The organism is Succiniclasticum sp., from assembly GCF_056977735.1.
Map to the genome: position 1 here is coordinate 57,054 of NZ_DBMCWA010000002.1, position 115,343 is coordinate 172,396.

The window sequence follows — 115,343 nt, forward strand, 5'->3', positions numbered from 1 at the left end:
GGTTTCGCTGTCACAAGAAGAATTAAATCGTGCCAATGATTTGATGAATAGTTGGGATCCTAACCGCTGGTATGGCGAAGAAAATGATTTTACAGATTATATGAATGAACACCCAGAAAAATATTCAGAACTTGATGTTGTGCATTCATTGCAGGATTCTGGTTCGAGCATTCAAATTGGCGATGTTCAAAAGACATATAATTCCAAACAAGTTATGGATAATGAACATTGGGCACCAATGGACAGAACTATATGCGTAACTGGAGGAGAACGAGCACCTTTTGAAAATCAAGAAGAATATTCGGTTAATACATACTGGTTTGTAAAAAACGGCATATTAACACCTGGAACTTCTTACGATGAAGATTTTTCTCAATGGGGAGATGATTTTAGTGGTGAAACGTCATTATTTTATGAAAGCACAACGGATAAACAACCTATCATGGATGAATCCAAAACAGCTATAACAATAGGAAATCTTACTACCGGCAAAAACAGTGTGATTAATATGAGTTGGGCCAATACAAATCCTGTAACTGGTAATACGGGCTTTAATTCTATTGGATATAATGCTTTTCGTTCTGATGTTATGACCGATAGTGATGGGAACAATTCAGACATAATGACCCAGGTAGCCAGAACAATGATTATTGATAAAGCAAGTTTAGGGGAAGGGACAACTTTTCGTTTAGGCGGTTATAGTAGCATAGAACCAGAATACGATCTCAATGGTAATTTTATTGGGAAACATAATTTCTATTCAGCAAACTTTGATTCTGTATATATTAAAGATGCAGAAGCTTTTAACAAAACCAATTCTTCTACAAATCTTTATATCCAATTAGGATATGTACCCGGAATTGAAAAGGGAAATTCTTATGGAGGTATAGACTTGCAAGGGGATACTACTGATCCCGATCCAATTTATCAAGGTTATCAACCATTGCTTGGCATTCTCAATGGCGCGGATAAGTTTACTGTTACAGGGCAGGAATCAAAAGCGGACGGAGTGTTCAACGTATATACCATCAAACCGGAAATTGATAAAGTGGAAGACTATTTTGCTAATGAAGACGGTTCCTATTCCGGTACGTTGTGGTATCTGACCGGTTATACTTTCCAGAACACCGGGGAAGTGGCGGAAAGCGGAAAGAATGCCAGCGATAATATGCTGGTAACCCAGAACCTGTGGCGCGGATTCAGTGACCATGCCTTCCGACGTCCGGCTGATTTGCATACCCGGTACGCATGGAGCGATGAAAAGAAAGAAGCGGCACGGGAAAACGCCTGGGCTGAGGTTTGGCACGGACGGTTTAACAGCTCCGGCGATTATGGCCGTGACGTTGGCCAGTCCTATACCGGTATGATGGCAGGCTACGATAAGATGCTGAACCGGGAATACTACGGCGGCAACGTGTATGCCGGCTTTTACGCGGCGCGGCTGGACGGTTCTTCCCATACGCCTTCCCAGGGTCACGGCGATCAGGAAGGCTCCGGCCTCGGCATTTACGGGTCCTGGGTGGGACAGAAAGGGCATTACATTGACGCGGAAGCTTCTGCGATAAAGCTGAAGAACGAATATCATTTTTACGGGAATAACGGTAAAGGGCTTCATCAGTTGATTTATACTCCCACAGGTACACAAAACGGCGGCGCGGATACCACCGGCGACGGGACCTATGGCAATGTGGAAGGCAAGGGCAATACCTGGGCCTACGGTCTCGGACTCCGCTACGGCAAACGGACCGATAAAGGCAGCGCATGGTTCGATCCCCACGTTTCTGTTTATGCGGGGCATATTGAGGATGACAAATACACGCTTTCCAATGACTTGATAGTCAACACCAAAGGCTGGAATTCCTTTGTGGGTAAAGCTGGCTTAACAGTGGGCAAAAATCTGGCAAAGAACAAAGGGATAATTTATGCCGGAGTAGATGTGGCCCATGAATTTGGCGGCAAACAGGAAGCGGAACAGCTCATCGAAGCCCATGCGTCGAACGGAACCACCGGCACCGGCCGCATCAAGGCCCGTCAGCTGGCCGGGGAACAGGGCGGCAGCGATACCTGGGCGGAAGTTAAGGTCGGCGGCGACGTGGCCCTTTCCAAGGCAACCCGTCTGCACGTGGATTATGAACGCACGCTGGGGCGAAAGGCCGGTAATGATTGGAATATTTCCGGCAGGTTAGAAGTCTCTTGGGATGGCATCGGCGGTAAAGGCAAAAAAGGTAAAACAGAGGAAGCAAAACCGCTGGCAGGCCGCGTTGCTGCCAATGACGTTGCCAACACTTCGCAACAGGGTGCACAGGCTGTTTCCGCAGCCAGTGATACTGCTGTACAGGATGCAGGCACAGCAGAAAAACCGACAGCACTTCGGAATGCGGAAAGCCGTACAGCGAATGTAACGAATCAGGCTTTGCCGGCAAAACCGGCTGCAAATGCCCCTTTAGTGACAGAAGCAACTGCTTCTAAGCCCGCAGCAACTGCGAATACATCGGAAAACCCGGTCATCTGGCAGGGCGAAGGCGATCTGGCAGGCTTTATGCTTTCACAAATTACGGTAGAAGCGCCCCGTCCGGACTGGGAGCAGAAACTGTCCCCTGGACAGGTTACGGTAATCGACCCCAAAGAGTTCGAAGGCGAACAAAAGGATATCCCGGCTCTTCTGGAACGGGTTCCGGGTCTGTTTGTTGACAGGCAGAACGGACAGGGGCATTATACGACCGCACGCATTCGCGGGTCGTCGGCTGCGCAGGTTGATGTTTACATCGACGGCGTCCGTGCGAACCTGAGTGGCGACGCGGCGGTGAACCTGTCGGCGATTCCGGCGGACAATGTGGCGCGTATTGAGGTGTACCGCGGTTACGTGCCGGCGCGCTTTGCAGGGGCGCCTCTGGGCGGCGTTATTAACATTGTGACGAAAAAGCCGGACAGCGGTCATGGGCGTATTACGCAGGGCATGCGTTCGTATGGCGGTGCAACTACCACTATGGAATACAGTACGCCGCTGGGAAAAGGCAGCCTGCTTGCCACGGCCACCCGCGATATCTGGGACGGCGATTTCCCGGTAAAGGCTGTGGATAATGATTACAGTACAAAAGCCTGGCGTCGTTCCAACGGTTTCCGGGATACGGACGGCATGCTGAAATGGCAGGACGATCACTGGACTGTGAAAGCACAGTATAAACATAACCATGAAGAACTGGCGCCTTCACTGAGTTTCTACAATGCAACGGATCCGTACTGGCGTCACGGTTATCTGGACAGCCATCTGGACCTGGATTACAAGGAATTCTATGTAGGAAGGGAAGATAACTGGAAGGATTTAAACCTGAACTGGCATGTCGCCTATATTGACAGTAATAAAAAATACCGGAATACCGGCATGATGAAGAATATTGAGGACGCTAAGTCGTGGCCGCCGTCGGAAGACCTGAATGGCTCGTGGCCATACGGCGAAGAGGTAACGACTTCACCGGGCCGCCAGTGGGCGGATTACCATTCCAAAAAATGGGATTTCAACCTCAACCTCAGCTATAACCTGTGGAACAGCCACCTGTTGGAACTGAATGCCAACGTAGTGAAGGAAAGAATGTCTGCAAACGGCAATGACTGGACAACAGAACGGGACTGGTCATGGATCAGTTCCATCAAGAACAAGAGCATGCTTAACCGGTACAACAACAGTGAGCTCCACTTTACCTTGCAGGATACCATGCGGCTCAACCGTTCCGGCGACCTGAAACTCACACTGACCGGCCGTGCCGACAAGGTGAAGATGGACGGTCTGAAGGGCGCCTATGCGGAAAAAGACGATGAATGGCGGTATTCCGGCGGAGTAGCGCTGCAGAAACAAATTGGCAATCACTGGGGCATCAAGACTACATGGGGTACATACAACCGGCATCCCAATTTCTATGAAATGTTTGGCGATGGGTATTTCATTACCCAGAGTTATTTCCAGAAACTGGAAAACAGCCTGGGTTATCGGAAAGGCGCCTGGGAATGGGGACATCAGTTTGATTTCGGTATCAATCACCAGGGCCGTATGGCTGGCGCCGATACCAGCACAAATCTGACTTGGTTCCAGCGTCATTCCAACAACCAGCTGGTGCTGTATACACCGTACCGTGGCAGTGGCGAAAGCTATTACATGCCTTCCGGCAGTGTTGCCCTCCATGGCATCGAATTCAGTCATAACATGAAGTGGAACCGCCTGAACTTCGCTTTATCTGGCACCTGGCAGAAGGGCAGAAGCGCTATGGGCATCGAAGGGGCATCGTTAAGCGCCAGAGCGGACGGCGCGTCCAGCTTTGTGCCTGACTGGGTCATTGACAGCCGTATCGACTACACCTTCCCTGGTGATAAGCTCAGTATCTTCGGCGAATACCAGTATCACGGCAAGGAAGTTATCCGGGGTACGGAATCTTCGGCAACCACGACTACCGGTAAGGCGGAAGCGGTTAAAGATTCGTATTCCATCGTTAACTTCGGCGCACACTACCGCTTTAACAAAGCGCTGCGCGTCAGCGTAGGCGTAAACGACGTGTTTAACGCCGGTTACAAAGTGATGCAGGATTACTATGGCACGAAGCGGAACCTGAATTATCCGATGGCGGGGCGCACCTATTACGGAACGATAGAATATACATTCTGATTACATACCCGTTTACTCTTTGAAAGACATAAACACTCCTCTGTTTTTTACTCCCGTTCCGGCTGATCGGATGCATTCTGACCGGCCGGACTTTTTTTCTGTTTCTGAATATGGTAAAATTAGCTGGATATATTTGTAATTCAACTTTTATGAGGTACTGGTGTGAAAGATTGCTTTCATTACTATTTGTGCCACCGATTAACGGCGGCGGAATGGAGATTGCTATGAAAATACTTTTAGCGTCAGGCTCGCCCCGTCGTTTTGCTCTTTTGTCGCAAATGGGCTGGGAAGTGGAAACATGTTCATTTCCTTTTGCAGAAGTAAAAAGCATCTGCGACGCTGAAACTCATCTGCAACAATTACAAAAGAAAAAAAGCACAGATTCAAAAGCTTTATTGTTTGATGAAAACGACATAATTCTGCTTACACCTTACCAGAATGAGGATCTGGTCTGCGCCTATAACGCATTAGGCAAGGGCATGGCAGCTGCATCTGTAATGGGAACCGGTTTACCGGTCGTGGCTGCCGATACGATTGTCGTTTTGGGAGAACAGATTTTAGGCAAACCGGCTGATGCGGCGGAAGCAAAGCATATGCTGGAATTGCTTTCAGGCAAGGCGCATGCTGTAAAAACCGCTGCGGTTGTCTTATATCAGAAAATGACACAGTTGCAGGTTGTAACAACCGTCGTTCACTTTCGCGAACTTACAGGAGACGAGATTGACTGGTACGTGGGAACCGGGGAACCGCTGGATAAAGCGGGCGCCTACGGGATACAGGGCAAAGGAGCCGTACTGGTCGAACGGATCGAAGGCTGTTACAACAATGTAGTAGGGCTGCCGGTAACTGCGGTTTATGAAATGTTGCGCAAGGCAGGCGTTGGTTCCATAGTTTAATAATAGTAAGAGAAATGTAAAATAGCGCTCCCGCTTTCTTGCAGGAGCGCTATAATTATTTTGCAGAATCGTTTATAACAATTTTGAAGAATGTTTAATTGAAATCTTTATCACTGTTTCGGTGCTCCGCAACCTACGCAGAACTGGCCCTGATTCTGTGTTCCGCAGTTGGGGCAGGTCCAGCTGCCTGCGTCTGCCGCCTGTTGCGGATAACCCTGTTGCGGCATCTGTCCGGGGTAACCCTGCTGCGGATAACCCTGTTGCGGCATCTGTCCGGGGTAGCCCTGCTGCGGATAACCCTGCGGTGGCATCTGTCCGGGGTAACCCTGCTGCGGATAACCCTGTTGCGGCATCTGTCCGGGGTAGCCCTGCTGCGGATAACCCTGCGGTGGCATTTGTTGCGGGTAACCCTGTTGCTGCTGCATACCCATACCTTGCTGTTGGAATCCTTGCTGCTGGAAACCTTGTTGCGGATACCCTTGCTGCATATAACCCTGTTGTTGCATGCCCTGTTGCGGATATCCTTGCTGGTAAGCCATTCCGGCGCCGGCGGCCATGCCGGCCACACCGCCTACGGTTCCCATACCGGCGTTCATACCCATGCCGGGATTCGGCACAGCGGAACCCGGATTACGCAGATTCAGCAGAGATACGCGGATATCTTCCGCAATCGCCATATTCTCCTGGTATTCCGGCGGATACATGGCGGCGGGGTTGTTGGCGTTCATGCTGTTCTGAATGCCGTTGATGACTGCGCCTATAATACCGGCTGCTGCCCCCATATTGTTCATATTTCCGCCTGCATTAAACGAATTGCCCATGGTACGGTTGCCAAAACCGCTCAGGCCTCTGGCCTGCAGGTAATCATACCTTACCCAGACACTGCTGCTGTTCACTTTGATGCGTCTGTGGCTGCAGTGGGGATGGCTTACGTCAATGTCTACATAAAAATCGTAGGAAAAATCGTAACGGGGAGGATCGTAGGATACGCTCCGTCCTTCTTCATTCTTGGTGCGCAGTTCATGCTTGGATTCGTTAATATCCACCGCGACGTTGGTAATAGCGGAAGCGTCAATGACATCCGGATTGTCTTCCTGCAGGTTGCTTGCAGAGGACACCATAAACTTCCGGTTCATTTCGTCAAGATACACTTTTGTGTTCTTCCCGATGGTACGGGTCGCGCGGAACTGGGCTACCGCCTGCCGGTTCTGTTCGCGGTAAGCCAGATGTTCCTTGATCTGCTGGGGAGTGGAAGCTTTACGGGCTTCTGTTGAAAACCAGTCGGAAAGCTTTTCCGCACAGTCATCGCACAGATTACCGCCGGACAATTCTTTGCGTTCCGTAAGTCCCATTTCCTTTCCGCAGATAGAGCACTGTCTCTTTTCAAATAAGCTGCCAAAGAATCCCATTGTGAACCTCCTTGTGATTATAAAATATATTTGCAGAAATTTATTAATGTACTATCTTTTTTTATTATACACTTTTTTTCCATGTAAATAAAGACAACTTTTTTACAATATAGTAATATGAAATTGCAAGTATCTGTTATGTTTCAACTCTTACACTTTAAAAATCTCTTTCGTTTCGTAATATTTTCACCGATTATCTTTTATATACAGTAATTATCTTTTGTGATATGATTTATGTATAAAATATAAAATGAAAAATAGGTAATATAGTTTTTTCGCCTTTCATTTTTCAAGTGAACTTGTTTTCTTTTACAGAAAACATTTCCTTTCGTTACCATGACAGGAGGAAAGCAGTATGGCAAAAACCAATCCGCTCCGAATCTATTGTAAAAACTGCGGCGCCCCCGCAGGTTTCGACATTATGCGCCAGACCTACAGCTGCCCGAACTGCGGGCAGGTCTCCGGCATCCAGGAAGTGGAACGGAAGATGAGCGAGTGGCGCGACCTGAACAAGAAAAATATAAAAGCCGGTTCGGCCGGACAGAATCTGGAAGAACACTCCTGTCCCACCTGCGGGGCACAGGTGATCTTTAAAGCAGGGGAAGCTTCCGGTACCTGCGACTTCTGCGGCAGCAAACTGATCCGGAAGGATCTGCTGCGACCGGAACAGATGCCGGAACTGATCATTCCTTTTTTCATCACGCCCGAAGAAGCAAAAAAACGGATGCTGGAGTGGGCTCATGAAAATGAAAAAAAGCCGGAAGGCCAGGCAGTCCTGTCCAATATGGGGCAATTCAAAGGGTATTACCTGCCATACCAACTGGTCCGGGGACCGGTTGGCGGCACGGTGAGCCGTGACGAAACATACCGCCAATACTACTGCGACGGATATCTGGACGGTACAGCGGTGAACACCTCCAAACAGCTGGACAACCTGACATTAAACGCCATGGAGCCCTTTGACTGGTCGGAAGCCCGTCCTTTTGAATACGGATATATCGCCGGACAGAATGTAAAACTGTCCGACATTTCCGGCGCCCAGACGGAAAAGCGTATCCTGCAGGAAGTGGAAGAAGATTTCCTGCCGGAAGTGGAACGGGTCATGCAGACCGAGGGCGTCGACATAAATTTAAAATCCGGAAGCCTGCTTACCATTCCCGTTCTGCTACCCGTTTATTTTATCAAAACGAAAACCCTCACTGCAGTCATGAACGGTCAGACCGGACGCATCGCTGTCTCTACCGGGCGCGAGAAAAAATCCAGGCCCTGGCTGTGGAACTGGTTCCTGTACACCCTGGGAACCTTCCTTCTCCTGACATTTTTATTCGGCAATGCATGGATGGGCCTGTATATCACCACCGTGCCCTTTATTATTTACGGGGTTATGTTTTCGCAAAACAGCAGTGAGGTGGTGCGCCGCATTGTATTAAAAACGGAAGCCGCCAAAGCGGAACGCAAGGGAAATGCCCTCTCCATCGCAGAAGGGGAAGACGTTTTGGAAAACCCGTACGATAACACGCCGGTCTTCCGGGAGAGAAATGACGCAGGCCAATTGGTACCGGTGCATCTTCGCTTTTATCCGGTGAGCCGTATGATCTCCGTTATTGTGAACACCTTTGTTACGGTATTTTTACCTGCCATCATTGCCGCATTCTTCCGCTGGGCTACCATGAAGGAAGGCGAAAAGTTTATGGACAGCTTTGCTCCGGAATACGGCGCGGCCTGGTATTGCATCGCCTTCATCCTCGTCCTGCTGTACCTGTCAAAAGGGATTCGCATGGACGCCTTTGACCATCCTTTTATTTATGAGATTCTGGAAAACGGCAAAGAAAAACTGATCGGCGAAAAAGATTCGCGGAAGCTTACCGTCCTGTCCATGTTCGGCGTAGGCGTGAAGGATGCGAACGGGGAAAGCTGGGGCCTGATCAAAACACTGCGGATGATGGGCGGTATCGGTTTGTTTTTAGGCGGCACACTGCTGTTCATTTTAATTGGCAGCGTAGCGGCGATTATCAGTTAAGATAACGATACGTACCCGGTTTGCCGCAGGAATTGTTGGCAATAAATTTTCAGGAAGGAACCTTTTGAGGTTCAGGAAGAATTTTGAAATGTTATTGATAACGGGAGCTTACCATGATGAAATATTTTACTAAAACTTTCACCAAGCTGATGCTGTTCTCAATCCTTTTCTGTCTTTTCTCTTTACCCTGTTTCGCTGAATTGCGACGGGTACCCGCCGCTCCTGTCGTGGAACAGGGACTGACCGCCATAACGGTAGACGCGGAAGGGGCGGAAGATTTCCGCTATGTAGGACAGAAAGATAAGATGCATACCTATGTTGGCAAAATCAAACCGGAAAGCAAATTAAAATTTGTGATCCAGGGTTCTTTAAAGAATGCAAAGGACCTTCCCATCAAAGGACGTACCAGCCTTGTACGTTTGCAGGTTACCGTGAAAAAAGGAGACACAGTCATTAAGACCGAGAGCTATCGAAAAGAAAACATAAGCAGAGTGTTCCTGAACTACACAGTTCCTAAAGATGCGGATACACTGGAAGTGATTGAAAGCTTTGCCCTGACCAATAAAAGCGACGACAATAAGTATAACCAGAAAGTCACCACCGTCAACAAACTGATCCTGTCCGCCAGAGAAGAAGTTCTTGCAGCGGTTGCAGGCCAACCGGTAACTAATAACAGTTCGGATAAAAATGCAACAACTGACACAGGCGATAAAAAGAAAACTGTAAACGCAAAAAATAATAAAGACGGCAGCAGCCAAAACGCCGAAAAGACTGATGTAAAAAATAAAAAGAGCACCGGAGAAAGCCCGGAGACTGAAGCAGCCAAGCGTCTCACACGCATCTGGTCCGGCGCGGCGTTTCTGATTCTGCTTGCCGGCGTCGGCATCCATTTCTTCTTAAAAAACAGGAAGAGCAACCAGGTTGCTGCGGAAACATTGGCACGCAAAGAACAACTGCGTCTGCAGGCGATTGAACGTCAGAAACAGCTGAAGCAAAACAGCCGGCCGGAAGAAATACAGGAAGAAGGGCAGCAGACTGACAATCCTCCTGAGACTGCGTTACCTCAGAACGATCCGCAGCAGGATATCCCCCGGGAAGGCGAACAAAGCGCACCGGCAGCAGCCGGGATGACACAGGCGCTCTACTGTCAGAACTGTGGCGCGCCGCTTAAACCGGACAGCAGATTCTGTGAAAACTGCGGCAGCAAAGTCTGACAGGGACAAAACATCGCGCACATAAGTTAGAACTGTAAGGAGGCGATTCAATTGATCAAGAAAATAATAGCCGTCTGTTTTCTGATCTTTGCAATGGCATTACATGGAACCGTGCTTGCCGGATCCGGCCCCAACGGAGCCGGCCCGGATGTGCGGGATCCGAAGTATTATGAAGCTACGGACAACGTATTTCTGGGAACCTGGGAATGTACTAACGACACTCATTCCAAACTGACTATCAAAGAAGCTAACCCGCAGACCGGTGGTTATTACGTTGACTTTTTCTTTTACCGGCTGGCCCATGCCGACGGCTATGCCAATATCAGTGGTGACAAGCTGTCCATCAACCAGGGTTCCGTCAATGACGACCAGAACTTCCGCGGTATTTTTGAAAGAACGCAGAACGGCATCCGGTTTACCGTTACAGAGTCCGGTTTTACTTACCTGAAGCCCGGCGACATCTTTGAATATAAAAAGATGAACGGAAAACCTGCCGTTGCCGATACGGATATCATCGGTACTTGGACGTTGCGCAGCTGGGCGAATGCTTCTGTCGTACGTTACGAGTTTACCAAAGATAATTTCTGGACGGCTTATTCGCCCCAGTGGACAGGCCCTGACCCCAAGCCGAAAACAGATGAATATGGCGTTTTAAAAGCGGTAGCGGCAGGCAGTTATAAAGTGATGCACGAAGGCAACTACAATCCCATCTTTAAACTGTATGACGCCACCGGAAAATTTTACGCCTACGTTTCTATCGAAGACGATGCGAATGCGGGTTGCCAAATGTTAAGTATCAATGGGCAACAGGACTGGTTTTATAAAGAAAAGTAGCAGAACCAGTTCCTTGCCATTCGCAACAAGTTCCCGGTCATCGTACCAACCCATTTAATCAGCATTTCCTTAAAAAAGTACTGATAAAGCATGGCGCCATCATTACGCGTTTTGTATAACAAAACATATTTTTTGTTTTTTGTCTGGAGGTGGAATGCAGGATGATAAAGAAGGAACGGTTTTACGGAGTTTTAATGGGGTTATTTTTGCTGACTATCTCACCGTTTATCGTTTGCGCCGCGCCCGCTGTCAGTAGCGAAGCCTATAAACCACAAAGCGCTGTAAATGAAACACAAAACTGGCCCATCGCAGCACAATATCAGAACAAAGGGGAGATTTGGCCCCCTGTGGCCGGACGGTATGAACGGAAAAATCCCAACGGACTGGCAAACGCCTTTATCCATGTAGCCGTATTGCCGGATCAGTGGCCTGTAATCGACCTGCACGGCTGTGATTATAACGGGCCGGCCGATGAACACGGGTGGGAGGCTCTGGACACCAACCCCGGCATCTGGCTGGGCGGAACCATTCAGCCTGCACAGATGGGACTGGCGGTGCGGTTTGTCATCGGAGCCAAAACCATTGGCATTTACAGGGGGAACGGTATTGCAGAAGCGTTGCCGCCCCAACAGTTTTTCATGATGAACAGCGGTATCAAATCCTTAAAAGACCGGATCGTTATTGATTATTCCGGAGAATGTCCCAAAAATCTGCCGGATATCCGGGGCGAATATGTGTTAAGCAAAGACAGCGTGCCAATGATTGACGAATATTCCGCCTTTGCCTTGGTCGAATCGCTTGGCCGGAACGATACTAAAACCGATTTCTTTGACAGAACCCTGCAGATCGTGCCGGCTCCCATTACCGGCAAAGAAGCGGCTGACTATGATAAACTGATTGGCGACTTCGGCTTTGCCATAAAGGTCTTCAAAAACGGCACGTTGCTGCGGACCTTTATCGTAACACGGGATCTGAGCGCGGTGTACCGGTTTGAAAGCGACGGCAACGGTGTTATGATCTACAACATCGACGGATCAAAAGGTTAATTGGTTATCCAGTGAAAACAGTTATCTGACAGGAGGCGAAAAAAGATGAACCGGATTTGGAAATTGTTAGTATGCGCAAGCCTTTTTATGACAATGGTTTTCAGCGGAGGCCTGGTAAAGGCAGAACCGAAAGCCATTGACGACTGGCAGCCGGTGGAAGGGCTTTATGTGCGTAAAACCGCCAGCGGTATTCCAAACGGTCGGATCGATGTCTTTGTAATTAAAGATCTTTATATGAATCCTTCCGTTCTTGTAGGTGTGGAAAGCCGTAACTATTCAGGCAACAGTTATGAAGGCTCTGATATGGCCCCGCGGATTTACATCGCCGGTACCATGGATGCCTCCCGTGTTGTCCTGTCCTACGGTTATTCGGACAAACGCAATCCCATGCCCGATCCAAAAGTACTGCCGCCCATGACCTGCGTGGTGTACAATGCGGACGTGAAGGATAAATCAATCACCCTGACGCCCCAGATGTTTGATCAGACCCGGGCTATGCGCACGGATCCGGACCTGGCGGGGACGTATGTATGGCAAGGCGATTACGCTTCGCCTTCCGCCTTTATGGCCATGGCCTGGGTGCGCCAGCAGAATCCGCAGCTGACCGGACTGGAACCGGGGGTGGATTACCGCTTTGAAGATAATTTTGTAGCCGATGGCAGAGAAAAAAATTATCCGGGGATCGGGGCAATCAAACCTTCCTATGAACTGAAGGCCTATGATGGGAATTCGTTGATCATGACTTTTTTGGTCAGCCAGGATTTCAAACAGATTTACCGGATCAAACCTGACGGGGAAGCACTGCTGATTTATAACAGCGAAGGCGGAGTCGGTTGATATGAAAGACCATCGCGTGCTTAAACCGGAATTGTAAGGAGGTGCTTCTTATGGGATTTTTCGACAGTATATTCGGCAAGAAAAAAGAAGAAAAGAAGCCGGAAGAAAGACGGATCTGCCCCGTCTGCGGTAACAGTTTTACAGGCAGGGGCATGGATGTTCACGACGGCATCATCTGCATGGACTGCTGGGAACTGGTGTTGGATGACTTTGAAATGGGCAGAATGGATGAAGATAAGGATTTTTATATTGCTCCCATCAAAGCTGCCGTACTTGCAAAAAAAGGTGAAATAGCCTCCGATAAAGCAGCCAAAGCGGAAAAACCGAAAGTCTGTCCCATCTGCGGCGGAAAGATGCCGAAGCTACTGACGGCGGAAGTGAAAGACGGGTACATCTGCGATGAATGCTTCCATACGTTTAATGAGCTGGAAGAAAACGGTGAAACCGATAAAGCGCTGGAAGATACAACCCTGAAAGAACTGTCCGCCCTGATTGCTAAAGCGGATAAACAGAAAGCAGCCAATGAAAAACGAAAAGAACAGGATGCCTGTCCCATCTGCGGAGCCAACGTGTCCGAAAAATCCACCGGTTCCCTTTGGGGCGATATCAAACGGTCGGTTAAGGATGAAATTCCTAAATTTGTTTTGTTGAAGGACAACCAGAAAATCTGCACAGAGTGCGCGGACAAAGTGCGCTTGCTGTATCCGTTTCAGTATTCGAGAAAATACGCCGGCGACGGCGAATACGAAGATGTTTACAATGACACCCTGAATACAATTACACTGGCGGAATACAAACAGGCTTTAGCAGACGTTAAAACAAAACGGAAAGAATGGGAAGAGCAGTACGGAAGCTGCGAGGCCGTTTTATCTGTAAGCAGCACGCATGAAAGTAAACAAAACGGCAAAACAGAATACCAGATCAGAGGAAGGATACTGTACGGCAAAGCGTCCAAAGGCGATATGATCCGGGTGACACAGAATGATTCCGGTGATTTAATGCGTATAAAATGGTTGCAGCAACCTAACGGCGAAGCTGCTGACAGCGTCGGGGAAGGATATTATGCCATCGTGACTGTCGCGGAAAACACTTCCTGTATTCATCCGGGCGATACCCTGATCATTGTGTAAGAAAAGTAAGGTGAGTCCATGTATCCGTGTATGCATGCACCCATGCACGGGATTATAATCTTTGCCTGAACAGATAACAGGTTAGCTGCAATTATTGCTAATATAAACATTTATGTAAGGAGGCCTGTTTATGATGAAAAAGAAACTGTTAGCATTAACGTTAGCTGCTTTTGTAGCCTGCGGCGCAGCCGGTTGCGGCGGTGAGGAAAAGAAACCGGCGCCGAAACCGGAAAACAAGCAGACCACAAATGTCAAAAAAGACGAGAAACAAAAGGCGCCGGAGAAAAAAGTAGATCCGGCAGTAAAACACGCACAGGAAGTAATGAAACTCCCGCATGTTGCCAAGTATGACCAGATTTCAAAAGACGCTTTTCCACACCTGACATGGGGCAATACCGGTTACAGTTACAAAGACTATCCGGGCAAGGGTAAAGAAGGTAAAGGCGCCCTGCTTGCCTACGGCGAAGTATTAGCCGGTTTCCACCGGTTCCTGCCCAGCGATAAAAGACCAGCTTTTAAAAATAAATTTGGACAGGATGTGAAAGGCGATGAACGGTTTGATATTGATGTGCTGGTTGGGGGCTGCAAGGGCAACTGCGTCATTGAAGCTACCAGTACACATACAAAACGACTGGATCCTGCGTCCTACGATAAACCTGTCGTAGAAAAAAAAGTCCTTGTTCCCTTTGACAAAACCTATGTGCGTCACGATGAAAACGGCAAGAAGTGGGTTACCCACGAGAAATGCGGAACGAAATAATAAATACGGTCCACGGGCCGTGTAATGATTGACCGCTCTTACCACTTACACGTCGGGGAGGTGATTCGTATTTTGAAACGAATCGTTTTACTAGTACTCACCATGCTTTCCATCCTGTTTTCCGCCACCTGTTTTGCCCATACGATGCCCGAATCGGAAATGTTCCTGCGGGGCATCGGACCCAAAACAACACTGGCTCAGGTCAAAACCGTCTACGGTGAGCCTGCCGGCAAAGACGAGTTTAAGGGCGAAGGGGTACGCCTTGTAACCTACGTTTACAGTCCTTTGTTCAAAGTATTCGGCAGAACCTATGCGGAAGACACTTCACCGGATGAGAAGTTAACAGTTGTCGGCTACATGGTAAAAGATAAAAATATAACCACGCCGTCCGGTTTTTCGGTGGGAATGCCGTATCAGGCAGTAGTGAAAAAGTTCGGACCCGGAGAAAAATTTAAAGACTATGACGGAAGAATCGGCTATATTTACAGTTTTAACAACGTTGTGAAGACGTTAACATTTTATGTAGACAAAGAGGAAAAAATTTCCGAAATCAATCTGGGCACGGATTTTTGATTACTAACATGTTTTTCCGGACAGCGCATACTGTCCGGTTTTTGTTTTAGCAAGAGTTATGTTATAATTTTTAATAATATTCTGATCAGGCAAAGGTGAATTCATGTACCCATGTGTGGAATGTAACAGGAAAAAATTATTGCAGAATACAGAAACCGTGGCCCGCATGTTGCATGCGGATCATAAAATCATGTGCGCCGTCATTAAAGGATTCTGCGCGGACGACGCGGTAATGCAAATTCTGGAAGAAAGCCAATGTGACTGGCTGGCTTCTTCCCGCATTGAGGATCTGGCAAAACTGAAAACGAAAAAGACAAGGCTTTTGATCCGTCTCTCCCAGACCTGCGAGATAAAAGAAGTTGTTGCTTCGTCGGAAGTTAGTTTTGAATCGGAGTGCAACACGATTTTTCTTTTGCAGGAAGAAGCTAAGAAACAGAATAAAACGCACGGCATCATGCTGGCCATCGATATGGGGGATTTACGGGAAGGAATCTTTTATAAAAATCTTGACGAGGTTGAGGAAGCCGCCGCGACCGTTCTCCGGTCCCCAAACCTGGAACTGCTGGGCGTGGGAACGAATCTGGGGTGTTTCGGCGGGGTGATTACGGATGCAGCCAACATGCAGGGGCTCATAGATGTGGCAACTCATATCGAACAGAAATTCTCTGTAAAACTGCCTTACATCTCCGGCATGAGCACGGCAGCCATGGAAATGATTGAAAACAGAACCATGCCCCTGCAGGTCAACCACGGGCGTTTCGGCGAAGCCTGGCTGCTGGGTTTCGATTCGGTGGATAACCGCAGGCTTTCCTACCTGCACGACGATGCATTCCTGTTTAAAGCGCAGATCATTGAAATCAAAGAGAAACCTTCACAGCCAATCGGTACCATTGGCGGCAACGCCTTCGGGGAACATGTGGAATATAAAAACGAAGGTATGATGAAGCGTGCGCTGCTTGCTTTCGGCACACAGGATGTAGAATACGAATACCTGGTTCCGTTAGATGAAAACATTGAAATCATCGGCGCCAGCAGCGACCACACCATCATCAACCTGCACGGATCGGACGATTATAAAGTGGGGGATGTGCTGACGTTTAAACTGAAGTACCATGCGCTGCTGCATCTGTACACCAGCAAATATGTGAAGAAATATATAGTGTAAGCAAATGATTCCATCGCAAAGGGTCTGGCCGGCTCATTCCCTTTGCGTTTTTATTTTACAAAACCTGAGTGTTTATCAGTAGAAGAACGACGTGATTTGTGGTATGATAATTGTGGAATAATATGAATAAAAGTTTTTATTTATTAACGGAAAAACACTTATGATCAAAGGAATAATTTTTGATTTTGACGGCACATTGGCCAATACACTGCCGGTGATTTTTGCCTGTTACGATTACAGCACGGAAAAAGTATTGGGAAGGAAAGCTGACCGTGCCCCGTTTATTGAAACATTCGGACTGCCCTTGAAGATTTGTCTGACTAAAGTATTCGGCGAAGAAACAGGAAGCAGGATCTGCGACGAGTACCGGGCATATCAGGAACTCCATCATGACGAACTGATCCGGCCTTTCCCAATAGTTAAAGAAACGCTGGAACGACTGCAGCAGATGCATATCCCCATGGCCGTTGTCACCAGCAAAAGCACCGCTACCTGTCTGCGGGGCGCCCGTTGCCTTGGTATCGACAGATTTTTTGTCACGGTAATTGGTTCGGATATGGTAAAACACCCCAAACCGGACGCAGAACCGACCCGAATGGCCCTGGACATATTAGGGACACCGCCGGAGGAAACCCTTTGCGTAGGTGACGCGCCCTTCGATATCATGAGCGGTAAAGCCGCAGGCTGCTTAACAGCCGCAGTGGAATACACCCAGGTAACAAAAAACAAATTTACCGGCAGAGCTAAACCGGATTTTTGGCTGCATGACATCAGGGAACTGTTAAAACCGGAGAGACAGAAAGGAGAAAGATGATGCTGAAAAAGCTGTTATTAACTGCTGCTGCAGGCGCTGCGCTTCTGGCAGGGTCAACCTGTTTTGCTTCGATACCGGCTGACCAGATAGAACTTGGCGGGATTCCCTACGGAGCTTCCATCAGCGCTGTGGAAAATGCTTACGGCCGTCCCAGAAAGGCTGAGCGGGAAATGAAATCCTACGGAGAAAAAGTGGAATATGAATACGGAAATTCATTGGAGTTTGAGTTTATCAACGGCAAATTAACCAAAATGAAAGCTGATGATTTCAGCGATGCCAAAACAAAGGCCGGCATCGGTCTGGGAACTGATATGGCCATGGTTAAGAAAGCCTATGGCGAGCCGGATTATATTCATGAAGAAGATTTTATATATTATGCAGACGGACTGCAGGGCGTAGGATTAAAAATAGAAATTAAATATGGCAAAGTAACTGAAATAAAGTGCGGCGTACTTCATTAAACGTTCTTCAGTATACAAATTCAGAAAGGCGGTAATCACATGCGTAAAATTGCAATTGTAGGCGGCACCGGTATTGAAAACCCCGATACCCTGAAGGGCTTTGAAACTAAAATCATTGAAACGCCTTATGGCAAAGCATTGTGCAACATCGGCGAGATGAGCGGCAACATGGTAGCCTTCTTATCCCGGCACGGGGTGGACCATTCCGTAGCGCCCCACATGATCAACTACCGGGCCAACATCTGGGCGCTGAAAAGCCTGGGCGTGGAAGAAGTATTCGCCACTTCCGCCACAGGTTCTCTGAACCCCAACATGAAGGCAGGCCATTTTGTGGTGTGCGACCAGCTGATGGATTTTACCAAAGCACGCATCAGTACATTTTACGATAACCCGGTTCGCGGCGTAGCCCATGCTGATTTTACCAACCCGTACTGTGAAACCCTGCGGCAGAAAGCTATTGCGATACTGAAAAAAACAAATATCACCTTCCATGAAAAAGGCTGCTATGTCTGCACCGACGGGCCCCGTTTTGAAACGGCAGCGGAAGTACGTGCGTACGCAATGTTAGGCGGCGACGTCATCGGCATGACTAACGCCCAGGAAGCGGCGCTGGCACGGGAAGCAGAACTCTGTTATACCAACGTAGCCATCGTCACCAACATGGGCGCCGGTATTTCTCCTACGCCGCTGTCCCATAAGGAAGTGGTGGAAGCCATGAACCAGAGCATTAAAAACATGGAACAGCTGATTTTAGGGTTCATCGGCTACAATGAAAAAGTAGAAGACATCTGCCTGTGCAAGCACGCCATGAAAGATTTTGGCGGCTTTAAGCTGCATCCGGAGAGAGAATAAATTTTTTGCAGCACATTCTGCAGGTCCAGTGGAATGCGTTGCGTTATGAAGGGAAGAAATGGGAAGAACTATGGTTGAAACAATGAAGTGGGAAAACGGGAAGCTGGTACTGTTAGACCAGACAAAGCTGCCCGTAAGCGTAGAATGGATTGCCTGCGACACATACCAGCGAGCAGGGAAAGCCATACAGAGATTAGAAGTACGTGGCGCGCCGGCCATCGGGGCGGCGGCAGCTTTTGCCATGGTACTGGCCTGGCGGGAAATTACACAAGCCTGCGCCGAAAAAGAAAATGAAACCGCATCTGCCATGCAGTTGCAATCTTATGCCGCCATGCTGTATGGCGATCATGACCACGCTGCGAAAAAATTGCAGCAGCATTTACTGCAAAAATTTTTGGAAGCACGCAATGAACTGGACGCAGCCCGTCCCACTGCCGTGAATCTTTCCTGGGCGACAAAGCTGATGTACGACGCCGCCTGCAAAATGGCAGAAGCGGGACTTGACCTGCAGCAGACAGATGCGGAACTGGAAAAATTAGCAGTAAAAATTTACGAACAGGACATTGCCAAAAATAAAAAGATGGGTGAGTATGGCGCGGAAGTTGTTCCGGAAAGCGCTGTCATCTTAACACACTGCAACGCCGGAGCGTTAGCCACCTGCGGCTGGGGCACGGCGCTGGGTGTGATCCGTTCTGCCCACGCGCAAGGCAAAGTTAGCATGGTGTATTCTGATGAAACGCGGCCCCTGTTGCAGGGTTCCCGCCTCACTGCCTGGGAGCTGATGCAAGACAACATTCCCGTCACCACCATTACGGATAACATGGCGGCCTGGTCCATGAAAACCAAAGGCATCAATCTCGTCATCACCGGGGCGGACCGCATCGCGTCCAACGGGGACACGGCCAACAAGATTGGCACCTACGGCGTGGCGCTGGCGGCGAAAGCCCACGGCATTCCGTTTTACATTGCGGCGCCTGCCAGCACGTTCGATTTTTCACTGAAGAACGGCACGCAGATTCCCATTGAAGAACGCAATGCAAAAGAAGTGAGACGGTTTCAGGGCAAGGCTTCTGCGCCAAAAAATGTTAACGTGTTTAACCCGGCTTTCGACGTAACGCCGGCCAGACTCATTGCGGGCATCATCACCGAATACGGCGTGCTGCGCCCGCCATTTAAAAAATCTATTGCAGAATTAAAAGCAAACGTACGCAAGGAGGAACTCTTTACATGGAAAGCATGATCCGTGACATTACCCTGGCAGAAAGCGGCCAGCGGAAAATCGACTGGGTGAAAGGCCACATGCCTTTGCTGAATTACTTTAATGAAAAATATGCACCGACCCAACTGTTCAAAGGCATCAACATGGTGGTCACCATTCATCTGGAAGCCAAGACCGCATACCTTGCGCTGACACTGAAAAACTGCGGAGCCAACGTAACGGTAACCGGCAGCAATCCGCTTTCTACACAGGACGATGTGGCGGCTGCGCTGGTTGCAAACGGCGTGACGGTGTTCGCTACCTACGCCTGCACCAACGAAGAATATGACATGTATCTGGATAAAGCGCTGGACACCCATCCCCGGCTGATCGTGGACGACGGCGGCGATCTGGTGAACAAGCTGCACACCACGCGCAAGGAATTGATTCCGGAACTGTGGGGCGGCAGTGAAGAGACCACCACCGGCGTGATCCGTCTGCGGGCGCTGGCGGAAGCGGGGAGACTCGCGTTCCCCATGATCGCGGTCAACGACAGCAACTGCAAATATTTATTTGACAACCGGTACGGTACCGGCCAAAGCGTGTGGGACGGCATCATGCGGACCAGTAATCTGATTGTGGCCGGCAAAACGGTTGTCGTTGCCGGTTACGGCTGGTGTGGAAAAGGCGTGGCCATGCGGGCCAAAGGCATGGGCGCCCGGGTCATCGTAACGGAAGTGGATCCCATCAAAGGCATCGAAGCCGTGTTCGACGGATTTGAAACCCTGCCCATGGCGGAAGCTGCAAAAAAAGGTGATGTCTTCATCACCGTAACAGGATGTAAAGACGTCATCCGCAAAGAACATATGGAAGTGATGAAAGACGGCGTGCTGCTGGCCAACGCCGGTCATTTTGATGTGGAGATCAACAAACCGGACCTTGAAGCCCTGAGTGTGAAAGCTCCCTTCCAGGCGCGTCAGAATATTACAGCCTACACCCTGGCCAACGGTCACCAGCTTAATCTGTTAGGCGAGGGACGTCTGGTGAATCTGGCCTGCGGCGACGGACATCCGGCGGAAGTCATGGACCTGAGTTTTGCCATGCAGTTCCTGGCCATGCGCCACGTGCTGGAGAACAGAGGCAAGCTGGAAAACAAACTGTACCTGCTGCCGAAAGAACTGGATGAAGAGGTTGCAGCAATCAAATTGAAGGCCATGGGCTTTGATGTGGATACCCTGAGTGAAGAACAGTGGAAATATCTTCATGAGGCATAATCAGTTACGCAGAGGGCGTGCTGGCTGTTAAAGAACTGAAAGAGTCAGGGGATGGAAAGTGAACTACAAAAACACAGGTATTTTTTACGGCATGTACATCCTTTCCATGCTGCTGTTTGGCACAAACGGATATCTGGTGTCGCATATCTCGCTGCAGAGCAGCCAGATCGTTCTTGTCAGGACACTGATCGGCGGGCTTGTGCTTTCGGCAATGGTCCTGCTCCAAAAAGACTTTTCGTTTAGCCGGATTAAACCCGAACTAGGCAATCTTCTGGCTGGCGGCATCGCCCTTGGCTTAAACTGGGTGACTTTGTTCGCCGCGTACCGGATGCTGAACGTAAGCCTTGCCACATTGATTTATTATGCAGGTCCCATGCTGGTATTACTGTTCTCGCCCTGGCTGTTCCGTGAAAAGCTGACAAAGCGGAAACTGGCTGCCGTTATGATTGTTGCTGCCGGTTTACTCTGTATTACCGGAAGTATTGCCGCCGGCAAGCTGAGTATGGCAGGACTGTTTACGGCGATTGGTTCGGCCCTGTTTTACGCGGCCCTGATCGTGTTCAACAAGCGCATCAGAAACACTGGCGGGTTACAGACAGCCGCCGTTGAACTCGATGTGGCTTTTATTGTCGTATTGTTATACGTTCTTTTTACTTCGGGTTTATCTTACCCGATGACTGCCGATATTCCGTACCTTCTGGTTATCGGTCTTATGAACACGGGGCTGGCCTATTTCCTTTATTTTACCGGTATGCAGCGCCTGCCCGCCCAGTCGGTGGCGCTTATCAGTTATATCGATCCGGTATCGGCATTATTGTTTTCCGCATGGCTGCTGAACGAAAGCATGACCATGCTGCAGATTGCCGGAGCTGTTTTCATTATCGGCGGGGCAATCATTGGGGAACTTGGTGAAAAGTAATCCATAAGCAAACAGCGAGGGGGAAAAAGTATGAGAATCAGAAAAGCTTTGATGGCAGTTTTATGTTTGGGAATATGCCTTCCGCTATTTTCCGGCATTGCAGAAGCCAAAGGCGGAAAAGATATGGTACAGGAAAAGACAGCTTATATTACGAGGTGCGGATACGTCAGTTCAGGAAGCTCTACAGGCGGGCACGAACGCATTGAACTGACACGCGTCAGTGATTCGGAAGCAAACTTCAAAAGCAACAGTAAAGACTGGCATAATTCTCCGGAAAGAACGGTGGACAAAAACATTTCAGCAGACGTGCTGAAAAAGATGGAAGAACTGGGCAGGGAGTATAAAATCTTTAAATGGAAACCGTTTCGTAAGAGCGCCTTATTTGCACTGGATGCTGCAAGTGTAAGCCTTTCTGTTTCTTATAAAGACGCAAGCAACGGAGCCGGCTGGACTCTTACCATGCGCTCCGATGACGAACTAAGCGATAAGCAAACTGATTACTATCATAAACTGCTTGATTTATTGCGGTCGGCAGAAGGACAGTGATTCAATATACATGGGCAACATATGGGAACAAATATCATAATCTGTTACGAAATAATTATTTAAAGTGACGCTGATTAAAAGGTTAGTTGAAGAGGAGAGGTGTAATCATGATCACAGCAAAACAGGCTTACGAAATTGCCAAAGAGTGGATGGGACCCTTCGCGTTAGTCAGTGCCGGTTATGAAATTGATACCCACTTCATTTTTCTCCGGGAGCATAACAGGGGGAAACTCTGGACGGACCATGCTTCTTTCTGGATTGACAAGGCAAATGGCGCGTTAAAAATCGTTTCGGCCATCCCGGCAACAAAAGAGTTTGACCTGATGCAGCAGGGCAAACCGCTGAACCTGGCGGAGATGTGCGAATAAGGCAAACGAATTATGATTATCAAATGTGCAGGAAGCGGAAATCCGTCTCCGGCCCGGTCTATGTAAGGATGGCAATCAGATATCATCGATTATGCGCGGATCCGCGTAAGTGCAAGAAAAGTATAAGATATTTTTCAGGAAAGAGGTTTTACTATTGGATAAAGGCAATTCAGAGAATATCAGACAATCAGTGGTAGAAGCAGGCCTTGTACTGGCTCATTCCAGCATGACCATCGGCACCTACGGTAACATCAGCTGCCGCGTGGATGAAAATCATATTGCCATCACGCCGTCAGGCAGGGATTATGAACAGCTCACCTCCGCGGATATCGTAGTAACTGACCTGGAAGGAACAGTTCAGATACCTGACAGCAAAGACGGGGATCAGGAAAAGAGCGTGGGTAATCCCATCAAAAACCACGCCGTTCCCTTACGTCCTTCTTCGGAGCTGCCTCTGCATCTGGAAATATACAAAAACTTTCCGGAAGCCCGGGCCATCGTGCACACCCACAGCGTGTACGCCAGCGCGCTGGCCGTGGCCCATAAGGATCTGCCTCCCGTCATTGAAGACTTAACGCAAATTGTCGGCGGCGCAGTGCGTTGTACCGAATACACAATTGCAGGCACAAAAGAACTGGGGCAAAGAGTAGTGGAAGCCATGGAAGGCGGCCGCAGCGCAGCTCTGATTGCCAACCATGGCGCTGTATGCTGGGGCAGAACCATGAAAGAAGCGCTGGCAACAGCAAAGGTTTTGGAAAAGGCTGCGCAAATTTATTGTATTGCCCATACATTTGGCACGCCGTTTCCGTTAGACAGAAAAACAGTGAACGCGCTGCACGGTTTTTATGTAAACCATTACAGCAAACGGCAACGGGGAGAAGAATAAATCATTATATCTTATTCTAAATTTACGAAAGGAACTCACCATGAAGAAAATTTTAATCAGCAACGTGGAAATCGTTACCGACGGCCCGGCGTATGAAAAAAAGTACATCGGCGTCACCGGCAACAAAATTTCCTACATTGGTAAAGAAAAACCAACAGGTTATGAAGATGCCTACCAGATTGACGGTGCAGGCAAGCTGGCCGCTGCCGGTATGGTGAACGCCCACACCCACATCGCCATGTGCCTGTTGCGCAGCTATGCGGACGATATGGCGCTGATGGACTGGCTGCAGAACAAGGTGTGGCCAGCGGAAGCGGGGCTGCAGAAAGGCGACTGTTATGCAGGAACCCAGCTTGGCATTCTGGAAATGCTGAAAAGCGGAACCACAGCGTATGCCGACATGTATTTCTTCATGGACGAAACAGCGCAGGCTTCTCAGGAAGCCGGCATCCGTGCCTGCCTTTCCCGCGGCCTGATGGGGGACAAGTACGATAAAGAAGATGAACGTTTAAAAGAAAATGTGCAGCTTTTTAAAGATTGGAACGGCAAAGAGGACGGACTGATCACTGTCATGCTGGGACCCCATGCGCCCTACACTTGTGGCACAGAGTATCTGAAACTGTTAGCAGACACCGCCGGGGAACTGAACTGTGAGATGCACATGCATCTGGCAGAAACAGAACAGGAAGTGAAAGACTGCGTCAGGAATTTCGGCGCCACACCCATTAAATACGCGGACAGTTTAGGCATTCTGGACCGGGGCTGCCTGATTGCACACGGCGTATGGGTAACGGAAGAAGAAATGGAGATCATGGCTGCCAAAAAGGCAAGGGTAGCCCATAATCCCCAGAGCAATCTGAAGCTGGCCAGCGGTATCGCCCCGGTAGAAAAGATGCTGGCAAAAGGTATCACGGTCGGACTTGGCACTGACGGAGCAACCAGTAATAACAATCTGGACATGCTGGAAGAAGCACGGCTCACCGCTATGCTTCATAAGGGTGTAACCTACGATCCGCTGTGCATTCCGGCAGCCACAGCCTGGGATATGGCCACGTATCAGGGAGCGAAGTGCCTTGGCTACGATAACCTGGGCAAACTGGAAGAAGGCTGGCTGGCGGATATCGTGCTTTATGATATGAACAAGCCACACTGGTATCCCCGCAACAACCGCATGAGCCTGCTGGTGTACGCTGCTAATGCCGGCGATGCGGATACGGCCATCATCAACGGTAAGGTGGTTATGGAAAAAGGCGAAGTAAAAGCGCTGGATGCGGAAAAGATTTATTTTGAAGCGGACAGGATAGCAAAACGGCTGACGGGGAAATAAATTCCATAGCTGCATTACGGGACATTGTCACAGTCTGTCACAAAAGAGCCTGACAGCATGCATACGAATGAATCAGTATTTCTTTTGTTTTTCCTTAACGAAAAACGTAAGGAACGTGGTATAATTAAATGATAGTATGTTTTTTCTTTTTGCAATGTTCGGTTAATAAACAAAATTAGAACATAATTATGTGTTAATCTTATAAAAGTATGAATAACTGAACCGCAAAGGAAGGGGAATCATCATGGCGAAAATTTTGGACAAAAAACTTGTTTCACCTGCTGTCTATGAATTGGTGATTGAAGCGCCGCTGATTGCGCGCAAGTGCAAGCCGGGCCAGTTCGTCATCGTGTTGTCCGATCCGGAAAGTGAGCGGGTTCCGTTCACCATTGCAGACTTTGACCGGGAAAAGGGAACCATCACCATGATCATCCAGGTGGTAGGCAACACCTCCCGCCACATCTGCGAAGACTATGAAGCAGGAGATGAATGGGATAATATCGTCGGGCCTTTAGGCCAGCCTTCCGAAATGAAAAATTTCGGCACGGTAGTCTGCGTAGGCGGCGGTATCGGCGTAGCACCGGTGTATCCCATTGCCCGTGCTTATAAAGAATTAGGCAACAAAGTCATTTCCATCATCGGCGCCCGGAATAAAGACCTGGTGTTGTGGGAAGACCGCATGCGGGCTGTCAGCGACGAACTGATCGTCTGCACTGACGACGGCAGCTACGGCCATAAAGGTTTCGTCACCGATCCGCTGAAGGCCATGTTGGAAAAAGGTGAGAAAGTAGATTACGTCATTGCCATCGGCCCGGTCATTATGATGCGCAACGTAGCCCGCACCACGGAACCATTTCATGTGTTTACGGCAGTCAGCCTGAATACCATCATGGTAGACGGCACCGGCATGTGCGGCGGCTGCCGCGTGCTGGTAGGCGGCGAAAACAAATTCGCCTGCGTGGACGGGCCTGAGTTTGACGCTCATAAAGTAGATTTCGCCAATCTGATGGAACGCCAGAAAATGTACAAAGAACAGGAATCGGTTGAGTGGGGATGCGGAGGTGACTGCAAATGCTTAAAGTAAATCGTCATGCCATGCCGGAACAGCCGGCAGAAATCCGCCGTCGCAATTTTGAAGAAGTCGCCCTGGGTTACGATGAAGCCACAGCCATTGAAGAAGCAAAACGTTGCCTGAACTGTCCAAAGCCCCGTTGTGTAGGAGGATGTCCTGTCAATATTTATATACCGAAATTTATCCATGCAGTCTCCGAAGGAGATTTTGCTTCCGCGATTAAAATCATTAAAGAAAAGAGCAGCCTGCCTGCGGTCTGCGGCCGTGTCTGCCCGCAGGAAAAGCAGTGCGAAAGCCGTTGCGTGCTGGGCATCAAAGGCGAACCGGTTGCCATCGGCCGCCTGGAACGTTTCGTTGCGGATTACGCACGGGAACATGGACTGGATAAAGTGGATCCGTCTGAAGTTGCCGCGAAAAACGGAAAAAAGGTTGCCATCGTAGGTTCCGGACCTTCCGGCCTGGCCTGTGCCGGTGTGCTGGCGCAAAAAGGCTATGATGTAACGATTTTTGAAGTCCTGCATGCAGCCGGCGGCGTGCTGATGTACGGCATTCCCCAGTTCCGTCTGCCCAAAGAAATCGTGCAGCACGAAATCGAAGGGCTGAAACAGATGGGCGTGCACGTTCAGACCAATGCCATCATTGGGCGCACCTTCACCATTGATGAGCTAATGAAGGAAGAAGGATTTGACGCTGTGTACATTGCCACCGGCGCGGGACTTCCTCACTTCATGCACATTCCGGGCGAACAGTTCAACGGCGTTTATGCCGCTAACGAATTCTTAACCCGCGTGAACCTGATGAAAGCGTATACCTTCCCGCGGGCGGCCACCCCGGTCTTTATCGGTAAAAAAGTTGCAGTGGTAGGCGGCGGCAACGTGGCCATGGACGCAGCCCGCACCGCCATGCGGTTAGGGGCAGAACACGTTTACATCGTGTACCGCCGGGGTGAAGACGAACTGCCGGCCCGAAAGGAAGAAGTAGGACACGCAAAAGAAGAAGGCATTGAATTCTATCTTCTGAACAATCCGGTACAGATTGTCGGCAATGAACAGGGCTGGGTCACCGGGCTGGAATGCGTGAAGATGGAATTAGGGGAGGCAGACGCTTCCGGCCGCCGCTCCCCGGTAGCTGTGGAAGGCAGTAATCACATTTTGGAAGTGGATGAAGTGGTCATGGCCATCGGTCAGGGACCAAACCCGCTGATCCATCAGACTACGCCGGATCTGGAAGTGAACCGGCGCGGCAACATCGTAGCCGATGAAAACGGCGCTACCAGTATGCCGGGCGTCTATGCCGGCGGCGACATCGTCACCGGCGCTGCCACAGTGATTTCCGCCATGGGCGCCGGCAAGAAGGCGGCCGCGGCCATTGATGCGTATTTAATGAAATAACTGCCGGTTCCGGCAGATGGGTTGCAAACGTTGCAGGCCCATCCTGCAATACCACGGTTATGTATAGAATTTAAGATATCGTTCTCAAATTTTAATCAAATTGAAAGGCTGATTTATCAATGAAAAAGATTAGATTATTTTTCTCCGTATTACTCGTATGTCTTGCCATCTCAACTGTCGCGCAGGCCCAGGAAAAAATCCTGGATTATTTTTACCCGGAAGGACGTTCTGCATACTATATCTACAACGATGAGAAATCAGGGGCTGTTGAGAAAGTCAATATCACGTTTGAACGAAGCAGTAACGGATACCGTCTGGACAGGGAGTCGCCGATTCCCCTGATTGGCAGCATAAAATTCCTGCCTTACAACGGAACTTCTTCTTACATATTGGATATTACGGATTATGCCGTTACCGCAAAGACCTGGTGGTCAGGCGATCAATCGGATCCAAATAATAATGTGCACGTAAATCTTGAGTTATTAAAACTGCCTGCAAAGGGTGAAGTCCTCAACTGGACCACTACCGTAAACGAAAACGGCACAGTCAAACAAATCTGGGAGATGAGCGCCAGACTGATGATGATAGCGGTCTTTGAAAAAGGTGAACGAATCGCTGTTCATGCACTGGAAGTAAAGCGCAATGTGTTTGACTCACAGCATAATCCGCTTCCCGGGCAATCTGTTACGGAATACTGGCAGAAGGGTAAGGGGAAAGTGAAAGTCATCAGGAACAAATAAGAGCAGGTAAGGTGGTGTACTTGATCATGATAAGAAGAACAGCTGCAATTATATCTTCTATGTTAATTTTAGGCAGTGCATATTCTGTATCTGCCGCACCTAAAAATGTATACACCGATGCAGATTCGGGTTTCAGCGTAGTTTCCGCTAATCCATTGATAGAATACGCTTCGAAATACAGCTACGGATTTCAGGAAAAAAATACTACAACGGACAGCATGAACTCGTTGGTTGCAATCCCGGCTGATATTGTAGCCAAAAAAACCGGACAGCCTTTTTCTACCAGAGAATTTATGGCAAAACTGGCTTTGGCAAGTAATAAAAAATCAACAGAAAAACCGGATTATGTGTTGTTCCAACCGGAGACCTACGCATACGCAACGCAGTTGAATACGAACATGGAAGACAGTCTCTTTCAAATTTTCGACCAGGAAGATTTGAAAGACGCAGAACTATCCTACAGTACAACAACCGTAGGCAAACGTAATTATTTTGTTATTTCCATGCAATCGCCCGGCGCTGTGAATGATGATGATACCGTGGATAGAAATGCAATGGACGTACAGGTGTATCTGACTTCGGAAAATAATATTCTGTATGTAGCCGAATCGTATTGCAGTGCTGAACCGTCTGCGAAAAAGAACAAGGCAGCAGATAATCAAACGGGCATCAGAAAAGATTATGAAGCCAAAGGCGTTTCCATGGATACGGCGGAAACCGCCATGCAGGATCCGCATGCGTTGCACAAAGCGATCCTCCCACTGACAACCTCTTCTTTAAACGACCTGAAATTTCAAAAAGCCCTGAAAAAAGAACGGGATACCGTTTTGAAAAACCTGATCTTCTTCAAGCCAGAAAAAGACGTCAGGCCTTTCGGTATGGAAGACCCGGTATTAAAACAGTTTATTGCCCTTCCGGATCAGTGGATCTATGCAAAAGGGTTCCCTGATATCAAAGAACAGGAAGAGGTGAAAGTTAATTTCGCCTGGGCAGCGCCTTATACAATGGTTGCAAGTATGCTGACACAGCGTTCTTTAAAAGACGCAACGGCTGACCTGAAGCCGGAAGATTTCTATGCTTTATATGATGAAAGCATTATCTTGGCCAGCTACAGTTTAAAAAAGAATAACAAGAACGAAACAAATGTAGCCGATGTACTTTTCAGCGTTCCCCAAAGCGAATTACAGAAAAAACTGGATGAAATGCTACCGGAACTGACCAAAAATGAAAAGATCAGGGAATATGCTGTCTTCTCCAATCCCAAAGCAACCATCACCAATGACGGGAACCAGATCAAACTGAGTTTTGACAGCAATATTAAAGCAGTCAACAAGTTTGATTTCCTGGCACACAGCCTGTTCTCCGGCACCAGGGAAAAAGGCCTGTTCAGCCTTTATATTGCCAAAGGTGACAGCATGAAGACAAAAGCAGCGGCCAATCTGGCAGATACTGTAAAACTGTTACCGGAAAAATAATTTTATCGTTGTTACAACCAAGGAGCAGAAAGAACACCATGAAAACTATTCTTGCAGCAACCGTAACCGCGCTGTTACTTTCCGGCAGTATCCCTGCCTTTGCCGCAACAAACACCTACACCGACCTGGACTCCGGATTTACATTGAAGTATCAGCCTTCCTGGATGGAAATCGGCAGTAAAAACTTCTACGGATTGGCCAACAAACCGGATAAAAAGGAAACTTCCTTGAATATTATCTGCGCTTTTACAGCCAAAGAAGCAGAAGAGGAGACCGGCAGAAAGTTTACCACGGAGGAATTCCTTAAAAAATATAAAGATTTGCAGGTTCTGGAACGCAACGAACTGTCGCCTGATAAAGTTGATTATATCTTTTTTATGCCGGATCCATACGAGATCAAACCCGGCAACAGATTGTCTATTGCGCCAAAGGAACTTCTTGATAATTCGTCCATCAGTATTTCTACCAGCAAAAAAGGGAAACAGCCTTTCGTTTATCTTCATATAGTTGAAAATGAAAAAAAAGACGAATTGAAAAAATTGCGCCGTGCTGTTGATATGCAGATTGCCATCACGTCAGCAAACAATATGCTTTACACAGTGGTTTCAACCTTCCCGCTGCCAAACCTGAAAGCACAGAAAGAGAAAATAAAGCAGGCGACGCCATTTACTGAAAAGAAAGTGCGAACCGAATTAACTGACGAAAACAAAGAAAAAATCAAAAAATATATTACGTCCCGCCAGGCATTTCTGAAAGGGCTGACGTTCTTTGCTCCCATAAAAGATTCCACGCCTTACGGTTTTTATGACGAATTGCTGGGCGGCAGGGTAAAACTACCGGATAACTGGGCGTACGCACAGGTAAATGACGATACGCTTAATGAAAAAATGCCGTTACGAATTACATTGGGCACGCCCTGGAGCGATATATCTGATTTTATAACGTTTAGTGAAAAAGAGGAAGATGGCAACGAATTGCATCTGGATCTGGATAAGGAAGATATCTCGAAATTAAATTATCAGAAAATTAAAGAAGCTGCTTTATTTGCCTCTTCCAGAACAAAAGAAAAAAATACATTTGCAGAACTGTTTAACAACCCGTTCCTGACAAACCTGATCATTGACAAATTTATAAAAGAAGGACTAAACCATCCGTCTGTAAAAGAAATAGTTGAATTCAAAGAAATTAACACAAAATCCAATTTCAGTAATAATTACGGAACCATTCAATTAGACGGTACCGGTTCAGTTAAAAATGATTACGTAATTAATCTCAACGCGAAAGCAATGTTTACGCCACAGAATTTTGGTCTGGCAGCTTACATTGCAAAAGACGAGAAAGAAATGGATACTGAACTAAAAAAGATGTTAGAACAAATCCAATTACAGAAGAAATAATTTTAAGGAGCGCCAATCAAATCAAAACGTGTACCTGATTACCGAAAAACCGTACAGAAAATAGTGCGGTTTTTTATTTTTTTTAAATCGGCCTCGTAAAATGCCCGTAGAGCGTTTTTTAAGGAAGGGTACGACAAATGAGTCGTGCAAAGATGAAACAGGCCTTAAAACGCAAATACGGCCGATTCACGAAGAAATCCTATTTCAAGATCAGTTTGCAGACAATTTACGACGTATTTTAGTAATAATTAACAAAACTTCATGTTTAGATTTTACATAATATATATTATCGGACGTAAAATAATTATCTGCTATCAGCAAGGTTTGATTGCATTTTTACTGCTTTTTTAATTGCCGGATAATTGCGAACGCAATTGAACAGACGTTTGACACCTTCCCCTTTTTCTGTTATAATTAACTAAAGCTACGTTGAATAATTTCTTTATTTGTTTTGATATTCCTTTATTATTTTTATAGGAGGTTTTTTCATGGCTCGGCATAAAAGTTTAATTCCCAAGGACTTTGACGGTAATTATACGGAAGACATGTTGACGGAACGCCAGAAACAGGTTTTAAATTTTATCAGATCGTACGCTCAGAGCAAAGGTTATCCGCCTTCTGTACGCGAAATTTGCAAGGCTGTTGGATTATCTTCTACCGCCAGTGTTCATAATCATCTGCACAAATTACAAAGTATGCGTTTCATTCAACGGGATTCTGCCAAGCCCCGCGCATTGGAACTGACGCAGGAAGCTTCCTGGCGGAATAAAACTGTAGTCCCTGTACCTCTTGTTGGTAACGTTACTGCCGGTATTCCCATCCTTGCAGTTGAAAACATTGAAGAAACCTATCCCATTCCCTTAGATTTAATAGGCACGGAAGAAGATGTGTTTATGCTTTCTGTTAAAGGTGACAGCATGATTAATGCAGGTATCCTTGATCATGATTATATTGTTGTCCGCAAACAAAATTTTGCGAATAACGGTGATATAGTTGTCGCATTGATCGACGGCGAAGAAACGACAGTAAAGCGTTATTTCAAAGATTTACGTTCTATCCGTTTACAGCCTGAAAATGATGCCTACAGTCCTATTATCGGGAATGACAATATCCAGGTCATTGGTAAAGTTATCGCTGTTTTCCGTATGCTGTGATTTGACATTATCTTGACGTCATTTAACTTTAACGTCTATCTTACGTCTCAACGATGTCATTTATATCTATTTAGTTTAAAATAAAACCACAGGATTTGTATCATCCTGTGGTTTTTTATCTTTAGTGTTTTTATTATGATGCAGCCTTTATTTTTTGTTCATAATGGATTCGCATGTTCTCAATATATCTTCGTCTTTTTCTCCGTCTAAAATTACATGCCCGACTACCTTACGTTTTTCCGTTGCACCGCCAATCATCCTGGCTGCAGCATTGATAGCCAGTTGTCCATGTTCAAAAGTAAGACCGCCCTGCATATATGCGTTAAAAGGTGCTCTCATGGGGCCATCTGCACTTAATTCGATAGAAGAACCCTGAACAAATGTTCCAGCTGCCATAATTATTTTATCCTGGTATCCCGGAATGTAGTCCGGCACAGGCGTTACATGTGCATCTACCGGGGAATTGATTTGGATTGCTACACAGAAGTTTTCCAGATTTTGCGGTGTCTTTAACGTGATCGCCTGAATAATGTCATGGCGGATCTCATAGTGTAACGGTTTTACCTTATACCCTAATTTATGGAAAACGGCTGCAGCATACACTGCTGTTTTAACCGCCTGCATTACCACATGTGGAGCCATAAATAATCCCTGATAGAGTTCTCTGGCTGTATCGCCTAAGGTAGCGCCCATTTCTCCGGCAAGGCCCGGAGCTGTCAGACGGCAGGCCGCATTATAAACAAGATCTTTTCTGCCTACGATATAACCGCCGGTAGGCGCCAATCCCCCTCCTACATTTTTAATCAGAGAACCGGCCATCAGATCCGCGCCGAAATCTGTCGGCTCCTTTTCTTCCGTAAATTCACCGTAACAATTATCTACAAAGCAGATTATATCTTCCCGTACTTTATGTACTTCCCGGATTAACCGGGCAATAGAATCTACATCTAAGGTTCCCCGTTCGCTGCTGTATCCGCAGGAACGCTGTATATGCACCATTTTCGTCTTTTCGGTAATCGCATCGCATACGGCATTGATATCCACATACTTATCAATCATGGGGATTTCCTTATAAATAACGCCTGAATCTGTCAGAGATCCGGGAATTTTTTTCGGGAATCCGATAATCGTCTGCATGGTATCATACGGTATGCCTGTAGCGCCGATCACTTCATCACCGGGTTTCAGATTGCCCAGCATGGCGACAGCCAGCGCGTGGGTTCCCGAAACAAACTGAGGGCGTACCAAAGCGGCTTCAGTCCGGAAAATATCTGCAAAAATAGCATCTAACTTTTCCCTGCCAAGATCATTATAGGCATAGCCGGTAGTAGGCTTCATATAAAAATCAGATACCTGATGCTTCCGGAATGCCGCAATCACTTTCTCAGTATTCTTTAAAGCAATTGTATCGTAATAATGCTTCTGCTTTTCCACTTCCTTTCTTGCATATTCAAAGATAGAATCAAAGTCCATTACCTTTTTTATAATCATAAAAAAACTATCACCTGACTATTATAAATTTTTCCCAACGATTTATTTCGTCGGCCTGAATCCTGACTTGCATTTTAATTCCTTCCGCCTCATAATCCTGCGACAGCACCGTTCCTGTTTCAAACAGTTTTGCCGCAACACCGGAGTCGCTGTAAGGAATTAACATCGTAACTTCCACAGACTTCAACTTCAAATGGTCTGTGATTACTTCTAACAATCTGTCCAGCCCGATTTGTTTTTTGGCTGAAATACAGACACTGTCCGGAATTGCTTTCAGTTGCTCTAAAAGGCCGCTGTCTTCCGGCAGCTTATCAATTTTATTAAACACGCTTAATACCGGTTTATCCAGTGCACCAACCTCCTGTAATACCCGGTAAACCGCTTCACTCTGCTCTTTATACAATGGATGGCTCACATCGATGACGTGGACCAGAAGATCCGCATCAAGAGTTTCTTCCAGCGTGGATTTGAAGGCTGCAATCAGCTGATGCGGAAGACGCTGGATAAAGCCTACCGTATCTGTTAAAATTGCCTGTCTCTTATCCGGAAGAACTAACTGACGTGTAGTCGGATCCAATGTAGCAAACAACTGATCCTTTTCATATACATCGGAATTTGTCAGCACATTCAACAGAGTCGACTTACCGGCATTGGTATAACCTACCAGACTGACCGAAGGCACCTGGTTTTTATTGCGGTGTGAACGGTGCAGCTTTCGGACATTCTGCACCTTGTCAATACAACCTTTAATGTAAGCAATACGGTCACGGATCATACGCCGGTCGGTTTCCAGTTTCGTCTCACCGGGACCCCTGGTCCCGATACCGCCGCCCAAACGGGAAAGGGAAAGCCCCTGTCCCATGATCCGTGGCAGTGTATATTGCAGCTGTGCCAGTTCAACCTGCAGTTTACCCTCATTGGTCCGTGCCCGTTGCGCAAAAATATCAAGAATCAGCGCGGTACGGTCCAATACCTTAATGCCCAGCGACTGCTCCAGATTCCGCTGCTGGGCAGGTGATAATTCTTCATCAAACACACAGAGATCAATGTCTTCCTGCTGGGCGAACAAAGCCAGGTCCCGTACCTTCCCGCGCCCGATAAAGAATCCCGGATCCGGTTTGGGCCTCTTCTGCAAAAACTTTGCAATTACCTCAGCGCCGGCCGTCTCAGCCAGCTGCCGCAGTTCTTCCAGTGAATCTTCGCTGGTCCAAAGCCTGTCCTGTTTTCCGTATTCCAGGCTGACCAGCATGGTACGCTCCGGCCGTTGCTCCAGTTTTCGGTCGTCATCGGTAACTGCCAGCCGTTTTTCCGCTGAACTTATAATGTTGGGAAGAAATATGGTTTCCAGCGCCTCTAATCTTAAGACGCCGTACTCCTCCGCCGTATACTGTCCGTACTCGTCCTTACCGGTAATGATGGCAAAATTCAGAACTGATTCTTCCGGATTCTCATCATTCACACCGATGGCTGCCATCAAATCATATTTGTGGTTGCGCAAAGCCGAAAGATCGACCCCGCTTAATTGCGGATTTCCCCCTGGATGTGTATGAATGCAGCGAATTCCGCTTAACCGCCCGGTTCCCCTTCTGCCCGGCAGATTCGGTAACGAAACGGTACTGCTGTCTCCGACGGCAACGCTCAGCACGTTCCCTTTCCGGTCCAGAAAAATATTGACTTCCCTGTTGACTGCTGAAGTAATTTCTGCCATACGTATGGCAATTTCCTTCGACACCAGCTGCCAGGGAGGCACCCTCAAATCATACAGTTGGATCAGCAACTCCATGAATTTAGTCTTTAACCCATCTGTATTCCCAAGAACTTCCTTCATTCCAAACCATCTCCTTACTCTTTGGAATGCGCAGGCTCGATATTAACCTTATAGCCCCGGATACTGTTTTTATGCATCACGGCCAGTACCCGTTCGGCATACTGTTCCGGTACCTCAACAAAGGAAAACTTATCAAAAATATTAATCAGGCCGATGGAACGTCCCGGAATGTCAGCTTCTTTGGCAATTGTCCGTACCAGTTCAGGTACTGTGACCTTCTGGCTGCGTCCGACGTTCAGGAAGAACCGGACCATACCCGGACGGCCTCCGGTATTGGACAGATTCTGAACAGTGAGATCGCTGATCGTGTTCTTTTCTTCCTTTATCTCAAGGGCCCTGTTCCCTTCCTGCATCAGTTTTAACGCAGCGGCCGCAATTTCTTCCACTTCATACTCTTTGGCCAGCCTCGTTACTACAGTCATATACTCCCCATAATTTCCCATTTCCAGCAGGGCCTGCATCTTGGAAATGATCTGTTCACGCTGATGCTCCAGTACATCGGTAGTGGTCGGCAGTTCCCGACGGCGGATACGCGTTTTGGCGATCCGTTCGATCAGTTTCAGCTGACGGAATTCCCTCGGTAAAATAAATGTCAGTGCTACGCCGGTATTCCCTGCCCGGCCTGTACGGCCGATACGGTGTACATAACTCTCCGGATCCTGGGGTATATCAAAGTTGATAACATACTGCACATTGTCAATATCCAGCCCCCGGGCCGCAACATCTGTAGCAATCAGGATATCCAGACGCCCTTCCCTGAATTTTTTCATGACACGGTCCCGCTGGGCCTGGCTCAGATCGCCGTGCAGTCCTTCCGCCAAATAACCTCTGCTCCCCAGTGAGGCGGTCAGATCATCAACACCCCGCTTGGTACGGCAGAAAATGATACTTTTTCCTTCGATGCCAGCGTCAAGCAGCCGGGAAATACCTTCAATCTTATCACGGGTCTCAAAATAATACTGATCGATCAGAGGGACGGTAATATCTTCTTTACTTACCGTTACAATTTGCGGTGCCCGCATGTATTTTTTCGTAAGGCTCAGGATTGGACGCGGCATTGTGGCAGAAAACAGCATGGTCTGCCGTTCGGCAGGAACGTTCGCCATGATTTCTTCCATATCGTCGATGAATCCCATATCCAGCATTTCATCCGCTTCATCCAGTACCAGATAACGCACATGGTTCAGCTTTATGGTTCCACGGCGGATATGGTCCAGCAGACGGCCCGGCGTACCGATTACGATCTGCACTCCGCTTTTCAGGGCGCGGATCTGCCGGTCAATGGGCTGCCCACCGTATACAGGTACTACTTTGATCCGTTTGTTGCGGCCAATTTTACCGATTTCTTCCGAAACCTGGATCGCCAGCTCCCGCGTAGGACTCATGACCAGCGCCTGGATGTGCCTGTGGTCTTCGATCCCCTGAATGATAGGAATACCAAAGGCGGCCGTTTTACCTGTGCCGGTCTGGGCCTGACCGATGATATCTTTTCCTTCTAATAATAACGGAACTGCCTGCTGCTGAATCGGCGACGGTTCTTCGAAGCCCATCTCCCGTAATGCGGCTACGATACGTTTTTCCAATATCAAATCGCCAAAATTATCTGTCTGTGTCATGGTCATGAATCGTTTCCTCCGAATGATTATTTGGACTTTCTTTGAGCCGGTCCAGGGCAAAACTCAAAGCTGCCATGGCCGCTCTGTGTTTAATCTGTGACCGTGTGCCGCCAAAATTATATTTCCGGCACAACTCGCCGTTTGCATCTGCAACAGCTATATAAACCAGACCTACCGGCTTTTTGCGGGTTCCTCCGCCAGGGCCGGCCAGGCCCGTAATACTTACTGCCATATCGGAACCGATTGCTTCCCGTACCCCTCTTGCCATCTCAACCGCGGTCTCTTCGCTCACGGCTCCTTTTTTCGCCAGCGTTGTTTTGCTGACATGAATGACCTGGTTTTTCACTTCGTCCGTATACGATATAACAGAACCCTTCACATATTCCGAACTGCCCGGTACGTCAGTCATCATGCTGGAGGCAAGCCCGCCTGTACAGGATTCCGCAAAGGCAATCGTCTGCTGCCGGCATAAAAGTTCCTTACCAAGTACCTCAGGCAGCGTATCATCGTCATATCCGTATACATAAGTCCCGATGACTTTTTCCACTTTTTCCTGCATGCCGGCAATCAATGCGTCTGCTTTTTCGGCCGAAGGTGCTTTGGCTGTCAGACGGACCAGGATTTCCCCATGCCTTGCATAAAGAGCAATCGTCGGATTCGTCTGGTTTATAATTATATCGTCCAGCTTTTCTGCCAGGTTCGACTCGCCGATACCCCGCAGTTTCAATGTGTGTGATTTGATGATCCCCAGATGCGGAAAGCGCTGTTCAAAATAAGGGAACAGTTCTTTTTCACATACAGTTTTTAATTCAAACGGCGGTCCGGGCAGCATGACAAAAGTAGTATCGCCCTGCTCCAGTACAAGTCCCGGCGCCGTTCCCGCCTCGTTATGCAAAACAACAGCCCCGCTGGGAACCAAAGCCTGTTTTTCATTGTTTTCCGCAATACAGATATTCCGCCTGGACAACAGTTCATGGATATGGTTCCACACTTCCAGATTCATATACATGTCTACGCCGCAATAATCTGCAATCATTTCTTTTGTAATATCGCCCCGGGTCGGTCCCAGACCACCGCTGGTAATAATGACATCAGCGCGTTTGACCGCGATATCCAGCACTTCTTTCATACGCGCCGGATTATCCCCCACTGTTGTCTGGTATAAGACATCAAAACCGCGCCGGTTCAGTTCCTGCGCCAGCCAGGTAAAGTTTGTATTTAATATTTCTCCCAGAAGAAGTTCCGTACCGGTTGTAATAACCTCTACTCTCATCTGGCTCCCTCCCTTGTTTTGCTGTATGTCAGACACGGGTCGCTACTACCTCATACGCAAAGCCCTGTTCTATCCGTACGCGGATAAAATCGCCCGGGTTCAGTCCGGGGGCATTTTCTATAAAAATACTGCCATCGATATCCGGCGCTTCCCGGTAACTGCGGGCTGCTGCCAGATTCTCTTCCTCCGACTCGTAGCCTTCCACGACAACTTCCAGTTCCCTGTCTTCCATTGACCGGTGGGTTTCTTCAGAAATTCCGGCCTGTATTGCCATCAGTTCGTCATAACGGTCCTGTTTTGTTTCTTCCGGAATCTGATCCGACATAGATGCCGCAGCCGTGTTTTCTTCCTGCGAATATTGGAATACGCCTGCGTTTTCAAACTTCTGCTCTTTCACAAATTCTTTTAAAACAGCAAAATCTTCTTCCGTTTCGCCAGGGAACCCTACGATAAAGGTTGTACGTATCACAATATCGGGGATCCGCTCCCTCAATTTCTTCAGGAGGATTTTCGTTTCCTGTAACTTATCCCGGCGGCGCATCGCACGTAATAACCGGTCGCTTGCATGCTGCAGCGGCAGATCTACATAATGGCAGACTTTCGGCAAGGTGGCATACGCTTCAATCAGTTCGTCTGTAAACGTATTAGGATAAGAATATAAAACGCGGATCCATTTTAAACCAGGCAATGCATTCAGATCGCGCAACAGCTCCGCCAGCCGGAGCTTTCCGTACAGGTCCTGCCCGTAACGTGTCGTATCCTGGGCAATGACCACCAGTTCCTTTACACCCCGCTCTACCAAATCCCGGGCTTCTGCCATCACCTGCTCATAGGGTTTGCTGGTATAGCGCCCCCGGATCAGCGGGATGGCACAAAAGGAACAGAAATTGTCGCAGCCTTCTGCAATTTTCAGATATGCCATGTACGGATCGGTAGTCAGTTTACGCGGATCCGGCAGCGGTTCAGCTTCTTTTGGTATGTCAGGCCGGGATAAAGCAACCGTGTGTATTTTTTCTACCTTTTTTAAAGGCGGCAAGTCTTCCTTTTTTATATGAAGTACACGGGTTCCCTGCATGACACGTTCAATGACCTGACCGATATCTTTATATACATTTGTCCCAATAATTGCATCCACTTCCGGCATATCCTGAAACAATTCCTGCGCATAGCGCTGGGCCAGACAGCCGGTCACGATAAGATACCGGCAGCAGCCTTCCGTTTTATAGGCCGCCATGGAAAGGATCGTATCTATGGATTCCTGTTTGGCAGGTTCAATAAAGCCGCAGGTATTGACAATGATAATTTCCGCTTCTTCCGGATCATTGATAATTTCAATGTTGTATTTTTCTATAATGCCCAGCATAACCTCGGAATCAACCAGGTTCTTCGGGCACCCTAAACTGATCAGCCCCAGCTTCACTTTTTATCCTCCCCTGCATCCATCAACCGAATTTCCCGGAGCCAGTCCCCCGTTAATTTTTCCAATGCCTGTCTGTCTTTATAAAATGTGTTGGTCCACATAGAAGTTAAATTTACAACCTGTCCTTTATCACCGTTCGGCAATACCGGCAGGTACCCGCTGCGGGTCGTCATAAGGACGGTCCTCGCTTCGGAAGAGCGGAGGATCCAGTCAATAAGACCCGTGACTTCTTTCTGCTTTTTGCTGTTCTGCATGACTCCGATACCGTACAGGTTCACCGGCGTTCCCTCTTCCGGAATCAGGATATAAGCCGGCAAATCATTCTGGAGATATTTAAACACGTGGCTTCGCCGCGTGACCGCAATGTCCGCATCACCGGTAACCGCCATGCGGACCGGCGTGATCGGGAACTTTGCATATTGTTTAATCAGAGGATGGACCTGTCTGAAATATGAAAAGCATTCATTTTGCCCCATACGGGAACACATGGCTGCCAAAAACTGGATCGTAGATTCGTTATCAGTGAGATTTTCCATGACAATCTGTGCTTCCGTATGCTTTGGCAGATCGGCCCAGTGTAAAATCTGCTGCTGCCCGACCTTTCTGGAATAGGCCTGATTGACCAGCAACACAGCCGGATCATAAAAAAGGATGATCCAATTGTCATCAGAGCCCCTCAGTTCTCCCGGCAGAAGGTCGGCGAACTCAGAGTTAACCTTCCGCAAAGAACCGGCTGCTGCTTTTTCCGTAAGCATGGCCGCGTTACTGATAATGCAATCAGCCTGCTCCATATCGTCATCCCTGTCCGAAACGGTGAACGTAATCTTTGTTTGATCCGGCTGGCTGTCTGAATATTTTTCGCAGAGCATGCCGACCAGATCTTTATCCAGCGTTGTATAAACTTTAACCGAGGATTTCGGTCCCACTGATTTAATCAGGCTGCAACCTGCCAGAAAAAGAACCAGACAGACACAGACCAGACAGAAAACTTTCCTGTTCATAACATCTTCACTTCAGAATTCTATTTCCTTCTCTTTTTATCGCGGTTTAAGGGAATTCGAAAACGGTCATCCCGAATCAGGCAGCGGGGCCCATCCCCGATCAGGTCCGTACGTCCCCCTTCTTTCAGCGCTTCTATGACCAGAGCCCTGTTACGCGGGTTACGGTATTGCATGAGGGCACGCTGCATGGCCTTATGATGGGGATTATGCACCGTAAACACTTTTTTACCGGTAAAAGGGTCTATCCCGGAATAATACATTGCGGTTGAAGCGCTCCCCGGTGTCGGGATAAAATCCTGCACCTGTTCCGGATACCGGCCTGTATCCCGCAAAAACTCCGCCAGTTCGATCGCATTTGCCAGCGTACAGCCGGGATGACTCGAAATAAAATACGGAACCAGATACTGCTCTTTACCGATTTCCTTATTCTTCTGCGTAAACGCTTTGACAAACTTCAGATAAACATCCTTACCCGGTTTACCCATATGTTTTAAAGTAGATTCCGCAATATGCTCCGGCGCGATTTTTAACTGACCGCTCACATGATACCGGCACAGTTCATCCAAGAACTGCTGCTTCTTTTCCGCCAGCAGATAATCATAACGGATACCGGAACGGATAAATACTTTTTTAACGCCCGGCAGCGCGCGAAGCTCCCGCAATAATTTAATATAATCGCTGTGATCCGCGTCAATGGCCGGACAGGGTTTGGGGAACAAGCACTGTCTGTCCTTGCAGGCGCCGGCTTTTAACTGCTTTTTGCAGGCCGGATGACGGAAATTCGCTGTAGGCCCGCCCACATCGTTAATATATCCTTTAAAATCAGGCAGCTGTATCATTTCTTTAGCTTCTTTTAAGATAGAAGCATGGCTGCGCGCCTGGATGATACGTCCCTGATGGGCGTGGATGGCACAGAAGGAGCAGCTGCCAAAGCAGCCCCGGCAGCTTACGATACTGAACTTCACTTCTTCCAGCGCCGCGATACCGCCCGCCTTATCGTACATGGGATGCCACTGCCGCGTGTACGGCAGATCGTAAACGGCGTCCATTTCTTCTTCCGTCAATGGCATGGCTGCCGGATTCTGCACTATATACAAATTATGGCTGTTTTTCTGTACAAGAATCTTCCCGTAAAACGGGTCCACATTTTCATGCTGCAGCCGATAGGCATCCGCTAACATCTTCTTATCATTTCGTATCGCATCATAACCGGGAAGCTCCACATAATCTTCCACATGATCCAACGATTCCGACGCGTACGCTGTGCCACGGATATAATGCAGGTCTTCTCCCGAAGCACCGCCGGCCAGATAATCTGCAATTTCGCGGATCTGGGTCTCCCCCATGCCACAGACCAGCAGGTCCGCGCCGCTTTCTGTCAGGATGGAAGGCAACAGTTTGTCTTCCCAGTAATCATAGTGGGCAAAACGGCGTAAGCTTGCTTCAATGCCTCCAACGATGACAGGAAGATCCGGCCACAGTTTCTTTACGATTTTTGTATAAACAAGTGTGGCATGGTCGGGACGCTTCCCCATTTCTTTGCCGGGGGAATATTTATCCTCTTTCCGGGGTTTTCTGGCCGCCGTATAATGGCACAGCATCGAATCCAGATTTCCGCCGCAAATCAAAACTCCGAGACGGGGCTTTCCCATGCTTTGGAACGATTGCGTATCCCGCCAGTCCGGCTGCGGCAGAATGGCAACTTTGTAGCCTGACGCTTCCAATACGCGGCAGATGACTGCCGGTGCAAAGGAAGGATGATCTACATAGGCATCCCCGCTGATAAACAGGAAATCAAGCTGCTCCCAGCCTCTTTCCGCCATATCTTCTTTGCAAACCGGTAAAAATTTATTGTTCATTTGGCTTATATATCCTTGTTACCGCCTCGTAGGTTTCTTCAAAAGGCAGACGCTTTCCATTGTGTTCGATCTGCAGATCTTTCAGGTTGCCGATCCGCATAACGATTTCGGAATCGCTGGTAAAGGTTTTGCTTTCTCCTTTCAGCAAATTCCCTTCAAACAATACAGTTCCTTTCCGGTCGGTGACCCGCAGCCAGCATCTTCCGACAGAAGCCACATTCAGCCTGGTTACTCCTTTGACCGGTACCGTATTCGTAACAGAATCTGTACTGCCCGTATTATTTTCTATGCTTTTCTTCTCATTATTTCCTGTGTTCTCCGGCACAGCCGCAGTACTTTCAGGCTTCCCTGCCGGTTTTTCGACTGCCGTATCTTTTTCACTTTGTTTTTTGTCTTCACTAAAGCTGCTAAAACGGAACGGCAGTAAATCGCTGACCGAATTGCCTTTCTGTGTCAGGTAATAATAAAATCCGCCGCCAACGGCAAGCAATAAAACAAGCAGGCCGGCCACCAAAAACAGTAACCGGTGATTATCACCGGTGCCCGAACCGATATCCCGGTTGGATTTAAATGTCGGGCGGACTTTTACATTTTTGGATTCCCTGATCACATTATTGTTGACAGAAGCAGTTCCCAGACTGGCCGCCTTATACTCTTCCACCAGTCCGGCCCCGTCAAGCCCCAGATAGTTTCCGTATGACCGAATGATCCCCTTCACAAAAACAGCGCCGGGAAGCAATGCAAATTCATTTTTCTCCACTGCTTCCAGATACACTTTTCGAATATTGGTTTCCTGAGCGGCAGTATCAAGGGAAATATTTTTGGCTGTCCTTGTATCCTGTAAAGTTTTTCCAATATCCATAACGGCATCAGCCTCCGTCGACAAAAGTCACTGTGTGTCTGAAAAATTGTCTTTTTTTAAAAATCTGTATTCTACTTCTTCCCGGGACAACAACAGTTCCCGCGGCTTGCTGCCTGTAGCAGGACCAACAATGCCCAGTTCTTCCATGGTCTCCACCAGACGGGCCGCCCGGTTATAACCGATCCGGAAACGACGCTGCAGCATGGAAGCAGAAGCCTGTCCCAGATCCAGCACCAGACGGATCGCATCGTCCAGCAGTTCATCCTGACTGTCTTCTTCCGGGGCATCCCCACCGCCGGAGGATGCGTTCTTTGCATCTTTCTGGCTGTCACTGGGTAATACTACATTCGTAACTTCATCGCTGTATTCAACCGGAATGGCCTGTTTCTTAATAAAATCCGTCACCCGGTTCAGTTCCTCATCGCTGACAAAGGCGCCCTGTACACGGGACGGTTTATTTGCCCCGATGGGATAGAACAACATGTCGCCCTTGCCCAACAGTTTTTCGGCGCCGCCCATATCCAGGATCGTACGGGAATCCGTCAACGAGGATACGGCAAAGGCAATGCGGGACGGGATGTTCGCTTTCACGATACCGGTAATAACATCCACGGAGGGACGCTGGGTCGCCAGCACCATGTGGATACCGCAGGCACGGGCCTTCTGGGCCAGACGCAAAATCGCGTCTTCCACATCCGCTTTGGCCACCATCATCAGGTCGCTCATCTCGTCAATGACGATAACGATATAAGGCATCTTTTCTTCTGCCTGGGCGTTATAGGCTTTGATATCCCTTACGCGGGTATCCGCAAAGGACTTATATCGCCGTTCCATTTCCGCAACAGCCCAATGCAGCGCGGAAGCCGCCTTCTTGGCATCCGTGACAACAGGTACCAGCAGATGGGGAATGCCGTTATAATTTGTAAGTTCGACCACTTTGGGATCGACAAGAATCAGCTTTACCTCATCCGGACGGGCCTTGTACATGATGCCTGCCAGCAGTGTATTCACACAGACAGACTTACCGCTGCCGGTAGTACCCGCAATCAGCAGATGCGGCATCTTGGCGAGATCAATTGTAATGACCTTGCCTTCAATATCTTTGCCCAGACCTACACATAACTTGGAAGGATTATCACGGACCGCCTTGCAGTCCACAATTTCCCGGAAGCTTACCATATCATTTGTAATGTTGGGCGCTTCAATACCGATCGCCGCCTTACCCGGAATGGGTGCTTCCACCCGGACGCCGGGAGCAGCCAGCCGCAGTGCGATATCATCTGACAGATTCACAACAGAACTTACCTTGACACCGGGAGCCGGTTCCAGTTCGTAACGGGTTACGGAAGGACCGCGGGTTACACCGGTCACTTTTGCATTCACCCGGAAATCTGCCAGCGTTTTCTCCAATGTGAGGCACTGTTTCCTCACATCTGCATCCGAGCGGCGCTGTTCTGTTTTTTCTGCAGGATTCAGCAGTTCCAGCGGTGGGAACCTATATTCCGGTTTTGACGGTTCCTCTGTCTCCTTCGTTTCGTTTTCCTTTACGTTCATCACAGATCTGCCGGCAGAGGCTATCGCTTTTTCCCTGTCTGTACTGTCAGCCGGTTCACCGGCATCTGTTTCATTCGCATTTACAGCAGCACGGCTCTTATCTGTATCTGTCACGGCCATCATGCCATGCTCCGTCAGAATAAACCGGGGTTTACCCTCACTCTTTTTAATCGTTTCAGAAATATCCCCTGCCGCTGCTTTTCTTTCTCCGGCAACATCTGTTGTGGAATTTGCGTCGGACGCTTCCGCCTCCTCTGCTGTCTCTCCATAATGGATAATAGGTATTTGTCCGGAATCCGGCAGCATGGCTCCCTTTTCCCAGGGTGCCGGTTCCGGTTTTTCCACATGACCGGAAATGATACCGGAAGCGGGCCGTAACACAACAATTTCCTGCTTTTCGGGATACGTCTGAACCAGGGACGGCTTTTCTTTTTCCGGTTTATCATGATTTGCCATACGTTCTACCGGGACATACCGGTCCGACTTTGTTTCATCCGGCCACGGGTAATCCGAAGCCGTTTCACCGGATCCCTTATCTTTATCCAGAGCCTTCTGTCCAAAATTCAGTATCTTTTTGAACGCTGACGGCTTACGGACATCTTCATTGTAATCGGCAAATTCATCCTTATTATACACATCCAGCGGACTTGCTTTCCTGCCATTCGGATTGGAAGTGCTGAAGAATGGTCGCGCCGGTTTTCCGGGAACCGTTTCATTTCTTACTTCAGCTGCCTTATCTGAATTCTGCTGTTCCCGTCTTGACGCCCGGATATCCTGGATCTTATCTCCAGCTTTTTCCGTCAAAGCCGCCAATGACAGTTTCCCTGTCAGCACCAGGCTGGCAAGCATACCGGCCACCAGCAGGATGACTGACCCCGTAGCGCCTGCCATCGCGTGCAGCGCTTTGGTAATGAGGCCGCCGATCAGACCGCCTCCCTGGGGTAAAAAAGACGGTTCCGTTTCATAACCAAGAGGAATAAAGATGTGATGCAGGAATCCCAGAAGGCAGATATAGAACAGCATCGCTGCCCAGAATCCCCCGAAACGAATCAGGTTCTTTTTCAGCCAGAAATAACCGATTCCCACCGCAATAAAGACGAACGGGAAAAAAATGGCGCCCAGACCGAAACCATATGTCAGCACGTCATGGAGGAACTCACCGGCAAAACCGGTAGGAAGTCCTGCATAAGCAGCCAGCAGGAACAATCCTGCCGCAAGAAACAGGAGCCCCTTCAGTTCGACATTCTTCTGGCTGTTCTGTTTTTCTTTTTCCGTTTGTACTGCCGGTTGCTTTTTCACTCTGTTACCTCTCACCAAACGTACGGAAAGACGAGCCGTAAAGACCCGTCTTCTTTATAGAACTTATACTTCCATTATAATAGGGATGATCATAGGACGGCGCCTTGTCTTATCGAACAGGAAACGTCCCAGGGAGTCACGGATCGCATTTTTCAACGCGGACCATTCCGTATTGTTGTTCTCCTCACACTTATCCAGCGCTGCCTGTACCTTGTCCCTGGCTTCATCCATCAGGTCTTCCGCTTCCCGCACATACACAAAGCCGCGGGAGACAATATCCGGCCCGGACACGATCCGGTTCGACGCGCCGTCTACGCCGACCACGACGATCATGATGCCGTCCTGGGACAACTGGCGCCGGTCGCGCAACACGATGTTGCCAACGTCGCCAACCCCCAAGCCGTCGATCAGCACATTACCTGCCGTAACCTTTCCGTTTATACAGATCTTATCGCGGGTCAGCTCCACAACAGCGCCGTTTTCCGCAATCATAATATTCCTGTGGTCCATTCCGAGGCTTTCCGCCAGCCTTGCATGTTTTACCAGATGCCGGTATTCGCCGTGCACCGGCATAAAGAATTTCGGGCGAACCAGATTGTGCATGATCTTCAGTTCTTCCTGGCTGGCATGGCCGGAAACATGAACGCCGTTGGCCTTTTCATACACTACCTCCGCGCCCAGCATATATAAATGGTTAATTGTATTGGAAACCATTTTTTCATTGCCGGGAATCGGTGCCGCCGAAATAATCACCGTATCCCCCGGAACGATCTGTACTTTCCGGTTTTCACCCATGGACATACGGGTCAGGGCAGACATGGGTTCCCCCTGGCTTCCGGTACAGATGACAACGATCTTATCATTCGTATAATTACGGATCTCGTCAATATCGACCAGCAGCCCTTCCGGAACATTCAGGTAATTCAGCTTCAGGGAAATATTGACAACATTGACCATGCTCCGGCCCATGACCGCAACCTTGCGCCCGTATCTTGCAGCCGTATCACAGATCTGCTGGATGCGGTGCACATTGGAAGAGAACGTGGCGACAATAATGCGGTGCTTTGCATAGCGGAATTCATTGTCGAAGGTCTCCCCTACAAATTTTTCACTTTGTGTGTAACCGGGACGTTCTGCATTGGTACTGTCCGCCATCATCAGGAGGACCCCCCGGTCGCCGTATTCAGCAAACCGGTTCAGTTCCATCACCTGTCCGTCAACAGGCGTCTGGTCAATTTTAAAGTCACCCGTATGGACGATCAGGCCTACCGGCGTATGGATCGCCATACCGATGGCGTCTGGTATACTGTGGTTGACCCGCATAAATTCCAGTTTGAAAACACCGGCCCGTACACGGTCACCGGATTTCACTACATTTAAATTGGCAGTGGAAACCCCTGCCTCATCCAGACGGCCTTCCAGAATACCAAGCGTTAACGCGGTACCGTAAACCGGCACATCCAGCTGTTTCAAAATAAAAGGCAGCGCGCCGATATGGTCTTCATGCCCGTGGGTTAAAAAAATTCCTTTCAGCTTGTCCTGATTCTCAATTAAATAGGTAATGTCGGGAATGACCAGATCAATTCCCAGCATATCATCCTCAGGGAACATTAAACCGGCGTCAATCAGAATGATGTCGTTCCCATAACGGAAGGCCGTCATGTTTTTTCCGATTTCGCCAAGACCCCCAAGCGGTATGATATTCAGTTTCTTCAAAGACTTATCCAAAATTTACCTCCCTGTCTGATATTTTCCGCTCTTTCGATTCTGCTGTTATTATAACGCAATCAGACCGGAAAAACAACGATTTGGATTCATTAGCATATTTCAATTTTGAAATATTTGTGAAATTCATATGAAAACAAACAGTTTTTGCATAAAAAAGCACCGGCCCATTCACGAACCTTATAATTAAGAAAGGAGGGATAAGGAAGAATAGCCGGTGCGATTGAAAAAAGATATTCTGTTTTACGTAATCAGCAATACTCTGTTACTTATAACGACTTACTGTCCGCCAATTTACTCTTCGTCCGGATTGACTTTCAGGGCGCCGCCCTTGTTTCGTTTTTGCCACAGGAAGCCCAGTGCCAATACCGCAATGCCTGCGATATCGGTCATGGTTCCCGGAACGATCAGGCACAGACCGCCCAGGAAGAATACTATGCGCTGTAATACATTCAGCGGATGCTGGCAGAAACCGATCATGGCCAGAGACAGGCCCCACATGCCCAAAATGGCAGTAACCATAGACAAAATTACTGTAAACGCAGTGGCATTGATCATCAGCAGCTCCGGAGCCAGTACGAAAATGTAGGGCACGATGAACGCCGCAATAGCCAGTTTCGCCGCATTAACGCCGGTCTTCATGGGATTGGCGCCGGCGATACCGGAACCGGCATAGGCTGCCAGGGCAACCGGAGGCGTAACGTCTGCCACGATCCCGAAGTAGAACGCGAACATATGAGCTGCCAGCACCGGTACATTCATCTGTACCAGAGCGGGAGCCGCAATGGTGGAAGTGATTACATAGTTGGCCGTGGTAGGAACACCCATTCCCAGAATCAGGGAGGTGATCATGGTAAAGAACATGGCCGGAAGCAGCTGTCCGCCTGCCAGATCCAGCAACGCGGTAGCCAGTTTCAGGCCTACGCCGGTCTTGGTTACGACACCGATGATGATACCGGCCGTGGCGCAGGCGATCAGTACGCCCAGCACGCCTTTGGAGCCGTTAATCAGGCCGTTGACAAAATCCCTGGGGGTAATGCGGGTGCTCTTACGCAGGCAGGCACAGATGATAGTCAGGGCAATGGCATACAGCGCTGCCCGCATGGGAGTGTAACCGGTAACCAGCAGATAAACGATGATGATCAGAGGGATCGCCAGATGGCCTTTTTCCCGCAGCAGTTCGCCAAACTTCGGCAACTCTTCCCGGGGCGTACCCTTCAGACCGTATTTTTTCGCTTCAAAGTGAACGCCGATCCAGATGCCGGTGTAATACAGCACCGCCGGAATCACAGCCGCTTTTACTACATCAATGTAAGGAACGCCGACAAATTCCGCCATCAGGAAAGCCGCCGCGCCCATAACCGGAGGCATCAGCTGGCCGCCGGTGGAAGCCGCCGCTTCTACCGCGCCTGCAAACGCCGGACGGTATCCTAACTTTTTCATCATGGGGATGGTGAAGGAACCGGTACCCGCTACGTTAGCAACAGATGAACCGGAAACCGTGCCCATCAGGCCGGAAGACAGAACCGCAACCTTGGCGGGCCCGCCCACGGCCCAGCCTGCCAGCGCGTTGGCCGTATCGATAAAGAACTTGCCGAGACCGGTGGCTTCCAGATACGCGCCGAACAAAATGAACAGGTAAATGAAGGTGGACGATACGCCCATGGGCACACCGAAGATACCTTCTGTGGTAAAGTACAGGTGGCTGACCAGTTCGTCAAAGCCGACACCGCGATGCGCCATAATGCCCGGCATGTAAGGACCGGCAAAGGCGTACGCCAGGAAGACCAGGGCCACCGTGATCATAGGCCAGCCGACCGTACGGCGGGCTGCCTCAAATACCAGAATGATACCCAGGATACCGACCATGATATCCGTCTCGGTATTCATACCGGCACGCAATACCAGCTCATCGTATTCAAAGAAAATATACATCGTTGCAAACACACTGAGTACTGCAAACACTAAATCAACAGGATGCATAGATTTTTTCGACCAACTGGCACGGGCCGGGTATAACAAATAAATCAGCGCCATACCGAAACACAGATGGATGGTACGCTGCAGATGCGCGTCCAGTACCCCGAAGATACCTGTATACAGCTGGAAGCAGGCAAACAGGATGCAGATGGCAGAGATCACATATCCCCAAAACCCGTCCGGCTCCCGTTTGTTGGATTCTTTATCAAATTTCTGCATCACCTCTTCAGCAGACATCTCCGCCGGAGCGGCAGTTGTTTTCTTTTTCAAATCGTCCACAGGCTTCACCGCCTTTTCTAAAAAATAGTAATGTAACCGATGCTTTAAATGCCAAGACTTCGCTTATCAATAATTACCGTCATGTTTTAATCAGTTTGCCAGTAACATCAGCCAGTATTGATACCGTTTTATCACTTTAACTTCTACCAACGTCCCCTGCCCGTAAAGTAAGCACAGGTCGTAGGTCTTATCCTTATGGATAATTTTCGGCATAGCCTGCACAGCTGTCCGGAACGTCAATGACCGGTATGGCCGGTTCATTTCCAAATCGAACTTTCCGTCCTTCTCCAGACTGGTGAATTTTCCTTCCGCAGGATCGTAGGGCAGTCCCACCCCCAACGATTCATACGTTGTATGGGTCATGGTCATATCGTCCACACCATTGACCCGGAAATATTCATCCACAGGAGTCTGCTGCACCGAATGCTTGTAATGATAATGCCATTCCTCCCCTTTGGTTACCGGGAAGGAACAAACGTTTCGTTCATTTTCCGGAAGTAAGACTACCAGCAGCTGATCACCGTACCAGAAGAAAGCAGCCGCTATAATAAACAGCAGTAATACAAAAGACGGACGTTTGTAAAAAGACCGGGCCCCGGTGGACGCCGGAGTCCGGTCTGTAGTTGTGTGATCCATCAAAATTACTTCTCGTTGAAGAATTTTTCTGCGCCGGCATTCAGTTTAATAGACATACCGTCTTTACCGGTTTCTTTCGTGATATTCTTGGAAACGTTATGCGCTGCTTTCATACGGTCCAGGTTGCCATACAATGCTTTTACGACAGCGTAACCGGTATCGGCATCCATCTTATCGGTAACAGCCAGCATGCATTTAACGGCAACAGCAGCGGTATCCGTTTCAACCTTGTTGTAGGTCTTGGCCGGAATGGTAACTTTGGTGTAGTACGGATATTTTGCAATCAGCTTGTCGGCAATGTCGGCGCCTACGCTTACCATTACCACATCATGCTGGGTTGCCAGGTCCTGGATAGCAGCAGTCGGGAAACCGGCTACTACGAAACCTGCGTCAACGTTGCCGTCTTTCAGAGCGGAAGCCGCTTCGCCGAAGGACAGGTACTGAGGTTTGATATCTTTATAGGTAATGCCTGCAATATTCAGAATCTGACGGGCATTTGCTTCGGTACCGGAACCGGCAGCGCCTACGGCAACTCTCTTGCCTTTCAGGTCAGCAACGGTTTTGATACCGGTCTTTTTCGTGGTAACGATCTGAACAGTTTCCGGATACAGGGTAGCCAGGCCTTTCAGAGATTCAACTTTTTTGTCCTTGAACATTTCCGTGCCGGTTGCGGCATAGTAAGCAATATCGTTCTGGATGAACGCAATGTCAACTTTGCCTTCCTTCAGCAGGTTTACGTTGGCAACGGAAGCACCGGTGGACTGGGCGGAAGCATTCGCGCCTTTCAGGTTCTTGTTCAGGATGTCAGCCAGCGCGCCGCCTAACGGATAATAAGTACCCGCGGTTCCGCCGGTAGCAATGTTAATGAATTTTTTGCCACCGTCAGCAGCCGGTTTCGGAGCATCTTTCTTTTTGTCTCCGCCACCGCAGCCAGCCAGTACGGAACCGATAACCGCAAAGGCCATCAAGAACGCCAAAAATTTTTTCATAGATAAATCCCTCCCTTTTGCTTACAGCAAAAAATACATAGTAATGCTAATTTAATTCGCATTTGAATATGTTTTCTCTGTTTCTTCGAAAAATCCTGCCTGTACAAAATTTTTTTTTATAATTTAAAAAAAAAATATTGTATACAAAATGACAACAGACCCTTTTCTATTAAAAAACTTTATGCTAAAATAATACTGTTTTTAATAATATCTGTCATAATATCAGAAAAGGATGTGTAAGCAAATGAACAATGTACCCGTTTACAAATTACGGTTAGCCCGTACCCTGTACAATAATTTCTACCGTGCCCGCCTGCAGGACGCCAACGGAGAAGACGCCGGCCAGCTGCTGATCGTTCCCGGCCTTCCCCTTGACCGGAGCCAGCTTCCTGAAAACGCGCCTGTTGCCGATCCGTACCTGCTCGTTATCGTTGAAGACGCCAACATCAACAAAAACAATGTAATTGATTTTGAAGAAGGCGTATCACGCGCCGTTCTGGCAAAATTTACTACAGAGACCACTTCTTTCAAGCATTGTGAATTTTATTATCCTTCTCCTGCTTTTTATTTTGCCCAGGAAGAAGAATAAACACCGCAGCGTTATAAAAACTCCGACCGGATGGAACCGGCCGGAGTTTTTTCTTTTCTCATGATATAAATATGATATGTACTTATCAGCAGGTATGGCACTTATCGTACAGGCCGGCTTTTTTCAGGACCCGTACGGCAGTCTCGCCGATCTGGGCTACCGTGTCCGCCACTTCGATGCCTGCGGCATGCAGGGCTTTGATCTTATCATCGGCTGTCCCTTTTCCGCCGCTGATAATCGCGCCTGCATGGCCCATCCGTTTGCCCGGAGGCGCCTGCCGGCCACTGATGAAGCCGATGACCGGTTTCTTCATGTTAGCCTTGATCCACTCGGCCGCTTCTTCTTCCGCCGTGCCGCCGATCTCGCCGATCATAATGATCGCTAATGTGTCGTCGTCTGCGTTGAAAGCTTCCAGCGCCTCAATGTAATCCATGCCCTTGACCGGGTCACCGCCTAACCCAACGCAGGTGGTCTGGCCGATGCCGGCCATGGTCAGCTGGTAAGTGGCTTCGTAGGTCAGGGTGCCGGAGCGGCTGATGACGCCTACGTGGCCTTTTTTATGGATATACGTCGGCAATAAGCCCAGACGGCATTCGTCCACCGTTAAGATACCGGGGCAGTTAGGCCCTAACAGGCGGGTCTTCTTCCCTTTCTTATAAGCCCGGACTTTTACCATATCCTGTACCGGGATGTGTTCGGTGATGCAGCACACAAAATCCAGTTCCGCATCAATCGCTTCACAGATGGCGTCCGCGGCGAAACGGGCCGGAACATAAATGACCGAGGCGTTGCCGCCGGTAGCTTCCTTCGCTTCTTTTACCGTATTGAATACAGGGATCTTGCCCAGCACCTTTTCCCCTGCTTTACCCGGAGCAACACCGGCCACCACGTTCGTGCCGTAGTCCAGCGCAATCTTGGTATGGAAAGTAGCCTGACGGCCCGTAATGCCCTGTACAATGAGTTTCGTATCTTTTCCAACAAATACTGACATCTCTTACGCCTCCTTCCCTTCCGCTTTCTTCGCTTTCAGTTCCGCAGCCAGCTTCACAGCCAGCTCTGCGCCCTCTTCCATTCTGGGAACCGCATGAACCATGGGAAGGTTGGCTTCTTTCAAAATACGGCGGCCTTCTTCATGATTGGTGCCGTCCAGCCGGGCAATGACCGGAACACGGAGGCCTACCACTTTAGCCGCTTCCACGATACCGCCGGCAATGACATCGCACTTGTTGATGCCGCCGAAGATGTTTACAAATACACTGTGCACCTGGTCGTCAGACTGCATGATGCGGAAGGCTTCCGCAATTTTTTCTACCGTACTGTCGCCGCCTACGTCCAGGAAGTTGGCCGGTTCGCCGCCGTAGAATTTAATCATGTCTACCGTGGCCATGGCCAGGCCGGCGCCATTTACCATGCAGGCTACGTCGCCGCCCAGATTTACATAGGACAGGGATGCCTTGGCCGCCGCTCTTTCCTTCGGGTCTTCTTCCGCTTCGTCGCGCAGCGCCTCAATTTCCGGATGACGGTAGATGGCAGCATCGTCAAACTGCAGCTTGGCATCCAGCGCCATCACTTTATTGTCTACCGTCACCACCAGCGGGTTGCATTCCGCCAGGGTGCAGTCTTTTTCCACAAACAGGTTGTAGAGATCCATCATGCATTTCTGCGCTTTGGCGATGACCTTATCCTTGAATTTCATATTGTAGGCCATCCGTTTCGTCTGGAACGGCATCAGCCCGATAGTGGGATCGATGTATTCCTTGAAGATACGGTCCGGCATTTCCGCCGCCACCTGCTCAATCTCCATGCCGCCTTCGGCGCTGCCCATCATGACCACGTTCGCAGTTTCCCGGTCAATAACAAAGCCCAGATAATATTCTTTTTCGATGTTGCTGCCTTCCTCTATCAGCAGACGGTTAACCATTTTCCCTTCCGGACCGGTCTGGTGGGTTACCAGCACTTTACCCAGAATCTGGGAAGCATAGTATTTTACCTCGTCAATGTTGTGGGCCAGCTTTACGCCGCCAGCCTTGCCGCGTCCGCCTGCGTGGATCTGTGCTTTGACCACGGCGATGGGTGCATCAAAGTCTTTGGCGATACGGGCCGCTTCTTCCGGACTGAAGGCCGGACTGCCGTTGGGTACGCTGATGCCGTACATCTTCATGATCTGTTTTGCCTGATACTCATGAATTTTCAAAATGGTGTCCCTCCTTTATAATTGCCTCTTGACTTGAAAGACATTATTAGAAATATTATCATATTTTTTACTTAAAATGTCAATTGTTTTTCGTTATTTAGTGTATGCTTTTTGCCGACAAACGGTATTTATTGCACACTTATTACTGTGCCGGAATTCGGGCCGCATTGGATTGCAGCTCCAGACTGCGGACCGAAATATTGACCCGCTGTGCCTGCATTCCGGTCATGGACTCCACTTTGTTTTTTATTTTCCGCTGGAGCAGCCGGGCTACTTCAAATACCTTGACGCCGTAATACAGATTGACCTCCACATGGACGGACAGACCCTTGTTATCTGTCCGGCGGCGGACGTGGATGTAATGGATCCTTGCCACGCCTACCATACGCTGCACGATCAGGTTGACGATATCCTCAATTACATAATCGGAGATCAGGATCGTACCGTAATAACTGAACGCAGGGCGCACAATGGAGCGGCTTTCCTGACGCACATTTTTATTTTTGGAAAAAATATTGTACGGCAGGTTAGCAAAAAAACCGCTGAAGTGCTGCTTCAGTTCCACGGTAGGCACGGGCACAATGTGTTTCCCGTAACGCAGTCTGGATTCATGGGCTTTTTTGATTTCCTGTTTGGATGCGATATCGGTAATGTAAATCGTCTTTAACGGATCGGGCAGCACCAGCCGCGCCGTAATTTTGTTGATCATACGATCTGATGTGGCAATGATCAGGATACGGCGGATACTGGAACGGGCCAGCGCTTCGCGAACCTCCGAAGCATGACTGTCTTCATAGAAAATGGCCCGTTTTACGGCCTGCACCCGGTTCTGTTCACTTTTTGCCGAGGTCCCCCCCAGTATCTTCGTGCCCTGTATCAAAAGGCCGTCATCAATGATGGCATCACAATGATACTGATGGGCCACACCGATGGCCCGATGACTTTTGCCCGAGCCGCTGGCGCCTACAAACGCTATGACTTCCATAACACACTCCGCTGATTATTTAGCGTCCAAATAATACCAGACGCAGTACTATATCCCTGTTTACAAACCAAACCTGCTGATAAATCCCTGCACGTTATCCTTTAACACGCGCCACTCTTCCAGTTTTTCCGGAAAGCGTCCCGCATTGCCGTGATAATCGCTGCCGCCGGTTACGAACAGGTTACGTGTCCTGGCAACGTGAAGCCAGAAATCCTGTGCTTCTTTTTCTATCGCGGAAGGATGGTACACTTCCAACCCGTCATACGGCAGCGTATCCAGCAGCCGCAGCGCCAGTTCACGGTCCCCGATTTCTTCCGGATGAGCCTGCACCGCAAGCCCGCCGGCCTGATGGATCAGCTCAACGGCTTCCGGCGGCGTCATCTTGGTCTGAGGCTGGTATGCCGGTTTTCCTTCCCCGATGTATAAATCGAACGCTTCCTGCACGGTGCTGACGTAGCCCTGTGCCACCAGCGCACGGCCAATATGGGGACGCCCTACGGCGCGGTGTCCTTCTTCCGGAACAGGAACCTCCACATCCATCCCCATTTCATGCAGCCGCTTTATGATTTTTTCCAACCGGCTTCTCCTGGCTTCCCGTACATCCGCAAGCCGTTCCAGCAAATGTGCGTTATGCTCATCCATACCGTAACCCAGAATATGTACCTGCCTGTTTTCCCAGCGGGCGCTGAATTCCACACCGGGAATAAAACCGATACCAGCCTTTGCGGCAGCTTCTTTCATTTCCGGCAGGCCTTGTAACGTATCGTGATCCGTCAGGGCCAGGACCGTAATGCCTGCCCCTTTGGCCAGATCCGCCAGTTCCTGCGGCGTATACACGCCGTCAGAATAGGAACTGTGTATGTGTAAATCTGCAAAGACGCTCATGATCAGTACCTTCATAAATATTACAGCGAACGCGCATATTCAATCAGCGTAGCCGCACCGAAAGCCGTACAGCCTTCCGGCAGGTGTCCTTCTGATTTCTTTGCCGTCGATGTTCCGCCGATATCCAGATGGGCCCAGGGAGTTCCCCTGTCAACAAACTGACCGATGAACACACCTCCTGTGATCGTACCCGCCGGACGGCCTGCGCTGTTAATAATATCAGCACATTTGCTTTTCAGCATCTCTTCCGCTTCTTCCAGAACCGGCAGCTGCCACCATGCTTCGCCCACGCGGTGTCCTGCTTTTCTAATCTCCTCTGCCAGATTGTCGTTGTTGCTTACGATACCGGAAGTATGCTCTCCCAGCGCGATGATCACCGCCCCGGTCAGCGTGGCGATGTCAATCACTTTTGCTGCCCCCCTGCGGCAGGCATACCAGACCGCGTCAGCAAGTACCATCCGTCCTTCCGCGTCGGTATTATCCACTTCAATGGTTTTGCCGCTGGCCGCCCGTATAATATCGCCGGGCCGCTGGGCCGAACCGGAAGGCATGTTTTCCGCGCAGGCCATCACCCCGATTACATTGACGGGCAGCCGTAACGCAGCAATGGCTTCCATGGCTCCAAGCACCGCCGCTGCGCCGGTCATGTCATCCTTCATCTCGCCCATGCCTTCAGATGGCTTGATGGAAATACCGCCGCTGTCAAAGGTAATACCCTTGCCCACAAATGCAACATACGGTTTATCCATGCCGTTGGCATATTTCAATATGGCCATCTTCGGGCTGTGCACGCTTCCCTGGCCCACTGCGAGGATTGCTCCCATGCCAAGCTTCTGCATTTCCTTTACAGACAACACTTCAATTTCCATATTATATTTTTCAGCAGTCCGGACCGCTTCCTTTGCCAGTGTTTCCGGATTGATCACATTGCCGGGTTCATTGGCCAGATCCCGGGCATGGCAGATAGCATTGCAGATTGCTGCAGCTTCTTTTAAAATCGAAGAAGCATGGGGAATCGCATTTACAACCGTAACCGTCACCTTTGCTTGTTTCCCGGCGTCACTCTTATATTTGTCAAACGTATAGCTGCCCAACAGCAAGCCTTCTGCCAGCGCCTTCAGGTAATGGCTCCGCTTTGGATTTATCAACAGAGGCGCGGCAGCAACGGCCTGTTTGATTTTACATTTCTGCAGTTCCCGGGCCGCATTTCCCGCCGCAATGCGAAGATGGTTCGGCGTGCACGCTTTGCCTGCGCCGATTCCTGCGAAGATCAACCGGGTAAAACCGTTTTCCGTTTTCAGCAGCAACGAAGTAATGCTGCCCGTGTCCGTGAATCCGTAACCCTGGGTTTTGATCTGATATGCAACCGCGTCATAAAACACGTCCGGCAGCGCCAGCGTATGAATGTGGTCCGCACATTCCCTGCAGAGGAACAGGACCACCGCCTCTGCCTTTCCGTACCGTTCTGCCGTTTCTTTTCCGCTCTTCAATGTAATCAACTGTGCCATAGTTTTCTCCGTGTTCTGTCAGAATAGATTATTATTCATCCGGCTGTGCATACCTGCGCAGCACCACAACGCTGCAGTCATCTGTTACTTCTACTGATATGTTACCGCGTTGACCAGATTTTCCAAAAATGTTTTCCCGTTTTGCCGATCCAGTTCCAGATCGCTGACCAGCACGCGCCGCACATAAATCTTCCGTCCGTCTTTAAAGTAGCTGCTTGACGAATGAATTACGTATGGCACCCCTTCTTCCATGCCAAGATAGATCATGATGTGTCCTTTTATAGAAAGAGGCGAACCCGGTTTCAGCTTACTCAATGCCTGCAGCCGTTCCTCCCGGTCCATACCGGTAAAGTCCGTTACCGTCCCCGGCATTTTGACAAGCATTGACGTATTGCGGGGCAGTTCCAGTCCCATAGTCCGGTACACAGATCCCACCATGGAGGAACAGTCCACACTGTGCATGGCGCCGCCCCAGCCGTATACAGAACCGTAAAACTTAAAGGCCTGCCGGATCACCTGATCGGACGTGTACGAAAGATATCCGCGGTGCAGATTTTCCTCTTTGGCCAGCCAGACCTGTTTTTCTTTCAGCATTCCCGTCTTACTGTCTTTATAGGGAAGCAGCACCTGCCAGCGGCTCTTCTTTTCCTGTAAAAGCTGAATCTTTGCCCCCATCAGATGGAACACGTCGTCCCCATTTACGCTTGTATAAAAATTCCTGCCCGTGACCACGAGGAAATCCTGCGGATCCGCATACCGCATCCACTGCTCCCTGGTACAGGGTGCAATATCTTCCCGGGCGATCCATCCAAACAGATTATACAGTCTTACATAATAATATTTTTTATCTTTCGACTCATGCAAAATTGCTACCGGTTCCCCTGCTTCCAGTACGGAATCCTGCACGTTGTCGTAATATACATCTTCGGGTTCATCAAATAATCCTTCCGCCAGAGGCAGGTTGCGGATCAGCGCATGCCGCACCGTCACCCCGTACTGTACCGTTACCGTTTCGTCCCCAGCAGGCAGCTTCGCCAGATCCAGATTCTCCCGTATCGCTTCTTTTTCTGTTTCCGTTACTTCTTTTCCTTTCCGGTATACGGTTCCCTGCATGGCCCAGGTATTACTGATCCAGGGCAGGAACTCCTTCACCTGCATTTGATCCGGCAGGCTTTTCATATCCGTAACATGCAGCTGCCCGTCGTAAATTTTCCGGTTAAACTGCTTTATCTCTTCTTCGTCCAGAATCACCTGGTCGCCCGCATTGTTATTCAGAATCCAAAAAGAATCCTTCGTCAGCTCTCCTGTCTCAACAATGCCGGCCAGGGCAACCGATGAAAAAAGAAATAAAGAAATACAAGCCACCGCAAACGATCTGCCCAGCGTCTCCTTAATTATGTTCATACAGAAATATCTGTCTCTGCTCATTTTCTGCTCCGATTCTGAAACCGCCTCTGACACGCGGCCTTCTTTATTCATTATAACCCATAAAAAAAACGTATTCAATAACCTTGCGGCTAAAGAATACGCTTAATTTAATCTGATCCCGGCACCTGCCTTTCCCGAGTTCTCCCAAAACAGGTCAGGCAGATGTCTGTATCAGTTTGTGATAAGATTATAAACTAAAACGGTTTGAAATGCAAACTTTTTTCAAAATTTGACATGTACTTGGAACTGATTACTAATAAAACAGTAAATTTTTAAACAGAATACCGCAATAATTGTCCGGAAGAAGGAAGCAGGACTCTCTTCCCGCTGCCTTTCGAAACGCGTATCAGATCAGGCCGTTCTCTGCCAGAATCGCTTTCATCTTGGCCAGGGCACCTTCGGTCATGGGTGTCAGCGGCAGACGGGGCGCGCCTGCGTCAATGCCGGTAACCAGGGTAACGGCTGCCTTTACCGGAATCGGATTGGTTTCAATAAACAGGGAATTCGCCAGCGGCACCATCCGCTTGTTGATCTCCGCCGCTTCTTTTACGTTGCCGCTTTCATACGCGTTCATCAGATCCTGCAGGATCCCGCCGCCGATGTTGGACAGAACGGATACTACGCCGGTAGCGCCTACGGATGCGAACGGCAGCAGCAGACCGTCGTCGCCGCTGTAAATGGTGAAATCAGCGGGCAGCAGGCGGTACAGTTCCGCAACCTGGGCTACATTGCCGGCTGCTTCTTTAATCGCTACCACGTTCTTGAAATCTTTGGCAATACGGGCTACCGTTGCAGGCGGAATGTTTGCCGCAGTGCGTCCGGGAACATTGTATAAAATGATGGGCTTTTCCGTGCATTCGGAAATCGCTTTGAAATGCTGGTAATAGCCTTCCTGGGTCGGTTTGTTGTAGTACGGGCCAACGATCAGGAAACCGTCTACGCCGATGGCGTCCGCAATTTTCGTGGTCTCAACACTGTTGGCGGTGTTATTGGAACCGGTACCGGCAATAACGGGAATGCGTCCGTTGACCTGTTTTACAACGGTTTCCCAGATTGCTTTTTTCTCTTCCATCGTCATGGTAGCCGCTTCACCGGTAGAGCCGGTTACCACCAGCGCGTCAGTGCCGTGGGCAATCCACCATTCCACTAACTGTTTCGTTGCTTCCAGGTTCAGGCTGCCATCCGCAGCAAAGGGGGTGATCATCGCGGTCAATACGCGGCCAAAATACGGATTCTTCATAACTATCCTCTCCTTTTTTAATTCACTTTAACATAGTGACGCTATTCATAAAGTCTGGCATCTCTTTTTCAAACCCAGCCGTTTTTGATCATGCACTCTGCAATCTGCAGGGTGTTCAGGGCAGCGCCCTTGCGGATCTGGTCGCCCACTACCCAGAAGTTGAAGGTATTGGGGTTGGAGAAGTCGCGGCGCAGACGGCCTACATAGCAGTCATCCTTATCGGATGTATACAGCGGCATGGGATAAATCTGCTCTTCCAGGTTGTCCTGTACCTGTACGCCCGGGAAGTTCTCCAGGGCTTTGCGCATGTCCGCCAGCTCCAGATCATGTTCAAATTCTACATTGACGGATTCGGAATGGCTGCGGTACACCGGCACGCGAACCGTGGTCGCAGTAATGCGCATATCGTAATCGTCAAAGATCTTCTGGGTCTCGTTCACCATCTTCATCTCTTCCTTGGAATACAGGTTGTCCAGGAAGACGTCAATCTGCGGGATCAGGTTGAAGGCAATGGGATAATGTTTCTTCAGGCTGGCGGAAGGCAGGATGTGCGGAACCATCTCGCGGCCTTCTGCGTATGCTTTGGTCTCATCCGTCAGTTCGTCAATGCCTTCCTTGCCGGCGCCGCTGACTGCCTGATAGGTAGATACGACGATCCGTTTGATGCGGGCCAGATCGTACAGCGGTTTCAGCGCCATGCACATGATGATGGTGGAACAGTTGGGGTTGGCGATGATGCCCTTGTGTTTCAGAATCGCCTGGGGGTTGATCTCCGGAATGATCAGAGGCACTTCCGGATCCATGCGGAAGGTGCTGGAATTGTCGATGACAACAGCGCCTGCTTTTACAGCGATGGGCGCAAACTCTTTGGAGATGCTGCCGCCGGCGAACAGGGCGATATCGATGCCGTTAAAGGAATCTTCCTTCGCTTCCTGCACGGTATAGGTTTTGCCTTTAACCGTAAGCTCGGTTCCGGCGCTGCGGGCGGAGGCCAGCAGGCGCAGTTCCGCAAAGGGAAAATCCCGTTCTTCAATCAGTTTCAAAAACTCCGTGCCAACCGCACCGGTGGCGCCTAAAATTGCTACATTGTACTTCTTCATGCCAACTGCTCCTTTTCCTTATTTATAAAATGATTAAAATTAATCCAGGATCTGATCCAGGCCGTACACCAGCCCCTGATAAGAACCGATCTTCTTGCAGGCCAGCGCCACACCCGGCATGTAGCATTCGCGGTTTACCGGGTCGTTGATGATCTTCAGGGTCTCGCCCTGGCTGCCGAAGATGACTTCCTGGGATGCAACGTAACCGGGCAGACGCAGGCTGTGGATGCGGATGCCTTCGATGTCGCCGCCCCGGGAACCCGCCAGGGTCTCTCTTTCATTGGGATGGCCCTGCTTATGGGCTTCCCGCACTTCGCAGATCTTCTGCGCCGTCAGGATCGCCGTGCCGCTGGGGGCATCCAGCTTCTGGTCGTGATGCTTCTCGATGATTTCCACATCTTTAAAATATTTTGCCGCTTCCGCTGCCAGTTTTACCATGACCACCGCGCCCAACGCAAAGTTGGGAACGATCAAGGCCGCCGTATTATTTGCTTCCGCCAGCTCTTTCACCTCCGCCAGCCGTTCCGGGGTAAAACCGGTGGTACCTACCACGGCACGCACACCTTTTTTCAGGATGATACGCAGGGAATCCATGACCACGTCAGGACGGGTAAAATCCACTACTACGTCCGGCGTAACCGCTTCCAGCGCTTCAGCGATACCGGTAAACACCGGTTTACCGTCCGGCAACGTTTTTCCCGCTGCGCTGATATCCACACCGCCCGCCAGTTCCAGTTCGTGGTTGGCAGCCACCATGCGGACCACCTCGCTGCCCATGCGTCCAAACGCACCATTCACTAATACTTTGACCATAACAAGCCCTCCCGTTTCTCCTTAAATTTAAAAAGGTTTTGCATCGTTGTCTTATTATTATATTATATACTGTTTTTGCAACGTTGTCAGCCGTTTGGCCCAACAATTTGATATTTTCCCATAAAATATTTCTATATGTTGTGCAAACAAGAAAAGCCGTTGAGAATTATCCCAACGGCCAGCATGAATTATTTTACATAATAAAATACTTTAGTTGAGATAGCTCTCCGCTGCCCCGGCATACGCCGCACCGCAACGACAGTCCTGAAATTATTTACTTCAGGCCCAGCTGCCACATCCCGCCGGATGCAACGCTTCGGCGGCAATCCCTTTCCCTTACTTCCACGATGCCTCTCCGCAAGGTACTCTTACTTGCCGCGCCTCTATCATTGTTATTGGAAATATTATATGTTAGCTTGTTTTTCTTGTCAAACAAAAAGACTGATTTTTCCCCTGTTTGCAAAAATCGCTTCTGTTTTTGCTGTTTTTGGAAAGTTTGTTACAGATATTAATAAGTTTTCACTTTTCCATAAACCATTTACTTTCATCGTTGAACAGCGATATGTGCTATTATTTACTGATTTCCGTCCGTCCTTCACCTTTTCAGCAGATCCTCGGCAGTCCTTCTCCCCGCAAGGGTAACACTTTACGGTAACTGCCCAGCGCCGTTAACAGGTAGACACCGGTTCCTTCTGTTACTTCGCCGGCAACTACGGCGTCTTTGCCGTAGTTTGAACTTCGCAGTACCGCCAACACTTTTTCTGCTTCTGCCTGCGGCACTGCCACAAGCATCTTGCCTTCGTTCCCCATGGTCAGCGGGTCCAGCCCTAAAATGCCACTGAGTCCTTTCACTGCTTCGCTGACGGGAAGTTTCTCCTCTTCCAAATTGATGCGGCAGCCGGACGCTTCTGCCAGTTCAGTTGCAACCGTTGCCAGTCCGCCCCGGGTGATATCGCGGATCGCATGGACATCAACACCGGCATTCAGCACAGCCTGCACCATATGGTTTAGCGGCGCGCAGTCACTCTGCAGCGAAGTTTCCATTTGCAGGCGCTGCGTTAAAATCGTTGCATGATGGTCACCCAGTGTACCTGTAATAATGATGGCATCGCCCGCTTTCAGGTTGGCGGCAGAAATCCTGCAGGCAGCCGGACGCACGCCAAGACCGGCCGTGTTGATATAAACCCCTCCGTTCCCTTCCAACACTTTTGTGTCACCAGCCACGATTTTTACGCCGGCTTCTTCAGCCGTTGCAGCCATGGACGCCACGATTTTCTCCAGCGTTTCCGCTTCCAGGCCGGTTTCCAAAATAAAGGATGCCGTCAGATATAACGGTTTGGCTCCCATGCAGGCCAGGTCGTTGACGGTGCCGCAGACAGAAAGTTTTCCGATATCCCCGCCGGGAAAGAACAGCGGCTCCACCACAAAGCTGTCGGAAGTAAAGACGGGGCTCCCCTGTATCTCAGGCAGCACTGCCGCGTCTTCCATTTTATTTAAAATTTCGTTTTGAAAAAGGGAAGCGAAGATGTCGTGAATCAGTCGTGACGTTTCTTCGCCGCCCGCCCCGTGACGTAATGCAATTTTCATATTGTTCCGCCTTCCCTGAACGTTATGCAGCAGGTTCCTTCGCTGCTGACCATGCAAGCCCCGACCGGATGCTCCGGCGTGCAGCGTTTGCCAAAGTGAGGACATTGCGCCGGCAATTTTTCTCCCAACACTATTTTACTGCAAAGGCACCCGGGAGGTACAGCGTCCTGATCCAAACCATGGCTGCCCGCATCAAACATTTTGTATTCTTCTTTTATATACAAACCGGAACCCGGTAGCAATCCGATTCCCCGCCAGGTTGCATCGCCGGCCTCAAAAATTTCATCAACCATTTTTTGCGCCGCCGCATTCCCTGACTGCTTCACTACGGAGGGATATTCATTCCACAGACCGGCGTGTCCTTTACTGCTTTCCAATACCAGACGGACCATGGCCCGCAACAGTTGCGGTTGCGAAAAGCCGCCGATAACCATGGTCTCGCCAAATTCATCCGCCAGTTTTTGAAAGGGTTCGCTGCCGGTAATGACAGCCACATGCCCCGGACACAAAAATCCGTCTATCCGGCCCTTGCTGCACAAAAACGATAAAGCCTGGGGCATGGTCTTTAAGGCAGTCAGAAACTTTATGTTTTTTAGATTATTATCTGCTGCCATTTTGATTACCGTCGCCCACACCGGCGCCGTGGTTTCAAAGCCAACAGCAGCTAAAACAAACGTCGTTCCCGGTTGCGCTTTTGCTTTTTCCAGCATTTCTTCCGGTGAATAGAAAAAATCCGCCGCGCCGCCCTGATCCCGGGCTTCCGCCAGTGACATGTTGCTGCCCGGTACCGCCAGCATATCCCCGAAGGTCATCACCCGGCAGCCGGGAGTAAACGCATAATCCACCAGCTTGTCAATGTAGGACGTGGGCGTCACGCAGACAGGACAGCCCGGGCCGGACACCAGCGTAATCGTTTCCGGCAGCAACTGCCGCAGCCCGGTGCGATATAACGCCGAAGTATGGGTTCCGCACACTTCCATCAGCTTCAGCGGACGTCCTTTATACTGTTTTAAAAAAGCTGCCAGTTCCTTTTCGCGCACGGCAATCTTCTCCCGTATAATCTGTTTGAAATAAAATCGTATTACATTACAGCTTTCCAAGCAAAAAGCAATTGGATTTTCACTCCGATTCGTTTAAGAATCTTTAAGCATTAGCCTCTGCGGTTGCGCTTTCCAAATCCTGGAACAGCGCGATCCACTCTTTTGCTTCTTCCGTTTCCACTTTCTGGATCGCCATACCGGCGTGCACCAGCACATAGTCGCCGGGCTGCACGGACACCATGGAAACATTCACCGGCACAACCGAGCCGGTAAAATCAACGCGGGCATGATTGTTTTCAATTGACAAAACTTTTCCCGGATACGCTACACACATGATGAACTCCTTAACATTCCGTAATACGCCTGACCCAGGCTGATGCCTCCGTCGCCGGAAGATACTGCTTCATTATAATAAACCTGAAATCCTTTTTTCTGTAGTTCCCCTGAACACTTCTCCAACAGAATCCGGTTGGCAAAGCATCCGCCTGCCAGTGCAACTTGCTTTACTCCCATACGTTCCGCCATGTCTATTACCATGTTGACAACGGCATAATGAAAGCCCCAAGCGGCGGCACAAATAGCTTTCCGTTCTCTTTTTACCTGTAGCAATGCGTTCCATAAAGGTGCCGGATCGTAGAGAACTTTTTCTAAAGCAGTATCATTTCTGCCTGCATTTATAGTTTCGCTGAACTCTCTATCATTGCTGGTTTTACTATCTTCATCTGATTTAGCCAATTCTTTCGCAAACGCAAGCGGAAGCGGCTTTATCTTTTCCACCAGTGCAACGCGCGCCGCTGACTCCAGCGCCATGGCGCAACGCCCCTGATGGGAGTTAAAATCCGCCAGTCCCAACAGGCTTGCCGCTGCATCAAACAGACGCCCCATGCTGGAGGTCCGAATTACATTGACATTTAACTGCAACGCTTTCTGCACGATTGCAAAACGTGGATCGCTACTATGCAAACCGGCCGCTGCCAGATGGCATAACGCGGTCTTCCATGCCTGCTGCATAGAACCGTCCCCGCCTAACATGGCAATCGGTTTTAAATGACCCACTCTTGTAAAATCTTTACCCTCGCAAAGCAAAAACTCTCCGCCCCAGACGGTTCCATCAGTACCAAACCCGGTGCCGTCGAAACACACCGCCAGCACTTTTCCCATCAGCTGATGCTCTGCCATCACCGCCAACGCATGGGCGTGATGGTGCTGCACCTGATAAAACGGCAATCCTTTTTTCTCAGCAAATATTTTTCCCCATTGCGCCGTTGCATAACCCGGATGCAAATCGCCCACAACGGCCTGCGGTTTTATGGAAAGAAGTTCTGTCCAGTCCTGCACAGAATCAGCAAAAAACTGTTCCGTCTTTTCCAGTGATATATCCCCCGGGATTTCAGCCGGGAAGAATTGTCCCTCTGCTGTCAGGCAAAAGCCCGGTTCCATCTGGGCTCCAAGAGCCAGAATACGATTGTTTTTACACGCAGCATCACCGTTTGTCTCCGGATCCGCCTTAGCCGCCGGTTCCGGCATATACCCCTTCGTGCGGCGCAATACCTGTACCCTTCCATTTACAATCCGTGTTACCGAATCGTCAGCCGGGCGCAGGATTTCCCGTTCATAGGTAAACAGCGCGGCAATATTATTGTGCTCAGCAAAAAAATGCTGTGCTTCCTCATCTTTATAAATGATCGGCTGCCCTGTATAGTTGCAGCTGGTCACGACAAAAGGAAAGTCTGCATCCAGTTCGCTGTAAAAACCCATGGATGGCAGGAACACGCCCACCTGATTGGAAACGTCCGTAACGTTATCCGCCAGCCAGGCTGACGCATCTTGTTTTTTCTGACACAATACAATGGGCCGGGCAGCTGACTGCAGCAGTGCTTTTTCTTCTGCAGATACATAGCAAAACTTTTCCGCCAGCGCTACATCCGTTACCATCACGGCAAACGATTTTGACATTCTCTTTTTCAAATCGCGCAGACGCGTTACAACTTCCGCCCTGTCTGCACGGCAAAGCAGATTGAAACCGCCTACTGCCTTGACCATGATGATCTGTCCCTGCTTCAGCAATTCAACAGCGACGGCAATTGCTGTTTTGTCTTGCACCTGCCTGTTTACTGATTTGGAAGCCATGTAATCGTTTCCATAATCATCTTTTACAACACACTGCAACTGCGGCCCGCAGTGATAACAGGAAATGGTTTCCCCATGCCCGCGGCGGTTCTGCATGTCGTTGTACTCTGCGGCACAATCGTCACATAACGCAAACTGATCCATCGTTGTATTGACACGGTCATACGGAAGTTTGCGGATCATCGTGTAGCGCGGTCCGCATTGCGCACAGGAAATATAAGAGTAACCCTGCCGGCGATTGCCGTTTTCTTTTAATTCCTGTAAGCAATGCGGACAGATACCGATGTCAGCAGAAACAGCTTTTACCTCGTCGCTTTCCGTGCTTTCAACAGAAACAAACTTCTCAAACTGCTGATGTGAAACGGTTTCACACAAAAGTTTTTCAACTCGCACCGGTGGTTCTGCTTTATGCAAACTGTCGCATAACTGTTGTATATCATCTTGGAGTCCCGTGGCAACAATCTCCACATGGGTTCCTGCATTACGAACAAAGCCCGTCAGCTTATTTTCTTTTGCCAAACGACAAACAAGGGGACGGAAACCGACCCCCTGCACTTTTCCGTATACAGTTATTGCAACAGTAATGCTATGTCTCATGGTAACTTCAAAACCCTGCCCGTTGTTTCAGCCAGGCTGCAGCTTCCGCATATCCTTCCCCGGTCTTGCCGCTGACCTTGAACACCGGCGCCGTTTTATTGAGATGCCGGATGCCTTTCATGAAAAACTCCTCGTCAAAATCAACATAGGGCAGCAGATCAATTTTATTCAGTATAATGATATCCGCCTTTTCAAATGCCAGCGGATACTTGTAAGGCTTGTCACTGCCGTCGGTCACACTGACCTGCAGCAGCTTGATATCTTCCCCGATGGAAAACTCCGCCGGGCAGACCAGATTCCCTACATTTTCAATAAACAGGATGCCGGGCTTGTCAAACGGCAGCGCATGAATGGCGTTGTGTACCAGCGGCGCGTCCAGATGGCAGGCGCCGAAGGTATTGATCTGGGTGGCTGCTATGTTCTGCTTGCGCAGCCGTTCCGTATCGATGTTCGATTCAATATCCCCTTCGATGACATAGCCGGGCACATCCAGATGCTTCAGCAGGTTTTCCAGCGTCGTGGTCTTCCCCGCTCCCGGCGCGCCCATGATATTCACAGCAAAGATTTTATGTTCTGCCAGATGTTCATGAACATGCTCCGCAATATGGTTGTTCCGTGCGTGAACGTCCACCATCACGTCCGCTTTCATCATATGCATTGTTACTGATCCTCCACTTCCAGTTCCACGCTTTTTACATAAAACTCTTTCCCGATTTCCGTAGGGCTTCCGTCTCCTCCGCAGAAAGGACATTGAAAGGAAAACCGTTTCCGTTCAAATAATTTACTGCAAGCATCACAGCGCAGCTGCGGTTTCACGCCCTCGATGAAAAGCTGCGCGCCTTCACAGAGCGTACCTTCCGCTATCACATCAAAATACATCTGGATGGACTCGCCGATAAAACCGGAATCCTCTCCAACTACCAGGTCAATGCGGCGCACACGGCCGTTGTTCTTTCTGGCCGTTTCCGAAGCGATATCCACAATCTGAACGGTAACGGGATACTCATGCATGAATTGCTCCTTATGTTTCGCCTGCTGCAGCCCGGACACGATTATCCGGTGCTCAGGCTTTTACCTGCTGCAGCCTGCACATTTTGCTTACATTGTCAGGCTTTTGCCTGTTCTGCTGCGCCAGCCGCCTTCTGGGCTGCGGCTTTTTTTGCCTGGGCCGCGGCAATAGCCGCTTTCTGGGCTTCCGTCAGCACTACCTGGGGTTTGGGCGGAGGCGGCGGTCCCTGCAGCACCTCTTCTGTTTTTTCGGTAGCTGGCGCCGTATACTCCGTGTCCATGGACAGGCACTTCTTCGGACAGTTGGTCACGCACTCTTTGCACTGCACGCAGGCAAACCGGTTGATTTTCCAGGTGCGGGCGTTCCGGTCTACCGTAATGGCGTCCGACGGACAGTTCCGCATGCACATGCCGCAGAAGATGCAGTTATCAATATGATTGATTACCTTGCCCCGGTCCGCTTCATACACTTTTCTCGGTTCAAACGGATATTGACTGGTTGCCGGCGGTTTAAACAGATTGCCCAGCATCTCGCTGGCAAAAGACAGAAAACTCATCGCCAGACCTCCTCGTTTTATAGTAAATAATCAGTGTTTGCAATATATTTCAGCAAAAGCGATCCTGCCCTGCTGCTCTTTTTTTATCTTTCACAGCAGCTGATACACGGATCGATGGTCAGGATAATGTTCGGCACATCCGCCAGGTCGCAGCCCTGCAACATTTTTACCAGCACCGCAATGTTTGCGTTGGTCGGCGTACGCAGGCGGAACCGTTCCAGATTTTTGGTCTTGTTTCCTTTTACGTAATACACCGCTTCGCCACGGGGCTGCTCCACACGGGTAAAATGTTCCGCTGCAGGCGGGAAGCCTTTCACCGGTACCGCAATGTCACCGGCCGGCATGTTTTCCACACAGCCTTTGATAATGTCCATGGACTGGTACAACTCCAGCAGACGGACTTTGACGCGGGCGAAGCAATCGCCTTCAGTAGCAAGAACCGGAGTAAAGCCCAGCTCTTTATAGGCTCCCCCTTCGTCACCCATCCGGTAATCCAGCGGCACGCCGCTGGCCCGGGCGGTAGGACCTACGCAGCCCAGCGCCACCGCTTCGTCATAGGTCACCGTCCCTACACCTTTCAGCCGACCCTGGATCGTTTCGTCATTCAGGAAGATTGCCGCCACGTCGTCAATCTCTTTCTTCAGCGCATCCAGCCGCTTTACAATCTCTTTTAATTCAGTATCGGGAATGTCCCGGCGCACACCGCCCACCTTGCAGACAGAGAAGATGACCCGGCCGCCGGTGGTCTGTTCGATAATATCCAGAATCGTTTCACGGATACGCCAGCACTGCATGAACAGGCTTTCAAAGCCCAATGCGTCGGCGCCCAGCCCGGCCCACAGCAGATGGCTGTGGAGACGGGAGATTTCATGCCAGATGGTCCGGAGATACTCTGCCCGCTTAGGAACTTCAATTTCCATCAGCCCTTCAATCGCCTTGCTGTAACCCCAGCCGTGACCAAAGGAACAGATGCCGCAAACCCGTTCCGCTACATATACATATTCCTGGAAACCGCGTTTTTCCACCAGTTTTTCCAGACCCCGGTGGACATACCCAATGGAAGGAATCGCTTTTACAACTTTTTCATCCTTTAATTCAAGGTCGAAATGGATCGGCTCCGGCAATACCGGATGCTGGGGCCCAAAGGGTACAACTGTACTTTTGCCCATATCAGTTTCCTCCTTCCGCAGGTTTTGCCGCGGTTGCATCAGGTTTCGGCGCTGCCGGCGCGGTTCCCGGTTTTGCTGCCGCAGCAGCAGGCTTGACCGAAGCGTCTACGCCCAGTCCGGGCCGCAAGTTTACTTTTATGGCCGCAGCCGGCTGTTTCGCGTTGGCCAGCTCATGCCAGGGCATGGGCTTGGCAAGATGGAAGAACTTTCCGCCGTAATCCACTTCCGGGGCAATGAATTCCACGTTCAGCCCGAACAGGTCGTGGATCTCGTTTTCCCAGACAAAGGCGTACCAGTACTGGCCGGTGACGCTCATGACGGAACCGTCCAGAGGCACCACGACCCGCAGGTTTTCCATCACACAATCCTTATCAAAACTGTAGGTCAGTTCATAGCCTTCCGGAATCCGGGTACACAGAATCTGTGTCATTCGGTATCCGTCCTTTTTATACCGGGCTGTTCTTGCCAGCAGCTCCGTTGTTTCAATCTGAGTCATTTCCTGTTTCATTTTCCGGCCTCCTGACTTTTATTGACAGCCACGCCGACTTCCAGATCCTTTTCCCGCAATTCCTGTTTTTCTCTTGCGGGGACCGCCAGCGCCTTCTGCTTTTCTTCCAACACAGACAGGCCTTTCACCACACCGTCGATAATGGACTCCGGTCTTGCAGCGCAGCCCGGCACATACACATCCACCGGGATAGCTTTGTCCATGCCACCCAGCATATTGTAGCAGTCATGGAACACGCCGCCGCTGCAGGCACAGGTCCCTACCGCTATGACCACCTTCGGTTCCGGAATCTGTTCGTAAATCTGTTTCACAACCGGAAGGTTCTGGGTATTTACGCCGCCCGTCACCAGAAAAATATCAGCGTGTTTGGGGTTGCCTGTATTCACAATGCCGAACCGTTCCACATCGTACAGCGGGGTCAGGCAGGCCAGCACCTCGATGTCGCAGCCGTTACAGCTGGAACCATCGTAATGAACAAGCCAGGGAGATTTCTTTATATAACTCATATAAGCCGCATCCTTTCCTTGCCATGCTTATCGTAATATCATTCCTGCCAAAGTCTGTTGCATATGCATGATACAGCCGGAAATAACTCTCAGCGGACCTGCATCAGGAACATAATGTTTACAAAGCCTGCAACCAATGTAACCAGCCATGTGGAAGCCAGCATACTTTCCCATTTTACACGGGAACAGCAGTTGTCCACCAGAATGTCGCCAAAATATGTAACCGCACACATGAACAGCCCCAGCGCCGGACTCCACGGCGCGGCCCAGGCAAAGAACATGTACACAAAACCCAGCAGGAACACATTTTCATACCAGTGTGCCAGTTCGATCACCGCCAGCGACCGCCCGGAGATCTCTGTCAGAGCTCCCTGGATCAGTTCCTGATGCGCTTCATGGGAAACGGAAAGATCAAAGGGTGATTTACGGAATTTAATCAGCAGGATATAGCTCAGCCCGACAAAGATACCGGGCATGTAGATAAAATTCATCTGCGGCGATTTCAGGATCTCACCGATGCTGAACGTACCGCAGTTCAGGTAAAATCCCAGCGCCACCAGCAGCAGCATGGGTTCGTAGGACATGGTCTGCACCAGTTCTCTCTCTGCACCGATCTGACTGTAGGGGGAATTGGAAGAATAGGCGGCGACGATGAAGCAGACGCTGGCCATGGTAAGTGTGAATACTACCAGCAGGATATCCCCATGGGTGAAGAAGAACAGACCGCTGATCACCACAAAGAGAAGAAAACCGGTCACATAGAAGCTCTGGGCTTTGTTTACCGCCACAGGCTGTTTATCCCAAAGCTTGAAAAAATCATAAAAGGGCTGCATAATGGGAGGCCCTACCCTGCGCTGCATGCGTGCGGAAATTTTGCGGTCAATACCGGCCAGCAGGCCGCCAATGACAGGGGCCAGGATCAGATATGCAATCCCCGAAATAATGTTAAGAACCATCTCAGACATGGAAAGCACCTCCGAATATTATTGCAAACTCAATTAACAGACAGGACCCGCAAAGGATGAATCCGCACAGTTTCATCTTTGCCTCCCCGAACCATTTTTCCATATACCAGTTTCGGATCGTAACCGGGATCACCTGCCCGGCAGCACCCCGGTACGACTGGTTGTCGCCGAGGTTTTCCCCGGCCAGGTTGGTAACCACCAGTTTCTTTTCCCGGCCCTTGCCGAAATGCAGCGGCAGGACTACCAGCAACAGAACCATCATGGACATGATAAGCAGATTGCTGCGGGAAATAACTTCCATCGTTGTTTCATACGTAACTTCCAGATAGGGAATCACGGCCATCTGGGAAATTACCGGGAACAGCACGCAGGTCACAATGGTCAGGGCGCTTAACGTACGTAACGCCAGCCACTGCACGCCGTGGATCCCTTCCTCCAGATTCGTCTCTGTAGGAATGTACGCCGTAATTTTGCCCAGCCACTTGGTCCAATAGAACAAGGTAGTGGACGAGCCAAATACGAGAACCAGCAATAACAGCGGATGTCCCGCATCTACGAACGCTTTCATGGCAGCCCACTTGGAAATCAGCATACCGAAAGGCGCCAAAAACATACCGCAGATACCGATGATCATGCAGAGAGCCAACCCCGGCAGCGAACAGAACATGCCGTCGAAGTTTTCAATGTCGCGGCTGCCCAGCTGCTGTTCTGCCGTACCCACCGAAAGGAACATCAGGCTCTTGGCCACTGCGTGGAAAACTACAATCATAATAGCAGTCCAGGCTGCTTCATAGGAACCGATGCCTGCACAGCAGACGATCAGGCCCAGATTGGAAATCGTGGAATAGGCCAGCACTTTTTTTCCGTCAGACTGGGAAATGGCCGCAAACGAAGCAAATAGGAAGGTAGCTCCGCCGATGAACATGGTCATCAGCCCTGCATGGTTGCCGCCCAGAATGGGGCAAAGTTTGATGATCAGGAACACGCCCGCTTTTACCATCGTGGATGAATGGAGCAGTGCCGATGTTGGCGTGGGCGCGACCATGGCTCCCAGCAGCCAGCCGGAAAACGGCATCATGGCTGCTTTGGTAAAACCGCAGAAGACCAGGAGCGCAACCGCCAGTTCAACCGGCTGCGCGCTGCGGCCCAGATTGATCAGCATGGAAAGTTCCACCGTTTCATACTCTGTGCCCAGCCAGATAATGGCCGCGGCAAAGGCTACACCGCCCAACAGATTCATCCACAGGGCTTTAAAGGAATTTTCAACAGCTTCCTGCGTCTGTGTGTAACCGATCAGCAGGAACGAGCACAGGCTGGTAATTTCCCAGCAAGTGTACATGATCAGCAGGTTGTTGGAAATAACCAGGCCGAACATCGCCGAGAGGAACAGGAAGATGACAAAGAAGAAGAACGGACGCCTGTCCTGCACATCACGATGTTCTTTCTGGAATTCTTCCATATATCCTAACGAGAAAACAGCGATGAGGCTGCCAATAATACCGGCAATCAGCACCATGATCAGTGCAAAATTATCAATAGCAAGATCATACCGGACTTCAATCGCATGCCCTATCCTCTGTTCAAACCAGAGGATCCCGGCAAGCTGTACCAGTTCCAGCAACGCGATTTTGAACTTTTTGAACCGTATCAGCGTGTAATAAAAAATGACAGCAGCGGCAATGACGTCCACAGCAAGCAGAATCGCCGGCAGTAAGCCTCCGGTAATTTTAAAAAACTCCGGATGCCCAAAATAACGAACTGCCGTCCCTACAGATAAGACCATAGTAACGGCCGCCGCCAGTTTCACAAGGATGTTGCGGGCCCCATTGCCCCGGAAGCAGAACGCAAGGATTGCCGCCGCTAACGGTACGCCAATCAATAAGCTTGGTAAACACATAAAGCAGTCCTTCTTTCCTAATTAGTGTACATGATAAGCCAGGGATATCGTGAATATAGCGTATACTTTATCATAATATAAGGAATCTGGCAAGCCTGTTTTTAAATTTTCTTTTAAATCATTGCTGAATTTCGTTTTATTGTAATAATCGCAACAGTATAGCGGTATTTACTGTACCGGGAACCGGAACGTTACCGGGTTTTGCCTGTGCTGCCGAAACCGCCGCTGCGTTCTTTTTTTTCTGCAGCATTGTCGTCGTCAGTCGTCAGGTATTTATAAAAAATACCCTGGGCAACCCGTTCGCCTTTCTTTAACACCAGCGGCTGCAGGCCGGTGTTCACCAGCGCCAGCATGATGTGGCCTTCGTTATCCGGATTGTTATAGTAATCCGCGTCGATGATCCCTACATTGTTCACGAGGCGGAGTCCGGATTTGATTGCCATGCTGGAACGGATATGGACCCCAAGGAACTCATCCTCCTGCATATACGCCTTGACGCCTGTGGGCACCATCACCAGACGGTTCGGCAGCAGTGCCACATCCTCCGGAACGCAGATATCATAGCCGGCAGACGTTTTCGTCTTACGCGCCGGCATGGGAAACTCTGCCTCTTTATACTTACTGATCTTTTCAAAACCGCGGATCTTCATTATACACCCTCCCCCGTTACTTATCTGTTCTCCCGGCGCTGATACCGGGCATTAAATCTGTATTTACTACGATTATACCATATCCCACCGGGATTATCGAAAAATATTCTGTATACAGCAAAAAACTTTTAAAATCAGGATAATTCATATATAATATAGGCAACGCAACAAAAAGACAAAAACACTCAGGTAATCATCAGAAACAGGAGGCTGAATATGGAAACAACACAGGTCGTTAATTTCAGACGGGAAGTCCTGCGCAAGATTGCGGAATACACGTGGAATGACTGTCTGCCGGAGCATATTTACGATATCCTTTACCACACGGTACGAGATAATACGCCCCGGGTCCGCTGCTGTGTCCATAAAGAACGGGCCGTTTTGAAGAACCGCGTCCAGATGGCTTTGTGGCAGCCCCTGGGCCTCAACATCATCAATGCGGCAAAAGCAGCGCTGGACGGAGAGTTTGACAGGAAGCTCCCCATCATCGACGTACTGCCCGATGCCTGCGACGCCTGCCCCATTGACAAATACTACGTTACCGACGTATGCCGCCACTGCATCCAGCACAACTGCATGAACAACTGTCCCAAAAAAGCCATTTCCGTCGTCAACAACCGGGCTTTCATTAACCGGGACATCTGCATCGAATGCGGTCGCTGCGCCAAATCCTGTCCTTACGGCGCCATCATCGAAATCAACCGTCCCTGCATCCGGGCCTGTGCCCTGGAAGCTCTTTCCGCCGGGGAAGACAGACGGACCAAAATCGATTACGATAAATGCACCAACTGCGGCAACTGCCGGGCAGCCTGTCCTTTCGGCGCGCTGGACGAACGAAGCATGCTCGTCCCCCTGCTGCTGGCCTTAAAGCAGCACAAGCCGGTCATCGCCATGCTGGCCCCTTCTTTCGTGGGACAGTTCGGCATGAAAGTAACCCCCGCCCAGGTCATCGCCGGCCTGCATAAATTAGGTTTTACAGACGTGGTAGAAGTAGCCATAGGCGCGGATATAACTACCCTGCATGAAGCGGAAGAATTTCTGGAAAAAGTACCGGAAAAGATTTCATTCATGACCAGCTCCTGCTGTCCGGCTTTTGTCTCTTTAGTGAAAAAGCATTTCCCGGAATACGAAGAGAATATTTCCAAGACCACATCCCCCATGGTCTCCTGCGGTTTGTATGTCAAAAACAAACATCCGGAAGCCATGACCTGCTTCATCGGCCCCTGCATCGCCAAAAAACGGGAATGCCTGGAGCATCCCGACGCAGTCGACTTCGTACTGACCTATGAAGAATTACAGTGTATCTTTGAGGGAACCGGCATTGACCTGACCCAGCCGGCAGAAAAAGAATACGTCACCCAGGCAACCGCCGGCGGCATTGGCTTCCCTCTGACCCGCGGCGTGCAGGCTTCCATGAAAGAAGTACTGCCCCTGGAACGGCAGGCATCCTTATCCGCAGAATATGCCGACGGCCTGGAAAACTGCAATGATAAGCTGACGCTGATCAAAAACGGCAAACTCGCCGCGGAGTATTTTGAAGGCATGGCCTGCTGCAACGGCTGCGTCAACGGGCCCGGCTCCCTTGCACAACAGGGACTGACCCGTGTACTGGTTACAAAATTCCAGAAAGCTGCAGAAAAAAAGACCAGCGACCAATTGAAGGAAGCAGTGGACGCTGTAAAGAAAATCAGTTTTGAAGTGTAATTCGTTTAAATATTTACGTTTCAATCTATAATAGAATTTGCAAAACCTGACCTGAATAAAAACAAAAAAAGACGGGCTGGACAGAATATGTATCAGGATTCTGTTCCAGCCCTTAAATTATAGTAAAAGAGAAGGATTCTATTAATTTCAAAGTGACTTACGATACTTCAACGTGTTGCGATGCCTTCGGTCATTGGTTTGCTCATTTAGCTTCTTTGAAGCTGAACAGTACGCCCTGATACTGTACCGGGCAGTCCAGCTTCCGGTTTGTAAGCATTTTGTAATGATCCGCCTGGCTTAAGCGTTTATGGGTCAGCCACTGGACCATAGATTCCGATTTAACGCTTCCTTCTCCAACATACTCGGGTACTGCCAGATAACCGGTTCTCATAACGATAGTAGACATGATGTTTTCCTCCTTTGATAAAACTAATTCAATTCTACGGTGTTTTGTTTTGCTAATCAGGATGCATTCCTAATTTCTGATTGCATTATACACGCTCTTTCCAAATTTGTATAATATCCGTCCGGCATGATTTATATGCAATTTTGGAATACGTGCGGAAAACGTGCCGGAAACATACCGGTTTGGCATAACAGATATGAAAAACCGGAATATATTTTATCCTGAACCAGTCGAAACCTCTTGCCACAACAGGCTTTCCACGGTTTCCCCTTCCCCTGTTTCACGGAAACTATCCGGGTTGCGGAAACAACCGAAACCCTGTATAATACACTTGCGCTTTGGTATGGGTCTGAATTTGGGTAACTGCAAACGGGTAAAAATTATCACGCATAATAATTACAAGGAGGAACAGCCATGGGCGAAACAAAGCAATACAATGAAAACGAATTGTATGAAATGTACGATTACCTTCTGCAAAAGGAACAGGAACTGGAAGCCGCTATGTTAAAGGCTTCCCCGGAAGGCCTTAACGCTAACCGTGAAAAGGAACAGCTTAAACTGTTGAAAGGGTTTGTCCGGCAGGAAATCAAAGCGCTGATCCAGAGGGAAGCGCTGGCAGGCAGGACATTAAGCCTTAAAAGCAAAGAATTTGAAGATTGAACCCCAAAAACGGCGCCGGCTCCGGATTACCATAAGTAGTCCGGAGCCGGTGCTTTCTATATTTTACTTTCTTTTTCCAGCCTTCGAATATCACACAATCTTCTTGAATCGCTATTCTCATTATAAAACTGGATGAATTTCAGCGCCAATGGGGATAACGGTCGCCCTTTAACCTTAACGACGGATTTGTAAAGCTCCGTGTCAATATCCAATATTTTTTTAATGTTATATACATCCGGTTCAAGTACTTCCCCCGGATCCACCGGAACCACAGCCACGCCGCTGTCGATAAGCGCCCACTGCAGCGCTGTAAAACGCGATGTATTGATGCTGAGTACTTTTGGCCGGAAGCCGATTTTATCGCATGCCTTCTGCAAAATAGCATAGCAGCCTGAAGAAACACTCAGGGGAATGTTCCTTAAATCGCTCAGATTTAATCCTTTACGTCTCGAACTCTCCATCCACCGGGAGTCATGCTTAAACACCGCCGCCAGATATTCATCACGGCGGAACAGTTCTTCAAAATTATCTTCCTGCCCTATCGGCGTGCTCAAAATTCCAATCTCGGTGATTCCATTCAGCAGTTGCTGGCTCTGCTCATAAAAACTGGTTTCAAAAATTTCAAAACTAACATCCGGGTACAATTCCGAAAAGGGCTGCAACGTCTTATTGATAAACGAAGCGGAACGGGAATTCGCCACGCTGATCCGCAAGGTGCCGGCCGCTCCTTTTTTCGTGCTGATGATTTCTTCTTTGGCAAGATCCTCCAGCGAACAGATATATTTCGCTTTCTGGTACAGCAGCCGTCCTGCTTCTGTTAATACGACCTTACGGCTGCCGCGTTCTGTAATCAGAAGCTTGGCCCCATAAAAATTCTCCAACGTGCGAAGCTGTTTGCTGAGCGCGGGCTGCGCCACATGCACATACTCAGCGGCACCCGTCAGGCTGCCGGTTTCGATGACAGCCAGGAAATTACGATAGTTTTCAAGATCCATAATGCCTCCTACACAACAGGGTATACTTGCGTCACTCCATACGCATTTCATTTTACCACAAAATATATCAAATACAATATGTGCTAATTGATAATCGTTTCTAATATTCCGTTTGGTTATATTTTTGTTGCCTAACGGGTATTTTTATTTTTCAGCCCGCTGCCCTATACTGAAACTACCCTAGCAATTACCCAAAGTTGCAAGCAAGAGCTGTGAATAAATAAACCGTACAGTTTTTGCCCGACCCGGACAGGAGGATACAGATATGCTTCCGGAATTTACGATGAATGCAAAAAAAATCGCATCAATGAATCTTTCCGACGAAACAAAAAGGCTGGAGCGGTTTCTGAAGAGCCTGGACTCTCACAAGTATCACCGCATACTCGGCGACGCCGCCACCCATCCCTTTTATCTGAATCCTGACAAAATGTATACGATGCGCGAATTGCCTGATCTCCTGCCGCCAAAAACTGAAGAAACGGCACCAGAGAAAAAGAGAACGACTAAAAAATGAAAAATGGAGGTTTACCACATTATGACACCAGTTACTAAATGCCTGCTACTGCTTCTGGTAGTATCAATCCTTTTTGTTACGGAAATAATTCCATTGGCTGTCACTTCAATGTCAGCCGCTATTGCCTGCTGGATTTTAGGCCTTGTTCCTGCCAAAGGAATCTTTCTTGGCCTGGCCGATTCCAACGTTATCCTGTTTGCCGGTATGTTCGTCGTAGGCGCTGCCATGTTCCATACTGGCGTGGCCCAGAAGGTTGGCAGTAAAATCGTCCGGGTCTGCGGCCAAGGTGAAAACACGCTTATGATCGGTCTTATGGTTGTCGCTGCTTTTATGTCTGCCTTTCTTTCCAACACAGGCACAACTGCCTGCCTCATCCCTGTTGTCATGAGTATCTGCGCTACTGCAAAGCTTTCCCCCCAGCGTCAGTTAATGCCTCTGGCCTTTGGTGCCGGCCTAGGCGGAACCATCACGCTGATTGGTACGCCGCCCAATATGCTGGCCAACGTTGCACTGGAAGCTGCGGGCATGCCGGAACTGAAATTTGGTTTTTTTGAATACGCTTACATCGGTATACCTATTACCATCGCCGGTATTATTTACATGATTTTTATCGGCAAATACCTGTTACCTAAAGACCGGGATTTTGATCCCGATAAGTTGGAAGCGGAAGCCCGGGACGCGGAAGGCATTATCGTTAAGACCAGCAAGCAGATTATTTGCGGCCTCATTATTTTAGCCGTAATCATCAGTATGGCTCTGGATGTAATCCCGCTGCATATCGTAGCCGTAATCGGCGCACTGCTGTGCGTGCTGACCGGCTGCCTTACAGAACAGCAGGCTTATGCTTCAATTGACTGGATTACTATCTTCCTGTTCGCCGGCATGATTCCCGTTGCGGAGGCCATGAATACCACCGGCGCCGGCAAAGCCATTGCAGCCGCAACAGTAGAAATGATGGGCGGCGATCCTTCACCCTACGTTGTTACAGCAGTTTTGTTTGTACTGGCAGTCGTGCTCACCCAGTTTATGTCCAACACCGCTTCCAAAGCTCTTCTGTGCCCAGTCGGCATCGCTCTGGCCCAACAGCTTGGTGCTTCACCCCGAGCAGTGCTTATGGCGATTCTGATCGCATCTTCCTGCGCGTTCGCTTCACCGGTAGGCACACCCCCCAATACGCTGGTACTCGGCCCCGGCCATTACCGCTTCACCGATTATATCAAAGCAGGCGGCGGTTTGATCTTTGTCTGCTTCGTAGTATCGTTGATTGTAATTCCGACAGTCTGGCCCTTCTTCCCCGGTAAATAACCACCTTTGGAAAGAAGTTGACCATAAACATAAGAACCCGCAGTCTGAGCCGCTGCGGGCACCTCCTTCTTAAGGCCTGCGGAGTTTTAGATGATTCCGTACGCCCTAAAAAAACAGCACTGACATTTCTGCCAGTGCTGTTTTTGTAATTTCTTTTATATTTTATTTTCCCTGCAGGATTGCTTTGCGGGACAGGTTGATGCGGCCCTTGCTGTCAATTTCTACGCATTTAACCATAATCTCATCCCCAACGGAAACCACGTCTTCCACTTTTTCCACGCGCTCGGTGGAGAGCTGGGAAATGTGGACCATGCCTTCCTTGCCAGGCAGGATTTCAACAAACGCGCCAAAGTTCATGATGCGGGTTACTTTGCCGGTGTAGATCTTGCCCACTTCCGCTTCCGCCGTAATGCCGTCAATGGCTTTGATTGCCTTTTCAATGGCATCGGAGTCCGGGGAAGCGATATACACTTTGCCGGTATCTTCGATATCGATCTTGGCGCCGGTGTCTTCCACGATCTTCTTAATGGTCTTGCCGCCAGGCCCGATGATCTTGGCAATCTTTTCCGGATCCACGGTGATGGACGTAATCTTCGGAGCCCACCGGGACAGGGACTTGCGGGGCTCGCTGATGCATTCCATCATCTTGCCCATGATGAATTCACGGCCGCGTTTGGCCTGGGCCAGCGCCTGTTCGAAGATCTCACGGTTGATGCCGTCGATCTTCATATCCATCTGCATGGCGGTGATGCCATGTTCTGTACCGGCTACCTTGAAGTCCATATCGCCCAGGGCGTCTTCCAGACCCTGAATATCCGTCAGGATGGTGAAGAAGTCGCCGTCCTTTACCAGGCCCATGGCCACACCGGCTACCGGCGCTTTAATGGGCACGCCCGCGTCCATCAGGGACAGGGTGCTGGCGCATACGGAACCCATGGAAGAAGAACCGTTGGATTCCAGTACTTCGGAAACCAGGCGCAGGGTGTACGGGAAATCCTCTTCGGAGGGAATCACCGGCAGCAGTGCACGTTCTGCCAGCGCGCCATGACCGATCTCACGACGGCCGGGGCTGCGCAGGGGTTTGGTCTCGCCTACGGAATACGGCGGGAAATTGTAATGGTGGATGTAACGCTGCGTCTCTTCCGGTCCCAGCCCTTCGATGATCTGCGCATCGCGCAGCGGGGCCAGGGTGCAGGCGTTCATGATCTGGGTCTGGCCGCGGGTGAAGAGAGAGGAACCGTGTACGCGGGGCAGCAGGCCTACGCGGCAGGTAACCGGACGTACTTCATCCAGGGCACGGCCATCCGGGCGGATCTTGTCCACCGCAATGGTACGGCGTACGATTTTCTTAACCAGCTTCTGGGTAATATAGGCAACGTCGGTGCCGTTTTCCGGATACTTTTCGATAAACGCTTCCGCGATCTCTTTCTTCACACGGTCCACGTTTTCTTCGCGCTGCAGCTTGTTGGCGTCCATGAGGGCCGCCTTCAGTTTTTCCGCGCCAAACTCTTCGATCTCTTTTACCAGTTCTTCCGGCGGATTGTACTTGGGCACTTCCATCTTCGGCTTGCCGATCTCAGCTTGGATGCCGCTGATAAATTCACAGATCTTTTTGATGTTCTCATGGGCAAAGAAAATGGCGTCCAGCATTTCCTGTTCGGAAATTTCCTTGCAGCCTGCTTCTACCATTAAAATCGCATCACTGGTACCGGCTACCGCCAGGTTCAGGCGGCTCACCTTGAACTGCTCAAGGGTCGGGTTGATGATGTATTTTCCGTCGATCAGGCCTACCCGCACACCGGCGATGGGGCCTTCAAAGGGAATATCGGAAACACACAGCGCGGCAGAGGCGCCGATCATGCCCGGGATATCCGGCGCATTGTCCGGGTCTACGGAAACCGCAGTAGCTACGATCTGTACATCATTCCGGTATCCGTCCGGGAACATGGGACGGATGGGGCGGTCGATCAGACGGCTGGTCAGTACCGCATGGGTGCTGGGACGGCCTTCCCGTTTGATAAAGCCTCCGGGAATCTTGCCAACGGCGTACATCTTTTCTTCAAAATCAACAGTCAGCGGGAAGAAATCCACGCCTTCACGGGGAGTCTTGGTACCCGTTGCGGCCACTACTACTACCGTATCGCCATAGCGTACCAGTAAACCGCCGTTGGCCTGCTTGCAGACTTCGCCGAACTCCAGTGTCAGCGGTCTGCCGCCCAGGTCCATTGTGTAACTTTTCATCTTTTTTCCTCCTATACTCTTACACTTTCTCTTACCTTTGCGATAAAACTTACCGCAACTATAAAAATGGGTAACTGAAAACAAGCATAAACATATATATTATAAAGTTTGTTACACTTTTGGTCAATATTAAAATAGTAATAATGAAAAGATTTTCCTGTTTCTTCACAGATTGCAATACAATGTGGGAACTAAGTGTTTTTATACAAAATCATCCCCCGTACATTTCATCCATCGTAATTAATACCACCTCGCCATTTTTCTGTTTTTCAAGCAAGGCCTCGGTGAAACCGGATTTTGAAAAAATATAATAAAAACACGCATCATTTGTATTGGTGAAAACAGATGCATAATTACGGATCAGATCCAGTTCGCCGGTTCCGATCTTCTCATTTTTAAATTTGCAGGAACCGATCAGGTATTTTCGTCCGGCCCGGACATTGTTCGCCCTGGAATCCAGCGCCACAATGTCCAGCTGGATTTCTTTCTTTTCTGTGGGATGGGCGCCCCACCATTCGCCGATTATACCGACAGTAAAAGGAAGTTTTTTTGCATAATGTATCAGGTATTGCCGGCAAATCTGCTCAAACACCAGCCCCATATATTCCGCAAGGTAACTGCCAACAGCTCCGTCATAAACCGCAGGCATGGTTCCGGCGGTGACCGCCAGCATGTTGCCCGGGACAAACCGGTACCAGAAACGGAAAAAATTATCCGTAATACGATACAGGGACTTTCGCCACGGGTTCTCAGTCACCGGCGCCGTTTTCCGTAAAATCCCAAGCTCTGTCAGCACGCTGATATATTTTGCGCATTTTGCCGTATCAAGGCCGGTCCGCAACGCAATATCATTAAGCCTGGCCGCGCCGCCGGCAATGGCGCCGATGATGGAATTGTAAACAGCCGGTTCCCGCAGTTCCTGTTTCAGTAAATTTTCCGGTTCCTCAAAAAGGTAGGCCGAGGTGTCAAAGAAGTTTTCCAGTAAAGCTTCTTTAATGCTTCCCTGTACATTCAGCTTATTTATATAATGCGGAACGCCGCCGGTGATACCATATAACAGCGCATTGTCTTCCGGGGAAAGTTCCGGATGAAATTTTGCCGCTTCAAGATACGTAAGAGGCTCAATCTTAAACTGTGCCGTTCGCCTGCCAAACAAGGGACTCTTCTGCCCCAGCACTTCCTTTTCCATAAAGCTCATGGAAGAACCGCAGAGAATAAGAAATAACCGGCTGTCCTGCCAGTCGTAGTCCAACAGATGCTGCAGCCGGGAAGGAACCGAAGCATCCGCTTTGGCCAGATAGGGAAATTCATCAATCACAAACACGACCCGCTCTTTCGCAGCCAGACGTGTTATTTCGGCAAAGGCAGCATCGAAGGTCGCATATTTAGGAGCCTCCGTTGCATCCGGATGCTGATACAGATATATGGACCGGGACAGCGCAGTCAGATTATCCTGCGCATTCGAGTTCAGCGCCGGAAAATAAACAACTGGCTTGTCTTTGACAAATTCATTGATCAGCGCCGTCTTTCCCACCCGCCGACGACCGTAGATTACAATGCATTCCATCGAATTACTGTTATATCTGTGATTCAGTTTTCGCAATTCCATTTCACGACAGAGAAACATCTTACGCCTCCATACAAAAACTCGTAAGTTAGTGAATCACGAGTTACTAACTTACGAGTATATTACAATATAAAGTGAAAACTGTCAAGATAATTGAAAGCACCTGACAGCAGTCATTGTGCTACAGTAAATATAAACTGCCTGAGAGTGGAGGCGCTACGTTTGCCGGCGCCCACCCTCGCGCGGCGCAATCCTTCCAGGTTTGTTTGTAAGCAAAAAAACGCGGCCTGCCATTTCTGGCAAGCCGCGTTTGCATGCGTTTCATTTCGGAGACAATAATCCGTTTTTCTAATTATTTACGTTACAGCGTTCCCAATACTTCAACAGGCAAACTACCCATTTAAGTATTCTGACACATTACCCAAACAGCCTTGCAAAGAACCCCTTCTTTTCAGGCTTCTGGCTTTTGCTCTGCGTAAAGACCGAAGGCAGCCTGTTCACATACAATTCCGGCGGCAACGCTTTGTTTTCCAGAATATGCCGCGGTCGGACCGAAAGCAGTTCCTCTGCCATTTCTTCACTCCAGTGCTTTACCAGCTTTTCCCGGGCGCCTTTTAAATTCGTGGTCCGGTGCCGCAGATTGTGGGCATCGCTGCCTAAAAACGCGATCATATCCCTGTTCAGCAATCTGTGTACATTATCATGTGCTCTTTGACCGAACACACCTGTCAGACTGCCTCCGTTACTCTGGGCCACGCAGCCCCTTTGCAGCAGGTTCAGCAGTTTTTCCGGCTGCTCCATCAATTGCATCTGCCGTTCCGGATGAGCCAGTACCGGTACGATGTCCATTAGCTGCAGTTCATAGATCATATCTTCCAGGTTGGGCGGCAGCATCAGGCTGGGCAGTTCCATTAAACAATACCGGCTGTCCGCCAGACAAAACCGGCTGTGATCTTCCCGAATCAGCTCCAAAAGATCCCAGTTCAGTTCCGTTTCCGCGCCAGGGTAAATGCGAATAGGTATCTCTCTTGCATCCGCTTCCTTCTGCAAGGTTTCCACGTGGCGCCGGATAGCGTCCCAGGTCAGTGTCGTGCTTACATCAATTACATGAGGTGTTGCAATAATATCTGTTGTTCCGGTTTCGGCGGCCATCTGCAGCAATGCTATGCTGGTTTCCATATCCCGGCTGCCGTCGTCAACGCCGGGTATGATGTGGGAATGGATATCGATTTGCATGGGTTTTTGGGTATCTCCTAGTATCTGCGACTACTATTTCCAACCGTCTTCCGCTACGCTGTCCATACGGTCCAGCAGGATGGTGCCGTCTTCCCTCACTGTACCGTAAATGGTGCAGCGCTGCCCCAGCGGTACATACGCCCCGTTCATGTAAACGTTCACCTTCGCATTGCGGATGTTCCAGAATTCCATCAGCGTATCTTTTTCAATTGTCTTGATAGGGCGGACAACAACAGCTACTTTCGTTCCGGTAGGTGTGTCCTTGATGTCTTCTAGTTCCACTTTCTTATATGCGCCGAGGTCCGTCACATTCGCCACGTTGTTCTGATAGAAATTCTGTCTGTCGCTCACCGGGTTCTCGTGGAAGTATGCCACGTCACGGTCCGTATCGATCTTGGCGGAGTTCTTGATTTCTTCCGGTTTCCGTTCGCTTTCCTGCTGGATGCGCACCACAGGGTCCTTGTATTCTACTTTCTTCATTTTGAAGTAGTCGCCTTTTTCGTCCGTCTTCATCTCCCCCTTGGCTGTGAAGTAATGACGATTCAGCATGCGGCCGCCGTGTTTGCCCACGTCCATCCGGATCTCCTGACCGTCGGTGGTCGTCACTTTATAAATCGTCCCTTTCTCATGGCCGGTGATCCGCACGCGAAGGGAAAGTTCTTCTGCTTTCGCAGCTTCCTTGTCCGGCGCCGCAAAAGCGGTAAACGCACAGACAGCGGAAACAGCCAGACAGGACACTACAGCAGTCATCAGTTTTTTCGTACTCATATTTTCACGTCCTCTCGTATTGATCCGTGCCCCGGGGCGTCGACTCCGGAACCGGGTAGTATCGGTCAGGACGGGAAGGACAGGCATGCAGCCCTTCCCTCCTGCTTTATCACAACACGCTTACCTGTTTCAAACTGCTATTATCCGCGCTGCGGGATAATGCGTACACGCTGGATATGCGGCGTGCCATCGTTGTAATGCGTCAGCGTATCAACCTTTACGCGGGCCAGTTCCGGAGCGAATTCCTGTAACATCCGGTTGTCCACTTCGATGCCCTTGCTCATCAGGCGGTAGATGATGGCTGCCATCTCGTACCGGGTCAGCTGGCGGTTGCCCTTGAAGTAACCGTCCTGGTAACCTTCCAGAACACCGTTGCCGGCCAGTACTGCCACATAATCATAGGCCCAGTGGTTTTCCGGCGTATCCGGGAAGATTGCTGTCTTGGACGGATCCAGACCGCCCTTGCCGGTCAGGTCATAGACCAGGGCTTTCAGTTCTGCCACTTCTTCACGCAGCTCGATGATTTCCTTCGCCATGGCTTTCTTGGAGCGGGACTGATTACTGTGCTGACCAAAGCGCCATGTGATTCCTGCGTTAATCATATCATCACCGTTTCCTACAGTAGCACCCAGGCTGAAGATCGTATCATCATTCGGATGATAGAATGCGCCGATTGCGGCTGCAGTCTCACCTCTGTAATGACCTACGCCAGCAGAGAATTCCAGCTTGTCGTCCGGGTCAAAGTCCAGCGGATGGAGAGCAGCCAGTGCCGCAGCACCTGCCAGGCCTTTCTTCATTCGGTTATCCAGATTATCAATCCTGTTGTTTACAGCATTGATGTTATTATCAATTCGCTGCATTTCCTCAGGATCAACACCTGCTCCATCTTTGCCGTCTACGCCGTCTTTACCATCAATGCCGGGATCGCCTTTGTCACCTTTGTCGCCTTTATCACCCTTATCTCCTTTTTCGCCGGTATCGCCTTTGTCACCCTTTTCACCAGGCGCACCGTCTTTACCATCTACGCCATCCTTACCATCTTTGCCGTCAACACCGTCTTTTCCGTCCTTGCCGTCAACGCCATCTTTACCGTTGATGCCATCTTTACCATCCCGGCCATCACGCCCGTCAAGTCCGTTCAAACCATCCCTGCCATCTTTGCCGTCAGCACCATCCTTGCCGTTGATGCCATCTTTACCGTCACGGCCATCACGTCCGTCTTTACCATCAACACCATCCTTTCCATCGGCGCCATCTTTACCAGCTGCGCCATCTTCGCCGTTCTTAATGTTGATTTCCTTTCCGTCGCTGAAGGTTACCGTAGTTCCGGTTTCGTCGCTCACGGTCTTGGTAATGGTTACTGATGTTCCATCTTTACCATCAACACCGTCTTTTCCGTCAACACCATCTTTACCATCCCGGCCATCACGTCCATCTTTACCATCAACACCATCCTTGCCGTCGGCGCCATCTTTACCAGCTGCACCATCTTCGCCGTTCTTAATGTTGATTTCCTTTCCGTCGCTGAAGGTTACCGTAGTTCCGGTTTCGTCGCTCACGGTCTTGGTAATGGTCACCGATGTTCCATCCTTACCATCAACACCGTCCTTACCATCAACGCCATCCTTACCATCAACGCCATCTTTACCATCAACGCCATCTTTACCATTCTTGATATCGATTACGTTTCCGTCGCTGAAAGTTACCTTGGTGCCTTCTGGTGTAACCTCTTTGTTCGTGATAGTCACTGATGTGCCATCTTTGCCATCCACACCATCCTTACCGTCAACGCCATCCTTACCATTCTTGATATCGATTACGTTTCCGTCGCTGAAGGTGACTGTAGTACCTTCCGGTGTAACCTCTTTGTTCGTGATAGTCACTGATGTACCATCTTTGCCATTTACGCCGTCTTTACCATCTGTGCCGTTTTTGATTTCAATTTCCTTTCCGTCGCTGAAGGTTACCGTAGTTCCGGTTTCATCGCTCACGGTCTTGGTAATGGTTACAGATGTACCATCCTTACCGTCAACACCATCTTTACCAGGATCTCCTTTCTCACCTTTCAAGTTCGGATCATTCTTAATGTATTCTTCATCAAGACCAACATGCCAATAGCCCTTAGAAATTTCAGACGCTTTCAGCCCATCGCCAAAGTCGAAGGAAACATTTAATTTGTCGGTACTGCCAACCGAAGAACCTGCTGTATAGCCGCTCTTATTACTACCGCCAGTATAAACGCTGAACATAGAAGGTACATTAACCGTATACTGGGAATATCCATTGGATATGTTCCTGTCTACCGTTACGTTGCTTCCTGCCAACACTTCTACGCGAGCGCGCTTCAGCTGTGCTACGTTTACTGCGTCCGTGTCTGCCATACCGGCAGCCACACCGGTAATCTGGCGGGTATTCTGCGCGCCATTACCTACTGCGATGGCATTTTCATTCGCTTTCCATACCGGACTTCCATCCGTACTTGCTGCATTTAATAAAATATCATACCCTTCGATCCCGGCTTCTGTGGAGGCGACCGAACGACTGCCCAGGGCCACCGCATCGGTTACCACTACTTCTGCATCCTCGCCGATGGCCGCTGAGTTTTTCGCATCTTTACTGGTCTTACCACCACTCATTGCCAGGGAATTCTCAGCCTGTGCTACGCTTCCTTCACCAACAGCCGCCGCATTCGTTGCTCCCTTAACTGTTGTGCCGCCAATGGCCGCCATAGAGTTGTCCGCACTGGCATGAGAATTGTTGCCAAAGGCTGTAGAATCCGCTCCACTTGCCGCCGAATTCATACCGAACGCCGTAGCATTTTCACCTTCAGCCACCGTTCCAGTGCCAAACGCCGTAGCCTGGTTCCCATTTGCAGTCGTACCAGAGCCAAACGCCATGGCTTTGTTTCCGTTTGCGATAGTGCCACTGCCAAACGCCATTGCATAATCGCCCTTGGCCTCGGCATTTTCACCAAATGCCATTGCGTAATTACCAGTTGCTTTACCGCCCTGCATCGCTACCGAGAACTCGCCGGTAGATACCGACTGTCCTCCAATGGCTACAGCTCCTTTGCCTTTCGTCGCGTCACTCTTATCACCGGCTTTTGCGCCCTGGCCAATCGCAACAGACTGCTCGCCAAACGCTTCTGCATCTACACCTAATGCAATAGAGTTTTCCTTTCTGGCTTTTGCTTCAGAACCTATGGCAATACTGTTCTTTCCCTGCGCATACGCATAGAGACCGCTCTCGTGACCTTTCGCTGTCGCTTCCTCTACGCCGTCAATATTTACAAACGGGCTGATAATTTCCTGCTTGCCTTCCTTATTTTCCTTTAATCCTACAACACGGTTATCCGTTGCGATGCTGTCACCGCCTCCAATGATATAGGTCTTACCGTCGTAGGTAATTTCCGTAATGTTGTCACCTTCGGTGGTTGCACTTTCGAATTTGCTGCTAATCTTAATGCCATAACCATTCTGGGTTTCCGTGTTTTGCATATTAGAAGCGGAAATATCAATGCCTTTACCGGCAATGAGCTGTACGTTGCTCTTGTCCGTATTGGCATCCGGTTTGCCTACTACAGACTGGGGCAATGCGCCATCATCATTGGTACCACCGTCTTTGTCGATACCAACCTTCCACTGCAGCTGGTCATAGGCAGCGTATAATTGGGATCCGTTGATAGCATCTGTGCTGTCAGACAATATTCGGCCTGCAGCTACGTTCGTGATCGTACGTTCTTTTCCTGCATCGCCTACACTGACTGTTCCGATTACGTTCTCTCCAGTTCCTGCAAATCGGCTGGAACTGTACTTCAGGCTTCCAACTACGACATCGTTTTCGCCTGCAGTTTCATAGCCATCTACCGTATCGGCCTTAGCATAGCTTCCCAGAGCAACAGAATCCTCAAGAACACTGTCAGCATCAGTACCCAGAGAAACACTGTTCTTACCGAAGGTATGGTCGTTTTCTTCAATATGATAACCAACGACAACCGTATTGTCTTCTGTAGTGGTAACATTATTGCCAACCACAAAAGAATTGATTCCCTTAGTTTTGTCACCGTCCACACCAATAGTATTGTTATTGCCGAGAGCATAAGAACGGTTCGCGTAAATCTTATTCGGATCGCCAAAAGCTCCGGAATAATCACCGGATACAATATGGCCATTACCAACCGCAAGGCTCTGTTCACCGGAAACCTGGTTCTCATTGCCCATTGCGTAGCTGTTGTCACCAGAAACTGTGTTCAAATGACCGTATGCACCGGCAAAGGTTTCTTTTTTACCGGTAATGGTGTTGTTAGAACCCACCGCATAGCCGGTAACATCGCCTTCGCTTGCTTTAACCAGACCGGTCGAGTTGTCAGGTTCAACTGTACCGACAGTATTAAGGGAACCAACACCTAAAGAATCCGGACCGGAAACTTTGTTCTGCATACCAAAAGCATTACTGCGTTCACCTGTCGTCATGTTGCCATAACCGGCTGCAGTACTATAGTCGCCGGCAGCCTGGTTGGCTCCGATAGATTCATAGGTACGTTTGCCTTCTGTATTTACACCATCACCAGTAGCATCATCAGGCGTATTATCGAAATCATCTTCCCCTTCGGTATGGTTGATAGACCAGCCTGCACCGATTGCCGTACTGAATTTACCGGTTGCCTGATTGGAATCGCCGACCGCTACCGCATGCCAGCCTTCCGCATTGGTTCCGGCACCTACTGCTGTCGTAAACTCAGAAGTGGCACGGGCACGGTTACCGACAGCTACAGCCGAATTACCGGACGCTGCTCCTTTAACCAGATATTCCAGTCCATTGTCATCGGTTTCAATAACATCAGCTAAAATATCTCCGCTTGTTTTATCAAAAATATTTTCTTTCAGACCTGCAATCGCTTTATTACCAATTGCAATGGAGTTCCAGGCATTGGCGTGGGCGTTATTACCATAAGCCGTTGCATTGCGCATCCTCGCCTGTGTATTGCGACCGACTGCGGTTGCATCTTTGCCGTCAACATAGCTGTCGCGTCCGATAGCAATGCTCTGGTCGGCAACAAGGCGCTGGATATGGTTGCTCTGCTCATCCGCCAGTTTCATCTTGGGATTGCCACTCTCATCCAGGACAACGTTGCCATCATCGTCAGTTTCCTGTTCCCATTTCCACTGCTCGTTATCAAGATACTGTACAGTAGCGTTATCGCCAATCGCAATCGCATAATTGGTATTGCCACCTGCCAGGCGGCCCATTGCTATGCTGGACTGGCCGTATGTATGAGCGTAATTACCCACAGCGATTTCCTGGTTATCGTGCGTATTGGCGCTTTCGCCAATCGCAATAGCCGATGCGCCTTCAGCCTTACTTCCCAGGCCAACAGCTGTAGCATGCCAGCCGGTAGCCTTGCTATTCCCACCGACAGCAGTCTGTCCGGCTCCTGCAGCCTTTGCATTGACGCCAACAGCCGTACTGAAATCATCGGAGTTTAACATTCCGGTCTGCCAGGCTTCAAAATCCAAATCATTTTGAAGTTGTGGAGACAATTCATTCCAGCGGGACTGCGTGTACCAATACTTTTCATTATCTGACCAGTTTGCATAGTCCGGAGGTAAATTCTTATTTAATTCGTATTCAAAACGATTCTGAATCTCGGTTCTAACAGCTTCTTCACTGCCATACTTTGTCAAAACCGCATTTCTCAAGCTTTCTTTGCGCTCTTGCACAGTATTAACAGAAGACCAGTCGCCTGCATAACTGCCCGACCCAATAGCTACATTGTTATAACCACTGCCAATTCTGCTGTCTGCGCCGACTGCCGTGTTGTTGGCGCCAACATATTTCATTATTGCTTGTCCAGTACTATAATCATAATAGTACCGCCTTATTCCAACTTTGCTGTTTGTACCGATAGCGGTATTTAAAGTTTCCCCTGCAGCCGTACTTGAATATCCTACCGCAATATTCTGTTCACCAAAAACGTTGGTTGAAGCGCCTACCGCTGTACCTTTGTCGCTGATGACGTTGCTGTAACTACCCACAGCAACGCTATTAGCAACATCGCCGGTCACGCCATAATTATATCCTAAACTCTTTAATCCAACATAACTGCCAGCGCCCAGTGCAACATTTCGTTCACCGTTAATGTGGCTGTCCCCGCCAACGGCTGTTGAATAATCGCCTTTAGCAGTTGTATTGACGCCGGCAGCCATGGCGTACCTGCCTGTGGCCCCATCGTTGTCATAGTTTGCCTCATGTTCTCCGTCAACCGGTTCCGGTACGCTGTAATAATGTGTTCCGGCCAATTTTAACTGTGCAACGTTGACCGCATCGGTATCGGCGGTACCTGCTGCTACTCCTGTAATCTGGCGGGTCGCAGTTGCAGCCGAGCCAATTTTTGCATCAGTATCACCGGCTGCGCCGCCTACGGAAACAGCGCCCAGGGGCTGACCCAGGTTGCGCTCTCCTTGTCTTCCCCTGCATAGCTTTTCCCGGTTGTCACATCATAACCGGCGCCAGCACCGCCATTCTGCATCGCCCGTTTCGCTACCGAATGGGAACCAATGGCAACTGTATCTGCCCCTTCTGCTGCAGAAGCTTTTCCTAATGCAATCGAAGCATCCCCAGTAGCTTTAGCATAATTTTGGAATGTCGTCTGAGCTTTGTTATAAGATTCAGTCAGTGCCGAAATCTGAGAATCGATTTCCGACGTATCTGCCGTTGCATCTTCATCCACTAACGCCTGTTTTGCCGCTTCCAGTTCTGCTTTTTTTGCATCATAATCCTGCATAGTCTGACGGGCTTCGGAAGCGTCTTTAATTCCCTGTATTTCTAAATAAGGAGAAACTATTTCCTGTTTGCCATCCTGATTGTCAATTAAACCGACATTCCGGTTATCTGTATCAATTTCCGGTTTCAAGGTCTCCAATGCTGTCGTTACCATTTTCAGCTGGGCAACATTGACTGCGTCTGTATCAGCGGAACCAGCTGCAACACCGGTAATCTGCCGGGTAACAAAAACATCTTCATCGTTAAGACGGAATGCACCGAATTCGGGACCTTCGCCGTCCATAAAAGTACCTACTGATACAACGCCATCTGTAGAATTCCAGGTTAAGGCATCCATCAGTTCAGCCTTTTTTTCCGGCGTTTTATCGTTATGATACGCTTCAATCAGTTCTAATACATTCGCCGAAGGATGAACATACCCCTGATTTGCCAGACTTAAGTCATAACCGCCTTTCGCTTCTCTTTCAGTACCATGATAAGGATCAGACAGGGCGGATGAAAAAGTATTTCCATTTCTTTCAGAAATAGCCTGAGAACCAAGAGCCACGCCGCCAGGATTGTTATTAACCAGACTCAGTGATCCAAGCGCAGTACCTGCCTTACTGTTTTGAACCGAGCCAAAGTTTCCCAAAGAAGCGCCGTATGCACTGTTATCAACCCAGGACCAGGATCCTAACGCCGTTCCGCCATAGCTATACCCAACTGCAGAATATGAACCGAATGCCGAGCCATGCTCCGATCTTTCATATCGACTTTTTTCCAGTTCCCCCAGTTCATAGTAAGTGGCGTTAGCATTCTCTCCCACAGCGGTAGCGCTCACCAAATACGCTTTACTGTCCTTACCGATCGCAGTTGCCATATTCCCTAAAGAATATGCATGGTCACCGTAGGCTACAGAATGTTCGCCTGCTGCAATCGCACGCCATCCTGTTGCCACAGCGTATGAGTTATATGCCAGCGCCTGATGCCCTATCGCAACAGCACTTGTTCCTAATGCCTGAGTTGCAGTTCCAATCGCAATTGTATCTGTTCCTTTCGCAGTAGTTGTTGTCCAGACATCTCTGAAATTCCAAAGATATGCAGGCATTAGGGGATTAATTTCCGTTGTTTTAGGACCATAGCCTTCATTTCCAATTGCAATTGCCCCTGAACCGGAAGTAGTTCCTTCTGGTATATCAGCAAAAGCTGCATTGTGAAGACTTAACATCATGCCTGCGGACAAGAAAGAAGCAATTATTTTTTTATTCAAACTTGAACTACATTTCCCATTGCGTTTCGCAATCTCCGAAACCACCATGTAGCAATTTCTCGTCTTACTCCAAATAATTCGATAAATTTTATTCATATCGAATTTACCTCCCTTGTATATTTAAAATTAAAACATTTAAAATATCAGTATTAGATTTCCCATACTTTCCCGTTTATTAAACCGGTTCTTTAGACCCTGTATCATACACTGCCAGATTTCTTGCGGCATTGTAATCAACACTGATGAAACCGTTTCCGGTTTTCCTGTCATCCTTCCCATACCCACAGTGGTTGCAGACAAACCACTTTTTGTTTTCTGAAGGTTCCTGTAACGTACCACAGCGGCTGCACCGGTTCCGGATTTCCGCGTCGGTACATTCCACCACTTCGATCCCGTATGCTTCCGCCTTGTTTATGATTTTTTTACGTAACTCTTCCTTGGGCCAGTATGCCAGCAGAATGTTCTGCACGCCCTGACCGCTGCTGCCACCTGTATCCAGATAGATTTTGCCGCACCGGTTCTTTTTTGCGATTTCTGCAATCCACTTTGCATACCTTTCATTGGTAAGATTCCGGTAGTTCCGTTCTTTCTCATATAACGCCTGAAGGGGTTTCAGCGCGCTTTCCCGGCCATGGCCCTTGCGTCCCGACCATCTGTACTGAGTCAGAATCTGCTTTTTCCGGGCCAGCATCTTTTCCCGATGAGCCAGTAATTCGTCCCCGCCAAGCATCCCCCGTTTCAGCAAACGGTTGAACCCATAAGCAAGGGCGCATTGAAAACCGAAAACGATCCCCATCGCCAGCTCAGGTTCAAAACTGTCATCCGCGCCCGATGGCTCCACTTCATAGGGAATGCTGAGATACCAGTCCTTCTTTTTGCGAAACAGTGAGGCAATCCCCCGTTTCAGGGTTCCCTCCGCAAGCTGCTGCAAAACCCGCCCTGCGGATTTGTCCCGCCAGTTACTGGCCAGCACCAGCTGGATACGCCCCGGCAGTTTCTGCGTTTTTGCAGCTTGCCGGGAAAGGAACTGTATGCTTGCCACATAGGTATCCGCCCCGGCTTTCAGCAGGCTGTACCCGCTTACGGGAATCGGAATGCTGCAGTCTTTACGGAAACTGGGTAAGGACGTTTCCGAATACAAAATGCCCTTTGCGTTTTGCTTGAACACTTTCCGGGCCCGTCCTTCCGCCGCGCAGATGATCCCTGCCGGAATCTCCGGATATTCTTTGACCAGATGGGGATAACAATAAAGGCGCCCCTGGGAATTCAGATTTTCCGTTTCCAGGTTCATGGCCCGTAACAGATGATGGGTCATGCAGTAATTGGAAATTTTACAAACTTTAAATGACAGCCCCCTCCACAAATATCCCATATCGTCCCATTTTATGGATTCGTCATAGGGACGAATAATCTTCAGTATGATGCTTCGTTGCATAATTTACTCCAAATAACCCTATTTCAGCCTTCCGGCTGTCAGGACTTACGGTTCTGCCTGAGCTTTTAGTGAGTGGCAACAGTCCCATTCGCTGCGCCTTCTCCCCTTTGGGAAAGCAAACGAACCCAAAGGCAACAATGCCTTTTCTATGAAATGGAATGATAGTTAACTATACATCCGGTTTTCATACGACACAATTAATGTTCTAATGATAATCAGTTGTTTTTCAGTTACCATTTATTGCAATGCGCAAGCAGGTATTTCATGTCTGAGTCACAGACATGCAGCATGGTCCCGCAGTCAACTTGTAAAGCATCTGCAATGACTTGCAACAGACTCATGTGTAATTCTTTCTGATAGGTTCCTGCTTCTATTCTCTGCAGGACTGTCTGGTCGATATTTACCTCATCTGCCAGTTCTTCAGGCGCTAACCCGCTTAAAATCCGATAATACGCTATTCTGGCACCAATGTACCGGAAAACAATATCTGTCCCATATTTCATTAAGAGTCACCTAATTGTAATAGTTAAATACTTATATGAGGCCAATGTTCAAATAAGTACACTTTTACGGACGTCAGCTTTTCTTTTTCCGGCCGATAATAGCTCAACTTGAAACACAGAATTATTACAAATATATATTACCCTGTATCAAATATTTCGTCAAGAACCAAATGTCTATAAAAGTGTACTTTTACGGACGTCAGCTTTTCTGTATTATACTCTTTTTGATTTTATTATATGGTATAACCAGGAATGGCTTACGTGTAATTCTTTTGCTGCCTGCCGGTATGACATCATTCCGTTACAGACCAGATTCATTATTTCCTGAAAATTTTCCGGCAGCGCTTTCTTCGGTCTCCCCAGTTTCACGCCTTTCGCTTTGGCCGCGGCAATTCCTTCCGCCTGCCGCCTGCGGATATTATGTCGCTCCGTTTCTGCTACATAACTTAAAATCTGAAGTACGATATCGGCTAAAAAACGGCCGGTCAGATTATCCCGCGATTCCCGTGTATTTAATAAGGGCATATCAAGCACCGTAATATCAGCTTTTTTGATATGTGTTATATAGTTCCACTGTTCCAGTATTTCTGTATAGTTTCTTCCCAGCCGGTCTAAAGACGTTACGACAATACAGTCGTTTGGTTTCACAAGTCGCAGAAGTTTTTTATATTGCGGACGCTCAAAATCTTTGCCGCTTTGCTTATCTGTAAACAGACAACTCATCTGTATTCCGTACCGAAGCAGGGCAATCTGCTGTCTGTCAGTATGCTGATCTCTGCTGGAAACCCGTATATAGCCGTACATTTTTCCCCCTGCCATCTCGCTCCTCCTCCATCATCTCTGCAGGCGTTTATGTACAACAGCTATAAACATTTGGCCTGTAATCATTTTACATGAAATTTTTATTCTTGCAAATATTAATAGCAAACTTTTTGTTTTCTAGATATAAAAAACACCCAAACAACAGTTTTTAATCCTATTATTCGGATGCCTTTATACTAATTCCGTATAAAAAAGAAAGTGTATTTCCGAGATTTTTTAATCAATTTCCTTGATTATAGCAGGAATATTATAAAAACGCAATCGTTTTTATTATACTTATTTAATTATACTTATTTAATTATACAATTTAATTTATAATTTTTTATTCTTTACAGAAAGAGGGCCGGGTATCGAGCGCCAGTCATATTTTCTCGTTCATACTTTGTATATTCTATTGTATATAGAAAACAGTTTGCTTTTTTTCGCGCAAAGCCCCATGACCCCACTCTCAGGCAGTTTGTATTGTCTGCCTGGCGGTTACGCTTACTGATACAAACAAACTGTCTATCATATATTAATGAGTACGTAGGGTACAACCTCAGTAATCATGCGGCTTCACGAAAAAAATCCGGGTGTTTTTACACCCGGATTTTATGTCGCGCCTGCTTGCGCTCTTACTTTCAAAACTTTTTAGAACTGGTGCCCGAAGCTGAAGTGGAAGCGGCCCCGGTCTTCGCCGATACCGTAGTCCAGTTTCACCGGCCCGATGGGGGTCGCGAAACGGATCCCGACGCCATAGCCCGCTTTGATCTTCGACAGGTCGAACCGTCTTTCGTCCCGTTTATCCCAGGCGTAGCCTGCATCCACAAAGCCCAGTACCGTGAACTTCTTTGAAACCGGTATACGGTATTCCACCGTGCCCTTCAGCATACTGTTGCCCATGAACTGATCTTCCTCATAGCCGCGCAGCGAGGCGCCGCCCAAAGCAAACCGCTGGGACAGGGGCAGATCGCCCCAGGCGTATCCGGCCATCAGGTCCATGGCGATTACGTTTCGCTTCTGGGGGATGTAATACCGGTATTCACCGAACAGTTTCGTAAAGGTAAAATCTCCACCGAAGCCGGCCTGCTCCAGCGAGAAAGAGGTTAATGCACCCTTGCGCGGGAAGAATATGTTGTCCCGCTTGTCCGTGATCCTCGTAAACGTGATGCTCCGGGTCTCGCCGAAATTCTGTTTCCGCCGCTGCGCTGCCGTGGTATAAACACCGAAGTCCTGATAGTACTGCTTGTTATAGCTGTCTTCATAATACTGGGGGTTATAACCGTCAATCGGGCCGGCGTATTTGTCTTCCCGCCGCTTCAGTTTCAAGTAGTTCCGGGTGTATTCGCCTTCCGCACGGCTGAAGGTGATCTCCTGTCCGTTGGACTTCTTGTCGTAACGCCCTATCTCATGGGCATCCCGGTTGTACTCCGCGTATTCATGGGTATGTCCGTATAACGCAACCGTCATGGCCGTTTCCTTTTTGTCCAGCCAGGGATGGGTATAGGACACATAGTAATTGGACTTGCTCTTGGAACCGATTTCCCACTGGACCATCCCGCTGTCGCCCGTACCGTTCAGGTTGATGTCCTGCACCGTCACTGTGCCGAACAGCCGTTCCGACTCGCTGTACCCTACGCCGGCGCCCACCGTCAGCGGGGAATCCTCAATGACCTGCACTTCCACCGCAATCTTCCGCGGGTCTTTTCCCTTCTTCAGATGCATATCTGTACTGAGGAAGAAACCCAGGTTGTTCAGCCGCTGCAGACTCCGGCTGGCCTGTTTCACATTATAGGGTTCCCCCGGCTTGAACCGCATCTCGCGGAGTATGACATAATCCTTTGTCTTCTTGTTGCCTTTTACCGTGATGGATTCGATCAGACCTTCATCGATCACAATAGAAAGGGTTCCGCTTTCGGTCAGGGCCACATCCAGCACACGGGCCGCCGTATAACCGGCCTTGTGGTAATCGTCCATCAGCTTCTCCAGCTGGTAGTTGATGATGGTCGTGTTGGCGATCTCCCCGCCCTGAAGCCGCAGTTCTTTTGCTATGGTTTCATTGTCCACCAGGGTGTTGCCTGTTACTTCCAGCTGCTTCACCACCGGGTTCTCTTCTACTTCAAAGATCACATCCACCAGTTGTTTCCCGGCTTCCACACCGGTCTGCTCCGCCGGGTCCACTTCCTGCAGGCGGACCTGGATATCCGAAAACCAGCCCATGGTCGAGATTGCCTGAGCATCCAGCTGCACCGTCTCCGCATTAAACGGCAGACCGCTGCTGGTCAGCACTTTCTTCAGTATCGGGCCAGATGGCACGATCCGGTTGCCGGCCACGTCCACCTTCCGCACCACGTAGTTCTCCGTCTCGCCTTCTTCCACATTCTCTACCGGCGCCGACAGGATCGCATTGGTGGTAGAAATGTTTTCCTGGCTGATCCCCGCCGGCGCTTCCGGACGCTTCTGCTGTTTCGTCAGTACTGCTGTCCCCGAATAGGTCGGTTCTTCCGCAAAAGCAGAAACGCCCGTAAAGGAGGCAACGAACAGCGCGAGGACTGCCGCAGTGAGCCGAAAACGGTTTCCTTTACACATAACCGTCCCTCCTTACGAGCATTTACATTACTCTCTGGTAAAAAGGCGGAGCCGTCAGGTACAACAAAACGCTGCTGCCAGCCCCACCTGTTTTACTGTCTGTTACTTACCCGATACAGCTGTCTGCCGCACCGGCATTACGTTTTACTCAATACTTTCCACCATGTCCAGTGACAGGCAGGGAACCCCGTCCGCACTACCGGTCAATACCCCATACACAAAGCTGCGCTGCCCCAGCGGGATGAACGCGCCGTTCATGACCACACGGAACGGTTTGTTCGCCTGATCCCAGAAGAGCATCTCCTTGTCTTTGACGATCGTCTTGATGGGACGGCCAATCAGGGTCACTTTGCTGTTGGCACTCACTTTCATCATCTGTTCAGAGGTTGTTTGCTGGTAAACGGATAAATCACCCACCCCTTTTACATTCTGCGTGATGTAAGTCTTGTTATCCGTCGGTACCTGGTTCGGATAATAGAACGCCACGTCGCGGTCGTCTTCCACTTTGGATACCGCCGCATTATTCCCGTTGCCCGGGCGGTTCAGCCGCTCATCAATGGCAGGGTCTTCAAATTTTACCTTGTCCATCTTGAACAGCGGACCTTTGGCATCCTGCACGAAAGTGCCGGTGAATTCCATATCTTTCAGGCGCCACAACCGGCCGCCGTGTTTACCCAGGTCGGCGCGGATCTTCGCGCCGTTGGCCTGTTCGATGATCCAGATCTGGCCCGCTTCAAAGCGGGTGATCTGCCCGTTGATAATGATAGTGGGGTTCTCTTTTGCCGCCGCGAATGCACTGCCGCATACCGCACAGCTGATCAGCGCCGCTGCTGCTATTTTTTTCAGATTCTTCATCGTTTTCGCTCCTTTTCTTACGGATTGGTCCTCGCTCACATCAACTTGCCGTTTCTGCCTGCTTCTTCCAATTCCTGACCGGGAACAGCGGGGCATATCCCCGGGATATGCCGCCGGCTGCTCTTCTTTTGTGTTCACAAAACCAGTTCGTTCCTGTACGTTTCCGTGTCAGTATTACCGACGGTCTTTGATGATACGTACACGCTGGATCGACGGAGTTCCGTCGCTGTGTCTCGTCAGTGTGTCGACACGGATACGATCCAGTTCCGGAGCAAATTCTGCCAGTGCACGCTGCGTCAGCTGCGCTCCGTTCATCATAGCGCGATACAGGATCGCCGCCACTTCGTAACGGGTCAGATCGCGATCGCCTCTGAAGTTGCCGTCCGGATAGCCTTCCAGCAGTCCGTTGCCGGCCAGTGTTGCCACGTAGTCGTAAGCCCAATGATTTTCCGGCGTATCCGGGAACAGCTGGATCTTGGACAGGTCAAGCTGTCGGCCGAAGGCGCTGTCCGCCATAAGGCTCTTCATGTCTTCCATTTCTTTCCGCATTTCCAGAACCTGCTTGGCCAGAGCCACGCGGGAGTTGGATACATGGTTGGCGCCGCCGATCTTCACGGATACGCCTGCGGATACCATGTTGTCGCCGTTGCCTACTGTAGAAGCTACATTCAGCATCACATCTTCGCTCGGACGGTAGAACGCGCCGATAGCCACTGCATTTTCACCTTTGTAATGGCCGTAGCCCGCTGCTACATCCCACTTGGCATCCGGATCGAAGTCCAGCGGATGCAGGCCTGCCAGAGCAGCCGCGCCTGCGCCTACCTTGTTCACCCGGTCGCCCAGTCTGTTCAGGTTGTTGTTGATGTTGGTGATGTCGCCACCGATCCTGTCTTCGAAGTCGCGCAGCTGGCTTACGTTGACCGCGTCGGTATCGTCTTCGCCCGGCGCCACGTTGATGATCTTCATGCCGCCTGCGTCGATGCCTTCCTTGGTCACGCTGGGACCTTCGTTGATGGTCAGGCCGTTGTCGTTGATGACGGTGTCACCGGTGGTCACGCTGCCTTCCTTGCCAAGGTCGATGTCCTTGTTCAGCTTGACGGTCAGCTTGCCGTCGTCGCCGTCCTGTTCCGCTACCACGCCGATGTTGCCGGTGGTCAGGTCATCTTCGTTCTTCGCTTCACCGATTACATTGACAGTCTTGTTCAGCTTCACGGCTGCGCCGTCGCCGAAGTCGCCGGCATACTTCATGCCGTCGTCCAGGGTGGCTACTTCGTGTTCGCCGTCACCGTCTTCGTAGATGATGCGGGTCACGCCGTCTTTGCCGTCCAGACCAGGTTCGCCGCTGGGTCCTACCTGGATATCAACGCGGTTGGTGCCGTCCTTGCCGTTGGTGCCATCCCGGCCGTTGATGCCGATGGTGCCGTCCTTGCCGTCCTTGCCGTTGACCGCGATGTTGTCAACGTTCAGGTCTTTATCCATTACTACATTGATCGTTGTTACTGCTTCAGCGCCCTCGCCGGTCTGGGAGATGATGGTCTTCAGGTTTTCACCGCTGTAGTTCTCATCGTCCTTCTCGCCTGCGCCCTTGATTTCCACAGTGCTGGTGAGTTTGTTGGCTGCCGGGTTCGGGTCGCCGCTGTTGGCGCCGAAGTACAGGCCGTCGTCCATGGTGGCTACCTGATGCGGATTGCCTTCCGGATCGGTGTATTCGATACGGGTGATGCCGTCCTTGCCGGGATCGCCGTCATTACCTACCGTCGGATCGCCCCAGATCATATGGATGTCGCTGATGCCGTCAGCACCGTCCTTACCGGCCGGGCCTGCCAGACCGATATGGCCTACGCCGTCCTCGCCTCTGATGGAGACTGCCGGATCGCCGTCCTTGCCATCCTTACCGTATACGGTGATGCCATCCTTGCCGTCGATGCCTACGCCAGACTTACCGTCAGCGCCGTTCACGCCGATAGAACCGTCTACGCCGTCCTTACCATCTTTGCCCGGGCCGCCTAATTCAACCTGATCTGCCAGTTTCAGGTCATAGATCTCATGGTTGTCATCCGGATCGTTGCTTACCGTCAGATCCAGGTTACCGCCGGTGTTGTAATTGCCGTCGGTGCCTGCTTTCACGCCACCGCCTACGGTAACTTCCGTCTTTGCGGCCGAAGTGTATTCTTTCAGCTGGCTTACATTGACCGCGTCGTCGTCGGCTTCGCCAGGAGCCACGTTATGGATCTGGTTGCCTCCGAAGGAGATGTTATCGCCGTTGATGACGATGTCGCCTTCCGGACCGCCGTTGGTGATGGTCATACCTTCGTTGTTGATCACGGTATCGCCCATGGTCACGCTGCCTTCTTCAGTCAGGTCAATGTTCTTATTCAGTTTTACAACCAGCTTGGCGCCGTCGCCGTCAGCTTTTGCTACTACGCCGATATTGCCGTCGGACAGTTCGTCTTCGCTTGCTGCAGTAGATTCACCTACGATATCTACAATATTGTTCAGCTTCACCGGTACCGGATCGTCCTTCGTGTTGCCGAAGTCGCCGCTGTACTTCATGCCGTCGTCCAGGGTAGCTACTTCGTGGGTCGTCCCGTTATGGTCTTCATAGACGATGCGGTCCATACCGTCGGTGCCGTCAGCGCCGTCAGTACCGTCAACGCCTACCGGTCCCTGCTGTACGGTGATATCCGCAGAAGCATTCTTGCCGTCAGCACCTGCCGGTCCGGTCAGACCAATATGGCCTACGCCGTCCTTGCCGTTAATAGCTACTGCCGGATCGCCGTCTTTACCGTCTTTGCCGTATACGGTGATGCCGTTTTCGCCGTCGATGCCTACACCGCTCTTGCCGTCAGCGCCGTTCACGCCGATGCTGCCGTTCACGCCGTCCTTGCCGTCTTTGCCGGGGCCGCCCAGTTCGATGTTGTCGGCAAGCTTCAGGTCGTAGATTTCATGGCCGTCGTCCGGATCGGTGCTTACAGCCAGATCCAGGTTGCCGCCGGTCGCATAATTGCCGTCCGTGCCTGCTTTTACGCCGCCGCCAACGGTAACTTCTGTCTTAGCTGCAGCAGAGTACTCTTTCAGCTGGCTTACGTTCACAACATCTGTATCTTCCGTGCCGGCTGCCACATTGTGGATCTGGTTGTCGCCGAAGCTGATCTTGTCGCCGTCATGGATATAAACATCGCCCATGGTGATGCTGCCGGTATCGCCCAGGTTAATATCCTTATTCAGTTTGATGATCAGGTCAGCATCCTTGCCGTTGGCGTTCTGGTTCGCCACTACGCCGATGTTGCCGTCAGTCAGGTCTTCTTCATTTTCCGCTTCGCCTTTGACATTTACGGTGTTGTTCAGCTTCACAGCCGCGCCGTCACCAAAGTCGCCAGCGTACTTCAGGCCGTCGTCCAGAGTAGCTACGTCGTGATCGTTGCCTTCCGGATCTTTGTATACGATACGGGTAATGCCGTCTTCACCGTCTAAGCCCGGTTTGCCGTCAGTCTGTACGGAAATCGTGGTGGTCTGGCCGTCTTCACCGTTGATACCGATCTTACCGTCTTTGCCGTCCTTGCCATTGACTACGATGGTGTCTACATCCAGGTCGCGGTTCATCTTCACCAGGATCGTGGTGTTCCCGTCTTCATCCTGGTCTACGGTGGTGGTCAGGTTCTTGGTGGAGTAAACGGCGCCTTCCGCCGGTTCTTCACCCAGAATATTGATGGTGCTGTTCAGCTTATTGGCTACCGGGTTGCCGCTGTTGGCTTCAGGTTTGTTGGCGCCAAACTTCAGGCCGTCGTCCAGAGTGGCTACTTCGTGGGTATTATGTTCACCGTCTTCATATACGATGCGGACTTCGCCGTCCTTGCCGTCCAGACCCGGTGCGCCGTCCTTGGTGATGGTAATGGTGCGGGTCACGCCGTCCTTGCCGGTCAGGCCGACTGCGCCGTCCTTGCCGTCTTTACCGTTCACTACGATAGTATCGACGTCAATGTCCTTCGCCAGACGTACGTCATAGATGTCGTGTTCATCGTTCTCATCTTTAGTACGTTTCAGTTCCAGATTGCCGCCCGTTACCGGAGTGCCGTCTTCCGTTACACGTACATCGCCTACGGATACTTCCGTCCTCGCTGCCGCGGAGTACTGTTTCAGCTGGCTTACGTTCACCACGTCGTTATCTTCCACGCCGGGAGCTACGTTATGGATTACATTGTCGCCGAAGCTGATTTCGTCGCCGTCATGGATATGTACGTCGCCGAAGGTGATGCTGCCTTCATCGCCAAGGTTAATGTCTTTATTCAGTTTAATGGTCAACTTGCCGTCTTCACGGTCCTGATCAGCAGTTACACCAATGTTGCCGTCTACCAGATCGTCTTCATTCTTAGCATTGCCGACTACATTCACGGTCTTGTTCAGCTTCACGGCTGCGCCGTCACCGAAGTCGCCGGTGTACTTCAGGCCGTCGTCCAGAGTAGCTACCGGTTTGTCATCGATGATGATCCGGGTGATACCGTCTTTTCCGTCCACACCGGGTTCGCCGTCATGGGTTACCGTAATGTAGCTGGTCACGCCGTCTTTACCGTTGATGCCGATCTTGCCGTCTTTGCCGTCCTTGCCATTTACTACGATGGTATCGGTTTCCAGATCGTTATCCATCTTCACCAGGATCGTGGTGTTTCCGTCTTCGTCCTGGTCTACGGTGGTGGTCAGGTTCTTGGTGGAATAGGTATGTCCTTCCACTGCATCTGCGGCTTTGATATTGACAGTACTGTTCAGCTTGTTGGCTACCGGGTTGCCGCTGTTGGCTTCCGGAGCATTGGCGCCGAATTTCAGTCCGTCGTCCAGGGTAGCTACCGGTTTATCGTCGATGATGATACGGGTGATACCGTCTTTGCCGTCTACGCCCGGTACGCCGTCATGGGTTACCGTAATGTAGCTGGTCACGCCGTCTTCACCGTTGATGCCGATCTTGCCGTCCTTGCCGTCTTTACCGTTCACTACGATAGTATCGACGTCAATGTCCTTCGCCAGACGTACGTCATAGATGTCGTGTTCGTCGTTTTCATCTTTCGTACGTTTCAGTTCCAGATTGCCGCCCGTTACCGGGGTTCCGTCTTCCGTTACACGTACATCGCCTACAGATACTTCCGTCCTCGCTGCCGCGGAGTACTGTTTCAGCTGGCTTACGTTCACCACGTCGTTGTCTTCCACGCCGGGAGCCACGTTGTGGATCACATTGTCGCCGAAGCTGATTTCGTCGCCGTCATGGATATGTACGTCGCCGAAGGTGATGCTGCCTTCATCACCGAGGTTGATGTCTTTATTCAGTTTGATGGTCAGCTTGCCGTCTTCGCCGTTCTGGTCTGCGGTTACGCCGATGTTACCGTCAACCAGGTCATCTTCGCTGGCTGCGTTGCCGACCACGTTCATCGTCTTGTTCAGCTTCACGGCTGCGCCGTCGCCGAAGTCGCCGGTGTACTTCATGCCGTCGTCCAAAGTGGCAACCGGTTTGTCATCGATGATGATGCGGGTGATACCGTCTTTGCCGTCCACACCGGGTTCGCCGTCATGGGTTACTGTAATGTAGCTGGTCACACCGTCTTCACCGTTGATACCAATCTTACCGTCCTTGCCGTCTTTGCCGTTCACGACGATGGTATCTACGTCGATATCCTTAGCAAGCTTCAGATCGTAAATATTATGTCCGTCTTCTGCCTGGGTCACATTCAGATCCAGGTTGCCGCCGGTGTTGTATACGCCTTCGCCTTCTCCGGCCGGTGTGCCTTCGCCTACGGTCACTTCAGTATGGCCGCTCTTCATGGCTTCGGTAACTGCCCACAGCTGGCTGCCGTTGATAGCGTCTGTAGACTCTTCACTGATACGGCCTGCCGCTACGTTGGTGATGGTACGTTCTTCACCTGCTGCGCCTACGCTAACGGTACCTACCGGTTCCGCACCAGCAAAGTTGTACGTAGTTCCACCAATTTCATAAGAAGGAGTGCCGACAACTTCGACTGTCCGTGCACCGGAACCAATGGCTACAGAGTTTTCGATGTTCGCCTGCGCATCGTCACCGATGGCCACTGCACTGTCTGCCGAAGCAAGCGCTTTGTTGCCTACCGCCGTGGAATTGTCATTGCGGGCAATGGCCATGTTGCCCACCGCCGTGCTGTTTTCACCTTCAGCAATGGCATTTACGCCGGCTGCCATAGCGTTGTCGCCGGTCGCGCCTTTGTTATCATAGTTCAGGTCGCTGCCCGGATCAATGGAGTTAACGCTGTAGTCGTGGATCTGCATTGCATTTTCCAGACGTTTCAGCTGTGCCACGTTGACAGCGTCGGTATCTTCCAGACCTGCTGCCACGCCGGTAATCTGACGGGTAGTTTCTACAGTCTGCACCAGATAATATTCACCGTCAATTTCCACTGCACCGGGAGTACCCGGTTCTACTTTCGTCTTAACTTCCTGCGTGCCGCCAATGGACAGTGCGCCAGTGGAAGCTTTCCAGGTTGCGGAATCCTTATCCGTACCGTCATAATTGGTACCGGTGGAAACATCATAACCGGATTCGGTTGCGGCCGGACGGTCTGCCACAGAGTTAGCACCCAGTGCAACAGCGCCCATTACGGAAGCATTTGCATTATGACCAACTGCAGTTGATGTAATGCCGCTTGCCTTTGTATTGGTGCCTGCTGCCAGGGAGTTGATGCCGGTAGCACCGTCGTTCAGCCAGTTGTCCTGCTGCGTTCCGTTGTCATTTACACTGTAGTAATGAGTCTGTACCGCAGCCAGCTGGTCTTCTGTTGCCGCACGGCCTTCCACGATGTTAGTGGGATCCCATGTCCGGTTGTCCAGATTAGTGATGTAATTGCCGGTCTCTTCATCACCAGCCTGATTTACAACAGTCTGGTTTGCAATGGTGATCGGGTTGATTAAATCGCCTTCTTCATTGACCGTGCCACCAACTACTAAACTACCATCCGAACCGAGGTTGATATCTTTGTTTAGTTTAATCTTCAGTTCAGCACCGCCGGTGGGATTGCCTTCCTCGTCTACTGCAGGAGCAGCAACCACACCGATATTACCGGTGGTCAGACCGTCTTCCGACTCAGCTTCGCCTTTGATGTCAACCAGGTTATTCAGTTTTACCGCAACCGGATTGTCCTTATCGTTGCCGAAGTCACCGCTGTACTTCATACCGTCGTCCAGGGTAGCAACTTCAATCGGTTCGCCTTCCGGATTCTTAGGATCGGTATAAACGATACGGGTGATGCCATCTTCGCCGTCTTTGCCGTCAACACCGGGGGTGCCGTCGTTCGTAACGGAGATATAGGCTACCTCGCCCGGAGTCCCGTCTTCGCCAGGCTCTCCACGGATACCGATCTTGCCAGGTGTACCGGGTTCTCCGTCCTTGCCGTCTTTGCCGTTAACAATCAGGGTATCGAAGTTCGGATCCTTATCCATCTTAACGGTGATGGTGGTTGTTCCGTCTTCTGCCTGACCCACGGTGGTGGTCAGATTTTCCGTGCTGTATTCGCGGCCTTCAACTGCTTCAGAACCTACAATGTTAACAGTAGAGTTCAGTTTATTGGGAACCGGGTTCTTGCCTTCTTCTTCTTCCGGAGCATTGGCGCCGAATTTCAGACCATCGTCCAGGGTTGCAACTTCGTGTTCGCCGTCACCGTCTTCGTAGATGATGCGGGTAACACCGTCTTTGCCATCCAGACCCGGTTCGCCACTGGGCCCAACCTGGATATCTACGCGAGTAGTGGTTTCCCCGGATTCGCCGTCCTTACCGTTGGTGCCATCGCGACCGTTGATACCGATGGTGCCCGGAGTACCAGGTTCTCCTTCTTTGCCGTCCTTACCGGTTACGACAATGGTATCTACTTCCAAATCGCGGTTGAGTTCTGCTTTGATAGATGTAATACCATACTTATCTTCCGTTTTAGAAGTCAGAATATTACCTGCTTTAGTCAGTTCAGCCTGAGTAACTTCTGTTTCGGTATATTCCGCATCTGCCGGCAGTTCATTACCATTTGCGTCGACCCATTTTCCTTCTTTTTCGGTGTAAGTAACGCCTTCATAGATTCTGCCATCTACCTTAGTCGTAGTATATTCGGAATCACCGATGATGTTTACCTGCTGGTTATGGATACGGGTGATCTTGTTATCCGTAACAGGGCCGGCTTCCGTTTGCACTGCATCTATTGCATCGTCGGCGCCGAAATAATGGTCCCCACTGCCTGCTGCTTCAGCTACAACCTTCTTCAACTGAGCTACGTTGACCGCATCGGTATCTTCTGTACCTGCTGCCACGTTGGCAATCTGGCGGGTGTAAGTTTTAGTAATCTGTTCTGCTTCGTTTGGATCATCTGTAATAGTACCATCTGGACGCACATAGTTGCCGTCTGCATCTTTTTTAGCATAGGTAAAAGTCTTACCGCCAACGGATACAGCAGCTAAAGTGGAAGTCCAGGTGCTGGAATCGATTTCTTCCGGAGTCAGAGGCTGGGATCTCCACAACGGATTGTACCCGGTTTTCCCCGATTCAATATTTGCCAACGCATTGGAACCCAATGCAACGCCTTGAGAAATCGTTGTTGTAGCATCCGTGCCGATAGCAGTAGCTGCCCAGCCACCAGTTGCAACAGCTCGTGCGCCTACAGCCAGACCATTATCGCTGCCGCTAACTACCGCATTCGTGCCAACAGCTGTTGCACCACCGCTGCTGGTAACAACGGAATTTTGACCCAATGCTTGGCTGCCGCCGCTGCTAGTAACGGAAGCTCCATTACCTAACGCCGTTGCGCCGCCACTGCTGGTAACCGAAGCACCGTTACCAATCGCAGCATCTCCGCCGCCATAGCTAACTTTTGCATTGACACCGATTGCCTGACTGCCACCGCTATTAGTAATACTGGTTTGATTACCTAATGCAGTTGCACCACCGCTGCCACTCACAGTAGCGTTTCCACCAAACGCCTGGCTGCCGCTGCTACCGCTCGTAATCTTCGATTGATCACCAATTAAGTAACTGCCACCACTGCCACCTTCGATTGTCGAACTCTCACCCATCAAAAAGCTGCCGGCACTGCCGCCTTGGATTGTTGAAGAATTGCCAATAACAACAGAACCGTTACTGCCTTCAGTTACATTAGAATAATTACCAATTACCCTGCCGGCATTAGCTTTAACGGTTGAATTGTTGCCAAACACGCCGCCGCCGGTTCCAGCGCTGTCAATCGTATTATTGTTACCCACAATCTGGCCATTGGTATAAAGATATGAACTATTACCAATAAGCACACCGCCGCTACCATTACTGATTGTTGACTGGTTACCAAACAGATGGCTGCCAGCCCCATTATAAATAGAAGAACTATTACCAATCAAGGTACTGCCGCCATCACTGCTGATGCTGGAACTATCACCAAAGACATTACTGCCCGAACCACCAGATATACTTACATAATTGCCAATCGCAGTACTACCAGAACTGCCCGAAATGCTAGATTGGTTTTCTGCAAGTAGAATTGCTCCGGTAGAGTTGGTAATATGTGCATCATTGCCCATTGCAATCGCGCCACTGGAACCGCTTGTTGTCGCATTTACGCCTAAAACTGTAGCCCCGGAACCGCCGCTAATATGTGAACTACTACCAATCGCCGTACTGCCGGAAGAACTTGATACATCGGTTGATGTACCGAAAGCAGCAGAACCACTGCTTCCATTTGAAACATTAACACTATTACCAACTGCTGTCGAACCACTAGAACCATTGGATACATGAGAATTCGTACCCAAGGCTGCCGAACCGTAACTACCGGAAACTCCTGTCTCGCTGCCGACCGCCGTAGAACCACCTGCCCCTGACAAGGAAGTACTATTACCAAGTGCCAAACCACCAGAACTGGAAGTTATTCTTGCTTGTTTGCCAAAAGCATAAGCTCCTTCACTGGAAGAATCAATAGAGGAACTGTAACCAATAACTGCACTATTCGCACTGCTTGTAGAAACACTGCTGCCAAGAGCTGTAGCATTACTATTACTTGTATGGGAGTCGTAGCCAATTGCTGTCGCGTAACTACCGTATACAGTTGCATTTTGACCAAATGACTGACTAGCATAACCCGTTGTATGTACATTATTGCCTACAGCAGTGGAATTATTACCGTTTACGGTTGCGTCATAACCGAAAGCCTGGCTGGCTGATCCGCTTGAAATATGAGTGTTATAGCCAACCGCAGTTGAAGAACTGCTGCTACCATCAATAGTTGCGTTATTACCAATTGCCTGGCTTCCACTGCTTGAAACATGAGTATTATAACCGACCGCAGTCGAACCTTGCCCGCTCACTGTTGCATTGCTGCCAAAAGCCTGACTGTCAGAACCTCCGGAAACATGTGTGTTATTACCAACCGCAGTCTGATTCTTGTTTGCGTCTGTCGTGGAAAGATAGCCAACTGCAACATCATTTTCGCCTTGCGCAGAAGCTTTTACGCCTGCCGCCAGAGCATTGTTTCCGGTTGCGCCATCGTTATCGTAGTTGTTGTTTCCTTCTTCGTCAGTTTCTTTTGTTGTCTTTACACTATAGTAGTGCGTCATCGCCGCTTTCAGCTGGGCGACGTTGGCCGCATCTGTATCTTCCGTACCGGCTGCTACGCCATTGATCTGACGGGTAATACCATTTGCCGGATCACCGATGGAAACCGCCGCTTCCGTAGATAACCAGGTCGGCGTTGTGTAATCCATATAGGATTTCGGATTCGGAATATATCCGTCCATTTCTTTGTCAGTAGAAGCTACGGAACCGGAACCTAAAGCTACGCCGTTAGCAATATTAACGGTAGAACCTGTACCAATAGCTACACCGTTGGTAGCATCTTCAACTGCAGACGCATTATTACCTAGGGCAATAGAAGCATCAGCTGCTGCGGTTGCACCTTTGTTTTCATCACCGCCGCCGATTGCAACACTATTTTCACCGTTGGCATGTGTTCCGGTACCGACAGCAACTGCACCAGCACCGCTGGCATTGGCTCCCTGATCCTCACCACCGCCACCGAGAGCGACAGCGGAATCTCCACTGGAACGAGAGCCGGAACCGATAGCAACTGCATCTTCAGCCGACGCCTGAGCGGAATTGCCGGAAGGCTCTCCTGTTGTTGGATCGGTCAAACCACCGCCGCCTAAGGCAACCGCCCGTTTTTCTGTTGCTGCTGCACCAGAGCCCAAGGCAGTGGAATCTTCACCGCTCGCCTTTGCGCTGGTACCGTTTGCTGTAGCATTAGTTTCTGTTGCAGAAGCAGCCGCACCGGTTGCGGTGGCATTCGTGGCCGTTGCTTCTGCCCCGGTGCCTAAAGCAGTACTTGCCTGTCCGCTAGCTTCAGAGCCTGCGCCAACAGCACTACTTGATCCGCCTGAACCTTCAGCCTGCTCGCCAATTGCAATACTGGAGCCACCAGAAGCTGTGGCGTCATAACCAGCCGCAAAAGAATCAGCGCCTGATGCCGTAGCAGCATTACCGATTGCTGCTGCGCTGGTACCTGATGCATCAGAGTCATGACCAATAGCTGTGCTTTCAGTACCACTCGCTTCTGCGCCGCTGCCAAAAGCTGAACTGTCCCGCTCACTTGCAACAGCACTGTCACCAACTGCAGTACCACGGGCCACGCCTTCGTCAACCTTCGCCCTGCTGCCAATAGCTACACTGCCTCTGCCTCCGGCAGTAGTCTGGCTAGTACCAATTGCAATGCTGTCGTCCCCAGAAGCTGAAATCGTATTGTCACCGATTTCTATAGAATTATTGCTGTTGTTGAATACAGCTGTTGCAGATTCATCACTATTAGAACTGATGTCCACTGGCGCTGCCCACGCACTGCCCATCGGCGCAAGCAGCATCGCCGTTACGGCCGCCGTCAGTAATGCGGACGAACCAGCTTTTTTTACAACCCCGGTCACACCGGTGCCGCCTTTGCTGTGTGTTTTCGCGATCTCGGAAACCACCACGTAGCAATTACGGGCTTTACTCCAAATTACTTTGTAAATTTTGTTCATGGGTCTCCTCCTTTTACAAAAAATATTTGAGTCCAAATAAAAAAGTTAAAGTGTATATCAGTGCAGACCCAACTTTTACCGCAAAAGCAGGTCCGAATGCGCCTGTATATGGATGCGGAGATAATATAATAGTGAATGAAATTTTAAAATCATCTTAAATTTAAAATTCCCCCTATTTATCATTATAGAAATTTTCACAAAAATGTCAAGATTCACCCACAATTCGAAATTTTCACCTATACCACAATATATTGGTCTTTGCTACAGAAAAATCTTCGAGGCACAGTGCTTGTAATTTTCAGCATACTATATATGGTGCGGAGGATTAATTCATATTATTTCTTACAGAATATGAGTTTTAAAAGTGGTTTCACCATGTACAACAGAAACAGGAAGAGCGACTGCCTGCCCCGGAAAGGGCTGCAATCGCTCTTGTTTTTTGTTTGTATTATAGTGTATAGCTGTAAGGTTTAGCTTCAGAACACGGTTCCGGCTTTACTGCTTCATCACCTTGCTGAACTCCTCTTTATTTTCTTCAATCGCATTCTGCCCGCCGACGACGCAGAGATAATTGTCTGCCAGCACGTCACGGATCATCTTCGCCAGCGCTTTGATATCCGCCAGGGTAACGTCAAGAATTTCATTCCGCGTCTTCTGCCGGTCGGTATCGGAAACGGCCAGCAGTTCCTGCAGGGCTGCGCGGGACACTTTCAGGGAGTTGGTCAGGGGCACGTCCACCCCGCTCATGGTACCGATGACATATTTGGTCATCTCCCGGTCAGTCAGGTCCAGTTTTTCCAGCCAGTCCGGCAAGGCGCGGAAGGCTTCCAGGCTGTTCTTCAGTTGCGGATCCCGGTAAGTTGAAAAATACATGACGCCGTTCCGGTCGAACACGGCATTAGCCCCGTAGGCCCCGCCCTGTACCCGGATCTTTGTCCACAGGTATTCATACCGCAACATGGTGGCCAGCACCAGCATGCTTCCATTATATTGATACCCGTGTTTGTGATAATCACCGCCGGCCAGCACATACTGCACCTTGCCCGGTGTGATGATGGCTTCGTTTTTCTCCGGCAGCGGAAGAGGCTTTGCTTCTTGTCCGGAAACGTCGCCGCAAGCAGGCAGCGCTTTGGCAAATTCCAGCGCCATCTGCCGCACCCCGTCCCTGTCAGCCGCGTCACAGCTGTAGCTCAACAGGTAGCTGGTTTTGTTAAAGAATACGGGCAGCAGTTTCTGCAGGTTGGCGATCACCGTATCCGCTTCCCTGTCAAAATTCTCTGCCAGTTGTTTGATGAACCGGTAATAGCTGTAGTAGTCCTGTTCCGTTACCCTGGATTTGGCGGAAAAATAGGACGCCAGGCGGGCGATTGCCACCGACTGGCCTTTGGCAAAGAACGTGTTATCCCAGTCCGTTTTAATCTGGCCGATCAATTCTTTTAACCGGTTTTTATCTGCAAACTGCGTGTGCAGCGTCATGGCTTTTAAAATTTTGAACAGTTCCGGCAGCTTGGCCGTCAGGCATTTGGCAGCCAGTGAAAATTTTACCGTATAATCGTTGCAGTCGCTGTTCCGGCTTAACGCTTCCATCTGGAAGGAGATGCCGCCGGTATACATGTCCGTATATTTTGCCAGCTCTGCATAGGAATATTCCTCCGTGTTCAGTTTGCCCAGCACATCGCTCAGCAGATTGCAGTACGGCAACAGTTCCGGGTCAATGCCGGTCATATCGAAGTACCAGCTCAGGTAGGTCACCTTGTTGGTCGGCAGGGCCTGGTACAGCAGGGTTCCCCCGTCCGCTGTTTCCGTTTCCACTTTTAGCTTTTCGGTTTCCCGGCGGATATCCTTCCGTTCCAGCAACGGAATGGACGCCAGGGCTTCTTCCGGATCCGGGGTTGCCTGCCGCTGATGTAATTCTGTGCATTCCGCCGCATACCGTTCCAGCTCGCCGCGAGTCATGGACGCCTGTACCGCGGCCAGCTTCTCCGCCAGTACGGCCTGTTCTTTTTCCTCTTTACCCTCTTCCGGGGTCAGGGTCAGGATCACCCGGTGGGTATTGTCCAGCAGGTTTGTTTCAATCAGGGTTTCATAATAGTTGGTATGGACC

Annotated in this window: 83 protein-coding genes, 3 pseudogenes and 1 riboswitch (1 of these 87 only partly in view); of the genes and pseudogenes, 32 read left to right on the top strand and 54 right to left on the bottom strand. The window is 49.7% G+C overall.

Going from position 1 to position 115,343, the window contains the following annotated elements; genetic code table 11:
• Positions 1–892 precede the first annotated feature (892 nt).
• Together ACZOWY_RS01500 and ACZOWY_RS01505 are read left to right on the top strand one after the other, a co-directional pair.
• Positions 893–4,654, top strand: coding sequence for an autotransporter outer membrane beta-barrel domain-containing protein (locus ACZOWY_RS01500; RefSeq protein ID WP_484392239.1), 3,762 nt, complete (start codon positions 893–895; stop codon positions 4,652–4,654).
• A gap of 224 nt (positions 4,655–4,878) precedes the next feature.
• Positions 4,879–5,550, top strand: a complete 672-nt coding sequence (locus ACZOWY_RS01505; RefSeq protein ID WP_484392243.1) for a Maf family protein — start codon at positions 4,879–4,881, stop codon at positions 5,548–5,550.
• A gap of 110 nt (positions 5,551–5,660) precedes the next feature.
• On the opposite strand, the gene ACZOWY_RS01510 is transcribed toward ACZOWY_RS01505, so the two are convergent.
• Positions 5,661–6,959 (bottom strand): DUF4428 domain-containing protein, encoded by a 1,299-nt coding sequence (locus ACZOWY_RS01510; protein ID WP_484392247.1) that lies wholly within the window; start codon positions 6,957–6,959, stop codon positions 5,661–5,663.
• A 355-nt stretch (positions 6,960–7,314) separates the two neighbouring features.
• Between ACZOWY_RS01510 and ACZOWY_RS01515 the strand changes: the two genes are divergently transcribed.
• The 25 genes from ACZOWY_RS01515 to lexA all read left to right on the top strand — a co-directional run bounded on the left by ACZOWY_RS01515 (position 7,315) and on the right by lexA (position 32,412).
• Complete coding sequence (locus ACZOWY_RS01515; protein ID WP_484392253.1) at positions 7,315–8,979, top strand: TFIIB-type zinc ribbon-containing protein; 1,665 nt, start codon at positions 7,315–7,317, stop codon at positions 8,977–8,979.
• A 200-nt stretch (positions 8,980–9,179) separates the two neighbouring features.
• Entirely contained in the window at positions 9,180–10,193 is a 1,014-nt protein-coding gene (locus tag ACZOWY_RS01520) for a zinc ribbon domain-containing protein (protein WP_484392258.1), read from the top strand.
• Between the two features lie 51 nt (positions 10,194–10,244).
• Complete coding sequence (locus ACZOWY_RS01525) at positions 10,245–11,027, top strand: hypothetical protein (RefSeq protein ID WP_484392263.1); 783 nt, start codon at positions 10,245–10,247, stop codon at positions 11,025–11,027.
• A 161-nt stretch (positions 11,028–11,188) separates the two neighbouring features.
• Positions 11,189–12,073, top strand: coding sequence for a hypothetical protein (locus ACZOWY_RS01530; protein ID WP_484392267.1), 885 nt, complete (start codon positions 11,189–11,191; stop codon positions 12,071–12,073).
• Between the two features lie 45 nt (positions 12,074–12,118).
• A complete protein-coding gene (locus ACZOWY_RS01535; protein ID WP_484392271.1) occupies positions 12,119–12,910 on the top strand; it encodes a hypothetical protein in 792 nt (263 codons plus the stop codon).
• 50 nt (positions 12,911–12,960) lie between these two features.
• The gene (locus ACZOWY_RS01540) at positions 12,961–14,040 is read left to right on the top strand and encodes a hypothetical protein (RefSeq protein WP_484392275.1); all 1,080 of its coding nucleotides are present in this window, start codon (positions 12,961–12,963) and stop codon (positions 14,038–14,040) included.
• A 130-nt stretch (positions 14,041–14,170) separates the two neighbouring features.
• A complete protein-coding gene (locus ACZOWY_RS01545; RefSeq protein ID WP_484392280.1) occupies positions 14,171–14,800 on the top strand; it encodes a hypothetical protein in 630 nt (209 codons plus the stop codon).
• A 72-nt stretch (positions 14,801–14,872) separates the two neighbouring features.
• Positions 14,873–15,373, top strand: coding sequence for a hypothetical protein (locus tag ACZOWY_RS01550; protein WP_484392284.1), 501 nt, complete (start codon positions 14,873–14,875; stop codon positions 15,371–15,373).
• A gap of 139 nt (positions 15,374–15,512) precedes the next feature.
• The gene (locus ACZOWY_RS01555; RefSeq protein WP_484392289.1) at positions 15,513–16,538 is read left to right on the top strand and encodes an alanine racemase; all 1,026 of its coding nucleotides are present in this window, start codon (positions 15,513–15,515) and stop codon (positions 16,536–16,538) included.
• A 160-nt stretch (positions 16,539–16,698) separates the two neighbouring features.
• A complete protein-coding gene (locus tag ACZOWY_RS01560) occupies positions 16,699–17,352 on the top strand; it encodes an HAD hydrolase-like protein (RefSeq protein ID WP_484392293.1) in 654 nt (217 codons plus the stop codon).
• On the top strand, positions 17,349–17,813 hold the full coding sequence (locus ACZOWY_RS01565) for a hypothetical protein (RefSeq protein WP_484392297.1): 465 nt from the start codon (positions 17,349–17,351) through the stop codon (positions 17,811–17,813). Before ACZOWY_RS01560 ends, ACZOWY_RS01565 begins: the two co-directional genes overlap by 4 nt.
• Positions 17,814–17,852: 39 nt before the next feature.
• A complete protein-coding gene (gene mtnP / locus ACZOWY_RS01570; RefSeq protein WP_484392302.1) occupies positions 17,853–18,665 on the top strand; it encodes an S-methyl-5'-thioadenosine phosphorylase in 813 nt (270 codons plus the stop codon).
• Between the two features lie 70 nt (positions 18,666–18,735).
• Positions 18,736–19,905 carry an S-methyl-5-thioribose-1-phosphate isomerase gene (gene mtnA / locus ACZOWY_RS01575; RefSeq protein ID WP_484392543.1) on the top strand — a complete coding sequence of 390 codons (1,170 nt, stop codon included), beginning with the start codon at positions 18,736–18,738 and terminating at the stop codon, positions 19,903–19,905.
• Positions 19,893–21,137: an adenosylhomocysteinase gene (locus tag ACZOWY_RS01580; protein ID WP_484392307.1), complete on the top strand. Its 1,245-nt coding sequence runs from the start codon at positions 19,893–19,895 to the stop codon at positions 21,135–21,137. The genes mtnA and ACZOWY_RS01580 overlap by 13 nt, the downstream gene beginning before the upstream one ends.
• A 58-nt stretch (positions 21,138–21,195) precedes the next feature.
• A complete protein-coding gene (locus ACZOWY_RS01585; RefSeq protein WP_484392312.1) occupies positions 21,196–22,056 on the top strand; it encodes a DMT family transporter in 861 nt (286 codons plus the stop codon).
• Between the two features lie 30 nt (positions 22,057–22,086).
• A complete protein-coding gene (locus ACZOWY_RS01590; RefSeq protein ID WP_484392317.1) occupies positions 22,087–22,602 on the top strand; it encodes a hypothetical protein in 516 nt (171 codons plus the stop codon).
• Between the two features lie 107 nt (positions 22,603–22,709).
• Positions 22,710–22,970: a hypothetical protein gene (locus ACZOWY_RS01595; RefSeq protein WP_484392321.1), complete on the top strand. Its 261-nt coding sequence runs from the start codon at positions 22,710–22,712 to the stop codon at positions 22,968–22,970.
• A 154-nt stretch (positions 22,971–23,124) separates the two neighbouring features.
• Positions 23,125–23,856, top strand: a complete 732-nt coding sequence (locus ACZOWY_RS01600; protein WP_484392326.1) for a class II aldolase/adducin family protein — start codon at positions 23,125–23,127, stop codon at positions 23,854–23,856.
• A gap of 40 nt (positions 23,857–23,896) precedes the next feature.
• On the top strand, positions 23,897–25,183 hold the full coding sequence (locus tag ACZOWY_RS01605; protein ID WP_484392331.1) for an amidohydrolase: 1,287 nt from the start codon (positions 23,897–23,899) through the stop codon (positions 25,181–25,183).
• Between the two features lie 244 nt (positions 25,184–25,427).
• Positions 25,428–26,267 carry a sulfide/dihydroorotate dehydrogenase-like FAD/NAD-binding protein gene (locus ACZOWY_RS01610; protein ID WP_484392337.1) on the top strand — a complete coding sequence of 280 codons (840 nt, stop codon included), beginning with the start codon at positions 25,428–25,430 and terminating at the stop codon, positions 26,265–26,267.
• On the top strand, positions 26,255–27,646 hold the full coding sequence (gltA, locus tag ACZOWY_RS01615) for an NADPH-dependent glutamate synthase (protein WP_484392342.1): 1,392 nt from the start codon (positions 26,255–26,257) through the stop codon (positions 27,644–27,646). The genes ACZOWY_RS01610 and gltA overlap by 13 nt, the downstream gene beginning before the upstream one ends.
• 119 nt (positions 27,647–27,765) lie before the next feature.
• Entirely contained in the window at positions 27,766–28,386 is a 621-nt protein-coding gene (locus ACZOWY_RS01620) for a hypothetical protein (RefSeq protein ID WP_484392346.1), read from the top strand.
• Between the two features lie 218 nt (positions 28,387–28,604).
• Positions 28,605–29,861 carry a hypothetical protein gene (locus tag ACZOWY_RS01625; protein ID WP_484392351.1) on the top strand — a complete coding sequence of 419 codons (1,257 nt, stop codon included), beginning with the start codon at positions 28,605–28,607 and terminating at the stop codon, positions 29,859–29,861.
• 38 nt (positions 29,862–29,899) lie between these two features.
• Positions 29,900–31,258, top strand: coding sequence for a hypothetical protein (locus ACZOWY_RS01630; protein WP_484392356.1), 1,359 nt, complete (start codon positions 29,900–29,902; stop codon positions 31,256–31,258).
• A gap of 488 nt (positions 31,259–31,746) precedes the next feature.
• Entirely contained in the window at positions 31,747–32,412 is a 666-nt protein-coding gene (gene lexA, locus ACZOWY_RS01635; RefSeq protein ID WP_484392361.1) for a transcriptional repressor LexA, read from the top strand.
• Between the two features lie 147 nt (positions 32,413–32,559).
• On the opposite strand, the gene ACZOWY_RS01640 is transcribed toward lexA, so the two are convergent.
• From ACZOWY_RS01640 to ACZOWY_RS01700, 13 genes are all read right to left on the bottom strand, one after another.
• Positions 32,560–33,885, bottom strand: coding sequence for a methionine gamma-lyase family protein (locus ACZOWY_RS01640; RefSeq protein WP_484392544.1), 1,326 nt, complete (start codon positions 33,883–33,885; stop codon positions 32,560–32,562).
• Positions 33,886–33,913: 28 nt separating this feature from the next.
• Complete coding sequence (gene hflX, locus ACZOWY_RS01645) at positions 33,914–35,731, bottom strand: GTPase HflX (RefSeq protein ID WP_484392366.1); 1,818 nt, start codon at positions 35,729–35,731, stop codon at positions 33,914–33,916.
• A gap of 14 nt (positions 35,732–35,745) precedes the next feature.
• On the bottom strand, positions 35,746–37,347 hold the full coding sequence (locus ACZOWY_RS01650; RefSeq protein ID WP_484392545.1) for a DEAD/DEAH box helicase: 1,602 nt from the start codon (positions 37,345–37,347) through the stop codon (positions 35,746–35,748).
• Complete coding sequence (locus ACZOWY_RS01655) at positions 37,331–38,620, bottom strand: competence/damage-inducible protein A (RefSeq protein ID WP_484392371.1); 1,290 nt, start codon at positions 38,618–38,620, stop codon at positions 37,331–37,333. The genes ACZOWY_RS01650 and ACZOWY_RS01655 overlap by 17 nt, the downstream gene beginning before the upstream one ends.
• Positions 38,621–38,648: 28 nt before the next feature.
• On the bottom strand, positions 38,649–40,040 hold the full coding sequence (rimO, locus tag ACZOWY_RS01660; RefSeq protein WP_484392375.1) for a 30S ribosomal protein S12 methylthiotransferase RimO: 1,392 nt from the start codon (positions 40,038–40,040) through the stop codon (positions 38,649–38,651).
• A complete protein-coding gene (locus tag ACZOWY_RS01665; protein ID WP_484392380.1) occupies positions 40,037–41,041 on the bottom strand; it encodes an ABC transporter substrate-binding protein in 1,005 nt (334 codons plus the stop codon). Before ACZOWY_RS01665 ends, rimO begins: the two co-directional genes overlap by 4 nt.
• 20 nt (positions 41,042–41,061) lie before the next feature.
• Positions 41,062–42,900, bottom strand: a complete 1,839-nt coding sequence (locus ACZOWY_RS01670) for a YgiQ family radical SAM protein (RefSeq protein WP_484392385.1) — start codon at positions 42,898–42,900, stop codon at positions 41,062–41,064.
• On the bottom strand, positions 42,890–43,762 hold the full coding sequence (locus tag ACZOWY_RS01675) for a helix-turn-helix domain-containing protein (protein WP_484392390.1): 873 nt from the start codon (positions 43,760–43,762) through the stop codon (positions 42,890–42,892). The genes ACZOWY_RS01670 and ACZOWY_RS01675 overlap by 11 nt, the downstream gene beginning before the upstream one ends.
• 27 nt (positions 43,763–43,789) lie before the next feature.
• Positions 43,790–46,615 carry an FtsK/SpoIIIE family DNA translocase gene (locus ACZOWY_RS01680; protein WP_484392395.1) on the bottom strand — a complete coding sequence of 942 codons (2,826 nt, stop codon included), beginning with the start codon at positions 46,613–46,615 and terminating at the stop codon, positions 43,790–43,792.
• Positions 46,616–46,678: 63 nt separating this feature from the next.
• Positions 46,679–48,343 (bottom strand): ribonuclease J, encoded by a 1,665-nt coding sequence (locus ACZOWY_RS01685; protein WP_484392399.1) that lies wholly within the window; start codon positions 48,341–48,343, stop codon positions 46,679–46,681.
• A 291-nt stretch (positions 48,344–48,634) separates the two neighbouring features.
• Complete coding sequence (locus ACZOWY_RS01690; protein WP_484392546.1) at positions 48,635–50,557, bottom strand: TRAP transporter permease; 1,923 nt, start codon at positions 50,555–50,557, stop codon at positions 48,635–48,637.
• Positions 50,558–50,689: 132 nt separating this feature from the next.
• Positions 50,690–51,235: a DUF1850 domain-containing protein gene (locus tag ACZOWY_RS01695; RefSeq protein ID WP_484392404.1), complete on the bottom strand. Its 546-nt coding sequence runs from the start codon at positions 51,233–51,235 to the stop codon at positions 50,690–50,692.
• A gap of 5 nt (positions 51,236–51,240) precedes the next feature.
• On the bottom strand, positions 51,241–52,224 hold the full coding sequence (locus ACZOWY_RS01700) for a TAXI family TRAP transporter solute-binding subunit (protein ID WP_484392409.1): 984 nt from the start codon (positions 52,222–52,224) through the stop codon (positions 51,241–51,243).
• A gap of 244 nt (positions 52,225–52,468) precedes the next feature.
• Between ACZOWY_RS01700 and ACZOWY_RS01705 the strand changes: the two genes are divergently transcribed.
• The gene (locus tag ACZOWY_RS01705; RefSeq protein WP_484392413.1) at positions 52,469–52,813 is read left to right on the top strand and encodes a hypothetical protein; all 345 of its coding nucleotides are present in this window, start codon (positions 52,469–52,471) and stop codon (positions 52,811–52,813) included.
• Between the two features lie 85 nt (positions 52,814–52,898).
• Here the strand turns inward: ACZOWY_RS01705 and sucD are convergent, their stop codons facing one another.
• The 22 genes from sucD to ACZOWY_RS01815 all read right to left on the bottom strand — a co-directional run bounded on the left by sucD (position 52,899) and on the right by ACZOWY_RS01815 (position 75,580).
• Positions 52,899–53,804, bottom strand: a complete 906-nt coding sequence (gene sucD / locus ACZOWY_RS01710) for a succinate--CoA ligase subunit alpha (RefSeq protein ID WP_484392418.1) — start codon at positions 53,802–53,804, stop codon at positions 52,899–52,901.
• 3 nt (positions 53,805–53,807) lie between these two features.
• Positions 53,808–55,007 (bottom strand): ADP-forming succinate--CoA ligase subunit beta, encoded by a 1,200-nt coding sequence (gene sucC, locus ACZOWY_RS01715; protein ID WP_484392424.1) that lies wholly within the window; start codon positions 55,005–55,007, stop codon positions 53,808–53,810.
• A gap of 142 nt (positions 55,008–55,149) precedes the next feature.
• Positions 55,150–55,992 (bottom strand): Asp23/Gls24 family envelope stress response protein, encoded by an 843-nt coding sequence (locus ACZOWY_RS01720; RefSeq protein WP_484392429.1) that lies wholly within the window; start codon positions 55,990–55,992, stop codon positions 55,150–55,152.
• A gap of 60 nt (positions 55,993–56,052) precedes the next feature.
• Positions 56,053–56,892, bottom strand: coding sequence for a PHP domain-containing protein (locus ACZOWY_RS01725; RefSeq protein WP_484392434.1), 840 nt, complete (start codon positions 56,890–56,892; stop codon positions 56,053–56,055).
• 5 nt (positions 56,893–56,897) lie between these two features.
• Positions 56,898–58,385, bottom strand: coding sequence for a leucyl aminopeptidase (locus ACZOWY_RS01730; RefSeq protein ID WP_484392439.1), 1,488 nt, complete (start codon positions 58,383–58,385; stop codon positions 56,898–56,900).
• Positions 58,386–58,475: 90 nt separating this feature from the next.
• Positions 58,476–59,789 carry an SH3 domain-containing protein gene (locus ACZOWY_RS01735; protein ID WP_484392444.1) on the bottom strand — a complete coding sequence of 438 codons (1,314 nt, stop codon included), beginning with the start codon at positions 59,787–59,789 and terminating at the stop codon, positions 58,476–58,478.
• Between the two features lie 370 nt (positions 59,790–60,159).
• Positions 60,160–61,053: a 4-hydroxy-tetrahydrodipicolinate synthase gene (dapA, locus tag ACZOWY_RS01740; RefSeq protein ID WP_484392449.1), complete on the bottom strand. Its 894-nt coding sequence runs from the start codon at positions 61,051–61,053 to the stop codon at positions 60,160–60,162.
• A 68-nt stretch (positions 61,054–61,121) separates the two neighbouring features.
• Positions 61,122–62,153 carry an aspartate-semialdehyde dehydrogenase gene (locus tag ACZOWY_RS01745; RefSeq protein WP_484392451.1) on the bottom strand — a complete coding sequence of 344 codons (1,032 nt, stop codon included), beginning with the start codon at positions 62,151–62,153 and terminating at the stop codon, positions 61,122–61,124.
• A gap of 39 nt (positions 62,154–62,192) precedes the next feature.
• Positions 62,193–62,966, bottom strand: coding sequence for a 4-hydroxy-tetrahydrodipicolinate reductase (dapB, locus tag ACZOWY_RS01750; RefSeq protein WP_484392452.1), 774 nt, complete (start codon positions 62,964–62,966; stop codon positions 62,193–62,195).
• A gap of 212 nt (positions 62,967–63,178) precedes the next feature.
• Positions 63,179–63,360: riboswitch (Lysine riboswitch) on the bottom strand.
• Positions 63,361–63,569: 209 nt separating this feature from the next.
• A complete protein-coding gene (gene hypE, locus ACZOWY_RS01755) occupies positions 63,570–64,553 on the bottom strand; it encodes a hydrogenase expression/formation protein HypE (RefSeq protein WP_484392453.1) in 984 nt (327 codons plus the stop codon).
• Positions 64,550–65,593 (bottom strand): hydrogenase formation protein HypD, encoded by a 1,044-nt coding sequence (gene hypD, locus ACZOWY_RS01760; protein WP_484392454.1) that lies wholly within the window; start codon positions 65,591–65,593, stop codon positions 64,550–64,552. Before hypD ends, hypE begins: the two co-directional genes overlap by 4 nt.
• A gap of 103 nt (positions 65,594–65,696) precedes the next feature.
• Positions 65,697–65,927 (bottom strand): HypC/HybG/HupF family hydrogenase formation chaperone, encoded by a 231-nt coding sequence (locus ACZOWY_RS01765; RefSeq protein ID WP_484392455.1) that lies wholly within the window; start codon positions 65,925–65,927, stop codon positions 65,697–65,699.
• Positions 65,918–68,320: a carbamoyltransferase HypF gene (gene hypF / locus ACZOWY_RS01770; RefSeq protein ID WP_484392456.1), complete on the bottom strand. Its 2,403-nt coding sequence runs from the start codon at positions 68,318–68,320 to the stop codon at positions 65,918–65,920. The genes ACZOWY_RS01765 and hypF overlap by 10 nt, the downstream gene beginning before the upstream one ends.
• A gap of 7 nt (positions 68,321–68,327) precedes the next feature.
• A complete protein-coding gene (hypB, locus tag ACZOWY_RS01775) occupies positions 68,328–68,978 on the bottom strand; it encodes a hydrogenase nickel incorporation protein HypB (protein WP_484392457.1) in 651 nt (216 codons plus the stop codon).
• A gap of 2 nt (positions 68,979–68,980) precedes the next feature.
• Positions 68,981–69,331 carry a hydrogenase maturation nickel metallochaperone HypA/HybF gene (locus ACZOWY_RS01780; RefSeq protein WP_484392458.1) on the bottom strand — a complete coding sequence of 117 codons (351 nt, stop codon included), beginning with the start codon at positions 69,329–69,331 and terminating at the stop codon, positions 68,981–68,983.
• Positions 69,332–69,426: 95 nt separating this feature from the next.
• Positions 69,427–69,885, bottom strand: a complete 459-nt coding sequence (locus ACZOWY_RS01785; RefSeq protein ID WP_484392459.1) for a 4Fe-4S dicluster domain-containing protein — start codon at positions 69,883–69,885, stop codon at positions 69,427–69,429.
• An 83-nt stretch (positions 69,886–69,968) separates the two neighbouring features.
• Entirely contained in the window at positions 69,969–71,054 is a 1,086-nt protein-coding gene (locus ACZOWY_RS01790; protein WP_484392460.1) for a hydrogenase large subunit, read from the bottom strand.
• A gap of 1 nt (position 71,055) precedes the next feature.
• The gene (locus tag ACZOWY_RS01795; RefSeq protein WP_484392461.1) at positions 71,056–71,562 is read right to left on the bottom strand and encodes a hydrogenase; all 507 of its coding nucleotides are present in this window, start codon (positions 71,560–71,562) and stop codon (positions 71,056–71,058) included.
• Positions 71,559–72,068, bottom strand: a complete 510-nt coding sequence (locus tag ACZOWY_RS01800) for an NADH-quinone oxidoreductase subunit B family protein (protein WP_484392462.1) — start codon at positions 72,066–72,068, stop codon at positions 71,559–71,561. The genes ACZOWY_RS01795 and ACZOWY_RS01800 overlap by 4 nt, the downstream gene beginning before the upstream one ends.
• Positions 72,069–72,157: 89 nt before the next feature.
• Positions 72,158–73,033: a respiratory chain complex I subunit 1 family protein gene (locus tag ACZOWY_RS01805; protein ID WP_484392463.1), complete on the bottom strand. Its 876-nt coding sequence runs from the start codon at positions 73,031–73,033 to the stop codon at positions 72,158–72,160.
• The gene (locus tag ACZOWY_RS01810) at positions 73,026–74,930 is read right to left on the bottom strand and encodes an NADH-quinone oxidoreductase subunit 5 family protein (protein ID WP_484392464.1); all 1,905 of its coding nucleotides are present in this window, start codon (positions 74,928–74,930) and stop codon (positions 73,026–73,028) included. Before ACZOWY_RS01810 ends, ACZOWY_RS01805 begins: the two co-directional genes overlap by 8 nt.
• Before the next feature lie 191 nt (positions 74,931–75,121).
• Positions 75,122–75,580: a dCTP deaminase/dUTPase family protein gene (locus ACZOWY_RS01815; RefSeq protein ID WP_484392465.1), complete on the bottom strand. Its 459-nt coding sequence runs from the start codon at positions 75,578–75,580 to the stop codon at positions 75,122–75,124.
• A gap of 216 nt (positions 75,581–75,796) precedes the next feature.
• Here ACZOWY_RS01815 and ACZOWY_RS01820 point away from each other — a divergent pair, with 216 nt between their 5' ends.
• Positions 75,797–77,284: a monomeric [FeFe] hydrogenase gene (locus ACZOWY_RS01820; protein ID WP_484392466.1), complete on the top strand. Its 1,488-nt coding sequence runs from the start codon at positions 75,797–75,799 to the stop codon at positions 77,282–77,284.
• Positions 77,285–77,486: 202 nt separating this feature from the next.
• Here ACZOWY_RS01820 and ACZOWY_RS01825 read toward each other — a convergent pair whose 3' ends face one another.
• The gene (locus tag ACZOWY_RS01825) at positions 77,487–77,690 is read right to left on the bottom strand and encodes a hypothetical protein (RefSeq protein WP_295357487.1); all 204 of its coding nucleotides are present in this window, start codon (positions 77,688–77,690) and stop codon (positions 77,487–77,489) included.
• A 414-nt stretch (positions 77,691–78,104) separates the two neighbouring features.
• Between ACZOWY_RS01825 and ACZOWY_RS01830 the strand changes: the two genes are divergently transcribed.
• Complete coding sequence (locus tag ACZOWY_RS01830) at positions 78,105–78,350, top strand: hypothetical protein (protein WP_295357484.1); 246 nt, start codon at positions 78,105–78,107, stop codon at positions 78,348–78,350.
• A gap of 56 nt (positions 78,351–78,406) precedes the next feature.
• On the opposite strand, the gene ACZOWY_RS01835 is transcribed toward ACZOWY_RS01830, so the two are convergent.
• Positions 78,407–79,345, bottom strand: coding sequence for a LysR family transcriptional regulator (locus tag ACZOWY_RS01835; protein WP_484392467.1), 939 nt, complete (start codon positions 79,343–79,345; stop codon positions 78,407–78,409).
• A 265-nt stretch (positions 79,346–79,610) separates the two neighbouring features.
• Here ACZOWY_RS01835 and ACZOWY_RS01840 point away from each other — a divergent pair, with 265 nt between their 5' ends.
• The gene (locus ACZOWY_RS01840; RefSeq protein WP_484392468.1) at positions 79,611–79,859 is read left to right on the top strand and encodes a hypothetical protein; all 249 of its coding nucleotides are present in this window, start codon (positions 79,611–79,613) and stop codon (positions 79,857–79,859) included.
• 21 nt (positions 79,860–79,880) lie between these two features.
• Positions 79,881–81,164, top strand: coding sequence for an SLC13 family permease (locus ACZOWY_RS01845; RefSeq protein ID WP_484392469.1), 1,284 nt, complete (start codon positions 79,881–79,883; stop codon positions 81,162–81,164).
• A gap of 162 nt (positions 81,165–81,326) precedes the next feature.
• On the opposite strand, the gene ACZOWY_RS01850 is transcribed toward ACZOWY_RS01845, so the two are convergent.
• The 16 genes and pseudogenes from ACZOWY_RS01850 to ACZOWY_RS01925 form a co-directional block, all read right to left on the bottom strand.
• Positions 81,327–83,405, bottom strand: a complete 2,079-nt coding sequence (locus ACZOWY_RS01850; RefSeq protein ID WP_484392470.1) for a polyribonucleotide nucleotidyltransferase — start codon at positions 83,403–83,405, stop codon at positions 81,327–81,329.
• A 211-nt stretch (positions 83,406–83,616) separates the two neighbouring features.
• Positions 83,617–84,972 (bottom strand): ATP-binding protein, encoded by a 1,356-nt coding sequence (locus ACZOWY_RS01855; RefSeq protein WP_484392471.1) that lies wholly within the window; start codon positions 84,970–84,972, stop codon positions 83,617–83,619.
• A 417-nt stretch (positions 84,973–85,389) separates the two neighbouring features.
• Entirely contained in the window at positions 85,390–86,208 is an 819-nt protein-coding gene (locus ACZOWY_RS01860; RefSeq protein ID WP_484392472.1) for a tyrosine-protein phosphatase, read from the bottom strand.
• 33 nt (positions 86,209–86,241) lie between these two features.
• The gene (locus ACZOWY_RS01865; protein WP_484392473.1) at positions 86,242–86,976 is read right to left on the bottom strand and encodes a hypothetical protein; all 735 of its coding nucleotides are present in this window, start codon (positions 86,974–86,976) and stop codon (positions 86,242–86,244) included.
• Positions 86,977–87,116: 140 nt separating this feature from the next.
• Positions 87,117–93,275 (bottom strand): YadA-like family protein, encoded by a 6,159-nt coding sequence (locus ACZOWY_RS01870; RefSeq protein ID WP_484392474.1) that lies wholly within the window; start codon positions 93,273–93,275, stop codon positions 87,117–87,119.
• Positions 93,276–93,425: pseudogene (locus tag ACZOWY_RS01875) on the bottom strand (hypothetical protein); the annotation flags it as partial. It abuts the gene before it with no gap.
• Entirely contained in the window at positions 93,395–93,760 is a 366-nt protein-coding gene (locus ACZOWY_RS01880; protein ID WP_484392547.1) for a hypothetical protein, read from the bottom strand. The gene ACZOWY_RS01880 and the pseudogene ACZOWY_RS01875, both read right to left, overlap by 31 nt.
• Before the next feature lie 108 nt (positions 93,761–93,868).
• A pseudogene (locus ACZOWY_RS01885) lies at positions 93,869–93,982 on the bottom strand (hypothetical protein); the annotation flags it as partial.
• Between the two features lie 747 nt (positions 93,983–94,729).
• Positions 94,730–95,104: pseudogene (locus tag ACZOWY_RS01890) on the bottom strand (ESPR domain-containing protein); the annotation flags it as partial.
• 79 nt (positions 95,105–95,183) lie between these two features.
• A complete protein-coding gene (locus ACZOWY_RS01895; protein WP_484392475.1) occupies positions 95,184–96,443 on the bottom strand; it encodes a nuclease/transposase family protein in 1,260 nt (419 codons plus the stop codon).
• A gap of 230 nt (positions 96,444–96,673) precedes the next feature.
• Entirely contained in the window at positions 96,674–96,946 is a 273-nt protein-coding gene (locus tag ACZOWY_RS01900) for a helix-turn-helix domain-containing protein (protein ID WP_484392476.1), read from the bottom strand.
• 213 nt (positions 96,947–97,159) lie between these two features.
• Positions 97,160–97,765: a recombinase family protein gene (locus ACZOWY_RS01905; RefSeq protein ID WP_484392477.1), complete on the bottom strand. Its 606-nt coding sequence runs from the start codon at positions 97,763–97,765 to the stop codon at positions 97,160–97,162.
• 633 nt (positions 97,766–98,398) lie between these two features.
• A complete protein-coding gene (locus ACZOWY_RS01910) occupies positions 98,399–100,336 on the bottom strand; it encodes a BamA/OMP85 family outer membrane protein (protein WP_484392478.1) in 1,938 nt (645 codons plus the stop codon).
• 144 nt (positions 100,337–100,480) lie between these two features.
• Positions 100,481–101,191: a hypothetical protein gene (locus ACZOWY_RS01915; protein WP_484392479.1), complete on the bottom strand. Its 711-nt coding sequence runs from the start codon at positions 101,189–101,191 to the stop codon at positions 100,481–100,483.
• 174 nt (positions 101,192–101,365) lie between these two features.
• Positions 101,366–113,239 carry an ESPR-type extended signal peptide-containing protein gene (locus tag ACZOWY_RS01920; protein WP_484392480.1) on the bottom strand — a complete coding sequence of 3,958 codons (11,874 nt, stop codon included), beginning with the start codon at positions 113,237–113,239 and terminating at the stop codon, positions 101,366–101,368.
• Positions 113,240–113,734: 495 nt separating this feature from the next.
• Positions 113,735–115,343, bottom strand: partial view of an insulinase family protein gene (locus tag ACZOWY_RS01925; RefSeq protein ID WP_484392481.1) — the 3' portion only. Its footprint extends 1,229 nt past the window's final position; only the last 1,609 of its 2,838 coding nucleotides appear in the window; the start codon falls outside the window, past its right edge; its stop codon occupies positions 113,735–113,737.

Bases quoted from the DNA above. Each gene is read 5' to 3' on its own strand.
- ACZOWY_RS01505 (WP_484392243.1), top strand. From the start codon at position 4,879: ATGAAAATACTTTTAGCGTCAGGCTCGCCCCGTCGTTTTGCTCTTTTG.
- ACZOWY_RS01510 (WP_484392247.1), bottom strand. From the start codon at position 6,959: ATGGGATTCTTTGGCAGCTTATTTGAAAAGAGACAGTGCTCTATCTGC.
- ACZOWY_RS01515 (WP_484392253.1), top strand. From the start codon at position 7,315: ATGGCAAAAACCAATCCGCTCCGAATCTATTGTAAAAACTGCGGCGCC.
- ACZOWY_RS01530 (WP_484392267.1), top strand. From the start codon at position 11,189: ATGATAAAGAAGGAACGGTTTTACGGAGTTTTAATGGGGTTATTTTTG.
- ACZOWY_RS01535 (WP_484392271.1), top strand. From the start codon at position 12,119: ATGAACCGGATTTGGAAATTGTTAGTATGCGCAAGCCTTTTTATGACA.
- ACZOWY_RS01540 (WP_484392275.1), top strand. From the start codon at position 12,961: ATGGGATTTTTCGACAGTATATTCGGCAAGAAAAAAGAAGAAAAGAAG.
- ACZOWY_RS01545 (WP_484392280.1), top strand. From the start codon at position 14,171: ATGATGAAAAAGAAACTGTTAGCATTAACGTTAGCTGCTTTTGTAGCC.
- ACZOWY_RS01560 (WP_484392293.1), top strand. From the start codon at position 16,699: ATGATCAAAGGAATAATTTTTGATTTTGACGGCACATTGGCCAATACA.
- ACZOWY_RS01565 (WP_484392297.1), top strand. From the start codon at position 17,349: ATGATGCTGAAAAAGCTGTTATTAACTGCTGCTGCAGGCGCTGCGCTT.
- mtnP (WP_484392302.1), top strand. From the start codon at position 17,853: ATGCGTAAAATTGCAATTGTAGGCGGCACCGGTATTGAAAACCCCGAT.
- mtnA (WP_484392543.1), top strand. From the start codon at position 18,736: ATGGTTGAAACAATGAAGTGGGAAAACGGGAAGCTGGTACTGTTAGAC.
- ACZOWY_RS01580 (WP_484392307.1), top strand. From the start codon at position 19,893: ATGGAAAGCATGATCCGTGACATTACCCTGGCAGAAAGCGGCCAGCGG.
- ACZOWY_RS01590 (WP_484392317.1), top strand. From the start codon at position 22,087: ATGAGAATCAGAAAAGCTTTGATGGCAGTTTTATGTTTGGGAATATGC.
- ACZOWY_RS01595 (WP_484392321.1), top strand. From the start codon at position 22,710: ATGATCACAGCAAAACAGGCTTACGAAATTGCCAAAGAGTGGATGGGA.
- ACZOWY_RS01605 (WP_484392331.1), top strand. From the start codon at position 23,897: ATGAAGAAAATTTTAATCAGCAACGTGGAAATCGTTACCGACGGCCCG.
- ACZOWY_RS01610 (WP_484392337.1), top strand. From the start codon at position 25,428: ATGGCGAAAATTTTGGACAAAAAACTTGTTTCACCTGCTGTCTATGAA.
- gltA (WP_484392342.1), top strand. From the start codon at position 26,255: ATGCTTAAAGTAAATCGTCATGCCATGCCGGAACAGCCGGCAGAAATC.
- ACZOWY_RS01620 (WP_484392346.1), top strand. From the start codon at position 27,766: ATGAAAAAGATTAGATTATTTTTCTCCGTATTACTCGTATGTCTTGCC.
- ACZOWY_RS01625 (WP_484392351.1), top strand. From the start codon at position 28,605: ATGAACTCGTTGGTTGCAATCCCGGCTGATATTGTAGCCAAAAAAACC.
- ACZOWY_RS01630 (WP_484392356.1), top strand. From the start codon at position 29,900: ATGAAAACTATTCTTGCAGCAACCGTAACCGCGCTGTTACTTTCCGGC.
- lexA (WP_484392361.1), top strand. From the start codon at position 31,747: ATGGCTCGGCATAAAAGTTTAATTCCCAAGGACTTTGACGGTAATTAT.
- ACZOWY_RS01640 (WP_484392544.1), bottom strand. From the start codon at position 33,885: ATGGACTTTGATTCTATCTTTGAATATGCAAGAAAGGAAGTGGAAAAG.
- hflX (WP_484392366.1), bottom strand. From the start codon at position 35,731: ATGAAGGAAGTTCTTGGGAATACAGATGGGTTAAAGACTAAATTCATG.
- ACZOWY_RS01650 (WP_484392545.1), bottom strand. From the start codon at position 37,347: ATGACACAGACAGATAATTTTGGCGATTTGATATTGGAAAAACGTATC.
- ACZOWY_RS01655 (WP_484392371.1), bottom strand. From the start codon at position 38,620: ATGAGAGTAGAGGTTATTACAACCGGTACGGAACTTCTTCTGGGAGAA.
- ACZOWY_RS01665 (WP_484392380.1), bottom strand. From the start codon at position 41,041: ATGAACAGGAAAGTTTTCTGTCTGGTCTGTGTCTGTCTGGTTCTTTTT.
- ACZOWY_RS01670 (WP_484392385.1), bottom strand. From the start codon at position 42,900: ATGAACAATAAATTTTTACCGGTTTGCAAAGAAGATATGGCGGAAAGA.
- ACZOWY_RS01675 (WP_484392390.1), bottom strand. From the start codon at position 43,762: ATGGATATTGGAAAAACTTTACAGGATACAAGGACAGCCAAAAATATT.
- ACZOWY_RS01690 (WP_484392546.1), bottom strand. From the start codon at position 50,557: ATGTCTGCTGAAGAGGTGATGCAGAAATTTGATAAAGAATCCAACAAA.
- ACZOWY_RS01695 (WP_484392404.1), bottom strand. From the start codon at position 51,235: ATGGATCACACAACTACAGACCGGACTCCGGCGTCCACCGGGGCCCGG.
- ACZOWY_RS01700 (WP_484392409.1), bottom strand. From the start codon at position 52,224: ATGAAAAAATTTTTGGCGTTCTTGATGGCCTTTGCGGTTATCGGTTCC.
- ACZOWY_RS01705 (WP_484392413.1), top strand. From the start codon at position 52,469: ATGAACAATGTACCCGTTTACAAATTACGGTTAGCCCGTACCCTGTAC.
- sucD (WP_484392418.1), bottom strand. From the start codon at position 53,804: ATGTCAGTATTTGTTGGAAAAGATACGAAACTCATTGTACAGGGCATT.
- ACZOWY_RS01720 (WP_484392429.1), bottom strand. From the start codon at position 55,992: ATGGAAGTCATAGCGTTTGTAGGCGCCAGCGGCTCGGGCAAAAGTCAT.
- ACZOWY_RS01725 (WP_484392434.1), bottom strand. From the start codon at position 56,892: ATGAAGGTACTGATCATGAGCGTCTTTGCAGATTTACACATACACAGT.
- ACZOWY_RS01730 (WP_484392439.1), bottom strand. From the start codon at position 58,385: ATGGCACAGTTGATTACATTGAAGAGCGGAAAAGAAACGGCAGAACGG.
- ACZOWY_RS01735 (WP_484392444.1), bottom strand. From the start codon at position 59,789: ATGAACATAATTAAGGAGACGCTGGGCAGATCGTTTGCGGTGGCTTGT.
- dapA (WP_484392449.1), bottom strand. From the start codon at position 61,053: ATGAAGAATCCGTATTTTGGCCGCGTATTGACCGCGATGATCACCCCC.
- ACZOWY_RS01745 (WP_484392451.1), bottom strand. From the start codon at position 62,153: ATGAAGAAGTACAATGTAGCAATTTTAGGCGCCACCGGTGCGGTTGGC.
- dapB (WP_484392452.1), bottom strand. From the start codon at position 62,966: ATGGTCAAAGTATTAGTGAATGGTGCGTTTGGACGCATGGGCAGCGAG.
- hypE (WP_484392453.1), bottom strand. From the start codon at position 64,553: ATGAAAATTGCATTACGTCACGGGGCGGGCGGCGAAGAAACGTCACGA.
- ACZOWY_RS01765 (WP_484392455.1), bottom strand. From the start codon at position 65,927: ATGTGTGTAGCGTATCCGGGAAAAGTTTTGTCAATTGAAAACAATCAT.
- hypF (WP_484392456.1), bottom strand. From the start codon at position 68,320: ATGAGACATAGCATTACTGTTGCAATAACTGTATACGGAAAAGTGCAG.
- hypB (WP_484392457.1), bottom strand. From the start codon at position 68,978: ATGCATATGATGAAAGCGGACGTGATGGTGGACGTTCACGCACGGAAC.
- ACZOWY_RS01780 (WP_484392458.1), bottom strand. From the start codon at position 69,331: ATGCATGAGTATCCCGTTACCGTTCAGATTGTGGATATCGCTTCGGAA.
- ACZOWY_RS01785 (WP_484392459.1), bottom strand. From the start codon at position 69,885: ATGAGTTTTCTGTCTTTTGCCAGCGAGATGCTGGGCAATCTGTTTAAA.
- ACZOWY_RS01790 (WP_484392460.1), bottom strand. From the start codon at position 71,054: ATGGGCAAAAGTACAGTTGTACCCTTTGGGCCCCAGCATCCGGTATTG.
- ACZOWY_RS01795 (WP_484392461.1), bottom strand. From the start codon at position 71,562: ATGAAACAGGAAATGACTCAGATTGAAACAACGGAGCTGCTGGCAAGA.
- ACZOWY_RS01800 (WP_484392462.1), bottom strand. From the start codon at position 72,068: ATGAGTTATATAAAGAAATCTCCCTGGCTTGTTCATTACGATGGTTCC.
- ACZOWY_RS01805 (WP_484392463.1), bottom strand. From the start codon at position 73,033: ATGTCTGAGATGGTTCTTAACATTATTTCGGGGATTGCATATCTGATC.
- ACZOWY_RS01810 (WP_484392464.1), bottom strand. From the start codon at position 74,930: ATGTGTTTACCAAGCTTATTGATTGGCGTACCGTTAGCGGCGGCAATC.
- ACZOWY_RS01815 (WP_484392465.1), bottom strand. From the start codon at position 75,580: ATGAAGATCCGCGGTTTTGAAAAGATCAGTAAGTATAAAGAGGCAGAG.
- ACZOWY_RS01820 (WP_484392466.1), top strand. From the start codon at position 75,797: ATGGAAACAACACAGGTCGTTAATTTCAGACGGGAAGTCCTGCGCAAG.
- ACZOWY_RS01825 (WP_295357487.1), bottom strand. From the start codon at position 77,690: ATGTCTACTATCGTTATGAGAACCGGTTATCTGGCAGTACCCGAGTAT.
- ACZOWY_RS01830 (WP_295357484.1), top strand. From the start codon at position 78,105: ATGGGCGAAACAAAGCAATACAATGAAAACGAATTGTATGAAATGTAC.
- ACZOWY_RS01835 (WP_484392467.1), bottom strand. From the start codon at position 79,345: ATGGATCTTGAAAACTATCGTAATTTCCTGGCTGTCATCGAAACCGGC.
- ACZOWY_RS01840 (WP_484392468.1), top strand. From the start codon at position 79,611: ATGCTTCCGGAATTTACGATGAATGCAAAAAAAATCGCATCAATGAAT.
- ACZOWY_RS01845 (WP_484392469.1), top strand. From the start codon at position 79,881: ATGACACCAGTTACTAAATGCCTGCTACTGCTTCTGGTAGTATCAATC.
- ACZOWY_RS01850 (WP_484392470.1), bottom strand. From the start codon at position 83,405: ATGAAAAGTTACACAATGGACCTGGGCGGCAGACCGCTGACACTGGAG.
- ACZOWY_RS01855 (WP_484392471.1), bottom strand. From the start codon at position 84,972: ATGGAATGCATTGTAATCTACGGTCGTCGGCGGGTGGGAAAGACGGCG.
- ACZOWY_RS01860 (WP_484392472.1), bottom strand. From the start codon at position 86,208: ATGCAAATCGATATCCATTCCCACATCATACCCGGCGTTGACGACGGC.
- ACZOWY_RS01865 (WP_484392473.1), bottom strand. From the start codon at position 86,976: ATGAGTACGAAAAAACTGATGACTGCTGTAGTGTCCTGTCTGGCTGTT.
- ACZOWY_RS01880 (WP_484392547.1), bottom strand. From the start codon at position 93,760: ATGCAGGATTATGATGCAAAAAAAGCAGAACTGGAAGCGGCAAAACAG.
- ACZOWY_RS01895 (WP_484392475.1), bottom strand. From the start codon at position 96,443: ATGCAACGAAGCATCATACTGAAGATTATTCGTCCCTATGACGAATCC.
- ACZOWY_RS01900 (WP_484392476.1), bottom strand. From the start codon at position 96,946: ATGAAATATGGGACAGATATTGTTTTCCGGTACATTGGTGCCAGAATA.
- ACZOWY_RS01905 (WP_484392477.1), bottom strand. From the start codon at position 97,765: ATGGCAGGGGGAAAAATGTACGGCTATATACGGGTTTCCAGCAGAGAT.
- ACZOWY_RS01910 (WP_484392478.1), bottom strand. From the start codon at position 100,336: ATGTGTAAAGGAAACCGTTTTCGGCTCACTGCGGCAGTCCTCGCGCTG.
- ACZOWY_RS01915 (WP_484392479.1), bottom strand. From the start codon at position 101,191: ATGAAGAATCTGAAAAAAATAGCAGCAGCGGCGCTGATCAGCTGTGCG.
- ACZOWY_RS01920 (WP_484392480.1), bottom strand. From the start codon at position 113,239: ATGAACAAAATTTACAAAGTAATTTGGAGTAAAGCCCGTAATTGCTAC.